This window comes from Marinomonas communis (genome assembly GCF_004363305.1).
GTDB classification, from domain to species: domain Bacteria; phylum Pseudomonadota; class Gammaproteobacteria; order Pseudomonadales; family Marinomonadaceae; genus Marinomonas; species Marinomonas communis.
In genome coordinates, this window is sequence record NZ_SNZA01000005.1 from 115,344 (window position 1) to 230,686 (window position 115,343).

Consider the following 115,343-nt stretch of genomic DNA (forward strand, 5'->3'; position numbering starts at 1 on the left):
TTGTCTGCTTCCACAAGGTGTTGCAGGATCTCAATACCCAGGATCAACTCAAGCGTCTTTTCACGGATCAACATGTCGTCAGCGGTGATATATGGCTCACATTCCGCTGCGTTGATGATGAAGTGTGTCAATGGGTGCTTATGTGCACCTTGAAGCTTAACGTGGGTTGGGAAGCCAGCGCCCCCCATACCAATGATGCCTTTTTCTGCTAAGAAGGCTAGCACATCCGTTTTGCTGACGGATTGCCAATCATTTAACGGCTCAAGCTCTGTCCACTCATCTGCGTTATCTGGCGTTAGAATGATACAGATATCACTTAAGCCCGATGGGTGTGCGACAGGACGTGACTCAATGGCTTGGATCGTTCCAGAAGTCGGCGCATGTAAAAAGCTCGACAGGAAGCCATTATTAATCGCAATTGCTTGGCCTTTTTTAACATGAGCACCTACTTCAACCAGTGGGCGAGAGGCTTGACCAATGTGTTGACCTAACGGCAGAACAAGCTCTTTGGGTAAGCTTGGCTTACCCAAAGGTAGTTGTAGTGATTGCACTTTGTTTTCAGGTGGGTGAATGCCGCCATGAAAAGAAAAGATCTGTGGAGATTGCATTAGTGCAGTACCTCCGTTTGTCGATCAGTGGCAATAATTTGTGCGGATTGAACGCCTACACCTTGAGGCTTATCCCATGACCAAGTGCGTGATGTCACTCCAACTTCTACCATATCAATACAATCTACTGGACAAGGCTCGACACAAAGGTCACAGCCGGTACATTCGTCAGAAATGACGGTATGCATTTGTTTTGCGGCCCCTAAAATCGCGTCAATAGGACAGGCCTGAATACACTTAGTACAACCGATACATTCATCTTCACGGATGACGGCCACTTTTTTAACTGGTTCTTCGGCTTCGCCGCCTTCAAGCGGGATCGCTTCAACATCTAAAAGGTCTGCAAGGGCCTGAACTGTGGCTTGGCCGCCAGGAGGGCAGCGGTTGATGGCTTCACCATTGGAAATAGCTTCCGCATATGGACGACAGCCTGGGTGGCCACATTGGCCACATTGAGTTTGTGGCAAAATCGCATCAATTTGATCAACGATAGGATCACCTTCGACGTGAAAGCGAACGTTGGCATAACCCAAAATCGCGCCAAAGACGAGGGCAAGAGCGACTAGGATTCCGATAGCAAGTAATACTGTAAACATATTAGGCTCCTAGATTTGCACCAGACCAGTGAAGCCCATGAACGCCAAGGCCATTAGACCCGCTGTGATCATACCAATGGCTGAGCCTTTAAAAACCACTGGCACATCTGCCACGTTGATGCGTTCACGCATGGCTGAGAACAGAACCAAAACGAATGAGAAGCCGACCGCTGCACCAAATCCATAGAGGATTGATTCTACGAAGTCATTTTGCTTAGACGTGTTTTGCAGTGCGACACCCAGCACGGCACAGTTTGTTGTAATCAAAGGCAAGAAAATACCTAAGACACGGTATAGAAGAGGGCTGGTTTTATGGACCACCATCTCAGTGAATTGCACCACAACCGCGATAACCAAAATGAAGGAAATCGTTTTTAAGTACTCTAAGCCAAACGGCTTCAGAATGAATTCGAACGTTAGGTAACTACATAAGCTCGAAAGTGTCAGTACGAATGTGGTTGCCATGGCCATACCAATGGATGTTTCCAGCTTGCTAGAAACGCCCATGAACGGGCAGAGGCCAAGGAATTGTACCAATACGAAATTGTTTACCAGTATGGTACTGACGAGTATTAAGAGATATTCAGTCATCTCGTGTCCAATCACTACAGTGGTGTCTAAAAGTAAAAAAGAACTGCTGACAAAACAGCATCAGCCAAGCGTAACTATACCAAGCTGCTTATAACTAACAAGACTAAAGCGCTGTGCATTTTAGTTTATTTTAGAATATGGATAGCACGTCGCAACCATAAACTTTACTAATGCTTAGTCAAAACAACGCCGCCTACATGACGTAGGCGGCGTTGCATGTACTGCGATGAGTTAGCCTTACATAACGCGTTGGCCAGGCTTCGCTCCATCATGTGGTTCAAGCAGATAAATTTCTTCACCGCCAGGGCCTGCTGCCAATACCATGCCTTCTGACAAGCCAAATTTCATTTTACGTGGCGCTAAGTTAGCAACCATGACCGTTAGTTTGCCTTCTAAATCTTCTGGCTTGTAAGCAGACTTAATGCCTGAGAAGACAGTGCGAGTTTCGCCGCCTAGATCTAGGGTTAGCTTTAATAGCTTGTTGGCTTTTTCAACGTGTTCAGCTTTGGCTATTTTCGCGATGCGTAAGTCAACTTTCGCAAATTCGTCAAAGTTGATTTCTGCTGCGATTGGCTCTTTGCTTAGCTCTGTTTCTTCAGCAGCAGTAGCTTGCTCTTTCGCTTGTGCTTCGGCTTCCGCCTCGGCTTTACCTTCTTCGATCATAGCTTCGATCTGCGGTGCTTCAATGCGAGCCATCAATGCTTTGAACTTGTTGACTGATTTACCAAACAACAATTCGCCACGGTTGTCCCAAGTCAGTTCTTTGTTTAAGAAAGCTTCGGCATCAGCCACCATATTTGGCATCACTGGCTTCAAGTACGTTGCTAAGATGGCAAATAGATTCAGTGACACAGAACAGATTTCCTGTACTTGTGGCAAAGTTTCTTCGTTTTTCGCTTTCACCCATGGCTCTTCATCCGCGATATAGGTGTTGGCAATGTCTGCAAGGCGCATGATTTCACGCATTGCTTTACCATATTCACGTGTTTCGTAAAGCTCAGCGATCAGATCACCTGCGTCAACGAACTCTTGAATCATGCTTTCTTGTGCAGGGTCTGCTTGCAGTTGGCCATCAAACTTCTTGTTGATAAAGCTTGCTGTACGGCTGGCAATGTTTACCACTTTGCCGACTACATCAGAGTTTACACGCTGTACGAAGTCACCTAGGTTCAAATCGATATCATCGACACGAGAGTTCAGCTTCGCTGCGAAGTAGTAGCGTAGATACTGAGGGTCCAGGTGGTTTAGGTAAGTACGTGCCTTGATAAAAGTGCCACGAGACTTAGACATTTTCTCACCATCTACTGTTACATAGCCGTGCGCATTGACAGCCGTTGGTGTACGGTAGCCTGCACAATCCAGCATCGCAGGCCAGAATAGGGCGTGGAAGTTGATGATGTCTTTACCGATGAAGTGATAAAGCTCTGCTTTAGAGTCTTTGTTCCAGTATTCGTCGAATTCTAGGCCTTCTGTGCGGTCACAAAGGTTTTTAAAGCTAGCCATGTAGCCGATTGGTGCATCCAACCAAACGTAGAAGTACTTACCTGGTGCATCAGGAATTTCGAAACCGAAGTAAGGTGCATCACGGCTGATGTCCCACTCTTGTAGGCCAGAGTCTAGCCACTCTGCTAATTTGTTAGCAACTTGGTCTTGTAGCGTACCACTGCGTGTCCACTCTTGTAGGAACTCTTGGAATTCTGGCAGTTTAAAGAAGTAGTGATCAGAAGACTTCTCAATCGGTGTTGCGCCAGAGTAAACCGAGCGTGGGTTGATCATCTCCATCGGTGTGTAGGTTGCAGAACACACTTCACAGTTGTCGCCGTACTGGTCTTCAGCTTTACACTTAGGGCAAGTACCCTTAATGAAGCGATCCGCTAGGAACATTTCTTTTTCTGGGTCATAAGCCTGAGTAATTGAGCGAACTGAAATTTTGCCGTTATCGCGCAATGCTTTGTAGATTGACTCAGACAGCTCACGGTTCTCTGGAGAGTGCGTTGAGTAGTAGTTATCGTAGCCAATGCCGAAGTCGTTAAAGTCAGCCATGTGTTCTTGGCGAACGCCATCGATTAGTTGTTCTGATGTGATGCCGTTTTGCTCAGCTTTAATCATGATGGCAGTACCGTGTGCATCGTCAGCACATACCGCTGTACAAAGGTTGCCACGTAGCTTTTGGAAGCGAACCCAAATATCCGTTTGAATGTGCTCCAGCATGTGACCTAAGTGAATAGAGCCGTTGGCGTAGGGAAGGGCACTGGTAACTAGAATTTTACGTTGCGGTTGAGCCATTATGATTAAGCCTGCTGGATTGTAATTTTAACGAATAAACGACGCCTCAAACTGAATGAAGATAGGTGAGGCGGATTGTCTCTTATAATCTGAACGCGACATTATAAGTGGACGCAGATAACGTGCAAGCTTAAGGCTTGCTTTTCCGCATTTTGCCCCTATAAATGGGCGCAATTACATTGAATTTTTGATCTGATGCGATGTGCATCAGGTGTGAGGAGAAGTTATGTCTACCAACTCATCTCAACCTGTCGGTCTTGAGGGCGTCAAAAATATTATCGCTGTCGCTTCTGGTAAAGGCGGTGTAGGTAAATCTACCACGACGGTTAACTTAGCATTAGCCATGGCTAAACTGGGCCACAAAGTGGGCATATTAGATGCGGATATTTATGGTCCAAGCCAAGGTTTGTTACTTGGCTTTGATGCACAAACGCGCCCGCAAGTTCGTGATGAAAAGTACTTTGTGCCGCCTGTTGCCCATGGCATAAAAGTCATGTCTATGGCGTTCCTAACGACTAGCGAAACACCTATGGCGTGGCGTGGACCGATGGCAACGGGTGCCTTGATGCAGATTCTGACGCAAACAGACTGGCAAGAATTGGATTACTTGTTCGTTGATATGCCGCCAGGCACAGGTGATATCCAGTTGACCATGTCGCAGAAAGTGCCAGTGACGGGATCCGTGATTGTGACGACACCACAGGACATTGCTCTGTTAGATGCTCGTCGTGGTATCGAGATGTTCCGCAAGGTGAATATTCCTGTGTTGGGTGTTGTGGAGAACATGTCGACGCATATTTGTTCAAATTGCGGCCATGCAGAAGCGATCTTTGGCGAAGAAGGTGGGAAACAGCTTGCAGAAGAATATGGCGTATCTGAACTGGGTAAACTGCCATTGAGCCTCTCGATTCGAAAATTGGCGGATTCTGGGGCGCCAACAGTATTAAGTGAGCCGGATTCGGACGAAGCGGCCATTTATCTGTCGATTGCTGAAAAGGTTGGTGCTACTCTTGCGTCCCGTTCTGAACATTTCACTATGCCTGAGATTGGCATGAGCGATGATTGAGGTACCCCATGCGACTGTGTGACCGTGACATTATCCAAGCTTTAGATGATGGTGTCATTTCGATTGAACCGCGCCCTGATAACGCTGTTATCAGTGGTGTTTCTTGTGATTTGCGCTTAGGCAATTCATTTCGCGTCTTTCAGGGGCATCCTGCGCCGTATTTAGACCTAAGTGGCCCGAAAGAAGACTTGAATGCCGCGATTGAATCCGTCATGAGTGAAGAGATTGTCGTTGAAGAAGACAAGCCGTTTTTCATTCATCCAGGAGAGTTGGTGCTAGGTGTCACACTTGAGTCGGTGACGTTGCCTGACAACTTGGTTGGTTGGTTAGATGGTCGCTCTTCGCTAGCGCGTCTTGGTCTGATGGTTCACGTGACAGCCCATCGTATTGATCCAGGTTGGAGTGGTGCGATTGTGTTGGAGTTTTTGAATGGCGGTAAGTTACCGATTGCATTGCGCCCAGGTATGACCATCGGCGCGATCAACTTCGAAACCATGTCTGGATCAGCGGACCGACCTTACAACAAGCGTGATAATGCTAAGTATCGTGGTCAGCATTCTGCGGTAGGCAGCCGTATTAGTGGAGACCAATAAACACAGGTTTTTCACTTTCATAACATAAAGTGCAAGAAAAGAAGAAGGTGTCGTTATCGTGCTGTTTTTAGGCGTTTATCGACATCATCTTTCGTGGTTTGAGCGCTACCTTCTCGGGTGCGATAAAAACAATAAAACCACACTTGTTACAGGAGTACTTTATGTCTCAATCCTCCAACCGCGGCGTCGTCTACAAAGGCCCAGGAAAAGTCGCAGTCGAGTCCATCCCATTCCCAGATCTTGCTCTGGGCGATCGTAAATGTAATCACGGCGTCATTCTAAAAGTTCTTACCACCAATATTTGTGGCAGTGATCAGCACATGGTGCGTGGTCGTACCACTGCGCCTGAAGGTCTGGTATTAGGCCATGAAATCACCGGGATCATCCTTGAGAAAGGCGATGATGTTGAATTCCTAGAAGTTGGTGACATCGTATCGGTGCCTTTCAACATTGCTTGTGGTCGCTGTCGTAACTGTAAGGCAGGGATGACGGGGATTTGTCTTAATGTGAACCCTGCACGTCCAGGGGCGGCTTACGGCTACGTTGATATGGGCGGTTGGGTTGGAGGTCAATCTGACTATGTGATGGTGCCATACGCAGACTTTAACTTGCTTAAATTCCCTGACAAAGACCAAGCCAAAGAGAAAATTGCCGATCTGACATTACTATCAGATATCTTTCCAACGGGTTTCCACGGCTGTGTCACAGCAGGGGTGGGTCCAGGCTCTACCGTTTACATCGCAGGTGCAGGTCCAGTTGGTCTAGCGGCAGCGGTTTCTGCTCAGCTTCTTGGGGCTGCATGTGTCATCGTTGGTGACATGATTGAAGATCGTCTGGCGCAAGCTCGTAGTTTCGGCTGTGAAACCATTGATTTGCGCCAAGAAGGTGATATGGAAGACAAGCTAGAAGTCATTCTTGGTGAGCGTGAAGTCGATTGTTTTGTTGATTGTGTCGGCTTTGAAGCGCACGGTTGTGGTTGTAACTCGCACAAAGAAGCGCCAGCTACGGTGTTAAACTCGGCGATGCAAATTACACGAGCGGGCGGCCAGATTGGTATCCCAGGTTTGTATGTGACGGATGACCCAGGTGCCGAAGATGAAGCGGCGAAAGTGGGCGCGTTAAGTATGCGCTTTGGTTTAGGCTGGGCTAAATCGCATTCCTTCCATACGGGGCAATGTCCAGTAATGAAATACCATCGCTCTCTAATGCAGGCGATTTTGTTTGATAAAGTAAAAATTGCCGACGCTGTTAACGTACAGATGATCACGTTAGATCAAGCGCCACAAGGTTACGCTGATTTTGATGGCGGTGCAGCGAAGAAATTTGTTATGGACCCTCATGGTGAGTTTGTTGTCTAGCAGATAGCGCTTGCAATGCAGTGAAATGCCACGTCAGTTCGATGAGCTGACGTGGCATTTTTGTATTAGGCGATAAAAATCTTTTGCTACTATTGAAACATCGGTCAGGCATCGCTATGTAGCCGTAATGTTGTTTTGAAAAAGGAACAGTACATGAATGTAGTGAATGGTTTTAATGCAGAATACCAAGACGAAGAGATAACTCTAGAGGATGTTGAGCGACTGGAAGGCGATGTCTTGCTTGAGTTTGGTACCCCATGGTGTGGCTATTGTAAAAAAGCTCAGCCCCTATTGTCTGAGGTAATGGATGATTTCTTGGATGTGCAGCATGTTAAGGTTGTGGATGGTAAGGGGAAGCGTCTTGGCCGACATTATCAGGTCAAGCTTTGGCCAACCCTAATCGCCTTGCAAGATGGCAAAGAGGTCGGGCGAGTTGTACGCCCCGATTCCGAAGAAGAGATTCGAAAATTATTAGACGTTTAGTGCGTCAAACATGAGTAAAACATGCGATTTCAAGGCATTAAAGTAAATGTAATAACCGGCTTTTTAGGTGCTGGTAAGACGACTGTTATAAAAAATTTGTTAGCCGGTGTGCCTCAGCATGAAAAGTGGGCGGTATTGGTAAATGAATTCGGAGAAGTGGGCATAGATGGAGACTTGCTGAAACAAGATGGGGTTGCCATTAAGCAAGTGCCAGGGGGCTGTTTATGCTGTGTGACCTCGGCCGCGTTTTCAGTCGGTTTAAACGAGTTAATCAAACAAGCCCAACCAGATCGTATAATCATTGAGCCAACAGGTATTGGGCACCCTCATCAAATTGTCGAACAGTTAAGTGCGGACCATTATCGTGATGTATTGGACATCCGTGGTACGGTCTGTTTGATGGATGCGCGTAATCTCTCCGATCCGCGTTACTTAGGCCATCCGGCATTTTTTGATCAAATAGACGATGCAGACGTTCTGATCGGCAGCAAAGCAGATTTGTACGATGATTCTCAAGAGCAGCGCTTTTTGGATTTTGCTAAGCAGTTCGCCGCGTCGAAATCCGTCATTGCATTAAGTTCAAATGGGCAATGTGATCCGGCTTGGCTTGATCTCCCGCGAGCAAGTCACAACTCTCACCACGACCACGACCACGACCACGACCACGACCACGACCACGACCACGACCACGACCACGCTAAGGTATTTCAGAGTCAGCCTGTAGCAGGAGTGACTTGTTACCTAAAACGAGAACAGGGAATGGCGAGTGTAGGTTGGATTGCAGAATCGAGCTGGTCAATCGATGATGAGCGATTTGAACAGTTTCTTGCCCTGATAAAAATGTTGCCAAATTTCTGGCGCTTCAAAGGTGTATTACGTCTAGAAAGTCAGTTTGAGTTAATTAATGTTACGCAAGGAGAGAGTCGAAGATCTCCGCAAAATGAGAGCCTAGAGTCGAGATTTGAATGCATTTTCGCAGACGATGCTAACTTTGAAGAAAATCTACTAGAGCTTCAGAAACTCTTATTTTAGTTCATTCATTGCACGCCAATTTAGCTCTTTGAGTGTTGTTGTCAGTCATCTATGGCGCGTTTTGTTATTCAACTTGCTTTGAAATGTTATTGAGGGAAAAGCGCTTTTCGACAACGCTTAATGCATGTTGTTGAACAAACTTTCCGCATAAAAATAATATCGAGGTGAGTGTCATGCCTGACTACAAAGCGCCCATACGCGACCTAAAATTTATTACTGACGAAGTGCTTGGAATCCATCAGCACTATGCCTCTCTAGCGGGAGCTGAAGAGGCCACTCCAGACATGGTGGATGCCATTGTTGAGGAAGGCGCGAAATTCGCAGAACGTGTCTTAGCGCCTTTGAATCAAATCGGTGATCAGCAGGGATGTCATTTCGACAACGGTGTTGTCACAACCCCCGAAGGCTTTAAAGAAGCTTATCAACAGTACGTCGAAAGCGGCTGGCCATCTTTATCTCATCACACAGACGTTGGCGGTCAAGGTTTGCCAGAGTCTCTAGGGATGATGGTGACAGAGTTTGTCGCAACCGCTAACTGGGCTTGGAGTATGTACCCTGGCCTAAGTCATGGGGCGATGAACACGCTTGAACTGCACGGCACTGACGAACAAAAACAATCCTACCTTACCAAACTGGTTACTGGTGAATGGACAGGCACCATGTGTCTGACTGAGCCTCATTGTGGTACTGATCTTGGGATGCTGAAGACGAAAGCGACACCTAACGATGATGGTAGCTACAGTCTGTCAGGTACCAAGATCTTCATTTCAGCTGGTGAACACGATATGGCAGAAAATATTGTCCACATCGTATTGGCCCGTCTGCCAGATGCGCCTGCTGGCACAAAAGGTATCTCCCTATTCATTGTGCCAAAATTCAATGTCACAGAGTCGGGTGAGGTGGGCGAACGCAATGCTGTGCATTGTGGTTCGATTGAACACAAGATGGGGATCCACGGTAATGCGACCTGTGTCATGAACTTTGATGGCGCAAAAGGTTTCTTAATTGGGCCGCCAAATAAAGGTCTAAACTGTATGTTTACCTTTATGAATACCGCTCGTCTAGGAACAGCGTTACAAGGTTTGGCGCATACAGAGTGGGCTTACCAAAATTCATTGGCTTATGCCAAAGATCGTCTTCAAATGCGCTCGCTGTCTGGTCCAAAAGCGCCAGATAAAGCGGCTGATCCAATTATTGTTCACCCAGATGTGCGTCGTATGCTGCTCACTCAAAAAGCCTTTGCTGAGGGCGGTCGAGCGATGATTCATTATTGTTCGATGCTAGTAGATAAGGTGAAAGCAGGTAGCGATGCTGAGAAAGAAGAAGCGGAAACGCTATTGTCTTTGCTGACACCAATTGCGAAAGCATTCTTGACGGAAACAGGCTTCGAATCCGCAAACCAAGGTCTGCAAGTTTTCGGTGGACATGGCTACATAGCTGATTGGGGGATGGAGCAAAACGTTCGTGATTGTCGAATTTCCATGCTGTATGAAGGTACGACAGGTATCCAAGCGCTTGATTTGTTAGGTCGTAAAGTGCTGATGACTCAAGGTGCAACGCTCAAGGCATTCACTAAAATCATCCACAAATTCTGTAAAGCGAATGACGACAAAGCGCTCAAACATCTCGTTAAGCCACTCGCGGCCTTGAACAAAGAGTGGGGCGATCTCACCCTTAAAGTGGGTATGAAGGCCATGAAAAACCGCGAAGAGGTGGGTGCGGCATCAGTCGATTACTGTATGTACTCAGGTTATGTCACGTTAGCTTACTTCTGGGCACGTATGGCACAAGTAGCGCAGCAGAAGCTTGCCGAAGGTACTACGGAAGAGGCTTTCTACAAAGCGAAATTACAAACAGCGAACTTCTATTTTGATCGTATTTTGCCGCGAACCAAAGCGCACGCAGAGATGATTCTAGCAGGGTCAGATAGCTTGATGTCGATGGACGAAGAGCAATTCTTTTTACGCTAATTAAGCGGAGGTAATGTTTATGAGTAATGCAAAAGATATTTTCGATACCATGCTAACGCGCTTTGATCAGAGCGCAGCTTCTGAAATGGATGCTATATTTCAATTTGAGCTAGACGATGCTGATCCTTACTTTGTCACCATTGCTGATGGTGCGGCAACGTTAGAGCAGGGTGAGCATGATGATGCGACAGTAACCTTGGGTATGGATACGGATACCTTGTCAGAGGTGATGTCCGGTGAGCTTGATGGTATGCAAGCTTTCATGCAAGGGAAAATTCGGGCGGACGGTGATATTATGTTGGCAACCAAGTTGACTGAAATATTTCCTACCCCGTGATGAACTTTGCCACCTGCATGGCATCACATTGATTAAGTGAATTTTATGTCTCCATATAACGACAATAACGGAGAAGCTTTATGCTGAACAACGATGTAGCGACACCTCAAAATTTGGAACCAGGCAGCTACATCCCTGATGAATTAAACCCTAGAGGGTTTGAATCGGTAGTGGATGTACTGGCTGATGCCAGTAAACGTTTTACCAATTTACCTGCTTTTACCAGCGTTGGTTGTACCCTAACTTATGGGGAGCTTAAGCAGAAAGCCGATGCGTTCACTGCTTACTTGCAACGGCACACAGACTTAAAACCTGGTGATCGTATTGCGGTTCAGCTACCAAATGTTGTTCAGTTTCCCGTTGTCGTTTTTGGTGCCATGCAGGCTGGCTTGATTGTTGTAAACACCAACCCACTCTATACACCGAAAGAATTAGAGCATCAGTTCAATGATGCGGGTGTGAAAGCGGTGGTAGTGTTTGCCAACATGGCGGCAAATGTTGAAAAGATCATTGCTAAAACCCAAATTTCTCATGTGTTGATTACTGAAATCGCCGATTTTCACCGACCAGTAAAACGGCTTCTCATCAACTCAATCGTCAAACACGTGAAAAAAATGGTACCGGCTTACAACTTGCCTCAATCTGTTTCCTTGAATGATGCGATTGCACTAGGAGCCAAAAGCCGCCCTGATATCATGACGCTAAATCGAACAGATTTAGCAGTGCTGCAATATACCGGGGGGACGACAGGTGTTGCCAAGGGTGCGATGCTTACCCACGCCAACTTGATTTCCAACATGCATCAGTTGAAAAACCGCTTGGATCACTTGTTGGAGGAAGGTAACGAAACCTTCATTGCACCACTGCCTCTGTACCATATTTATGCCTTCCTAATTCACGCCATGACCTTGGTGGAATATGGGGCTCATACAATCCTGATCCCAAACCCAAGAGATTTGCCAAACTTTGTCAAAGAGCTCAACAAGTGGAAGTTCACTGGCTTTATTGGTTTGAACACCCTGTTCGCGGGTCTTTGTAACCGCGAAGATTTTGCAAAAGTAGACTTTTCGTCATTAAAGCTTACTGCATCAGGTGGGATGCCTCTTACACATGCCGCTGCAGATCGTTGGAAAAGTGTTACAGGCTGTACCGTATCGGAGGGCTATGGTCTAACCGAAACCTCTCCTGTCGTGGCATTTAACCCGATTGGGAAAGAGCAAATTGGTACCATCGGGTTGGCCGTTGATTGCACCGACATTCGTATCATTGATGACAATGGAAACGACGTTGGGCCTGGCGAGCCAGGTATGCTGTGTGTAAAAGGCCCGCAGGTGATGAAAGGATACTGGCATCGTGAGCAGGCCACTCAGGATGTTATGACTCCAGATGGGTTCTTGATCACTGGAGATGTCGCCACGCAACAAGCTGATGGCTATTTAAGCATTGTTGATCGAGCCAAAGACTTGATTATCGTATCTGGATTTAATGTCTACCCAACCGAAGTTGAGGATGTCATCACGCAGCATCCTGACGTACTAGAAGCTGCTGCCATCGGTGTTGAGGATGATAAAACAGGTGAGGCGGTGAAGGCTTTCCTAGTGTTGAAAGACGGTGCGCAGATGGATGAGAAAGCTATGTATGCTTTCTGTAAGGAAAACCTTGCGGCTTATAAGGTGCCTAGACAGTACGAAGTTCGCAAAGAATTACCAAAGACCAATGTTGGTAAGATTCTGCGCCGAGCATTGAGAGAGCCGGAACACTAGAGCCGGAACACTAAGGAGTGTCCTTATGACAGAGGCTATTCAAGAATCCGTTAGCAATGGTGTTCAGGTTGTCTTGTTAAATCGCCCTGACAAGAAGAACGCCATCACTGTCGATATGTATCAGGCAATGAGCGATGTGCTTCATCAAGCCGAGCTGCGCGATGAGATTAAGGTCACGATCATCGCAGGTGCAGGTCCTGACTTCTCGGCTGGCAACGATATCAATGATTTTGTTGAAATTGCTCGCTCTCCTGAGAAAATGGCGTCTGTCATGTCCTTTTTGCAAGCGCTAACCTCTTACAAAAAGCCCCTTATTGGCTGCGTGGAAGGTTGGGCGGTTGGTGTCGGTGCGACTATGATGCTGCATTGCGATATGGTGTTTGCGGCCAAGAATACTCAATTTGTCTTTCCATTCGTGCAGCTTGGTCTTGTTCCAGAAGCAGCATCGAGCTTTCTTCTTCCAAAGATAGTAGGGCATCAAAGAGCCTTTGAGATGCTGATGTTTGGCGAGGCAATTAGCGCCGAAACGGCATACCAGTGGGGAATGGTTAACCATCTTTGTGAGCCGAAAGAGTCTCTGGATTTGGCAAACCTGTATGCTCAGAAGTTATGTCAGTTACCAACAGAGGCAGTGCTCTTGTCTAAGGATTTGCTCAAGTGCCGTGCTATGGATGATATCCAGATGGCGCTGATGCGCGAGGGAAAGATCTTTAAAGATCGGCTGGTGTCTGATGAAGCTCAGCAACAGTTTTATAAGTTTTTAAAAAAAGAAAGCTAAAAACTGGCCGTTTTACAAAACTTAACTATATTTAAATATACACCTTAGAGTGTATATGACTCTGAACTTCAACGACTGGTTTCGCCGACCTAATTTACGCCCTAGTAAGCCTGACTTATTAGGGCGTTTTTGTATCTGAAGAGGCAGAAAATGTCATAGCTTGCCATAAAATGTCATTAAACAGAGTCTTTTTTGTTATTGAGGAAAGACGCTATCACTCTAAGCTTAAAGGACATAAATTCACGATTGTTTTCGTGACTCAAAAAACGCTCTAAGGCCATAAAAATAAGAGGTGGAGGCGATTATGAAGTTCGAAGGAAACACGCTTCGAGTGCAGACCAATGAGGTTGGCATTGCGACCCTGACATTGGATTTGAAGGACAGTTCTGTCAATAAATTTGGCTCACAGGCGCTAGCAGAGCTTGCTCAAGCAGTTGAGCTGTTACAGCAAGATTCATCGGTTAAAGGCTTGCTAATTAGCAGCGCAAAAGATGCCTTTGTAGTCGGGGCCGATATTACCGAGTTTATGGGATGGTTCCAGCTTGAAGAGGACGCACTGGCACAAAAGCTACGTGATGCCCACAATATTTTTACTTCCTTATCTAACCTACCTTTTCCTACTGTTGCCGCCGTTAATGGTTTGGCGTTAGGCGGTGGTTTTGAGCTTTGTTTGGCATGTGATTACCGTGTGATGGCAGATTCTGCGAAAGTTGGTTTACCTGAAACACAGCTTGGTATTTATCCTGGTTGGGGTGGCACAGTCCGTTTACCGCGTCTCATTGGTGTGGACAACGCCTGTGAGTGGATTTGTGGTGGTCAGCAGAAACGCAGTGCTGACGCAATGAAAGACGGAGCAGTGGATGCTGTGGTCGCCGCAGCGAATGTGGTTTCATCAGCAGAACATTTATTGCAACAAGTGCTGGATGGAAAGCTGGATTACCAAGCTCGCCGTGAGCGCCTTCAAGCGGCAATGGAATTTTCCCCTATCGAAAAAATGATGATCTTTGAGTCTGTTCGTGCCGTGGTCGGTGCAAAAGCAGGCCGTCATTACCCTGCGCCGATGGAAGCTATTAAGTCGGTTGAGAAGGGGATTTTCCAAACGATTGATAAAGCCATCGAAACTGAGATCAAAGGTTTCGTGAAAATGGCGAAATCTCCTGTTGCTCGTTCCTTAGTCGGTCTATTTTTGAACGATCAGCTGGTTAAAAAGACGGCTTCTAAATACACCAAAGGGGTTGAGCCTGTTAGCCATGCTGCTGTATTGGGCGCGGGTATCATGGGGGGCGGAATCGCTTACCAGTCTGCTTCTAAAGGGACACCAATTGTCATGAAAGACATTCGCCAAGAGGCGCTTGATCTTGGTATGAATGAAGCGAGTAAACTGTTTGGTAAGCAGGTCGAGCGCGGCAAACTAAGCAGTGAAAAAGCCATGCAGGGGCTTGGTAAGATTACCCCTGTTTTAAGCTACGGAGAGGTGTCTGCTGTTGACCTAGTGGTCGAAGCGGTAGTGGAAAACCCAAAAATCAAACAGTCGGTATTGGCGGAAACGGAGGCGCAGCTCAAAGAAGGCGCTATCCTGGCTTCTAATACTTCAACTATCTCTATCACACACTTGGCTGAAGCTCTGAAGCATCCAGAAAATTTCTGTGGTATGCACTTCTTTAACCCAGTTCACCGTATGCCACTAGTAGAGGTGATTCGCGGGGAGAAAACTTCTGAAGCAACCATCGCTAAGACTGTTGCTTATGCTCAAGCGTTAGGTAAAACGCCGATCGTGGTGAATGATTGCCCTGGATTCCTAGTCAACCGAGTGCTGTTCCCATATTTCGCAGGTTTCTCTGCACTGTTGAAAGACGGAGCGGATTATCAAGCGGTTGATAAGGTGATGGAGCGCTTTGGCTGGCCGATGGGACCTGCTTACTTACTTGATGTCGTTGGCATTGATACAGCGTATCACGCGGATCAAGTGATGGCAGATGGTTTCCCAGATCGTATGGGACATGATGGTGAGAATGCGATTGACCGCTTCTATGCTTTAAAACGTTTCGGGCAGAAATCCGGCAGCGGTTTTTATCAATACGAAGCAGACCGCAAAGGTAAACCAAAGAAATTAGCCTCGGCTGAGGCACAAGAGTTGATTCAGTCGCTACATGGCGAGCATCAAACATTCGCAGATGAAGAAATCATTGCGCGTATGATGATTCCTCTCTGTATCGAAACCGCACGTTGCTTAGAAGAAAACATTGTCGCTTCAGCGGCGGAAGCGGATATGGGATTGGTGTATGGCATTGGTTTCCCTCCATACCTTGGTGGCGCTTTGCATTACATGGATCAAATGGGATTGGCAGCATTTTGTGAAATGGCTGACCGTTTTAAACACCTTGGTAAGTTGTATGAGCCAACGCAAGCAATGCGTGCTATGGCTGCAGAACAACGTACTTACCATCAATACTAATCCCAATTGGACAATAGGAGTTTCGAGATGAAATTAAATCCAAATGATGCAGTGATCGTCGATGCGGTGCGTTCTCCAATGGGGAAATCAAAAAATGGTGCCTTTCGACATGTACGATCTGAAAATTTATCCGCTGAGCTAGTCAAAGCACTACTAGCTCGACACCCTGAAGTGTCACCAGCAAGTATTGAGGATCTGATCTGGGGTTGTGTAAACCAAACCCTCGAGCAAGGTTTCAACATGGCGCGTGCAGTGGCCTTGTTATCAGGCATGCCTGTTACCACTGCGGCTCAAACCGTTAACCGTCTATGTGGTTCTTCGATGTCTGCGATTCATACGGCTGCTCAGGCCATCATGTGTGGGCAAGGTGATACCTTTGTCGTTGGTGGTGTAGAGCACATGGGGCATGTGCCGATGATGCATGGTGTTGATGTGAACCCTGAGCTGTCTAAACATATGGCCAAAGCTTCCATGATGATGGGGGTGACCGCAGAAATGTTAGGGAAAATGCACGGCGTTTCTCGTGCCGCGCAAGATGAGTTTGCAGTTCGTTCTCATCAAAGAGCTCATGATGCGACCGTCAATGGTCGATTTACAGCGGAGATTGTGCCAATTGAAGGTCATGATAGCGACGGTAACAAAACGCTTATTGAGGTAGACGAAGTTATCCGTCCAGACACTTCGCTCGAAGGTTTAGCGAATTTGCCAACGGTCTTTATGCCAAAAGGCGGTACAGTGACAGCAGGTTCATCGTCAGCCTTGTCTGATGGTGCGTCTGCCATGTTGATGATGTCGGCAGCACGTGCTCAGGAGCTAGGTTTAACACCTATTGCGCGAGTGAAAAGCATGGCGGTTGCTGGGTGCGATCCGGCGATTATGGGCTACGGACCAGTGCCAGCCACGAAAAAGGCATTTAAGCGTGCCGGTTTGTCGATCGATGATATTGGCTTAGTAGAAGTCAATGAGGCGTTTGCAGCACAATCGATTCCAGTTCTAAAAGACTTGAAACTGCTGGATAAGATGGATGATAAAGTGAACTTAAATGGTGGTGCGATTGCACTTGGCCACCCACTGGGTTGTTCTGGTGCGCGAATTTCCACCACACTATTGCATCAAATGCAGACGAAAGATGTCCAATTTGGTCTTGCAACCATGTGTATCGGCATGGGGCAGGGGATTGCGACCATATTTGAGCGCGTCTAACCCCAAAAACCAGCAGGCATCTAGCTTGCTGGTTTCTATTCCCCCGTCAGACTAGCTGATATGGTATTTGTCCTTTAATGCTTGCTGATCGGTTTTGTGTTCCTTTTTTAACTTAGCAAGAACGCACTTCGCATTAAATTTAGCTTGTTGCGAGGTCAATGAATCTGAGCTGGTATTCATCGAAACCAGTTTCAAAGAAGCCTCATAATCGTCCAAAGCCTTATCAACCTTATCTTGGTAATTTTCCTCCAAGGCATTTAACTCTTTGTAGTAACCATCGAAAGCTTGAGAAACGTTCGCCTTGTAAGAAATATAATGTACGTGAGGTGTGTGAAGCGCTGGTTTACTGGTTAAGTCTTGGGACGCTTTTAGGGTTATAACCTTATCTTGCTTTTCATCGCTTCTAGCTTGATTGGCAAATGAGAAAGATGATGTTGCGCGGCTCAATGGCTCTTCTGCGTTAGCTGGTGCCTGTGCCAATGATAAAACCAGTAAAGAAGACAGGGATCCTAAATGCTTCTTTTTAATGACGATTTTCATTGTGCTGACCTCAATTTTTAATCTCATTTGAGAGTAATTCAGACACTAAAGTCTTCGCAATAGACGGTTTAATGGTTGCACAGTGTTTTGCACTTTTAGACGAATGCCTGTTGGTTTCACACTAGCTGTTTGCATTTAATTGCACATATATTGAGCTATGATTGTGCTAGCGTCAGTCTATTCACATCTCATCTAGAGATTCATAACCGCATAGAAAATAACAAGGAATTGAGAATGGCGAATTACCCTATTTCTGGAGCCTGCCAATGTGGTGGGGTGACATATAAATTACTAGCACCACCTAAGTTGATTGCAGCTTGTCATTGTAAGGAGTGCCAGAAGTTATCAACCAGTGCATTCAGTATTACAGCCATGGTGGAGTTAAAGGATTTAGAGATCTCCGGTGAGCTTCAAGAATGGCGCAGATTGGCTGACAGTGGTAACACGTCAGTCGCAAAGTTTTGTCCAACTTGTGGCAATCGTATTTATCACTTTGATCCCAACAAGCCTAATGACATTAAGCTTAAGCCATCTACTTTAGAGGATACGTCCATTTTGCAACCATCTGTGCATATTTGGGTCAGTGAAAAGCAGGATTGGTATGAGATCCCCGAGGGTGTGAAAATTGCCCAAAAGCAGACTTGAAGCAGGCCATGAGATCAGGGCGCAATGCCCTGATTTATCATACAGTTTAAGCCACTTCGTTGGCGTCTAGGTCTTGGCGCTTTTCAACTTTATGCTGGTCCTCGTTCAGCCCCAGCTTCCAATAGCTAGAGATATAGAGGTTTTGCTTGGCAACGTCGTTGCGCTCACGGAAGTAAGCCCGTAAGGCTCTCATTGAGCTAAATTCACAGGCAGCCCATACAGCAACTGTGCCGTCTAGCCAATCCAAAGCGATAACATGGCGCAACAACGATTCACTGTCTTCCCCAGGATGGGCATTGATCACCCATTTGATGTCGATGTTTTCGGGTTTAGGCAGTGGTTGGATATCGTCTTCGCTTTGTACCTCAATAATAGCGTAGCCTTTAGCAGTATCTGGAAGCGTCGCTAGGTTGACGCTGATGGCTGGCAGTGAGGTCATATCACCAACAAACAACAGCCAATCGGCATCCTCAGAGATTAGCTTTTTAGGCCCTGGACCTCCTACCGTAATAGTGTCGCCTTGTTGCGCGTGGAGCGCCCAGTGGCAGGCAACACCGGAATCGCCGTGTACGGCAAAATCGATATCAAGTTCATCTTGGCGTTGATGGCGAATGGTATAAGTGCGCATGAGTCGGCTTCCATCAGTGGTAGGAAATACCAGTTTTACATAGCCGCTTTCTTGGTCCGCGGGGAAGTCTGTTAGAGCATCACCGCCTAGTGTTATACGGAGCATGTGCGGAGTGACGAATTGTTTACGCACGACGTGCAGGTCACGCATGGTAGGTTTCGGCATATTGCACTCCTTTTAATGGTTAGTTGCGAATGGCAATCAATCTATCTTAGAGACCTATGAAAGGCAACGAAACAGAGTGTTGCGCGTATTACCCGAAACATAGAGGGAGGCGCCATTCCTCTATTTTTCAGCAATACTTATTAGTATAGCGCTTTTGTTTTTTCGATATTCTGGCAAAATCAGCGCCACAATAATAAGTGAAAACAATCCCCCCGAAATAAGGTTCTCTATGCAAACGTTATTGCGCACCATTTACGATGATGTCAAACCGCTCGTTGGTCAGGGTAAAGTGGCAGATTATATTCCAGCGCTTGCCAGTGTTAACCCCCATCAATTTGGTATTGCTATCTACAGTAATCAAGGTGAGTTATTCCAAATTGGCGACGCCGATGTTCCTTTCTCCATCCAAAGTATCTCCAAAGTGTTTAGTTTGACCTTGGCAATCAAACACTATGGCGCGGACATGTGGCAGCGAGTAGGGCGAGAGCCTTCTGGTTTGCCATTTAACTCTTTGGTGCAGCTAGAGTATGAGAATGGTATTCCAAGAAACCCATTTATCAATGCAGGTGCGATTGTCGTCAGTGATATGAATCAATCACGTTTTGCCTCACCGCATTACGCTATGCGTGAGTTTGTTAGGCGACTTTCAGGTAATCCGGATTTAAAAACTGATCAAGTAGTAGCTGACTCTGAATACGAGTTTAGGCATCGTAATGCTGCCATGGCTTATTTAATGCAATCTTATGGGAATTTTGAGAACTCGGTTGAAGAAGTGCTTAAAAGCTATTTTTCAAATTGCGCTCTAAGAATGAGCTGCGTTGACTTGGCTAAAGCTTTTAATTTCCTTGCCAATAAGGGCTATTGCTCGATCAGCAAAGAGCAGGTAATTAGTGAACAAGAAGCGCGCCAAGTGAATGCATTGATGGCCACCAGTGGCATGTACGATGAGGCGGGCAGTTTTGCCTTTCAAGTAGGATTGCCAGGCAAGAGTGGGGTTGGCGGAGGTATTGTTGCGATTGTACCGAACCGTTTTTCAATTTGCGTTTGGTCACCAGCACTTAATAAAGTCGGGAATTCCAGCGCAGGTGTTGCTGCACTGGAATCAATGACTAAGCATATTGGTTGGTCAGTTTATTAGTTATTTAGCTTAGCTGAAGCATTGTAATGGACACGTGGCCGTTGGAGGACTTGGCCTCATACATGGCTTTATCCGCTGCCGAAACCAATTGAGCTAAGCTGGCATGTCGACCACGGAAGGTGACAATGCCTATACTGGCTTGAATATTTAATGTTTCAGCGCCAATGTAAAAAGGCTCCTTGAGTACGTCGATAATGGTTTGTGCTGTGGCGACGGCCTTCTCTTCGGTACTGAGGTGTTGTTGTAAGATCAAAAACTCGTCTCCCCCGAATCGAGCGATGTGACAATCGTCACTGACAAAGCTCTGCAGGCGATAGCCCACTTCTTTTAAGATGGCATCGCCTTTGTTATGTCCAAAATTGTCGTTAATGCTTTTGAAGTTATTTAGGTCGAGAAACATGATGGCAAACAAATGTTCTTGACTGGCGAGCTGATTTTGCTGATTAAAATGGTCGTCGAATGCAAGTCGATTATCGAGCCCTGTTAAAGAGTCCTTATAAGCTAAACTGGACAATTGGCTACGTTCGGCAATGTCTTTGCTCGCATCTTCTAGACGCCAGACACATAAGCGAACGCCATCCTGCTGTACTTGTGTTTGCTCAGCTTTAATCACAGCACGGTTGAAAGCGAGTGAGGATAATTGGTGGTAGTTTTCATAGTCTGGATGAGGTTCGATGTACTCACCGAATTTGTGCTGTTTTACGGTGTCGATATCGATCCCAAGCAGCTCCGTGAATCTCGGGTTAGCTTGCCGAATGCTGCCGTCTTCAGCAGTAAACACCATGGCTGCAGGCATATCGTTAAGCAGCGCATCGACTAAAGAGCGTTCCTTTTCGAGCGTTCTGAGTCGTAAACGGTAGAGGAAGAAAGCTGCAATAAAGTTGAGCATGCCCAAAATCAGTGCGGCAGTTTGCAGTATCCGAATCTGACCTGTTTCATATCGAGCCTGTTGCTCTATTGCCAGCGCGAGGTCGTTCATTAAGTTTAATATTTGATTGTTGTTCTGCGAGAAAGCCTGATTGAGCTCTACGAATAGGGCAGGGGTTGGGGAGTCAATATAACGCAATGTGCTTTGGCGTAGTGGTACCCAGATACTCCAGGCTTGTTCAACGATGTCGTAATAAGCGCGCTTGTGGAATGTCTCTAAAGTAACGAGTTGGTTGTTTGTATCAATGGTCGAGCCACCAATGCGAAAGGCGCTTAGTGTTCGGTCAAATAGGTTGACTGTCTGAGTGAACTGGCTGAGCTGAGCTTTATTTGCAGCGCCTGGTGGCGCGTATAGAAATTCTTTCACCATTTTTTGGGAGAGCATGCGCTGGCGACCGGCTAAATTAAGCTCAATCGTCTGTACTTGAATTCGTTGTGTCAGCCATATGTTCATGCCAAGGGCTAGGCCATCGAAAACAAAAAATAAAACCACTGCATAAGTCAGAAATGGGTTTGCCTTGTTTGTTATCCAGCTCATTCATACTTCTCCATTTGACCGGTCCATGCCTGACGTAAGGCATTTATCTATTAGGCATTAACGCGAATTCCTCTGCATCAACCCCTGTCCATTAATAATAGAATGTAAGCAATAAACTGGCCAAAAAAAAGGGGACCAAAGGTCCCCTAAATGAACAACACACTATAAGTTAGTGCGGAACTATTTCGATTAGGGTTTCGCCAGGTGTAACTCGATCCCCTTTTGTGACGTGTACCCCTGCTACTTTGCCTGCAATAGGGGCTTGGATTTCGGTTTCCATTTTCATCGCTTCCGTGATGAGTACAGCTTGGCCAGCGGTGACTTCATCGCCTACGTTTACCAGTACATCCACAATGTTGCCTGGCATCGCTGTCGTAATGTCCCCTGGGCCTGATGCTTTGCCGCGTTTGTTGCCCGTGGCAGCACCGCCGTCGTATTCATTCAATGACTCGAACAGTACTTCTTCAGGCATACCGTCTAGCGTTAGGTAAATGTGACGCTTGCCTGAGTTGTCACCACCGACACCGGTGATTTCAACTTGGTATGTTTCACCATGTACATCGATCTTGAATTCCGTTGAGACACTTGCTGATGCTTTCGCTGTTCCTGCTGCGGCGATAGGTTCCAGTACTTCTGGGACCAAGGTGCCAGCTTCGCGTTGCTCAAGGAACTGCTTACCGATGTCTTGGAACATGGCGTAGGTCAGAACGTCTTCTTCAGACTTAGCCAACTCGCCGATGTCTTTACGCAAGCGCTCCATTTCAGCACCTAGCGCATCCGCAGGACGGCCCTCAATGGGCTGTTCAGAGCCGATGGCTTTGGTTCTTACTTCTGGGTTAACGGCCGCTGGTGGGTGTCCATAGCCACCTTGTAGATAGCGTTTCACTTCATTGGTGATGGTCTTGTAGCGCTCGCCTGCCAAGATGTTCATCACAGCTTGGGTTCCAACGATCTGTGAAGTTGGGGTAACAAGGGGAGGAAACCCCAAATCTTCACGGACGCGTGGAATTTCTGCGAAAACATCGCGAATGCGATCCAGCGCTTGCTGCTCTTTAAGCTGGTTAGCAAGGTTTGACATCATGCCGCCCGGTACTTGGTTGATCTGTACTGAGACGTCTTCTTTGGTGAACTCGCTTTCAAATTGGTGGTACTTCTTACGCACCTCTTTGAAGTAATCAGCGATTTCGGTCAGCAATTCTAGGTCTAAGCCAGTGTCCCATTGCGTGCCTTTAAGGGCGGCAACTTGCGACTCAGTTGCTGGGTGGCTGGTGCCAGATGCAAACGATGAAATGGCAGTATCAATGTGTTCTGCACCCGCTTCGATGGCTTTTAGCTGACACAATGGTGCTAGGCCTGCAGTCGAGTGGCTGTGTACGAACAGTGGCAGATCAACGTTTGCTTTGATCGCTTTAACTAGGTCGTATGTCGCATAAGGTGTCAGTAGACCGGCCATATCTTTGATGGCAATCGAGTCTGCGCCCATTTCTTTTAGGGCTTGAGCTTGCTCTACAAACAGATCCAGAGTGTGCACTGGGCTGGTGGTATAACAGATCGTGCCTTGTGCGTGTTTGCCTGCTTTTTTAACCGCTTTGATAGCTGTTTCTAGGTTGCGAAGGTCATTTAAAGCGTCGAAAACACGGAATACGTCGATGCCATTTTCCGCAGCTTTAGCAACAAACGCTTCGACGACATCATCTGCGTAATGGCGGTAGCCGAGTAGATTTTGTCCGCGCAGCAGCATTTGTAAGCGAGTATTTGGTAGTGCCTGACGAAGTTGACGTAGACGCTCCCATGGGTCTTCTTTTAGAAAGCGGACGCAGGCGTCGAACGTCGCGCCACCCCAAACTTCAAGGGACCAGAACCCCACAGCGTCCAGCTTGTCACAAATAGGAAGCATATCTTCGGTACGCATACGCGTGGCAATCAAAGACTGGTGTGCATCCCTTAAGATGACGTCTGTTACCTGTACTTTGCTCATTGGTTTTTCTCCTTGTTCTCTTTCTAAACGGCTGCGTGTGCAGCGATGGCTGCTGCGATGGCGAGGGCAATCTCGCTTGGCGCGCGTTTGTCAGAGTAATTCAATAGCTCAGGGTGATTCGGTACGAAGCTGGTGTTAAAGTGGCCGCTTCTGAACTCTTCATTTTTCAAAATTTCTTGGTAGTAGTTGGCGGTGGTTTTGACACCTTGCACGCGCATATCGGCTAGTGCGCGAGCGCCACGGTCCAACGCGTCTTCCCAATTCAATGCCCAGACCACTAACTTCAGACACATGGAGTCAAAGTACGGTGGAATGGTGTAACCAGTGTAAATTGCCGTATCGGTTCGAACGCCAGGGCCGCCTGGTGCGTAGTAGCGTGTAATACGACCAAAGCTCGGTAAGAAACTGTTCTTTGGGTCTTCCGCGTTGATTCGAAACTGCAGGGCAAAACCACGGTATGAAATGTCTTCTTGGCGGTAGCTCAACGGTAAGCCCGAGGCCACACGAATTTGTTCACGTACAATGTCGACACCAGTAATTTGCTCGGTAATGGTATGCTCAACCTGTACGCGGGTATTCATCTCCATAAAGTAGATGTCATTGCCCGTGACAAGGAACTCAACTGTTCCAGCATTTTCATAGCCCACTGCTTTAGCGGCTTTCACTGCAAGTTCACCAACATAAGAACGTTGCTCAGGCGTAAGCTGAGGGCTCGGGGCGATCTCGATTAGTTTTTGGTTACGGCGCTGAATAGAGCAATCGCGTTCGTATAGGTGAATCGCTTCGCCTTGGCTGTCTGCTAAAATCTGTACCTCGATGTGTTTTGGATCGACGATACATTTTTCTAAAAATACTTCGGCGGAACCAAACGCTTTGGTTGCTTCAGAAATAACGCGTGGGTATTGGTCGCGTAATTCTTTTTCGCTGTCACAGCGACGGATACCGCGTCCACCACCACCAGATGTGGCTTTTAGCATTACTGGGTAGCCAATATCGTGAGCCAGCAGTACGGCTTCATCAATATTCGCAAGGTTGTCTTCAGAGCCTGGTGTCACAGGGACACCGGCTGCGATCATACTTTTTCGAGCTTGTGTTTTATCGCCCATTTTTGCGATGACATCGGCCTTTGGGCCAATGAATGTAATGCCACGCTCTTGGCAGATTTGAGCAAACTCAGCATTCTCAGAAAGAAAGCCGTAGCCTGGGTGAATGGCATCACAGCCTGTTTCCACTGCAAGGTTTACAATGCGTCGAGCATCAAGGTAGCCAGCCAATGGGTCTTCGCCCATGCTATAAGCCTCATCGGCACGCTTAACATGCAGTGCGTGGCGGTCTGGCTCCGTGAAAATTGCTACCGAGCGAATGCCCATTTCGGCACATGCACGAACGATACGTACGGCAATTTCTCCACGGTTAGCAATCAATATTTTCTTCAGCATTTTCCTCTCCATGTGCTCAAATCAAGCATGGCAATTACAGTATTCTAAAGTTACAAAAATAAATAATTGATATTTTTTTGGTAAACCATAAGCAATAGCTTATAGTTAATTAAAAATGATTAGATTTCATAAGGTTGGGTGATGATTTATACACTTGGACAGCTTTTAAATAGGCTCACATTTCGTCAATTACAGGTGTTTCAGGTGGTTTTTCATAAGCTAAGCTACTCGAAAGCCGCTGAAGAATTGGGATTAACCCAGCCAGCGGTCAGTGCGCAAATGAAGCAATTAGAAGCGGCGCTTGGACAGCCAATGTTTGATTATGTGGGCAAGCAGTTGTATGTGACGCCCGCTGGAGCGCAACTCGAAAAAGTGGTGCGGGAGATTTTCAGTGATTTAGAGACGCTGCAAATGAACTTGTATCAACTAGAAGGGAAGCTTCGTGGAGAGCTGCGCTTGTGTGTGATTAGCTCAGCTGAAATCATCGTGCCGTATTTGCTGAAAGGGTTTCTAGAAAAATTCCCACAAGTAGAGGTTAGGGTGACGGTGTTAAACCGAACTAATGCAACCGATCGCTTGTTGCAAAACCAAGATGATATTGTCATTACTGGCATCGTTCCTGATACGCGTTTGCTCAGTCGACAGCCTTTCTACGACAACTTACTGGTGCCTGTCGTTAGAGCGGGGCACTCACTGCTGGAGCAGAATGATGTCACGGCGCAAGCGTTTTTTGATGCTGGATTTTTGCAGCGAGAGGTGGGGTCTGGTTCTCGAGCAGCGATAGAGGGCTTTTGTAAGTCCCAACGCATTCAATTCACACCAGTGCTTGAATTTGGTTCTAACGAATCTGTGAAACATGGCGTGATTGCAGGGCTTGGCGTGGCGCTATTGCCCTTTGCCAATGTTATATCAGAGTTGAAAACTGGCGTGTTAGTGATGCCGACGATCAAAGGCTTCCCGATCAAGCGAAGCTGGTGTGCCGTGTACCCTAGTAGCAAACAACCGACTCCGGTGATGCAGGCATTTCTCGATCATCTTCGAGATGAAGGTGATAAGTGCCTTTCAGAAGAGTTTCGTTACCCGTAAGCGTTAAAACAGATCTTCGCCGAAATGGTGATCGGTTATGCTCTCATCATCGGTAAACGTCCAAAAATTGATGCTAAATGGAGCGATAACATCGAGTTTTGGTAACTTGGGAAAGTCTTTTAACCGAACTTTGCCTTTACGAAACTTGGGAATGACGCCATTGATCAAGACCTTCTTGCTAGTTAGTTTATCGGCGGTTAATTCAAAGCGCTTTTTCGGCGCACCAAAAGATTGAAACTTCAAACGATGGGGCTTATTGGTCATGTTAATGATCAGCAAAGTCATGCGATTGGATTTGTGTCCGCCGTGACAATAGACGATTAACTCTGGGTTTTGACTGCTAACGGAGTAAACCTGCTGCCCCATTAAACGTTTCCACAGCCAGCTAACCCAAAAATCTGGATTAGGTTTTAGGCTTTCCCGTTGCAATAATCCGTAATCCCCCCCGATGAGAGACTGCCTAATCATGACTTTTTGACCGAGTCTTGCGCCTCTTCCTAGTTGATCCGCCCACCAAAAACAGGAAGCAAAACGATCGGATAATTTCGGTTGTCCTCCGCATTGAGCAGAGCCAGATTCACCGGTCCAAAGTTCCGCTTGTGGCTGAAATGCGCGACGATAGTTTTCTAATTGCTTGGAATACACTTCAAAGTCTTTCAGTGATCGTGGATCAAGTAATCGTTCTATACGAGCGCTACGCGTGCGAATAGGTGATCGTTGGCTCTGAAAAGGGTAATAGTGCCAGTCGACAATATCTAACTGCCCACTCAGTTCTTCCAGAAAAGCGGGTGTAATGTTGGATAGATACTTAATGGTTTCCCCTAAAAAGGGCCAAAAGGCACTACCAGGGCCCGCGATGCGACTTTGTGGACTGAGCAAACGAACTTGATTAATGAAGCGCTGGTAATCCAGTACCAACTGCTTGGCTCGCGGTTGTGCGCTGAGTCCATGGAAAGCCCAGTAGGCGTTTAATTCATTGCCCAATTCACACACATCAATATTAACTCCCCGCTGTTGTGTGTATTGCAGCAGAGCCGCACAGTCGGCACCGTTCCAGTTTCCGTGTTGTTTACGATCAAAGGTGCCATATTTGAAGGTGAACATGAATTTCAGCTCATGCTCTTTAATGAATTGAATCAGTCGATTCCAAATCGCTTCACTGAGTTCAGGCTCTTTCTCATTGGGAAGTTCTTGGGAACAAAAGTAATGAATGGTGTCCGCTTCTGAACCGCCCACTCTTAAATAAGCAGGGGATAAATGTTTGACGTATTGACTAAGTTTGGGGTGGTCCAATGGTAATGGCGGCACGCGCACTGTACCAAGCCCACGACTGGAACGATCACTGCCTTCCCACCACTGACCCCCAATAATCAGAGAGATATCAATGGAGAAAGACAAATAGCGCTCGTCAACTTGATGCACCGGAGCCGCTTGTTCCAGCTTTATCGTATTAATGGGGCGCGCACGTGAGGTGATGGCACGTCGAAACAGATTATAAGCCATGAAAATCTCCAAACTGAGGGATCAGTTTGCCGAGAATGTATGACAGGCTTGTGACGTTTATAAAGAGGGGTGATAAGCAATATTCATAACAACATTAGAAAAACTCACCTGAACTAAGAGCATGGCGGTTGCATTGAAATGTAATTCAGCCAATGATTTAACCATCCCCCTAACCAGAATAACAAAGAGAGTTGCAGTGAACACTGTCGTCAATCCCTACGGATTAACCATGCATACCCAGCGTGATGCGCTTTATGCAGAGTTGCATTCCCGACCTTTCCAAGTCATTTCCAGTACTGCAAGAGTGAGTTATCTAGCAGTCATGATGAATGGAGAGCAAAAGAAACAAGACTTCCAGCACTTTATTGGCTTATATCAACGCTATGGTGTTGTGCCTCCTGCGCAAGATTCCGTGTGCCTTGAAGTCAGTTTTGGGGATGTTCGTATTCGTCGTGAGTCCCATTTGGAGTTTATCTCTTACACCATTATTAACGAAGGAGCGCCATTTTTAGCGGACCCGTTTGCCAACAATGGTTTGAGCTGTTTACCAAAAGATTGGGTAGGAGGTATGGTCGGAACTGTGGTGTCGGCTTTCCATGTCGCCATTGAGGACGCAAGGCAGCAACCAGAGCCAGAGTTGGCTCAAGTGAAAGCTTACTTTGAGGGAATGCGCTTAGTGGGTAGCCGACCTCAAAATGGTGATGCTCAGGTTTGGACAACTTTTCAGGTGCACAGTGATGGTTGTGGCCGCACTTTAGTCTACAACCGTAATATGAGTGACAGCCAGCTCGGTCGTATGGTGCAACGTTTAATTGAGATTGAATCATACCGTCTGTTTGCTTTGTTGGGGCTTCCGATGGCCCGTTATTACAATCAACGCTTGGCTAACATGGATCAAAAGTTGGCTGATTTAACTGCGCAGCTTGCCGATACCAAAGATGAAATCGATGAACAAGAAGTGCTAGAGCAGATTATTGATATGGCGGCTTGGGTGGAGGCGGCTCGAGCTAAGACCACCTTTCGGTTTAGCGCAACCTCTGCCTACCACGACTTAGTTTTAAAGCGACTTGCTGAATTAAAAGAAGATGAAGTTTCGGGGCACTTAACGATTACCGAGTTTATGACTCGTCGCTTAACGCCAGCGGTGCGAACCTGTAAAGCGACCAGTGAGCACTTAGAAAACCTCTCACGGCGGATTGACCGAGTTTCAGACATGATGCGAACCCGCGTTGAAATGTCTATTCAGTCACAAAATCAACATTTGCTCGCATCAATGGATCGCCGTTCAAAAATTCAACTGGCCATGCAACATACGGTTGAAGGTCTGTCTGTAGCCGCCATTTCCTATTACAGCATTGGCTTGTTGAAATATTTGATTGAAGCCGCTTATGACAATGGGGCGCCGATTAATAAGAGCTTAGCAGTTGGGATAACAGTACCACTGGTAATTGGTGGGGTGTGGTGGGCGACTCGCCGTATCCACAAACGTTTTCTTAAATTGGCAAAAGAGTAGTCGTCAGCTTATTGCCCTAATCGATCAGCAGATTCGATCAGTGCTGATCGATTTTCTCGATTTCAATTATGCATTTGCAATGGGGCTAACACGCTAGTCTCTTAAAAGTGTGTTGCCAATGTGCAGAGTTTGAGAAGAAATTAATGCGGTATTTCGAGTTTTCTAGTTCGAAATTTAGAGGTTTTGAGATATATCGTGATGAATGTTTGTTAATTCTGATGAATTAAGTATGCAAAACAGCGGTTATCCTTTTTTGATGCGTTTAGCGGGAAAAAAGATGCTTTTCTCATGTTGTTGGAAGAACTTTGAAACCGGATTTTGAGCCCTTTTTTTATCTCTGATGGTGGCTAATATTTGTTCTATTGAAGCGCGAAACATCTTCGCTGAAGAACGAAAGAACTTATTTAAAATTTTGTCAGAGACCTTTCAAGGAGGCTCAATATGAAAAAACTAATCGCACTTACTTCCGCTGTTCTTGCTACCTCTGCACTTTCTACGGCAGCATTTGCTGACAACATTACGGATGACCTTCGCATGGCAGAGTCCCGCTATGATGCATTGGCTGCTGAAGCTAAAGCAGAAGGTTACCAAGTCGGTGATCTATACGGTCAACCAATGACAACCTCTCAGAAGCTAGATGTCATTAGTGAAAAGAGTGCAGAACTAAAAGGCCTACTGAACAGTCAGTACTCAGCCAACTAATCTAGCAGGTAATGATTATTTCTGTTGATCACTTATTACGTTAGTTCCAAAAACAAGCCCTGTCATTTGTATGATGACAGGGCTGTTTTATATGAGTTATCGGCTTAAAGCAGCATAGGCCACTTGGAAGGCACCTTCTTGAAATGCACGTAAGCCAGTTTCTGAGAAAGAAATGGGGATCGGGTTTTCTTTGATGATTTCTTTCATGGTCGCATTATTAATAAGTTCGACGTTCAATCCTTCGATTAGTTGAACCGCTGCTTCAATTTTGAAGCCAACAGCACCGCCTGCAAACTTACCTTTGGTTGGGCGCTCGCGAATGATCGCTTGCTCAACTTTATAATCCTCAAACAGCTTTTTCAGTGTAAATTGAAATTTACGCACAGCCTCGGCATCGTTTGGGTGCTGCAAAGCGTGGCGCACTTGGCGGCAGTCAGGAAGCTGAAAAAAACCATCTTCTTTTGATAGAAGGCATAAGATAATTTCGCTGCCTTTGATTTCGATACCACATGTGATCATAGCTAATGTCCTAGTACTTAGTGTGTGGCCATTATGCCATATCTGCAGTTATTTATAACGAGTCCTTCATGATCGGCAGACGGGTGGTGTATTTGATTTCTTCCATGGCAAAACTCGAGGACACATCTGTTAGGCCGTCAATGTCTTTTATTAAGGTTTTGTAGAACAGGTCGAAGGCATGAATGTCCTTAGCGACGACCCTTAGCAGATAGTCCCATTCTCCAGACATGCGATAGCAGTTTACGACCTCATCAAAGGCCATGATGTGCTCAGAAAACCGAGTGAGCCATTCGTTATCATGGCGCATGGTTTTAATGTGGACGAAAACAGAGATTCCCAATTGGATCTTGCTACCATCCAATAACGCTACTCGGGACTTAATAATACCATCTTCTTCCATGCGTTTGATGCGCTTCCAGCAGGGAGTGGTCGACAGGTTAACTCGCTCAGCAATGTCTTGAATGGAAACCGTACAATCACGCTGCAACATATCGAGAATGATAAGGTCTACTTTATCCATGAAAATTATTTCTAATAAATGGTTCTATAGGGGAATATTTTTCTAAATTATGTGCTTTTTAGGAACGAAATAGCAACTCGATTTTTTCTCATCAGGATACAGTATTAGCCATTCGTTAAAACGCTTTGGAGGTTGAATGATGAGTTGGATTGGTGATGCGATCGATAAAATTAATGCTGACTATCAGCGTTCTTCAGATACCCATTTGATCAAGTTAGAAGGTTTGGGATTTGATGGGATTGATATTTATTTAAAGGATGAAAGCACCCACCCTACAGGGAGTCTGAAACATCGCTTAGCTCGTTCTTTGTTTTTATATGCACTGTGTAACGGCAAGATAAAACAAGGCACAACCATTGTTGAGGCGTCATCTGGAAGTACGGCGGTGTCAGAGGCGTATTTTGCACGAATGTTAGGGCTGCCCTTCATTGCGGTTATGCCAAGCTCCACTGCCCAAAGCAAAATTCGTCAAATAGAGCTTTACGGTGGCCAGTGCCATTTTGTTTCTTGTGCAACCTTGATGCATGAAGAAGCCATCCGAGTGGCACAACAAACGGGTGGCTATTTCATGGATCAATTTCTTTACGCCGAAAGGGCGACTGATTGGCGGGGGAGCAATAACATTGCTGAGAGTATGTTTGGGCAAATGGCGCTTGAGCCACACCCTGTTCCTCATACGGTTATCATGGGGGCTGGGACAGGTGGGACATCCGCAACCATAGGTCGCTTTATTCGCTATAAAGGGCTAAATACCCGTCTAGTGGTGGTCGACCCTGAGTATTCAGCTTTTTATGATATTTATCATTTAAAAAACAATGAGATCCAAACTGGTCGAGGGAGTCGTATTGAAGGAATAGGTAGACCTAAATTAGAGGCATCTTTCCTACCCGATGTTATTAGTGACGTATGGAGAGTGCCAGACGCTGCAAGCGTTGCAACCATTCATTGGTTGTATCAATTAACGGGCCGTAAGGCTGGCCCTTCTACGGGAACCAATTTATGGGGCGCATTGAATGTTGCGCAAAGCATGCAATCAAAGGGTGAAAAGGGGTCAATTGTGACGTTAATGTGCGATGGTGGTGAACGCTATTCACAGACATATTTTGACCTTGATTGGGTGGCAAAAGAAATCGGCCCGATAGAAGAGTACTTGAACCTGTTATACGACTTGCCGTCTCTTTAGCCTAAGTCGTTATATCTGAAAGGTATTAGACATTATAAAAACATTACAAAGGTGTGTTTTAAAGTGTTCTAAAATAAAAGTGTCGATTAGGAAATAGTGAATAAATTATGTTTCAGAGTTCGTCGATTTTGCTACGCACACTTGTTATTTCAGCAGTTGTTATTGCTGCTTTTCCAGTGGCGCTAGTAATGGCTAGTTATGTCAACTCTGGTTATGGTTTGTCGGTCAGCCAAAACGAGCCTATTAAGTTCTCTTGGCAAGATCTCCAAGGCGTAGAGCATGATTTTAGTGATATAAAAGCCGATGCAACGTATTTGATGTTCGGTTTTTTTTCTTGCTCAGATATTTGTCCGATTCGAGTTCATCAGCTGCAACAGCTTAGTCAGCAGCTGGATCAGTCAAATACAGCGCAAGATGTACGTTTCTTAATGGTTACGATTGATCCTAATAATGAGCCCAGTGAGCTACGGGCGCGTTATTTTAGTCATTTATCTGATCGCTTTATCAGTGCTGAACTGTCCCCCCAAGCTCTAAATGAAGTTCAGCGTACGCTTGGCGAACGAGTTCGCTCATTTGCTGATGGACCAACTCATGCCGGCAATCTTTATCTATTTGATCAAAATAAAGAGTTGGTCAAAATCTATTCGCAACTGTCTTACCCAAAAGGGGCGCTCTATGGCGACCTGACTTCCACTTTGTTATCTGATAAGGGTTCATTATGACGGATTCACTTTTATTAAAACGTGATGCTTTCATCTTCCGTGTGTTACTGGCACAGGTTCCTATTCTATTTATTTCAGGTTTGATCGGAGCTCAACTTACAACCTTTTCTATTATTGCTGCGGTGGTCATCGGTGCTGTTTCCTCTTTAAGCTACTTCGCATTGCGCGGTACCTCCGTATTTGGTGTGTTAGCTGCGGTTATTATGATGTCGACTTCTGGCTTGCTTATTCAGTCCCAGCTTGGCCTTATAGAGATGCACTTTCACATCTTTGCCACCATGGTGGTTTTCTTGATTTATGAGCGCTGGCAGCCGTTTGTTGCCGCTTTGTTGACTGTTGCCGCCCATCATTTGCTGCTGACGTATTGGCAGTTGAGCGGTGGTAGTGTGGCAGGTATGTCGGTGATTGCCTTCGCCGGCGACTGTTCATGGGGCATTACTTTTTTACATGCGGTGTTTGCGGCAGCTGAAACAGGGGTTCTAATTTACATGGCTACACTGATGCGTCGAGAGTCCAATGCTAATCGACGTATTGCTGAGGTGATTAATACTGTTTCCATGAATAAAGACTTCTCGGTGAGATTACCCGATGCCAAAGGTGTTTCAGAATCAGCGCTAAATGCGATGCTGGAAGAGCTAAGTTCGCAATTCAAAGAATATAAACGTATTGCTGATCGCTTATCTGAGACCTCAGCGAGTATTCAACATATCAGTGCGAGTACAATCGAGACGAGCCAAACACAAAGTCAAACAACAGCTCATCTTGAATCCGAAACCAATAAAATGATGGGGCAGGTAGAAGATACCGCCGCTCATTGTTCACATGCCGCTGAGCTGGCTTCAGAAGTTGAAGCATCGAGCGATGCAGACAAACGTGACGCTGATCAGGTCGTATCTGACATGAAACTGTTGGAGAAAGACACCACTGCTGCAGTAAATTCTCTAAGTGAGTTAACCAAAGAAGTTGCCTCTATTACCTCGGCTTTGGATGCTATTCGTGGTATCTCGGAACAAACGAATTTGCTTGCGTTGAATGCTGCTATTGAAGCAGCGCGTGCTGGTGAGTCAGGCCGAGGTTTCGCGGTGGTGGCCGATGAAGTTCGTGCTCTAGCTCAACGCAGTGGTGAATCCACTGATGAGATCGAACAGATTGTTGATCGTCTGAATGTCAGCATGCAAAAAGCAGTGGAGTCCATGGATTCTGGACGATCAAGAACGGTTGAGAATGTGTCAAAAGTAGAAGGGATCGCCACTCGAATCTCAAGTCGTGCGTCGCAAGTTAGCCAAGTATCTCGATTGAATAATGATGCTGCTGAAGAAACACGCAGCCAAGCATCGATGTTGACTGAAGTGGACCGACAGTTGGTAGCAAACAGCCGCACACTTCAGGAGTTGGCAACGGAGATAGAAAAAGTCTCTGGCTTGGCGACACAGCTGGGACAAATTGCTCAAGATTACGAACGTAAAGCTAGCTTGTTCAAGGTCTAGCAAGTCTAGTCATTTTTGTGGATGTGTTGATGGTAAGGGGCTTTGTGAAGAAGCCCCTTTCTTTTTGAGTGAATACGACACACTAATACGATATTTCTAGTCTGGCTGCTCCAAGCATTTTAATTGTTATGCTGGTATTGTGTTGATCGGAAAGCGAGAAAAATTCGCTACAAACGCAATGGGAGTATTTATGTTTATTGCAATGAATCGATTTAAGATCAAACTGGGTTGTGAGCAAGAGTTTATCGATATTTGGAAAGGTCGAGATTCCTACCTAAACGAAGTGACAGGCTTTAAATCGTTTAATCTCTTAAAGGGACCGACAACAGAGGAGTATACGCTGTTCTCATCTCATGCTACATGAGAATCAAAAGAAGCGTTTGAAGCTTGGACTAAGTCTGAGGCATTTCGCAAAGCACACGCCAATGCTGGCAGTCGTCGTGACATTTATCTTGGGCACCCACAGCTAGAATGCTTTGAAGCAGTTCTATAGGCTCTATTTAATCTGACGTCTAGCAGGCAAAATATTGTAAGTCGACTAGGGTTTGCATGGCTTTAAAGTATTGTTGGTAGTGATTCACCGCTAAATCCTGAGCAGTGCTTGATAGTGACAGCATTCCAATAAGCACTGCCGTCGCAACGATGAGAAAGCATTTCTTCGCTCCGAAGCGGCTAAAATGTTTCGTTTGCATTGAGTGCCCTCAAAATTAGGATGGTGGGTAAATGCTTAGACTAGCGAGCTTTGTCTACCAGTATAATTGAGGGGCTTACATTAGGCGAGAGCCGTTTTTCCTTTCGTGTTATCGCTTTGCAGAACATTCGTGTAACGAATGTGCCAATAATGGGGACTTCAGTGTCGTTGTAGTTTTGTGCAAGTGTTATGGAGCATTAGGCATGCATCATTGACGTTCTGCACCGTATGATTTTTATCACTGAGTTCAATCAAGATCCATTTGATATAGATTAGAGGTGTTATATGAAAACGGTCGGTTATGCAGCGCATTCAAGTGAAGCCAACATGGTACCTTACCACTTTGAGCGACGTGAACTTCGCTCAAATGATGTGGCGATAGAAATTCTATATTCTGGTGTTTGTCACTCTGACTTGCACACCGTGAATGGTGACTGGGGACCACAGCCTTATCCACTTGTACCAGGTCATGAGATTGTGGGGGTTGTGCAATCTGTTGGTGCGGATGTCACTCAATATAAGGTGGGTGATCAAGTTGCGGTGGGTTGTATGGTAGACAGCTGTCAAGAATGTGACCAATGCCATAATCATGAAGAGCAATACTGCCGTGAAGGTATGACAGGTACGTACGGTTTCCCTGATCGCATTTCGGGGGAAACCACACAAGGCGGCTATTCTAAGCATATCGTAGTACGTGAAGAGTTCGTATTACGTATCCCAGAAGGCATGGATTTATCTAAATCTGCACCGATTTTGTGTGCAGGTATCACCACTTACTCACCACTTCGTACTTGGGGTGTAAAGGAAGGTTCTCGTGTTGGTGTGATCGGTCTAGGTGGCCTTGGCCACATGGCGGTTAAGTTAGCCGTCGCGATGGGAGCGGATGTAACGGTGATCAGTCGTTCGACCAAAAAAGAAACGGAAGCAAAAGCCCTTGGCGCAAAAGGTATACTAGCATCCACTGACGAGGAAGCGATGACTGCGGCCGCGAACGCTTTTGATCTGATCATTGATACGGTTCCTACGGCGCATGACATCAATGCTTACACACCGCTGCTGGATGTGGATGGCTCGCTTGTGATTGTTGGGCAAGTCGGTCCAACTGGCGAACTGAATAGCATGCCAATGATCTTTGGTCGTCGTCGAGTGGCTGGTTCACTGATTGGCGGCATTGCGGAAACGCAGGAAGTGTTGGATTTTTGTGCAAAACATAACATCTATCCTGAATGCGAGATGATTCAAATGGATCAGATCAACGAAGCCTTCAAACGCTTGGAGCAGGGTGAAATGGCACATCGCTTTGTCATTGATATGTCATCATTAGACGTTGCATAAACTCTGTATTCTGCATAAGAAATAAGATGGGCGCGTAGGCTGACAGAGTTTTTATGTTGGTCTACGCGACGCTTTTATATAGATTGTTTTCAGTTACCCGTTAGAACAGGCCACTTTGATGGAACCACGAGATACTTCCCCCAATGAACATGTGCAATCATTAACAGCGCTACTTGGTGAAGTGGTGACCTATGATGGATTTTTTGAAATCGTAGAGGGCTTTGTTAACGTCACTCGGGCGACTCAAACAGGAAAAGAGCAGACCCATTTATTTGCGCAGCCGAGTATATGCATCGTCCCGCAAGGGGCAAAAGTCTTTTCTGTTATGCAAGATGATCTCTCCTATGTGGAAGATCACACTAATATGGTGGTCTATTCCGCCGAAGTGCCGATCAGTTTTGCAATTTCTCAGGCATCCTCTGCTGAGCCTTATTATTGCTTGATGATTCCACTTCACTCTGATCGCATTCGAGATCTCAGCGCGAGAATTTTTACGCAAGGCATGCCTCGTTCCGAGAACCTTAAAGCGGTTTATATAAACGATTTAGACGTCAATATTGTCAAAACCTCTATACGGCTATTTGAAGTGATCAAACAACAGCAAGCCATAGACCTGCTGGTACCGCATTTAATTGATGAGATTTTGATGCGCTTGTTGCTGAGTCCAATGGGAGCTTCGATTGCGCAGCTCGGTGTCGCCGATTCTCACGCCGAAAAAGTGGTGCGAGCCATTACTTGGATTAAGCAGAATTACTTTGAAACGATGACAGTGGCTGACTTGGCGCAGCGGTCCGGAATGAGCGTGTCATCCTTCCACACTCATTTTAAGTCCATTACGTCGATGAGTCCGCTGCAATACCAAAAAATGGTGCGCTTGCAACAAGCAAGAACACTGCTGAAAAGTCGCATTCGAGATGTAAGCAGTGCCGCTTATGAAGTGGGGTATACCAGCACTTCACAATTCAGTCGTGAATATTCTAGAGCGTTTGGTGTCGCGCCTAGCCGTGATATTTTGTAATCGATTCGGCTAATCTTCACTGTCTTCTTTCATGTTTTTCAAGCGCTTGCTCAACGCAGGCTGAGAAATCCCTAGCATGCGTGCCGCCAAAGACTGATTTTGATTAGCACGGTTCATGGCTTCTTCCACCAACAGTTTGCTTAATTGGGTCAGTGTCGGCAAAGGCTGATCCTCTGGGAAGCGCACGCTTCGCTCGAATACATCCACTTGATTGCCGCCTACTAAGGTTTGGAAAACACTAACATTCAGTTCATCCTGGCTACTTTGGCTAACTGCATCGTATACCAAGGCTCGCAACTCACGTACATTGCCTGGGAATGGGTAGTGTTGTAATTGCAGTGCTAGATTGGTTGGGATTGCCAAATAGTCTTTTTGCAGCTCGTCACAGGCTTGGCGCATGAAGTGATCGAGCAATAGTGGCAAGTCATTCAAGCGCTCACGTAAAGGTGGGATATTCACCATGTGCGTGCGCAGTCGATAATACAAGTCCTTGCGGAAGGTGCCTTGCTGTTGTTGCTCTGCTAAGTTTTGATGGGTAGCGACCACCACACGCGCTTGAATACGTTTCGGGCGGTCACTGCCAATGGGGTAGTATTCGCCTTCTTGCAGTAGGCGCAATAATTTGACTTGAGAAGAAGCGCTTAAATCACCAATTTCATCTAGAAATAGGGTGCCACCAGCGGCACTTTCCACCAGACCTTGGCGCGCTTTATCGGCTCCGGTAAAGGCGCCTCGGGCGTGACCAAACAAGGTATCGGAAAAAATATTATCATCAAGGCCTGCAACATTAACGGTGACCAAAGGGCCATTGCGTCCACTTAAATTATGAATAGCGCCTGCAATCAGCTCCTTGCCCACACCACTTTCCCCCGTAATCAGAACAGGCTGCGCACTGGCTGCGATGGACTCCAGATATCGAAAGGTGGAGATCATGCCAGGGTCAGCAGTGACAAAGTTCGCAAATTGAGCCGCCATATTCAGTTCGTTGGACAACAGCTGGGCTCTTAAAGCTTGGTTCTCTAGACTTAATTCTTGGGTGTGAATAGCACGTTTAATAGATTCAAGGATCTGCTCTTGGTCGGCGGTTTTGACGATGTAATCGAATGCGCCTTGCTTGACGCAATTTACCGCCGCATCGACCTGATTCAAACCGCTGAAAATAATAACGCTCACCGCCGGGTATTCTTCTTTAAACCATGCCAGTAGTTCCTGCCCAGAGATAACGGGCATAGTCAGATCCAGCAACACCAAACCGATGCTGTGTTCAGACATGATCTGTTGCACCTGATGAGGCTCCGAACAGGTGATGATGTTATTGAGCCCATAACGTTCTAATGTCAGTGACATACTGCGCAAGAACGATGGCTCATCGTCCACGAGTAGGATTTTAAACGGCGGGTAAGCAGATGGATTCAAAACGACTCCTCTCAAGTAAACGACTAAGGCAGAATTGGAAAACTAGCGATGGCGACAGTTCCTTTACCCACGCTTGACTCAAAAGATAATCGCCCTTTATGGGCTTTTACGATACCAGCTGACACAGAGAGCCCCAATCCTGTTCCGCCTGTTTCGCGTTTGGTTGTAAAGAAGGGGTCGGTCAGTCTTGGTAAAGCTTGCTGATCAATCCCGCACCCTTGGTCTTCCACGGCCAAGAGTAGTTCTGACTGGTCAGGATTTAATGATGTTGAGATGGTTAATGCTTGAGACTTATTTTCTAGAGCGTCGCAGGCATTAAGCACTAAGTTGATGATGACTTGCTCCAGTCGCTGTGGATTGCCCATAATTTTCGGGTTTCTAGGGTCCAAATGCAGCGCAAAGTGCTCCGTTGCATTGCGTAGAGACTTATCAACTAAGCGTACTGCGGTTTCAACAACTTGGTTGATATTGACCTCCTGCCAGATTTCATCAGGTTGTTCCCGAGCGAAGTCTTTTAAATCGTTGACAATGTTTCGGATGCGGTCTGTGCTATGTTGCATTTCATCCAATAAATAAGGGATCTCTGCTTTAAGGCGTTGATAAGACAGTCCACCTAAATAAAGCCCTGCATGCTCTTTTTCAACTTCATCTAAATAGGGTAGGGCATCTTCCCAAGCACTGCGTAGGATGGGGAGGTTCAGCATAAGCAGACCGGTTGGGTTGTTGATCTCGTGGGCAACCCCTGACACGAGCACGCCAAGAGAGGCCATCTTATCGGCTTGGATCAGCTGTTCCTGTTGCGCTTTAATCTGTTCGGAGCGACGCTCTACCTCTTTTCTCAGCATGCTATTCCAGATCATGATCCCACCCAAAATAAACAGCAAAGCCAAGATGGTATAAAACGCGTACTGTCCTAGCTTTTTCCACTGGGTTTTAGATTGATCCAGAGTGCCAAACCACTTGTTGTAGATTTCTTGCTGACGGCCAGTGTTTTTTAAAATGGCCAAACCTTCGCTGAACAGAGCCATCAGGTCTTCATTGACGGGCAAAGCACCATAGCTGAGCCTCTGGCCTGCTACGGGCCTAGCAATCGGTTCTAGATTACTGAGTCCCATTTCTTGGCTGAGATACAGACTTGGAGAGTTAGCCGTCAATGCAAAATCGTGTTTTCCTGAAGCCAGTAAACGTAAAGCAGCCGAATGAGTAGGGGCAGGGATAATGGTGGTTTCAGGGAAATTCTGCTTCAGATACTCGTGCATGATGCTAGCGTTCTGAACAATGACTTCGTAACCACTGACTTCTGAGATGTCATCTACATGAGGCCCATCTTTGCGAGCAAACAACGATTGGCTCACGATAGAGTGTGGGGACGAAAAGAAAATGTGCTTGGCGCGCTCTTCCGAGTAGGCAATGTTCTGTAGAACATCGTACGTTCCATCTAATAAACCAGTATAAGCACTCTGCCAATCGGTCATGGTGAGATCGATGTCCAGGCCCATGGTTTCTGCAATGGCGTATGTTAACTCAACTGTATATCCCGCAGGCTGCCCTTCTTCGTCTAAAAATTCATAAGGAGGGTAGTTGTAGTCTGCAGCAATATGCACTACACGTTTAGGTGCTGTCGTCTCAATCGTAGGTCGAGTATCAGCGTAACTGTGGGTGAGGCCAAATAAAACCGTGAATAGCCAGAGAATTAGCGTTCTCATTGTTTATTTTATCTACAAAGTGGCAGTGGAGCGGGCATCTTAACGGCTCTTTTCTAAGATGAGAAGAGCTATTGCTGTGTTAGTTATCGGCCATTTATAACAAAAGTTATAGCTATGAAAAAGGTTATAGTTGCTCTGAAGTGCACGATATATCCTTGATATTAGGGTTCCCATACATCGTGAAATACTAGATCTATAACTATAGTTATAAAAATGAAAAGCAGGATTTTTCCTAGAAAAACATCTTTTTTCTATTAAAAACATAAGGTTATGGCATTTTTTATAAGTTGGCACTGTAATTGCCATAGATGTCCTTGTTTTGACAATTTGATAACAAAAAAATGACACAACGAGGAATTTTCAATGAAGAAAGCAATCTTTAAGACAGCGATCGCGACGGCTTTTGCCGCAGCTACAACAGTATCTATGGCGGCTGACACTCAGTTCATCTCAATCGGTACTGGCGGTGTAACAGGTGTTTACTACCCAGCAGGTGGTTCTATCTGTCGTATGATCAACAAAGACCGTAAAGAGCACGGCATTCGCTGTTCTGTAGAGTCCACTGGCGGTTCTGGTTACAACGTAAACAGCATTCGCGCGGGCGAGCTTGAGTTCGGTGTAGCGCAGTCTGACGTTCAAGCGGCAGCGATTGCAGGTAAAGGCCAATTCGAAGGTAACCCATTCCCAGAATTGCGCTCTGTATTCTCTCTTCACCCAGAGCCTATTCACCTAATGGCTCGTGCAGACTCTGGCATTAAGTCTTTTGACGACCTTAAAGGTAAGCGCGTTAACATCGGTAACCCAGGTTCTGGTAACCGTTCAATGATGGAACTTCTAATGTCTGAGAAAGGTTGGACAACAGAAGATTTCGCATTTGCTGCTGAGCTTAAATCTTCAGAAATGTCTCAAGCACTATGTGACGACAAGTTTGATGTCACTATCTTCGTTGCGGGTCTACCAAACGGTTCTGCGCAAGAAGCGACGACTACTTGTGACGTGCGTATGATCCCATTAACAGACGACGCTTCACTAAGCGTTCAGAAGAAACACAGTGAATTCTCTCAGGCTGTGATTCCAGGTGGCATGTACAACGGCAACCCAAATGACGTGGTTACCTTTGGTCCAAAAGCAACCATCGTAACGTCTAGCAACGTGTCTGATGAAGTGGTTTACCAAATGACAAAAGCGGTATTTGAGAACTTCGATTCTTTCAAACGTCTACACCCTGCATTTGCACCGCTACAACCAGTTGAAATGGTTCACTCTTCTCTAGTTGCGCCACTGCACCCTGGTGCTGAGAAGTACTACCGTGAGCAAGGTCTACTTAAATAATCCCTACCATTATTAAGTAGTCCGCCATGTGAAAGCGCCAGCCAGATGGTTGGCGCTTTCTTCTTCTATCGTTCGTACCTAGGAAACTTCTATGTCGACTCAAACCTCAAGCGCTTTGGATACCGATAAGCTCAATGAAATGGTGGCCGAAGCCGATACTGGTAAACGTGCGCCGACCGGTCGTTTTGCGTTGGGCTTGTTGTTCCTCGTCCCTCTATGTTGGTCCTTATTTCAATTATGGATCGGCTCACCTCTACCTTCTCAATTTGGTTTTGGTTTTTTAAACGATACCCAATCACGAGCACTGCATTTAGCCTTCGCTGTAAGCTTGGCGTTTATGGCGTTCCCCGCTTTCAGTTCAAGCCCTACTAAACACATCCCAATCGTAGATTATGTGTTGGCGGCAGCGGGAGCATTCTGTGCTTCGTACCTATTTTTATTTAATGATGAGCTGGCAATGCGCCCAGGCTTGCCTACCACGTTGGATTTGGTGGTAGCAGGCATCGGCTTATTATTAACCCTAGAAGCAGCAAGACGTTCTTTAGGGCCACCATTAATGATGGTTGCTATTGTCTTTTTGCTTTACGTATTCTTTGGTGATTCGTCTTGGTTGCCAGAGATCTTGCGTTGGAAAGGGGCGTCGTTTGAAAAAGCCATGACGCACATGTGGCTTACCACAGAAGGTGTGTTTGGTATTGCCCTAGGCGTTTCGTCTGGCTTTGTTTTCTTGTTTGTATTATTTGGCGCACTGCTCAACCAAGCTGGTGCTGGTAACTACTTTATTCAAGTAGCTTTTGCTTTATTAGGCCACATGCGTGGTGGTCCTGCGAAAGCGGCGGTATTGTCTTCAGCAATGACAGGTCTGATCTCCGGTTCATCCATTGCTAACGTGGTGACCACGGGGACGTTTACCATTCCACTTATGAAGAAAGTGGGCTTCAGTCCTGAAAAAGCGGGTGCGGTAGAAGTATCTTCATCGGTAAACGGTGTGATCATGCCACCTGTTATGGGGGCCGTGGCTTTCTTGATGGTGGAATACGTCGGTATTCCATACATTGAAGTAGTGAAGCATGCCTTCTTACCTGCAACGATTTCCTACATTGCTTTGCTTTACATTGTGCACCTTGAAGCCTTGAAAGCGGATATGCGTGGCTTACCTCGTTCAACTCCACCTCGTCCATGGAAAATCGCATTACTTCGTTCAGGCATCATTATGTCGAGCATGATGATTTTAGCGGGCGCGCTTTACTACTTGGTGCTAGGGATCAAATGGGCGCTAGGTGATTGGTCAAACCTTGGTTTGCTGTTGCTAGTGGTATTTGGCTACTTCGCTTTGTTGTTTATTTCAGCAAAATCTAAAGACCTAGATATGGGCGATACCAACGGTGAAATCGTAAAGCTGCCAGTGTTTGCAGACATTTACCGCGCTGGTCTTTACTACTTAGTACCTCTCATCGTATTGGTTTGGTTCTTGATGGTTGAGCGTAAATCACCAGGCTTGTCAGCGTTTTGGGCAAGTATGTTGATGGCGTTTATCTTGATCACGCAAAAGCCTCTTAAAGCATATTTCCGTCAACATCAAAATGTGGGTGCTCAGTTTAAAGAAGGATTTTGGGATCTGATCGAAGGCCTAAATACTGGTGCGCGTAACATGATCGGTATCGGTGTGGCGACGGCGACCGCAGGTATCATTGTGGGTACGGTGACGCTAACAGGTGTAGGTCAGGTCATGGCAGAGTTTGTGGAACTTCTGTCTGGCGGCGTTTTGATCATTATGTTGTTGATGGTGGCGCTGATTTCCCTTGTATTGGGTATGGGGCTTCCGACAACGGCGAACTACATTGTTGTATCGTCATTGATGGCAAGTGTCGTAGTTGAGCTCGGTGCACAGTCTGGTTTGATCGTGCCTATGATCGCGATCCATATGTTCGTGTTCTACTTTGGTATCATGGCAGATGTAACACCTCCGGTTGGCCTAGCATCCTTTGCTGCGGCGGCAGTATCCGGTGGTGATCCGATCAAGACTGGTTTTACGGCATTCTTCTACTCAATGCGTACGGCGCTATTGCCATTCCTGTTTATTTTTAACACGGATTTGCTACTTATTGATGTCACTTGGTATCAAGGTGTGATGGTGTTCTTCGTCGCACTGGCTGCGATGTTGATTTTTGCTGCCGGTACACAAGGTTACTTCTTCGCACGCAGTAAGCGTTGGGAAAGTGCTATTTTGTTGCTGGTTGCATTCACTTTATTCCGTCCAGGGTTCTGGTTGGACCAAATCATTGCACCGCATGAGCATTACCAAGGTTCTGAGCTTACGCAATACATTGAGCAACACCCTGATATGCAAAGTGTGCGTTTAGCGGTAGAAGGTGAGAACCTTGATGGCCGATGGATTGAGAAAACGGTCGATCTACCACTGAGCGCTGAAGGCTCTGCAGCGGACCGTCTGCTGGACGGCTCTGGTCTTGAGGTACGTGACGAAGACGGACGTCTTTACATCGATAACATTGTTTGGGGGGGCGTTGCTGAACAAATGCAGTTGGATTTCGATTGGGAGATCACTGGCTTCGATATTGAAAATGAACGTCCTGCGAAAGAATGGTTCTTTATTCCAGCCTTTTTATTGGTGTTATGGATCATCCGCCGCCAAAAGAAACGATTATCTGAATAATCCTCGCTAGCAAGCGACAGATTGGCCGGGGCTTTGCTCCGGCTTTTTTTATTAAGAGTTAGCGTTTCAAATTTGGATGAAATATGTTCTTTTTCATCCAGTTCAGATTTTCATCTGTTTACATGTTAGCTTTAACTATCAGTTGTATTTTTTAGATAAAGACTAAGCATGATATTTCTTTTACTGGCTTGTTTTACGGCGATTCTGTTTGCTGTCACTTTTTCACCTATGATGCGCATTACTCACTGGGTGGTTCGCGCTTGTGACTTTCCACGACTGCAGTTTGCAGTCATTGCTGCTGTGCTATTGATACTGGAATTGCTTTATTTACCCTTTGGGCAGATATCGAGCTGCTTGATCCTTTTCATTACCTTGGTTTGTTTTTGTATACAGCTATGGTGGGTTATTCCTTATACACGATTGTTTTCGAAAGAGGTGAAAGCTTCAGAAAATTCAGATCATAGATCGCAAATCACTCTGCTAACGTCGAATGTCTTAACGCCTAATCGCCAAGTTCATAAGCTGATTAATCTGATAAAACATCATCAGCCTGATGTGGTGGTCACGTTAGAATCAGACCAATGGTGGGAAGAGCAACTAAGTGTTATTGAAAAAGACTTGCCTTACACGGTTAAGTGTCCGCTCGATAATTTATATGGCATGCACGTATATTCTCGTTTTCCTTTGAGTGACACGTCGTTAAGCTTTTTGGTCGAGGATGATGTGCCTTCAGTTCATACCAATTTGACGTTAGCCAATGGCCAAGTGGTTCGTATACACTTCCTTCATCCCGCGCCACCTAGCCCTACTGAAAATACGCAATCCAGTGAAAGAGATGCTGAGATTGCCATTGTCGCAAAAAGTATTGCTGAAACAGATGAACCTGTTATCGTAACAGGAGACTTAAATGATGTTGCTTGGTCCACAACGACGCGGCTATTCCGCAAAATCAGTGGCTTGCTCGACCCGAGAGTGGGGCGTGGAATGTTTTGTACCTTTCATGCTAGTTTTCCTTTTTTACGTTGGCCACTTGACCATGTTTTCCATAGCTCGCATTTTACGCTCAGTCATATCGAGAGGTTGCCTTCCATTGGCTCAGACCACTTTCCACTGCTGACTCAACTGGCCCTCACTCCCAAACAAGGTCAAGACCAAGAGCCAATCAATAGTGATGAGGAAGATGAGCAGTTGGTGAAAGACATGGCACAAGAGGAAGGCGTCACAAAAGAAGATGTTCCAGAGCCCAGAACGACGTCATAACTCCAGTATAAAGTTTGTTGTTAATTCTAAGGATTTGATATGAATATAGTTGCTGATGGACTGTCTACATCTGATATCTATAAACTTCTGGTAGGTGGTATCACGCCGCGCCCAATAGCTTGGATCAGTACCCGATCTGACCAAGGTATTGACAACATTGCACCGTACTCATTTTTCTCTGTCGCCAGTGTAAATCCTCCTATCCTTAGTTATACCCAAGTCAACCCTCAAACAGGTAGCGATAAAGATACCCTAACAAATTTGTTGGCGACCAAAGAGTGTGTGGTTCATATCGTGAACTCTGAAACAATGCATAAGATGAACCTCTCTTGTGCTGGTTTGCCGCCGGAACAAAGTGAATTTGAATTTGCAGATATTGCCTCAGTGCCAAGTCAGCGGGTTGCACCATTATCAGTATCGGACTCACCAGTAAGATATGAATGTCGCCTGCGCGAGGTGATACGTTTGGGAGATCAAGCTGGTGCGGGGAGCTTGGTTTTGTTGGATGTGGTCTCTGTTTTTGTTGCCGATCATTTATATCAAGACGGAAAAATTGATCAGCAGGCATTAGACAGTGTTGGAAAAATGGGCGGTGACTTTTACAGTTTTACCAAACACCTAGACACCTTGAGCCGACCTTAGTCAAATCAAAAAGTGAAAGGGGGCCTGATTTGACTATGAAGCGTTCTGGCAAATGTGGTGTAGAGTTAGCGCCTCTGTAGAATAGAGGCGCTAAGAGGCTTTTAGGATTGCGCAGTGTTGCCTTCGTCAATGCTGCGTTGAATGATAGGGGAAATGGTTGAGCCCTGAACAATGATCGAGAAAATGACCACGATATAGGTGACGACGACGATCACCGTATGATAGTCCGCTCCATTTACCATCAATGCTCCTTGCGGAATAGACGCTGCCATCGCTAACGCTAGCCCCCCGCGTAATCCTCCCCATGTTAAGATTTTCACCGAGTGAGGATCATATTCTCGAAAACGTCGGAAAACTTTGTACATAGCACCAACGCTAATGAAGCGCGCGATAAGAACTGCTGGGATCATCAGTAAGCCAAGGCCAACTTCTCCCCATGTGACCGGCAGTACGACTAGTAATAAACCGATCAGGATAAACAGTAGCGAGTTCAAAAAAGCATCGACGGTGTGCCAGAAGTGGCTCATGGTGGTCTGACTGCTTTCCGAGAAACCTTTCGAATGGGTCACGTTGCCAATAAATATACCGCTGACAACCATTGCCAGAGGCCCCGAAATACCTAATACATTCGCCAGTGCATAGCCTGCGGTTGGGATACACAATGTAATCAGTAGCTCTATACTGGTGTCATGGCTGGTGCGAATTAACCAGTGTGAAATCAACGCAATGACGAGACCGAATAATACGCCACCCACTGCATCAACTAGGAATAGCTCAGCCACACCGCCAAATGTTGGTGTTTCTCCAGAGAAGGCGAGAGCAAAAATCGTGGTAAACACGACTAAGCCAATACCGTCGTTAAACAGTGACTCACCTTCGACCTGAACGGAAATCTTTTCCGGAGCATTCATCTTCTTAATGATCGCCAGGACTGCAATAGGGTCGGTTGGGCTAATTAAAGCACCAAACAATAAGCAATAGATAAACGGCATTTCCCATCCAAAAACGTAGAAAATGCCGTAACACAGAGCTCCTACGATGAACGTGGACAGAATAGTAGAGAAAAAGGCCATGATGGCAATTTCCCAGCGTTGGTTCCGTAGTAGTTTCAGATCTATTTCAAGTGCGCCAGCAAACAGCAAGAATCCCAGCATGCCATTAAGTAGGAGCATATTAAAGTTCAGACTGGCTACGGATGTGGTGATGGCTTGTGTGACGCTGTTATCGTAGTACTGGGTGAAGCCCATTAACAGTAATGAAATCACAACGGAGCCCGTTGTGATAGCGATCGTTGTTTGAAGTTTGAGCACGTATTGATTGCTAAAGGCAATTAAGATAGCAATAACGGATAGAAGACAGAGGAAGTACCAAGCGTTCATAGAGTTCCTATTTGATAAGCATGTTTACAACTAAACGCCCACAGGAAGGGAGGGCAGAGGGTAGGACGCTTAGTTTTAAACACGGCAGCACTAAAAATTATACGCCTGATACAGGTCAAATTTTTAGTGTCAGGTATTGTATTCCTATAAAAACACTATTTGTAGGGAATTGTGTAAAAAAATTACGAGATAAATGATTTCTGATGGCTAGTTAATATGCCTTTATGCACGATGCGGTTTGTTTTCGTAGAGACAAATTAAGTCACACATAGATCTACAAATACTATTTAAAACAATGCCTTGTAAATCGTTTACGTTTGCTTACATAATGTTCGCTTATTATAACGGAGTGGCTTAGGGTCACCTGACGAAGCATCCATGAGTGACCACAGTAGAAGGAGTGTCTGTGAACGATTTGGTTTTTTTGGTGGTAGACGATTCTCAGGCAGTACGCAGCCTGGTAAAGACTGCCGTGTACACTCAGTTTGGTACTCAAAAAATTTATACCGCCGGTAATGGTCTGCAAGCAAAAGAGATTTTGTTGTCTAAGAAAGTGGATGTGATCATTTCTGATTGGGAAATGCCAAAAATGAATGGGCAAGAGCTGCTAGCTTTTGTGAAAGGCTCTGAAAAGTTACGTGATATCCCGTTTATTATGATGACATCTCGAGATGGGAAAGAGTCGGTTCTGCACTCTATTCAGAATGGCGTAAGTCATTATGTTGTGAAGCCTTTCACTACTGAAAAGTTGGAGGGAGCGGTTCGACGAGCTTGGGGGGCTTTCAAAAAGCAAAAAGAGTCTCGCATTGCGGGGTTGCCCAAACATCAAATGAAAATCTCGACATCGGGCAAATTGCTGGATGGAAAAATCCAAAATATCAGCCGTTCAGGAGCCTTGTTAGATGTCTCCTTTGATTCTGTTTTAACTCTATTTTCCCAGGTGAAAGTTCATATCAATATGGAGTTTCCTGGCAAAGGTCTGATTAAAGCGCACAATCTATCAGGGCGGGTTATTCGCCTACAAGCGCAAGACGGTCAAGATTTTTCGAATACAGCGTGTTCAGTCGCAGTCATATTTGAGCATGAAAAGTGTGATAAGAGTGGTTTAGAATCACTGCAAACGGTTATTAATTTTGTCACTGAGTCGTTGCCAAAGATTGTCGATAATTCAGAGAATGAAGCAACCTTTGCGATCGGCGCTTAATGTCATTGTGTTTTTTGAAAGGAGTTTTCTTGCGAACACTTAGTTTATGGTCTGCTTTTCTTGTGTTGTTTAGCATTGCGCCGTGGGCGCAGGCCGATCAAGTACATGTTGCTGTCGCCTCGAATTTCTCGGGGGCGATGAAATCTTTGGTTGAACAGTTTGAGTATCAGACGGAGCATGATGTGGTGCTGTCGTTTGGTTCCTCTGGAAAAATGCTAGCCCAGATTCAAAATGGGGCACCTTATGATGTTTTTTTGTCAGCTGACCAAGCAAAGCCAATGGCCCTAGAAGCATCTGGTGAGGCGTTGCAAGATACTCGATTTACGTACGCTATTGGCGCATTGGCGTTATGGTCGTCTGATTCAGATTTGATTGATCAGTCACCCGCAGCACTATTATCTGGCCAGTTTAATAAGTTGGCCTTGGCCAATCCAAAGCTTGCTCCATATGGCTATGCTGCATCTGAAGTGCTCAATGCCATGGGGCTTACGGAATCGACTCAAGCTCATTGGGTGATGGGGGAAAACATTTCTCAAACCTATCAGTTTGTTGCATCTGGTAATGCGGACCTAGGTTTCGTGGCTTTGTCTCAAATTATGAGCAACGGCGCTGTGACAAACGGCTCTAGCTGGTTGGTGCCCAAGTCACTTTATCATCCGATCAGGCAAGATGCAGTCTTGTTAAAGCGAGGACAAGATAACCTTGCGGCCAAAGACTTGTTGGCCTTTCTGAAAAGCCCCGCCGCCATAGAAACGATCCATCGTTTTGGTTATGAAACGGAGTAATTAAGCTCATGTTCAGTGAAGCGGACCTTATTGCGATCGGTTTAACCTTACGGTTAGCGTTTACAGTAACGGTGATTTTATTAATCATCGGTACTCCTATCGCGTGGTGGCTTGCACGAACAGATTCATGGTGGCGAGGGCCTGTGGGGGCTGTGGTGGCATTACCGCTTGTTTTGCCTCCGACGGTTTTAGGTTTCTATATGTTGGTTGCCATGGGGCCAAATGGCTATTTAGGGCAATTGACACAAGCACTGGGTATGGGGCTGCTGCCCTTCAGCTTTTGGGGGCTGGTTCTGGCGTCAGTGGTATATTCCCTGCCATTTGTTGTGCAGCCAATTCAAAACGCTTTTGAATCTCTCGGTAATCGTCCTCTAGAAGCTGCAGCAACGCTACGTTGCGGCCCATGGGAAACATTTTTCTATGTTGTATTACCGCTAACAAAGCCGGGTTTTTTGACAGCTGCGATATTGGGATTTGCTCATACGGTAGGTGAGTTCGGTGTTGTGCTGATGATTGGCGGCAATATCCCAAATGAAACCCGAGTGGTTTCTGTGCAGATTTATGATTATGTGGAGGCGCTGGAGTACGGTCAGGCCCATATTCTTTCAATTGCTATGATCGTGTTCTCGTTCCTAGTGTTACTTGGCGTTTATGGAGTGCGTCGTCATGCGAATGTGTCTAGTTTGATGAAGGCGCGTAAATAATGGCTAATACTCCATCAATGCTTCGAGCAAGAGTGAAACTTGAACGACAATCCGCACAGCACCGGTTTTGTTTAGATGTGGATTGCGAGCTACCGGATAGCGGAGTTACCGCTATTTTTGGTGCGTCGGGCTCAGGGAAAACGACGTTTTTGCGTTGTATTGCTGGCCTTGAACGGCCCGGGCAAGGTGAAGTGGTCGTTGCTGGACAAGCATGGCAACAAGGGACGTCATTCACGCCAGCCTACCAGCGTTCAATTGGCTACGTGTTTCAGGAAGCCAGTCTGTTTGAACATCTCACTGCCAAAGGGAATTTACTGTTTGCCATGAAGCGGGCAGATCAAAAGGTTTCTGACGACTATTACCAAGAGGTAATTTCGTTATTGGGGCTTGAGACCTTGTTACAGCGTTTCCCGATTGAACTGTCTGGTGGTGAGCGTCAACGAGTAGCTATCGCGCGAGCTTTGTTGATACAGCCGAAGTTATTGCTGATGGATGAGCCCTTGGCTTCGCTGGACCAGGCTCGTCGACAAGAGATTTTGCCCTATCTGGCGCGCTTACGAGAAGTGTTTGCCATCCCTATTTTATATGTCACTCACTCTATTGATGAAATCGTTCAGCTCGCGGATCACGTGTTAGTGCTTCAAGACGGTAAACAGATTGCTGAGGGGGAATTGACCGAAGTCTTGTCCCAACCAGACTTGCCGATGTTTACGGGATTTGATGCTGGAACGATTTGGCAAGGTCAAGTCATTGAACGATCAGAAACGTGGCACTTGGCCCAAGTGGAATGTGCACAAGGCGTGAGTGTATGGGGTCGTGATACGGGGATCTCGGTTGGACAAACGTTGCGTATACGAATCTTGGCCCGAGATGTAAGTATTACGCTAGAAGACGCGACCGCTTCTAGTATATTGAATAAGATATCAGCCAAGATTTTAAGAATAGATCCAGACTTAGATGAAGCCATGTTGCTCGTGCGATTACAATGCGATGTTCTGAGCCTTACGGCACGTATCACTAAGCGTTCAGCTCATGAATTAGATCTTAGCATTGGCCAACAGGTTGTTGCTCAGGTGAAATCTGTTGCACTGGTTTGTTGAAGTGTACTGCAAAGGCAAACGGCAGTGGGGGAGATAGGCTAACTGTATTCGTCAAAGTCAGCCTATCGGGATGTTCTAACCGTCTTGGTTAATGATTTTAATGATGTCCTGTAGTGCTTGATCCGCCTGATCGTTTTCAATCTGGCAAGTACCGGCATTCATATGACCACCGCCACCGTATTTCAAGCACAGCTCACCCACATTCGTGTTAGATGTTCGGTTCAGGATCGACTTACCGATTGCGAAGACCGTATTTTGCTTTTTCAAGCCCCACATTTTATGGATAGAAATGTTGCTTTCAGGGTACAGCGCGTAGATAACAAATCGGTTTGTGGTGTAGATAGTCTCTTCTTCTAATAGATCCAACACGACTAGATTACCGTGAACGGTTGCACAGCGTTTGATTTGTTCTTTGGCTTTCGCATCATGCTCTAAATAAAGGTCGACACGTTCTTTTACGTCTTCCAGAGCTAAAATATCTTCGATGGTGTGGCTTTTACAGTAATCGATCAATTGCATCATCAACTGATAATTGGATATGCGGAACTCTCGGAAACGTCCTAAGCCTGTGCGAGCATCCATAATGAAGTTCAATAATACCCAGCCTGTAGGGTTGAGTACTTCATCTTCGTTAAACTGTGCAGAGTCACCTTTATCAACCGCGTCCATCATATCTAGCGAGATGTTTGGGAAGCGCTCTTGACCACCATAGTAGTCGTATACCACTCTTGCTGCGGAAGGGGCATTTGGATCAATGATATGGTTATCAATGTTACTGTCGTTACGTACCGTTTCACTTAAATGGTGGTCGAATGCGAGGTGGCAGCCGGCAACATAAGGCAAGTTTGTCGTAATGTCATTGGCGTTGATATCGACTTTTCCATCCTGCATGTCCTTCGGGTGAACGAACAAAATATCATCAATCAAATCTAAATCTTTCAGTAACACGGCACATACTAAACCGTCAAAGTCACTGCGAGTCACCAAACGAAATTTTTCGCTGCTCATAATTTACGTCCCTACGCTGAGTTCAATAACAATGCTTTAAGTGTAACAGCGATTTTTAGCGTCTGTGTGAATTTTAATGTAACGCTTTATTAACGCCGTTAGGTATCAGTTTCAAGTTTTGAAACAGGGTGTTCTGATACTCAACATTAAAATTAGTGAATAATGAAAACCATTACCAATATTTATTAAGGAAAAGGAATGGATTTCAAAAAATTGCTGATTGTTGGCGTATTGTGTTCAGGGTCTGCTGTGGCGACTGAGCGAGTGGTAAGTTATGACTTAGGTAGCGTGGACACAATGCGTGCTCTACAGGCCAGTGATCAGGTGGTTGGTTTACCTAAACAAGCTTTGCCTACTTATTTAAAAGCATTTTCAGCCGAGCAATATGTCGACGTGGGTGGTTTAAAGACCCCAGACTCGCAAGCGGTGAAAAGTGCGTCACCTAGTTTGATTTTGATTACAGGGCGTCAGGGTGATCAAGGGAAAGCATTGTCCGAAATTGCGACAACGGAGACCGTTGGGCTTGGTAGTGGGCCGTTTTGGCCTGCTTTTGAAGAGCATGTGCAGTCTTTAGCAAAGGAAATCGATAAGCAATCGGAAGCCACTTCTGCGTTGGCGTCACTTAAGCAGCATATTGCTGATTTGCGTACAGTAGCACAGGGCCAAACTATGTTGTCTGTTACCCACAATGCTGGTGGCTTCAGTGTCAGAAAAGATCCCATTGCATTGGAATTACTTGGAATGCAGGCCGCCCAATTACCTGAATCGGTCAAGGCGGAAACTCGCGGAACGCGTACCTTTATGCCTGTAACCGCGGCGGACATAGCAGCGGCAAATCCCAAAGTAGTCTACGTTGTTGATCGTAGCCAAGCAATTGGACAAGCAGATCAAGCCCTTGATGCCGCGGCGTTTCAGAAGCAGCTCAAAGCGTTGGGTGCAAGCACACAAGTGGTCTATTTAACGCCAGACTTATGGTACTTGTCTGGTAATGGCCTAGAGAGCCTTGCCTTGCAAGCGGAAGAGTTAGTGTTGCCTTTTAAATCATAAATCCTAATAGGCGTTTTCCTCGCAAATACGATTGATGGCATAATGCTACGTTACTGATTATAAAATGATTAAGAGGCGTAGCATGGCGAGAGGGCGCCCCTCCAAAAAGGGTCTGATAGCAGACGCAGCATTAAACTTATTTCAAGTGGCAGGCTATCAAGGAACGAGCATTGACCAAGTTGTACTGGAGGCGGGGGTATCTAAGCCCACCGTCTACAGTAACTACCCATCGAAGCAATTATTATGGCAGGAAGTGCTAAAACAAATCATTGAGCGTAGTAAAGCAGAGCTAGATGGCTTAATCACTCAGCATGAGCAGTGCAGTGATGTGTTCTCGCAAGGCTGGATCGATATATGGCAGCATTGGTCGAATGCTAAAGATCGCTTGGCGGCTTATAGAATTCATTGGGGGGAACCGCATAAATTTTCTGAAGAGGACAGCGCACTCTTTGCTCAACTAGAGCTTTCCTTGATTCAGACTTTGCAACGCTGGATGGCTATTCACGCCGTGTCTGATTCGCATTTCTTTGTCTTGTTTGCTATCTCACGAGAAGCATTCTTATTGCCTAAGATCAATCCGTGTCGCAACGACTCAAGGCTGACTAGTGAATCCATTACCGCCTTAATCGATTCACTAGTGCAACAGAATAACTAGGTGTTAACGTTCGATGCGGGCAGCCATGAAAGCAAATACACTGCCCATGGCGCATATGAACCAGACCAGCCCGACTAAACCGTTTAGACCGTAAGCCGTGATCAAAGTGGCAAAGCTTGGGGGGCCGACGGTTGCACCTAAATTACCTAACTGGGCGATCAGACCGTATCCATTTGCTTGCTCGTCACTGTTTCGTGCTAAGCGTGGAATCATCGCGAGCGCAGCTCCAGGGATCAGTCCAGCAAAGAGCACCATTTGGCCAACCACTAAGCAAAATGCCATCGCAGAGGATAGATTGCTAAACAGCACAAGTGCACCACAAGCAAGCCCAGCGTAAGCGACTTGAGCAACTCGCTGTGGTCTCATCGCATACTGCGAGAGCGTGCCAGCGATAAACGTGCCTGCGGTACTTAGCAGGGGCAAGATGACTTGCATGGTGGCGCGCAACGAGTCCGATTCAATAAAGTTGGGGATATAAGTTAGCAACGAGACCAGTGTGCAGGTATAGAACACGAACACTAAACCCGGTAAGAGCGTTTGTGGGGTTCGGTAGATTTTGCCAAGCTTTTTAAAATATGGTTCGTTTGAAGCCACTGAACCTGAGTGGTAACGCTGTTCGTTTTTATCTAATAGTGCAATTAGGGCAATAGCCATACCGCCCATTAATAGCCCGTGGGTGAAATACAGGCCACTTAATTCAAAGTGGCTAATCAGAGATTTGCCAAATAAACCGGTTAGCGCAAATGCAACACCAAAAAAAGTGCCCCATAGCCCCATGGTGATAGAGCGGTGTCTTGCTGCACTGAGTTTTGCGATCATGGTTGGTGCGGCAACAACAACACCCAACTGGGAAAAGCCTTCAAGGACGCGAGTTGCCATGACAATTTCAAATGTTGGCAGCAGAGATTGTACAAATGATAGTGATGCCCCAAGTATTAAGGCACCAATGAGCACTTTGCGATAACCAATCTTGCCTGCGATCAAGCCGGCTGTTACACCGAAAATAAGCCCAATAGTGCCAACGACAGAAATGGCTGCCCCTGTGAGAGTTGGGCCAGCCTGATAATACGTCAGCAGCTCATTATAGGATACGGAAAACTTCGCAAACTGCATGGCTGCGCTGATGCCTGCAAACCAGAGTAAAAATATCTCAAGCCAAGCAGTTTGCTCTGACGCAGAGTTAGAGGAGGGCATGGAGTGTCCTTATTCGTAATGACCATTTTGGATTTTAGAGCGTGCATTCTAAACCGTATGGTCAATAATGTCCCTAAGTCATCCTGCCTTTTGTTCTGCCAGCAATTGTAGTAATTCCTCTTTATCGATTGGGTAAGATAAGTAATATCCTTGGGCCGCATCACAACCAATGTCCTTTAGCGATTGTAATTGCAAGTCTGTTTCCACACCTTCGGCAATGGCTTGTAAGTTCAGACCTTTAGCTATGGATAAGATAGATTCGATGATGACATAATCGACAGAATCATCACCTAAACCGCTAATGAAGCTTCTATCTAGTTTCAATACATCGACTGGAAGGTGTTTCAATGTGGCCAAAGACGAATAGCCAGTACCAAAATCATCTATCGCAATCTTAAACCCTAGCTGCTTGATCTGCTCGATGGATTGTTGGCACTGTTCGATATTTGTGATCATGTCACGCTCCGTAAGCTCTAGCGTGATGCGCTGAGAAATGGTCGGCGCTTGTTCGTGGCGTTCTGTAAGGTGTTGCAGCAACTGTTCTGAAAAGAGCTTCCGGCCTGAGAAGTTTACGGAAATTTTAAAGTCATCGTCGATGGCGCCTTGTTCTATCCACTCCAACAAATCTTCGAATATCAAGTTGAAGACGTAGTCATCAAGATCCACTATGATGCCGGTCTGTTCCGCGACATCCAAGAACTCTGCAGGTCTCAATATGCCTTTGCTTGGGTGATTCCAGCGTACTAAAGCTTCAGCCCCAAAAATTCTGCCGCTAAACGTATCGTATTGAGGCTGATAGACAACAAACAGTTCATTATTTATCAGTGCACGTTTCAAACCTGAACTTTTGGACATGACTTCATGGGCTTCAGAGGTCATAGAATGTTTGTAGACTCTGAAATCGTCTCGACCACCACGTTTGGCGTGATACATAGCGGTATCTGCGTTTCGCACTAAGGTTTCAGCAGTGTCGCCATGTTCTGGGTACAAACATACGCCTATACTACTGCTCACAAAAACCGTTTCGCTTTCAACATTGAAAGGCTGTCTTAACGACTCATTAATAGCCCTAGCCAGCTCTGTAACGCTGTCCATTGTTTTCGCTGAATAGCATAAAATCATGAATTCATCGCCACCTAACCTTGAGGCAATATCTTGTCCTTGGGTCAGTTGTTTCAGACGTCTTGCTACCTCAATCAATAACTCATCGCCAATGTTGTGCCCTAGCGAGTCGTTGACGGTTTTAAAGTGATCGATGTCTAAATAAAGAATAGAAAAGACTCTTGAGGCATGTCCTGCCCCTTGAGTGGCTTTGTTTAGGCGCTTGTATATCAATAGTCGATTCGCTAGACCTGTTAGCGGGTCTTGGTGAGCCAGTGCGTTCAGTTTTGAACGTTCGTCTTCTAGGTCGCTGTAGGTTCTTTTTAAGCGTGCAGACATACGGTTAAAGGCGCTTTCGATAACTTCCCATTCATCGAGGCGATCGAGTCTAACAGGGTGGTCAAAGTTGTTCTGCTCGATTTGATGGAAGCTACTTTTTAGCTCTTTTAGTGGCTTAGTAATGTGTCGCTTAACCATCATGAGGGTAACGGTAATGCCAAAAAATAACGCCACAAAGCTGGAAATAAATACCCAAGCACGCATAACGATTAGGTCACTTTTAACATCATTGGAAATACGTATTGCACTGCGTTGTACGGCTTGCTCAGTATTGGCAACGTAGCCAATAAGATTGGTCTGAGAATCTACGAGCGATCCCATAACCGACCATCTTTGATCAAGGTTTGCTGTCATTTTACGTAACGCGGCTCGGTAGCGACGAATGGTTCTTTGAATGGCGTTTTGCGCTTGACTAACGTCTTTGTTAAAGCGGCGCATGTTAGTCAAATGCATAGCGAGAATATTGAGCTCTTTCTCGACTTTAATGATGACGACTTGTTCCGTATCTGGAGTAATCCGACTGCGTACTGAGGCTGCCATTTTTCCGGCGCTTAGGTAGGTTTCTCGAATGAAGTGCATAATATCCAGCTCGTCGCTGAATGGCCGTTTTGGAGAACTGATTGCCTGCGTGACAAAATACTTAGCCAGCTCGCTGTCTAGCTGATCAATCTCTTGTCCAAGTTGTGTATCAATCACGGACAGCTCTTTTAAAATCCGGTTTAAGGTTACGGAGTTACCGATAAAGCGATGAAAGTCGACGATAAACTCATCCATTCGTAAGACGAAAGGCTCGTCATCGGATAGTGCTCTGATGTTTTGTAATTGCTCGTCAATATTAAAGCCTTCTTCCGATAGGATGGCTTCATCATAAAGAAAGGTTTGCTCTAATAACCTAACGCGAGAAGATAGCTCGAAAATCTCTCGGCTGACCATGGAATTGACAGTCAGCTCCTGAACGTGACGCGCGGATTCCTGTTCTAACAGAGACTCAATGGAAAAGAGTGAGCGAATCAAAAAGCCGATGCCAAGGCCAAAAATACAAAATAAGACAATGACGGTTAGCGCGAATCTTGCGCTTAGACTGACTCGTTTAAAGATCATTTCCAGATCCTCATGTACGCTTCCCGATAATGATTCTGTGGGTCATATACACCTATTTTTCTATCTATGGTTCTTATATTGTCGTGCACAACGAGGTGAATCGGTGTTTCGAATTGGCTGGGTGGCATGTTATGAAAGGCGCGATTAAATTCATCGACAATTTGCCACCCTTGCATAAATAAAGGCTCTGGAACAGTTGCCAATTGAAAAGACTGATTACGGATTCGTTGGTAAGCTTCAAAACTGCCATCACCTGCGGAAATGCTTTTCGGTAGCAAGTGATGATTTTGGCCCGATGCAATTAACGATGGAATAGCAAAATCTATGTATAAATCGTTGATGACTAAGAAGTGAGTAATCTGACGAGGATACTGCTGTAGTAGTCGACCAATGGTATCAGGCATTTCGTCAGCAATATTATCTAAAGGAATGTCTTCTATCGAAAGCAGTTCACACTGGGCACACTGTTCAATAGCTTCTGCCATGCTATGAGCTTTTAGCATTGCAATGCTATAGTTCGAGTCAGTGAAAATAACGACTTTCGCATGCTCTTTGGTATCCACAATGGCTAGCGATGCAGCGATCTCTCCGACCTTTTGTGCATCAGTTGTTATGTTAGTAAACAACCCAAGATCTGGCTCTACTTTCGTAGTATTCGCAGCATGCCACCCTATCACAGTGATCCCCAATTTTTGGGCTGCTTGAAGTGTTTGTTCGTGATACTTTGCATCAATACCACCTAGCACAATGCCATCAGGCTTGAGCATAATAGCGCGGCTAAGAGCTGCTGCCTGACGTACTTTTGAGCCATTCCCATCCAGTAGACGTAAATTCCAATCTAAGTTTGAGATCGCATCGGTCATGCCTTTTGCGATGCTATTGACCCCATCATTTCTGAGGTCTGATGCGACAAAGATTAACTGCTTTTTACTGCTGATTTTGGGGCCTGTTATTGGGCCAGACCATGTCGTATTTTCTTCAATAGCGGCATTGACCTGCTGTTTGATGCTCGAATAATCATAGGCCATAACATGACCAACGAGTGCGCTGCTTAATAACAGAGTCACTACACTTAGTCGCTTTAGGGCATCAGAAAAACAAATTAATCGCTTCACGGTTACAAACCATTACCTTTTAAAGTTCATGTAGTAAGGAAATTCCGTGTACCTTTTCGTTCTTATTGTATGCTTTAAAGCATGATTTGACTGTTTTTATAGGAATGATAAATGTCTATATTTGTAAAAAGTGTGCTGATCGGTGCGCTTCTGCCAAGTGTCGCCATGGCTTCAAATACAGCTCTCCCCGAACATGATTACCCGTATTGGTTGCCTGATGAAGTGAACCAAGAAGGTGTTTTAGATGCCTTTCAGACGGTAGTTAGTGCGCCTGCAAAGACATTAGACTTAGAGATGACGCAACCTATTCAAATAGCTTTGATTTACCCTAGTGCGGATCTGTCGGACTTTTGGGTTAGTAATTACAAAGCTCTAACGGCTCGCTTGAATGACTTGGGGATTCAATACCGCATCGATGAATACAGCTCACGTCAGATTGAACACTCTCTGCAAACGCGTTACACCAATGAGGTTCTAAAACGAGCAGAACAATACGATTATGTGATCTTTGGGCCATCAGAGCTGTCAGTGCAAGCGGATAACATTCAACTTTTGTCGGCGATTGATACTTTTAAAACCTATGTTTGGGCGTTCCATACACCGATCAAAAGCTGGACGCATCAGCCTGATGCGTGGTTTGATTTCTCCAGCTCTGCTGGCGCCCAAGTGTTATGTGATTTTATGCTGCAACGCCTTGGTGAAGACGTCTATTTTGCTATGAATCGAGGTATACCGGGGATTACTGACGATCAGCGCTCGGGAGAGTTTAAGTCGTGCGTTGAAACAGAGGGAAATTGGCTAAGCTTGTATGAGCACTTTGGTCAGTATCAAGCAGGAGGTGGTCGTGATGGTGCGGCGTTAATTACAGAAAGTTTTCCGGAAGTCACTATGCTTCACAACGCCAATACGGCTATGACGCTCGGAGCACTAGAGTATCTGAAAGAGCACCAATTAATGAACCAACTGTATGTGACTGGGTGGGGGGGCACCGCTGCAGAAATTGATCAAATTAAACAGGGCTATCTGAATGCGACACCTATGCGTATGGGCGATGACGTGGGAGTAGCAACCGCTGAGGCGATTAAATTGACTCTCGAAAATAAGGTTGATCAAGTCCCTAAAGTGTATCTAGGCCGTATCCAAGTTGTCGATGATCAGATGTCTAACGAAGAGATTAACGCACTGACCTCTGAGGCATTTCGCTACTCAAGTCGTCCAGCACCATAAGCTAATTTGCAAGGGCTAATGCGCTGTTTTGTTATTTGCTGAGAGGGCGGGGTTTGCAATCATGAGTAGGTGTTGAATCTACTTGGAGCTTTGCCCATGGCAAAACCTAATAACAATAATTACCCACATTTGTTTCAACCGCTAGATCTAGGATTTACGACACTTAAAAATCGTATCCTAATGGGATCAATGCATACTGGTTTGGAAGAAAAAGACCATACGGGCGAGCGTTTGGCCGCCTTTTACCGCGCTCGTGCCAAAGGGGGCGTGGGTTTGATCGTGACAGGGGGCTTTAGTCCCAATGCAGAAGGCTCGCCATATCCATTTCCTTATGAACCACTGAGCCTGTCCGTTCATCAATGTATTACTGATGCGGTGCATGAAGAGGGTGGCAAAATTTGTCTGCAAATCCTTCATACAGGGCGTTATGCCTACCACCCCAACCTTGTTGCGCCTTCACCTATCACCGCTCCGATTAACCGATTTGAACCACACGCGCTGAGCCCAGAGCAAATCGAGAAGCAAGTGCAAGATTTTGTTGATACCGCTTTGTTTGCTCGCACGGCTGGTTACGATGGCGTGGAAATCATGGCGTCTGAGGGCTATTTGCTAAATGAATTTTTAGTCAAACGCACCAACCATCGGGATGATGAATGGGGTGGTGAGTTCACTAATCGCATTCGCTTTCCCGTCGATGTGGTACGTCGCATTCGCGCTGCCGTAGGCGAGCACTTTATTATTATTTTCCGTTTATCCATGCTGGACTTGGTTGAGCAAGGCTCTTCGTTCGAGGAGATTGTTGCACTGGGGCAGGCAGTCGAGCAGGCGGGCGCAACCATCATCAATACTGGTATTGGCTGGCATGAAGCCCGCGTACCAACCATCGCAACTTGTGTTCCCAGAGCGGGATTCAGTTGGGTAACAAAAGCCTTTAAAGATCACTTTTCTATTCCAGTAATTGCCACCAATCGTATTAATACACCCGATATTGCAGAACAAGTATTGGCTCGTGGTGACTCAGATATGGTGTCTATGGCGCGGCCATTCCTCGCGGACCCTGAGTTTGTGAACAAGGCCGAGCGAGGACAAGCGGAACGTATTAACACTTGTATTGGCTGTAACCAAGCATGCTTAGATCATGTATTCGAAGGTAAAGTAGCGAGTTGCCTCGTTAATCCTTATGCCTGTCATGAAACGGAATTGGTCGTTCAGCCAGCACAAACACCTCGTAGGATCGCCGTTGTCGGTGCTGGGCCAGCCGGGCTTGCCGCAGCCGTTACTGCCGCTGAACGGGGTCATCAAGTGATCTTGATCGATGCGAACGACCGTGTTGGTGGGCAATTTAATGTTGCCAAAACCATCCCAGGAAAATCCGAGTTCTCAGAAACATTGCGCTATTTTTCAACGCGACTGAAAGAATTAGGGGTAGAGGTTCGTCTAAATACTAAAGTTGACGCCAGTACCTTAAATGCAATGTCCATCGATCATGTGCTACTGGCCACGGGTATTCGCCCTAGAGTGCCTGAGCTGGAGGGTGTTGGTCATGAGAAAGTGCTTTCGTACCTCGATGTTCTGAAAGATCGAGTCAACGTTGGTAAAACCGTAGCGATTATTGGTGCTGGAGGCATTGGCTTTGATACCGCTGAGTTCTTGCTAAATGAAGCCGACGAGACGACCACGGTTGAACAATTTGCTCAGCAATGGGGCATTGACCAAACCTTGCAAGCGCGAGGCGGATTAGCGACTGAATCCAGTCAACCAATGATGGAGTCGGCACGTAAGATTTATCTACTGCAACGCAAGCGCAGTAAGCCTGGGGCAGGGCTCGGTAAGACAACCGGTTGGATACATCGAGCGCAATTGAAACAGCATGGCGTTGAGATGTGGTCAGGCTGTCAGTATCAGCGGATTGATGACTCGGGACTATGGATTGAACGTGATGAACAGAGCCTTTGTTTAGCGGTTGATCATGTCATTTTATGTGCGGGTCAAGAGCCTGATCGTACCCTAGTCGATGGGTTGGAGTTGCCTTACACCCTGATCGGTGGTGCAGACGTTGCCAAAGAATTGGATGCAAAACGAGCCATTGCCCAGGGGACAAAAGTCGCTTTGCAAATTTAAAAGAGGACGATACCAGTCCTCTTCCTACTCAACGATACAGAGCAATGATTAAGAGGACAGGTTATGAAACAGCTTCTTTTAACCAGTGCCGTGACATTCGCGGCACTGAATATGACTACCCCAGCTATGGCGCAAGAGCACAGCTTGATTGTTGCTGGCGGCTGCTTTTGGTGTGTCGAATCCGACTTTGAAAGCATTGAAGGTGTCACCGATGTGGTGTCAGGCTACATCGGTGGGCACGTTGCCAACCCTACTTATCAGCAAGTAGCTGGCAAAAAAACAGGGCACTACGAAGCCGTCAAAATTACCTTTGACGATGACGTCGTTAGCCTACGAGAACTTACCGATTATTTTTGGTTAACCATCGACCCCACCGATTCAAAAGGGCAATTCTGCGATAAAGGAGACCCTTATCGCACCGGCTTGTTCTATCAAAATGCGCAACAGCACGACGTGTTCAAAGCCTCACTTGCAAGCACTGTTCAAAGCAAACCTTTTGACGCCGACATCGTCACCGAAATCCTCCCTGCGAGTACCTTCTACCTAGCCGAAGACTACCACCAAGACTACTACCTGAAAAACAACCTTCGGTACAAGTTCTACCGCTTCAACTGCGGGCGCGATGCACGCATCGAAGAGCTATGGGGGAGTGTGGCTAGTAAGAAATATCAGCATTAAAAAAAGTGATCTTTAAATTTTTGTGTCCGTTCATTTATAGCTACTAATAGACAGGGTCTGCTAACTATGCCAACCTAGCTCTTGCTTCAGTTAGGGCTAGGTCGGCTACAACTAATTGATTTAGTTACATAGTGTCATGGAAGATACAAAGGATTCTACTTATGGATCAGTTCTCCCCAACGGATATTAAAACGATTTTGCACTCAAAGCGTGCAAATATGTATTACCTCGAATATTGCCGGGTATTGGTCAAAGATGGCCGTGTGGAGTATGTCACGGATGAAGGCAAACAGTCTTACTATTGGAATATTCCTATTGCCAATACCACCACGCTTTTATTGGGTAATGGTACGTCGATTACACAAGCTGCTGTACGCGAGCTTGCTAAAGCTGGTGTACTGATTGGTTTTTGTGGTGGCGGTGGTGCACCATTATTTTCTACCAATGAAGTCGATTTTGATGTCTCTTTCTTTAGTCCGCAAAGTGAATACCGCCCAGTAGGTTATTTGCAAAACTGGGTTTCATTTTGGTTTGACGAAGCCAAGCGGTTAGACGCTGCCAAACTTATTCAAAAATATCGTATCGAATTTACCAAAGCGCAGTGGCTTAAGAACAAGCAGCTAAAGGAATCTGGATTAGCCATTAATGTAGCCGATCTAAATAAAGCGTTAGAACAGTTTGAACAGCAAGTAGAAGAAGCCAAAGATACGCAATCGTTAATGCTAAGCGAAGCTCGCTTAACTAAGGCGCTTTATAAAATCATTTGCACAGTGACTGGTTACAATGATTTTTCAAGGGTGAAACAAGGCGCGGGGACGGATTTTGCAAATCGTTTTTTAGATCACGGTAATTATCTTGCCTATGGTCTGGGTGCTACCGCGACTTGGGTGCTAGGACTTCCTCATGGCTTGTCGGTTCTGCATGGTAAAACACGCCGTGGCGGTTTAGTGTTTGATGCAGCGGATCTAGTGAAAGATGCGGTTGTTCTCCCTCAGGCTTTCCTGAGTGCGATGAATGGCGATACAGAACAAGAGTTTCGCCAAGCCTGCATTGGGGCGGTGCGTCAAAGTGAAGCACTCGATTTTATGATCGACAGTCTTAAAGCGATCAGTGAGGAGTGCTGCGCTTAGTATGAATATCTTGCTGGTTTCTCAATGTTCCAAAAAAGCGCTACAAGAAACGCGTCGTATCATTGATCAATTCGCCGAACGAACAGGTGATCGTATTTGGCAGACGGCAATTACTGAGCAAGGCTTAGCAACCCTGCGTAAACTGCTAAAGAAAACCGCGCGTCGCAATACCTCTGTAGCCTGTCATTGGATACGCTCTAATAATCGTACCGATTTAAAATGGATCGTGGGTAACCCACGACGTTTTAACAGTGAAGGCACAGTTCCGACTAATGTAACAGGGCGAGATATTTTACGGGCCAAAGATGAAAATGTTTGGCACACCGCAGAGGATATGCGCCTATTAGCCTGTATCGCGGCGTTGTTTCATGATGTGGGTAAAGCCAACCAAGCCTTTCAGGATAAAATTAACCCTCGTAAGAAAACAGACAGTTTTGAGCCCTATCGTCATGAGTGGGTATCCCTGCGTGTGTTTGAGGCCTTTGTTCAAACTGCTATCGCTGGCGTTGAACCATCGCAACAGGATCAGGCTTGGTTAACTGCTTTGACCTTAATCGATGCTCATTCTGATGATCTTGTTCAAAAAGTGCTTATCAAAGATGGGCTAGACAAAAGTATCCGCTCGCCATTTAGATATTTACCACCTGTAGCCCAAACCGTTGCTTGGCTCATACTCAGCCACCACAAGCTACCTGAGCCTGATCAATCGGACTCAAATTACTTGGTTCGTCCGCAGCGTATGCTTAGTTCAGTTAAAAGCCCTTGGAACTCACCGCAAAGTGCCAAAGACTGGAGTAGGAAAGAGATCGAAGCCGTTTGGACATTTCCGAAAGGAACACCATTTCGCAGTAAAGTATGGCGTGAGCGTTTAGCCCGTGTTGCATTACAAGCATTAAAGCGCCCTAGCTTTATCAAAACTGAGTGGCTGTTCGATCCCTTTACATTGCATCTTTCTCGCTTGAGTTTAATGCTGGCGGATCATTACTATTCAGGGCAAAACCGTGTTGGGAAAAAAAGTGCTTGGCACGATCCCGCATGGGGCAAAGCACAAAAAGATATCGTCTTTGCCAATACGTGGCGCGAGCGAGGCAGTGCTGATAAAGGTAAATACAATCAAACCCTAGATGATCATTTGATTGGTGTGTATCACCATAGCCATCAAATGGTGCGTAAACTGCCGTCTTTAAAAGAATCCTTACCGGTAATTACGCGGCACCCTGAGCTGAAGAAACGCACCACTAGTAGCCGCTTTGCTTGGCAAAATAAAGCCTATGAACTCGCGGTGGGGGTGCGCAATACAGCGCGTCAACATGGTTTCTTTGGGGTCAATATGGCCTCTACGGGCATGGGCAAAACCTTTGCCAATGCGCGCATTATGTACGGTCTTGCAGACGAGCGAAAAGGTTGTCGTTTCAGTGTGGCGTTGGGCCTAAGAACGTTAACCCTGCAAACGGGCGATGCCTTTAAAGAGTTATTAAAACTTGATGAAGAAGACCTTGCCGTGATGATTGGCTCCAAGGCCGTAAAAGCGCTGCATGACGATCATAATCATCAAAAAGCGCAGTTAGCCGAAAGTCCTCAAGAGCAAGTTTTGGGGTCTGAGTCTGCCAATGATTTTGCCGATCAAGACAGTTATGTCAGCTACGAAGGTGCATTGGGTGACGGCTTCTTATCAAAGTGGCTCGAAAGCTCCCCCAAGATCAATAAACTCGTCAATGCGCCAGTATTGGTGAGTACGATTGACCATTTAATGCCTGCAACCGAAAGCAGTCGTGGCGGTAAGCAAATTGCGCCGATGCTGCGCTTGTTAACGTCTGACTTAGTGCTGGATGAGCCAGATGATTTTGGTTTGGAAGATTTGCCTGCGCTGTGTCGTTTGGTGCATTGGGCGGGCTTGCTGGGAAGTCATGTTTTACTGTCCTCTGCGACTTTACCGCCGGATTTGATTGAAGCGTTATTCGATGCTTACCAATCTGGTCGAGCACAATATGAGCAAGCTGTCAGTGTCAATTCAAGCTCTACTACCAACATCGTTTGTGCTTGGTTTGATGAATTCAAAAGCTCCTCTATACAGGCAGCGCAGCTATCTGACTTCCGTGCTGAGCATAAGCGCGTGATAGCAAAACGCTGTGACAAACTTGACCAGCAAGCGGTACGCAGAAGAGTTGAACTAGCAACACTTGAACCTGTGACAAAAAACGCGATCATGGATGAAATCGCTACTAAAGTGCATCAAAGCATTTTAACGCTGCATCAACAATATCATCATGATCACCCATCGAATCATGCCAAGGCGAGCTTTGGGTTGGTGCGTATGGCGAATATTAACCAGCTGGTTGCCACCGCCAAACAGTTGATGGCAATGCCAAGCCCTGATGATATGCAGATACATTACTGTGTCTATCACAGTCAGTATTTGCTGCTGCAACGCTCAGCGATAGAACACATGCTCGATACCGTGCTAAACCGCAAAGATCCTAGTGCAATATGGCAGCAACCCAGTGTGCGCGATGCCATCGATAAAGCACCTGAGAAGCAACATATCTTTGTAGTATTAGGCAGTCCAGTTACCGAAGTAGGGCGGGATCATTCCTATGACTGGGCCGTGGTGGAACCATCATCGATTCGCTCATTGATACAGCTAGCAGGGCGAGTATTACGTCACGATCAAGTGACAATGGTAGAGAAGCCTAATATTCATCTCTTAAACCAGAATTGGTGCGCACTGCGTGGTGATGAAATCAGCTACATGCGTCCAGGATTCGAAAGTAAATCATTAACGTTGCAGTCACATTTACTGGAGCAGTGCCTTGAGCCAAGCGAATTTCAAACCATAAATGCCATACCTCGGATTCAAAAAGCGGCGGCACTTAAACCTAGAGAGCGATTTGTCGATCTCGAACATGCAGCCTTAGCCATGCAGCTATGGGGCACAGATAAACAATCAGACGAAGCTTATGCTGGCCTATGGTGGCAGCAGCCTATGCATTGGACAAGCCATCTGCAAAAGCTCCTACCATTTCGCCGCCATACCCCCAATGAAGATTATTGCTACTACATCGAAGAAGAGTTCGACGAGCCACTGATGCATCGTTGGCATGATAACGGTGAATTAAAGCTCGATGACAAGCAAAGCTTTCAGCGGGATGACGGTATCACCTTAGCCCAAGGTATAAGTGTCTGGGGTGGAGTGTTTGATTACAGTCAGGAGATCAACGAATTAGCAGAACGTTTAAACCTAACGCTTGCCGAAGCCACGATTCTATTCGGTTCAGTGAACTTGCGTCGCTCGAATGACAAAGAGGTATGGCAGCAAAGCGAAAATTTGGGTTTTTATAGGATTATCTAAAGAAGGAAAGAGGGATGGAGCAGGAAGATAATAAAACACTCTCTGACAAAATCCTCGACTATATCAATAGTCGCAAAGAGGATCGGTTAGAGAAGTTTGATAAAGAAACGGAAAAAGGCATCAAAGCCGCAAAAGCAGAAGACTTAGCAGCTTATGAGCAACAGCGTTTTGAATTGCGCGTCGCAGAGGAAGTACGCTTTAAGGCAAGCGTCTGGCTAGACGATGCTGCAGGGCGTGCTAAACAGCTTCAGCTTGTCACTCATGCACTGAAATTCACCCACTCCGATGCAAAGGGAACCAGTATTTTCGCAGACCAATATGCTGGCGAACGAGACTTTATTGGAACGCATAGTCTTGAGGCTCCAGCGATTGACATTGTGGGTAATGCGGCGGCTTTAGATGTGGGTAAGCTGCTGATGCTGGAAGATAACTCAGGCAAATTGCTTGTTCATTATATTCAGCAAGAGGATATGTCACCTTTTCAGCCATTTACGGAAACACAAGCGCAGCTTGCGCAATGGTTAGAAGGCTTTAAGCTTGCCGTTACCGCAAAAGATCCAAGTTCGAATAAACTCGCAAAGCAGCTTTACTGGCCTTTAGAAGAGGGCGGCTATCATATTCTCATGCCGCTGTTCGCTACCTCGTTAACTCATGATATCTATGATCGTATCCAAACGGCACGTTTTTCAGAAGAGCAAAAGACCGCCCGTGAGGCACGTCGCAATGACAGAGTTTCGGATATTCATACTGTTGAGTTTCCTGATATAGCAGTGCAGGCATTTGGTGGCACCAAACCTCAAAATATCAGTCAATTAAACTCTACCCGTGGTGGTCGAGCCTATTTACTAAGCAGTGCTCCGCCAACTTGGGAAAGCCAAGAACAACCGCCGCTAAAAGTAAAATCCATCTTTAAAGGCCCGTTCTCACGTAAGGTTTATCCGCAGATTTTAGGTTTGAAAAAGTTCCTAGTGGCGAAGCTACATGAGCGGAGTACTTGGGAGATTCGTAATGAGCGTGCCCAACGCCTTGACGATATTGTTGATCGTTTAATTGGTTATGCGGCAACTGTGCGCAGTTTTCCTGCTGGCTGGTCAAGCCATCATGAATGTTACTTACCTGAGCATCAAAAACTTTGGCTAGATCCTAAACGTTGTGGGATGGACACTGAATTTGCCGAGGCATTCGATCTTAAAGAATGGCAAGGCCAAGTTGCCGAAGACTTCTCACGCTTTCTAAATTCTGAGTTGGAGCGCAACAGCGAGATTGCTACTGGTGATGTAGAGTTTGTGCAATGGAAGGTACTCACCGCGCAAGAGCTGCGCCTAGTCAAAGATGACGTAGAGGGAGCGTTCCATGGATAAGTTATTAGTGATTAAACATTTGGAAGTGGAAGGTGCTAACGCTATTGCAGGGCTAACTTGGGGCTTCCCGGCAATGACCAATTTCCTAGGCTTCACCCACGCACTACAGCGAAAAGTACACGAGAAAATTTCTACATCTATCTTGTTAGATAGTTGTGCAGTGATCTGTCACGCAAGCCAACCGCAAACCTACAACAATAATATGAGTCGTGAGCACTACTTTGCTTTGACTCGTAACCCGCTTGTGCTCAAAGGCAAAGAAGCCGTTACCGCACCGTTTAATGAAGAAGGTAAGATGCGCATGGATGTATCTTTGCTGATCGACATTAACAGTGCAGAAGAAGATAGTTATTTAGAACCGGATGATTTGGAAGATTTAAAAGAATGGATTCCAAATATTATTCCGACGATGCGACTGGCCGGTGGTTCTATTTCCGGGTTTGAAACTGTCGAATTAATCTTAGATGCTGGTGCGAAAAACCGTGATGATCATGCTCGTAAGCGCTTCTTGCGTCAGTTTTTACCGGGCTTTGCTTTGGTAAGCCGACAAGATGTACTAGAAAAGCATATCGAGCAAACACAATTATCACCGCTGGATGCTTGGTTAGATTTTAGTACTCGCAAAATGCGCGCAGAAATTCCAGAAAAAGAAGACGACAAGGCGAAGTGGGTGGTTGATCGACCTGAATTTAGCGGCTGGTTAAAGCCGATTATGATCGGCTATCAAGGCATTTCTGAGTTATATGAAGCAGGGCAAGTAGGCCATGTGCGCGATCGCGACGTGCCAGTACAGTTTGTTGAATCGGTCTACTCCCTAGGGCAATGGGTCAGCCCACACCGAATTACCAATATTGAGCACCTACTTTGGACGCATAGCTATGAAGCAGAGCGTTCCCTTTACTTATGCAATAACGCATTTGAACCCGATACCTCTCATTTATTAAACGACGAATACTCGAATACTGAGGAGCAATAGCATGGCAGCCGTAAAAACAGCATCTGTATTAGCATTTGAACGTAAATTGGCCAACTCGGACGGTCTACTCCTAGCGGGTAATTGGTCTGATATCGATGCCGATAGCAAATGGGCCCCCGTCACGTTACAAGAAAAAGCGGTACGAGGAACCATTTCTAATCGCCAGAAAAATGCCGTCTTAAATGACCCAGCAAAGCTTGACCAAGAAGTGAATAAGGCCAATCTACAAAAAGTCGATACCGCTGCACTTCCTTTTGATTGCGATACCTTGAAGGTTGTATTCAGTTTGCGTGTATTGGGTGATCTAGTAACGCCTTCCGCATGTAACAGCCCTGACTATCAAGATGTATTAAGCAATACCATTAAGTCTTATATCTCTGAGCAGTCATTTGCCACACTGGCGCATCGTTATGCGTCAAATTTAGCCAATGGTCGCTTTTTATGGCGTAACCGTGTGGGCGCAGAAGATATCAAAGTACGTATTACCCAAGTCACTAAAGAGGGTGAAACCGCGTGGGTATTTAATGGTTACGATTTATCACTGCGTGATTTTGATTACCAAAGCGATGACCTTAAAGCGTTGGCATCAGCCATCGAACAAGGTTTAGCAAGTGATCAGTTTACCTACCTAAAAGTCGAAGCTTTTGTGAAGTTAGGTGAAGGCCAAGAAGTCTTCCCGTCACAGGAACTTGTGTTAGATAGTAACTCTCGCAAGAGTAAAGTCCTGTACGACGTAGACGGTACCGCCGCATTGCATTCACAAAAAATCGGTAATGCCATTCGTACTGTGGATACTTGGTATCAAGGTGCTGAGGAAGTTGGTCCTATTTCTGCCGAGCCTTTTGGCTCTGTGACCAGTCGTGGTAAAGCTTACCGTAGTAACAAAGATGACTTCTACACATTGTTCGATAAGTGGATGGAAAAAGGCCAGGTCCCAGAGCTTGATCAGCAACATTATGTGATTGCCAACCTAATTCGTGGTGGCGTTTTCGGTAGTAAATCGGAGTAATGTATGGATCATTACCTAGATATTAAAATCTTAGAAGACCCTGAATTTACGGCTCCCATTCTTATGAATGCGTTGTTCAGCAAATTGCATCGCGCCTTAGTTGAAGTGTCTAACCATGATATCGGCGTCAGTTTTCCTGATGCTGGTAAAAAATCATTAGGGAAAATCCTGAGACTTCATGGTACACAAGAGCGCTTATCGGTGTTGGAATCGTTAGCTTGGCGCAAAGGGCTAGGGGACTTTACTCTGGTATCCGACGTTACTGAGGCTCCGCAAACGAGTGAGTATTGGTTAGTGCAGCGTATTCATGTGCAAAGTAACCCAGATCGTATACGTCGCCGTGCGATGAAGCGTCATAATTTGACTTACGAACAAGCGGTTGAGCAAATACCGGACAGTGTGGGTAAAGAGCTTGACTTACCATTTGTTCGTATCAAAAGCCAATCAACAGGCGGACAGCAGTTCCCTTTATTTATAAAGCAAACCGCGATTTCGGAAGCCTCGCAACCTAACGAAATACAGTTTTCAAAATATGGACTGAGTTCAGCAACACCGGTACCTAAGTTTTAACCCTTTTTTCAGCGATGCCCGCCAAAGCCCGTAAACACGGGCTTTGGCTTCTTTGCTATGAAAAAGGGTACTTTACATGAAAATAGATAAAGCTCTTTAACAATCAACTAGATACTGATAATTTTATCTACTTCACCGCCGAGCAGGCGGCTTAGAAAACAGCCACGCCGCCAATGGTATAAACCGCTTTCTTCACCGCCGAGCAGGCGGCTTAGAAATAAGGACAACAGGCCATGCGCTTGCTGTCCTTCTTCACCGCCGAGCAGGCGGCTTAGAAATATTAGAAAAAGCCAAAGGTAAGGCACCTAATCTTCACCGCCGAGCAGGCGGCTTAGAAATGTCTGATATGTGGCCTGCTTTTTACTTATCGCTTCACCGCCGAGCAGGCGGCTTAGAAAACGATGTGATAAAGGTGACTAATCCCCTCACGCTTCACCGCCGAGCAGGCGGCTTAGAAATCTAATGCAAAACTAATATCAGACATTAGTAACTTCACCGCCGAGCAGGCGGCTTAGAAATCAGTGGGATCGTCAGTATTTTCCAGCGCCTTCTTCACCGCCGAGCAGGCGGCTTAGAAAGCCAAGGTATGCACCTAAAGTGTTGCCCTCTACTTCACCGCCGAGCAGGCGGCTTAGAAATATGTTATCCCTGAGTCTACATGTAGTATCGACTTCACCGCCGAGCAGGCGGCTTAGAAAAGAACCATTGACAGAAAGGTTGGCCTTCTCTACTTCACCGCCGAGCAGGCGGCTTAGAAAAAGAGTTACGCCGTTTTCAAGCGAGCGGATACCTTCACCGCCGAGCAGGCGGCTTAGAAAAATAGCTATGCAGGTTATGTGGCTAAAAAATTCTTCACCGCCGAGCAGGCGGCTTAGAAAATCCACAGATGATGACTTAGAGGCTTTTGCTCCTTCACCGCCGAGCAGGCGGCTTAGAAAAGCGCACCTGTTTGATCAAAGATATCGTCAAACTTCACCGCCGAGCAGGCGGCTTAGAAATGCTTGACTGAGCCGTCTGATAATTCAGAAAGCTTCACCGCCGAGCAGGCGGCTTAGAAAATGAGCGGTTCAGAGGCGGGTACAAAATACGGCTTCACCGCCGAGCAGGCGGCTTAGAAAAACGAAGCATAGTCGCCGAGATCGCCGGAGAGCTTCACCGCCGAGCAGGCGGCTTAGAAACGTAGAAGTCGATTCCATGATTTTTGCAGTAGCTTCACCGCCGAGCAGGCGGCTTAGAAATAAAGCGGTTTTGTAAGGTTCGGCCTGTTCAACTTCACCGCCGAGCAGGCGGCTTAGAAAAAATTGTCACGCTCAATTTTCAGGCGGTTAATCTTCACCGCCGAGCAGGCGGCTTAGAAATAAGAAAAAGGGCATTCAAGAAACCGTCACCGCTTCACCGCCGAGCAGGCGGCTTAGAAACTGTGAAATCATTTAGTTGTTTCATGCCATGCCTTCACCGCCGAGCAGGCGGCTTAGAAATGCTCTGCCAATTCGATATTTTCTGCTGCGATCTTCACCGCCGAGCAGGCGGCTTAGAAAGTTTGAACCTTTGGAAGCGCGGAGCCTTCCGCCTTCACCGCCGAGCAGGCAGCTTAGAAAGCTAGGGCCGCAAACCGGAGTAAAGCCGATGACTTCACCGCCGAGCAGGCGGCTTAGAAATTAGCGATAGCACGTTGCTGGTCGCCAGCGTTCTTCACCGCCGAGCAGGCGGCTTAGAAATTCTGCGTTCTTTGCGCATCGATCCAGCTCATCTTCACCGCCGAGCAGGCGGCTTAGAAAAAGACGCCGTCGACCGCAACGTAACCAAGGCACTTCACCGCCGAGCAGGCGGCTTAGAAATGGCTGCGGGATGGCGAGGTGTTTGGCGAGCACTTCACCGCCGAGCAGGCGGCTTAGAAATCATCCCCAATCACAGTGAATGGGTTGATGGTCTTCACCGCCGAGCAGGCGGCTTAGAAATAGAGGCCGCAGTCAAGATGGTAAAGCGTGACCTTCACCGCCGAGCAGGCGGCTTAGAAACAGCCTCTATTTATGGCCCAATACTAGAGGCACTTCACCGCCGAGCAGGCGGCTTAGAAATCGCGTTCTGCTTGCTCTTGATCCAGCGCTTCCTTCACCGCCGAGCAGGCGGCTTAGAAAGACAACGCTTCCCATAGAGCATGGCGTGGTACCTTCACCGCCGAGCAGGCGGCTTAGAAATTGCGTGCGGAATGTTTTGGTGACAATCAAGTCTTCACCGCCGAGCAGGCGGCTTAGAAAAGGAGATGTTTCAGGATCTGGATTGACGTACACTTCACCGCCGAGCAGGCGGCTTAGAAACACTCGTTGACGGATAACCCCGTAAAAAAGGTCTTCACCGCCGAGCAGGCGGCTTAGAAAATCAAATGACTGATCAAGCAGCACATCTAACTCTTCACCGCCGAGCAGGCGGCTTAGAAAAATGCGCAGCACGGCATCATCTGTTGTGATTACTTCACCGCCGAGCAGGCGGCTTAGAAACAAGTGCGTCAAGTTTCTATTGTTTTGAATGGTCTTCACCGCCGAGCTGGCGGCTTAGAAAACTAAAGCTGAACTCTGGCAGGCTATGCGTGGCTTCACCGCCGAGCAGGCGGCTTAGAAAGTTGGCGATTATTACGGACGTTCAAGCAACACCTTCACCGCCGAGCAGGCGGCTTAGAAACTGTACGAGTTCAGCTGACGGATTTTGTTGGTCTTCACCGCCGAGCAGGCGGCTTAGAAAACAGTTGCATATATTCGTCGATCTTACCTAGCCTTCACCGCCGAGCAGGCGGCTTAGAAAAAATCGTTTCGGGTGTTCTGGGATGGGAAACCCTTCACCGCCGAGCAGGCGGCTTAGAAATAGATCATCAGGGATAAACCAAGTCTCCTTAACTTCACCGCCGAGCAGGCGGCTTAGAAAGGTCTTCGTATTTTTCTGGGCTCAAATGTTTCCTTCACCGCCGAGTAGGCGGCTTAGAAAAGTGAGCATAATCAAAGAGTATCTTGGCTTATCTTCACCGCCGAGCAGGCGGCTTAGAAAGTAGTCGATCCCCATTTCGGCAATCTCATGGCCTTCACCGCCGAGCAGGCGGCTTAGAAAAAAGGGTGAGGAAGTAAGCCCCGAGTGGAGTACTTCACCGCCGAGCAGGCGGCTTAGAAATTGGCAGCGATGCGGACTACTTAGCAAATACGCTTCACCGCCGAGCAGGCGGCTTAGAAATTGGCAGCGATGCGGACTACTTAGCAAATACGCTTCACCGCCGAGCAGGCGGCTTAGAAATAGACCTTTATCTATGCAGGATTGAATCTGCTCTTCACCGCCGAGCAGGCGGCTTAGAAAAGAAACACCGCACCCCTGCCAATTAACCACGGCTTCACCGCCGAGCAGGCGGCTTAGAAAAGCTTTCGATTGGCAAATCCGCGCCCGTCATACTTCACCGCCGAGCAGGCGGCTTAGAAAAACTCCAAGGAATGAGCACAGCACAGCGTTTACTTCACCGCCGAGCAGGCGGCTTAGAAAGTTGCGGCGTCCAATACTACGGCAGGCGTTCCCTTCACCGCCGAACAGGCGGCTTAGAAAAATCGAAAGCTGGCAGTACGACTACGAAGAAGCTTCACCGCCGAACAGGCGGCTTAGAAATCGCCGATCTTGGCAATGATCCAGTCTATTTTCTTCACCGCCGAACAGGCGGCTTAGAAAAAAGCGGTTCTCTAATCGCGCTAGGTAACTGGCTTCACCGCCGAACAGGCGGCTTAGAAAAATGATCCATCTGGACGTAAACCCCATTGAATCTTCACCTCCTAATAGGCTGTTTGGAAGTAGTTTGCCAAGCTGTAGAAAGTCGAGTTGAAGATAAACCAGGTGAAAGTAGCATTGACTGCGATGATCTTGAACAATATGTGACTAACTTAATGTCTCTTTATTGAATGGCGATTGAGTCATGTTGTTCTCTTTAATTGATTTTTTAAGATTGCTGCAGAGCAGTTGGTGAAATCATTTGATTAGCCGAAATATTCCTTATAAGAGCATTAGCATTGTATCTCTGCAAAACAACATTATACTGTATATGTATACAGTTTAGTGTTGTTTTGGTGGTTGTATGCGTGTGACGTATTTGGGGTCGGCTGAGTCGTCTGGTTTTTTTGCGGCGAAACAGATGAAGATGCCGCTTTATGTGGAGTCGGTGTCGGCGGGTTTTCCATCGCCTGCTCAGGATTTTGTGGAATGCTCGTTGGATTTGAATGAATTGTGTATTCAGCATCCGAGTGCGACGTTTTTTGTGCGGGCGCAGGGGGATTCTATGGTGGATGCTGGGATTCATTCTGGGGATGTGTTGGTGGTGGATCGATCATTGACGGCGAAGCATGGCGATATTGTGATTGCGTCGATCCATGGCGAGTTAACCGTTAAGGAGTTGTGTTTAAAACCTGAGTCGATTTTGCGTCCTCACAATAAGGCCTATCCTGTGATTCCGATTTCGGAGCATTCTGAATTTGAGATCTTTGGTGTGGTGACTGGGGTGGTGCGGAGGCTGGATCGCTGATGGATAAAGTCTTTGCCTTGGTGGATTGCAATAACTTCTATGCCAGTTGTGAAAAACTGTTTCGCCCCGATTTAAAGCATACTCCGGTGGTGGTGCTGTCAAACAATGATGGCTGTGTGGTGGCGCGTTCGCGAGAGGTGAAAGCGCTAGGGCTGAAAATGGGCGCGCCAGTCTTTCAGGTGCGAGATCTTATTGAGCAACATAATATCGCCTGCTTTTCGTCCAACTATGCGCTCTATGCAGACATGTCGAATCGAGTGATGACGGTATTGGAGCAAGAAGCGCCACAAGTTGAGATTTATTCCATCGACGAAGCCTTTCTCGACTTAACGGGTATTGATGCCGTGTATGATATGGCCTGTCAGATCAAAGCTAAAGTCGATCAATACACGGGGATTAGGGTTGGGGTGGGGATTGCGCCTACCAAAACCCTAGCAAAGCTCGCTAATCATGCGGCGAAGGTTTACCCCGCCACAGGTGGGGTGGTAGATCTAACGGAGCGTGAGCGGCAGCGGCGATTGATGGCATTGGTGGAGATCGGAGAAGTTTGGGGCGTGGGGCGTCGCTTGAGCAAACACTTGCAGGCACGGGGATTACATACTGCATTGGACTTGGCGGATGCTGACCCTAAAATGATTCGACGAGAATTCTCTGTGGTATTAGAGCGTACTGTAAGAGAGCTCAACGGTATCTCGTGCTTGGAGTTAGAATCGATGGCACCGACGAAACAGCAAATTGTCTGTAGTCGTTCGTTTGGGGAGCGTATTACCCAAAAGAACGAGTTAAAAGAAGCGCTGGCAAAGTACGTGGCTCGGGCGGCTGAAAAACTGCGCCAAGAGGCGTGCCTCGCCCAAGTCTTACAGGTGTTTATTCGCACAGGTGTGTTCAACCCTAATGAGCGCCATTATTCCAATTCCGCGTCGGTAAAATTATCCGCTCCTTGTGATGATACACGAGCCTTTCTCGCTGCGATGGAGCCATTGTTTGAGTCGATTTACCGTCCTGGGTTTCGCTATGCAAAAGCTGGCGTGATGTTGACGGACTTTTATCAACCGAACACCTATCAAACCGATCTTTTCTATCCAGAAGAGGACAGAGAACGCTCAAAGAATTTGATGGGCGTATTGGATAAGATTAACCGCCAAGGGCGCGGACATCTCTTTTTTGCTGCTCAAGGGGTAACGCCCCAGTGGTCTATGAAACGTGAGTTTCTTTCGCCTGCGTACACCACTAATTGGAACAGTTTGCCCAAGGTCTATTAAAGACGACAATTGAGCAAAAGAGTGAGATAGGGCAAGATGCCCCTTATGTTGATAACTGGTAATCCCATGAAGCCTGTAGATGTCACACCGAGCGCTTTTGCGCAAACCTGCCCACTTTGTCAGGGCGAAAACCATTGTACTATGACGACCGGCCAAGCTCCTGAAACCTGCTGGTGTCATCAACCTACGGTCGTCATCAAAGCGGAATGGTTGGAGTCATTACCTGATGAGATTAAAGGGCAGGTGTGCCTTTGCCAACGTTGTATCTATACATTGGCAAAGCAAGCCGAGAACAATGCTTTATAAGAACGGCTAGAAAGGACAGGGCGCGACAAACTTTACCCATGCTTGAGTAAAGGGATGAAAGAACTCAACACGGTATGCGTGTAAGCGCAAACGCTCGTCGTCACTCGGTTTGATAGAGTCGTAAAAGTCATCGCCAATGATGGGGTGACCTAAGCTTTGCATATGAACACGCAGCTGATGGGAGCGCCCAGTGACAGGCGTGAGGCTGACTCGAGTATGACCATTCTCATAACCAAGAGGTCGCCAATGGGTGATGGCGTCTTTGCCCCACTCAGTGCAGATCATTTGTCTGGGGCGTCTGTCCCAGTCACAACGCAGTGGCTTACGTACTTCGCCAAACTCTCCGAGCAATCGCCCACGCACTAAGGCGCGATATTCTTTTTGCACATGACGTTCACGAAATTGCGCGTACATCCGCTTCTGACACTCAAGGTCGCGGGCGATCAGGATTAACCCCGACGTCGCGTAATCGAGGCGGTGAATGGCATGAGCTTCACCATAGCGCTGCTCCGCTCTGGTCACGATAGAGTCATACTTGTCAGCGCCACGACCGGGCACTGACAAGCTTTTCGCAGGTTTATTGACGACCACTAACCACTGGTCTTCGTACAGAATGTCTAGCACGGATTACTCTGGTTTAGTGGTCAGAATAATACGAATAGCGTCCAAACGGATTTGGTGCTCATCGATGCGTGTCAAACCTTCTTTTAGATATTGCTCGTACTCAGCAATGTGCTCATCTTTAATCGCTGAGTTCTGCTGTTGCAATTCTCGAAGACGATCAATCTCAGCTTGCCACTTACGCTGGTATGCTTCTTTCGCTGCATGGACCGTAGGGCGAGCCTGATCTTGAGCATTCAGTTGGTGAGCTTGCAGAATGTCCAATAGCTGAGAACGTAGAGCGGCAACCCATTGCTCTGCTACGCGATTTGGCACGCCTTTTAGCTTCTCTGCCCATTTGTCCGCGGTGAACTGGTTATGCAGGAATTTGCTGTTCGCATCGGACAGTTGCCAGATTGGCGTCAAAGGTAAGGATTGGGCAAGCTTCAAACGCGGGTGGCCTGTTGCTTCAATCACAAACATACTTTCTACCAAGACTGTGCCTTCTGGCAGCGCTGCAATCGGAAGAATCGCAGAGGTAAGTTTACCTGAGTCGAAACCTTGTACTTCATCCATCAACATGGTGATCAACGGGTGTTCCCACGTGGCAAAGGCAACGTCTTCACGTTGGCTGGCTTGGCGACGATCTAGCATGAGGACTTTACCTTCTTCCTCAATGCCAGGCAGCGCTTCAAGCATCATGTCAGTAGAAGGGCGGATAAACCAAGCACCTTGCTCTGGCTCGTCGTTCAGGCAATCGGCATAAATGTTGAAGGCATGAGTGACTTGCTCAATGTAATCGTGCAGGCCATGTCCCGCTTGATCATTAATTTGATCAATCAAAGACTGGGCAACGGTTGGGCGACAAGACGACATTTCTAACAGTCGATTGCGGCCTTCTTCCATCTGCTTGAGCAAAGCTTCGTGATAAATACGCGCTTCTTCGATCAGTGCTTGATCATCGTCGTTACCAAACAAGAATGACTGCAGTGGCTCTTTGAAGGCAGAATTCACTTTGTCACCAGAACCTGTCGTACGGTTAAAGGCATTAAGTGCGTTGTGATACCACTGGTAAAGGCGCTCTTGGACGCTGCCTTCTAGGTAAGGGACATGAATTTGTACCGTGTGACGTTGGCCTAAACGGTCCAAACGGCCAATGCGCTGTTCTAAGAGGTCAGGGTGCTCTGGTAGATCGTACATCACCAAGTTATGGCTGAACTGGAAGTTACGACCTTCACTGCCGATTTCAGAACATACCAGCACCTGCGCGCCTTCAGGGTCAGCAAAGTAAGCTGCCGCTCGGTCACGGTGAATCAATGGCATTTGCTCATGGAAATCGGCGCTTTGGAAACCTGCAAACGTCAGCTGGTCGTTTAGCCAGCGAGCCATGTCAGCCGTATGACAAATGACCAGCACTTTGGTTTTGGTCTTTTGATCCCCTAGGAACTCTTTTAACCACAACCAGCGTGGATCACTTTCCCATAGGCCATGATCAACACCAGATTCTGGCAGCACATGGTGTGCTGCACTAGCAAAGGTATCGTTGCTCACCAGCGGGTAGGCGTTTAGATTGCGCTCAGGGAAACCACCGATGGCCGCACGGGTGTTACGGAACATTTCACGACCTGTACCATGACGGTCGATCAGCCAGTTGATAGCATCTTGAGCCCCGGTTTGCTGTTTCGATGCGTCATTGGACGACAGCAACTCGAACCACTCTTTGTTTTGCACGTCGTGCAGGTAGTCGGAGAACACTTGTTGCCAATCTGGACATTCAAGACCGTGTTCGGCTTCCGTAAACGGTAACAAGGATTCGGCTAATTCCGCCGCTTTTTTAAAGTCGTTCTGTTGCGCCTGATACACTTCAAAGCTGTGGTAGTGCTCAGGGTCTAACAACTGTAGGCGAGAGAAATGCTCACGTTCACCGGTTTGCTCTGGTGTTGCGCTGAGTAGTAACAGAGACTCGCTTTCTGCCGCTAGACGAGCGACAAGCTGGTAACCCACGCTCGGTGCATCTGGTTCCCACGAAAGGTGGTGTGCTTCATCGACAATGACCATGTCCCATTCAGACAGCAGCATGTGTTGCGCTGCTTTGCTGTGTTGGGCAACCCAATCAATCGGTGCAATTACAAATGGCTGAGCGTCGAATGGGTTATCATCACCGTCCATGTAGTCTTCATAGACAGATTCATTAATCAACGTGAATGGTTGATGGAAACGGCGCAGCATCTCGACCAACCATTGGTGTTGCAAGTTGGTTGGCGTCAAGATTAAGGCGCGACGTGATAAACCGTTTAATACGCGATGATGAAGGATTAGACCCGCTTCAAGGGTTTTACCCATACCTACTTCGTCACATAGAAGCGCACGGGCAGCCGGACGATTGGCAATGTCATGAGCCAAGTACATTTGGTGCGGTAGCAATTCTGCTTTCAAACCCATCAAGCCGCGTACTGGGCTCGCAGAGTGGGCCGCTTGGTGCTCCAACGTTTTACGACGTAGATCAAACCACATACGGCGCGCAGGAGACAAAGCCAAAATGGAATCCAATTCGTTCTTGTCGTTACGAGGGAACTGAATCTCAGATTCATCGATCCACTCGTCACCAATGTTGTATTCCATTAACGAATCGTATTCACGTACTTCTAGTACCGCATAGGCTTCGCCATCAAAAATAAGCTGGTCGCCCGGTGTTAAGGTACGGCGCACTAGGCTAGTTTGAGAAACGGAATAATTACGTTCTGTTTCTGCATCGGAAAAGTACAAAACAAAGGATTTCGCTTGTAATTCAATAATAATGCCGATACCAAGATCTGGTTCGTTTCGGCTACTCCAACGTTGTCCTATTTGATACATAACTACTCTGTGTCGCTTTCAATAATCGTAATATTGCCCTGACATAAATCGATCAAGGCCTGTTTCTGTTCTGCCCACGTCCGTTCAATCACGGCGAGGGTAATGTCGATGCTTTCGCCAAACTGTTTGTCTTCTACATCAATATCGCTATTTTCTAGCCAATATTCCACTTTACCCATAATAGGATAGGCGATCTTGATGAAAACCGTTTGACGAGGATAAATTTCTTCCCAAACAAGTTGATCTAATGCTTCCACCACTGCTTGGCTGTATGCCCGCACTAAACCGCCTGCACCAAGCTTGATACCACCAAAATAGCGCGTCACCACCACGGTAATTTCACCAAAATTAGAATGCTGTAACACATTCAGCATCGGCTTACCGGCAGTGCCCTTTGGTTCGCCATCGTCGCTTTGATCCCAAAGGTGAACGTTATTCGGGGCACCCGCCACAAATGCCCAGCAATTATGGTTGGCATCTGGGTAGCGCAGGTTCATTTCTTCGATAAATGCCTTGGCTTCATCGCGTCCACGAGTCCGTCGAATAGTGGTAATGAACTGGCTATTTTTAATTTCCAGATCAAAGCGTTGCTCGTGTGTTGGGCTCTGGTAGTAATCCATGTAAACTTCGCTTAGCGATTGTTTTTAAACATAAAGTGGCGGGTTAAATAAATGACAGACTGGATGCAGCAATCTGTGTGGATGGCGTTAGCTTGTGTGGTCGGTGTGGCCATCACGACTACCATCGCGGGCGTTATTGTACAGAGAATCCAGCGCAAGTGGCAGGCTGAGCATGAAAATTCTGTGCAGGAATTGACGCAAATGCAGCAACGGCTAGAACGTGCACAACAAGAAATTCATCAGTTAGAAAAAGAAGCGCTGACCTTAGAGCAGCAATTTGCCGCCGCTCAAGAAATTTGGCAACAAAAAGAACACTTTTTTGAACAACAGAAGCGCCAAAATGAAGTGCAATTTAAACAGCTGGTACAAGAGATTATTCAGCAGCAAGGGGCTCGTTTGGCCACTGAAAATGAAAAACAGCTCAGTGCAATCTTGTCGCCGCTAGGTCAGAAAATTCATGAATTTCAGCAACGTGTTGAACAAAGCTACGATCAAGAGGCCCGCGAGCGCTTTTCGTTGGTCAAAGAAATCAAAAACCTTCAGTTGTTAAATCAGCGCATCAGCGATGATGCGATGAGCTTAACGGAAGCGTTAAAGGGACAAAACAAGGTTCAAGGTGGCTGGGGAGAAGTCATTCTTGAGCGAATCTTAGAGCGATCAGGCCTAGAAAAAGGGCGAGAATACGAGGTTCAAGTATCACTCAATACCGAAGATGGAAAACGCTATCAGCCAGATGTCATTGTGCACTTGCCTGAAAACAAGCAAATCATCATTGACTCTAAAATGGTCTTGGTGAGTTATCTTGCTTATGTGGAAGCTGAAGATGATATTACTCGCCAGCAAGCACTTAGACAGCACCTCGACGCCATTCGCCGTCATATGAAAGAACTGAGTGCTAAGAATTATCACGACTTAAAAGGCATTACATCGCTGGATTTCGTGATTATGTTTATACCAATCGAAGCGGCTTATGGTTTAGCTCTACAAGCAGAGAACGGTCTGTTCTCAGAGGCGTTTGAGCACAACATTATTATCACAGGCCCTTCTAACTTGCTGGCAACACTGCGCACCGTACAGAACATCTGGCGTAATGAGAAACAGAGTCAAAATGCCTTGGAGATCGCAAGGCAAGCAGGGGCGATGTACGACAAGTTCGCTGGATTTGTGCAGGATATGGACGATATCGGCGCCAAAATAGACACGCTCTCACGCAGCCATGATCAAGCGATGAAAAAACTGTCTATCGGTCGCGGTAATCTGATGAGTCGTGCAGAGCGTTTGCGCATGATGGGAGCGAAAACTAATAAACAGTTAACGCTCCCCGAAGACGATCAGGACGAGGTTTAGTCGAACTGCCAGAGCACCTTATGATCTTTACCATAAGGAACCTTCTGAAGGTCAAATAAGACGCTGTTCGTCAGTTTGGTGAGATCTTGGCTAGGCGCTTTGGTCGCGTTACCAATCAGGTAAATGTTCAGAGTCTTATCCAGGTAATGAAGCTGAGTGCGGTCTATGTCGATATACTCTCGATGACTACGTAGCATGAAACCAAGATCGGCAAGAACCTGGTCACGTGCTGGCAGTTGAAGCGCTGGCGGGCGTCCAGTGGATTCGTGATTTAGCGTATCCGATTGGATATGGTCATCAGTATCCACATGCACCATGACATCTTGTACCTGAGGGTGAGCTTTCTTAATAGTGTACACCACCAGATCACTCAAATAGTGTCCTTCACTGACAGTTGCATGAGCAGGGACATGGATATGCATGTCGAGGAAGATCTTGCCTGCCATAGAACGCGCACGAATATCGTGAGGGGCCATAACATTTTTTAGGCTGGCTGCTGTGTCACGAATTTGCTCAATGGTCTTAGGATCGGGAGCGGTATCCACCAACTCTTTTACGTTATCCCAAATCATTTCCACGGCAATTTTGCCAATTAAGATACCGACAATGACCGATGCTGCTTTATCGGCCCAGTCATAGCCGAAATACACCCCCGCTAAACCTGCTAGTACGGCAACAGAAGACAGCGCATCACTACGACTGTGCCAAGCGTTAGCGATTAATAATTTACTGCCGATCTTTTTGCCAGCGCGGTGGGTGTAGTGAAAAATCGCTTCTTTAACGACGATGGTTAACACCACGGCCGCCAAACCGTACCAAGTTACCGTTGGGGAAAGCTCGGCATTGAAAGCTTCAAAGACGATTCCCGTGGCCACGACAATAAGTACGACACCTAGGATAACCGTGGTCAAGGTTTCAAAGCGTAAGTGGCCGTATGGGTGATTTTTATCGGGGGCTTGGCGTGCGTTGTTAGCGGCGATCAAGACGAATAAGTCGGTGACCAAGTCGGATAAGGAGTGAATACCATCAGCGACAAGGGCTTGAGATTGAGATAGCCAGCCTGCAATAATTTTGGCGATACCCAGAACGGCATCCCAAAACGCTCCGACAAGGGTAACTCGTTGAGCTATTTGCTTTTCTTGTTGCATTTTTGACATGAATCAGCGACCTAAAATCCTATTTATGCAGCGATAAATACCGCTTAAAAAAAACATGGAACGGCAGGCTTCAGGTATACTCTGATATAGCCGCCGTTCTCCCCAGTGTTATCCACCCAATCTGTGGAAAACTAGTCCTCGTCTTGAATTTCAAACCATACTTTATAGGACTCGAAAAAGTCTCGTACGGTCAAAGACATCAAAGCAAAATTGGCGTCCATATCCGATAAAGCACCACCTTGAGAGTCATTAAAGGCGTTGTCTTTTAGGGTGTCATCAAATTTCACTTTCTTCAGTGTTAGGTCGTCATTGAGTACAAAGGACATTTTATCGGTCCAGCGCAGTGCTAAGTTTTTAACACTCATACCTTGTTCAAGGTGTCGCGTTACGTCCTCGGAAAGTGGTTCTAGGGATTTGAAGCGAATCTTTGCACGATCCTCGGAAGCATCTTGGATTTCAACTTCGTCACCGGTTTCAAGGCTCGCAGGAACGTCATTCTTGACTAGCCAATCTGTCATAATGGAAGAAGGCGAGACAGTGGCTTGCAAAGGCACCATTGGGAAGCTGCCAAGGGTGGTTTGTAGCAGCTTGAACAATTGCTCTGTCATGCCTGCATTGGTGCTGTTTAAAACTAATAATTTGGCTTTTAGATCAATGTACGCCCAGATATCAGAACGTTTTGCAAACGCCTTTGGACGCAGGGAAAACACCAATTCTTCTTTGAGGTCGGCTTTCTCTTTACGACCCACTTTACGGCCTTCTACGAGCTCAATCTCGGCAACTTTTGCTTCAAGTTCTTCGCGCACGACGGCAGTAGGAAGTACTTTTTCCTCCTTTCCTGCGCGAACGAGCATGCACAGATCGCTGGAGATCGACCATTGTTCGCTATTACGGATCAAGGGGAGCCAGCCGAAGGTGAATTCGTCCTGGGAGCCACACTCACGCAGAGGATGATCTGGAAGTTTGGTGACGAGGTCGGTACTGCTGAAGTTTTCCGTATCCTTGAGTTGGAAAATCTGTAAATTCTTAAACCACATAAATCAGTCCTTCATCGCTTCTTTAAAATGTTTACGGCATACGGAAATATAGCGATCGTTACCACCAATTTCGATTTGTGTACCTTCTTTAATTGCCTGACCATGTGCATCCACTCGAATGACCATGGTTGCTTTGCTACCACAATGACAGATGGTTTTTAATTCAATTAAGGCGTCCGACCAAGCCAGTAGGGCTTTACTGCCGGGAAATAGTTCGCCTTGGAAATCCGTGCGTATACCAAAGGCTAAGACGGGGATGTTGAGACGATCGACCACGTCCGATAGTTGATACACTTGTTCCTTGGTAAGGAACTGGGCTTCATCTACCAGCACACAGCCCACTTTGTCTACTTGATGATTTCGCTCGATGAGAGAAAACAGCTCGGTTTCAGCTTGAAACAGCTCAGCCTCTGCGGCAATGCCAATGCGTGAGGTGATTTGCCCTTGATCATAGCGATCATCCAGTGCTGCTGTGAGCAGAAGCGTGTTCATGCCACGTTCTTGGTAGTTGTAAGCAGACTGCAACAAGGTGGTGGATTTACCAGCATTCATTGCGGAGTAGTAATAATAAAGTTTCGCCATGCTAGGTATCTTTTGTTGTCATTTTAGATTTATTGAAGGCAAGGGCGACTTGCATAGTGAGCCAATCAGCTCGCTTAATCCCTGACATGTCACACAGCATGTCGAGCTTTTTTACGGTATCCTCATCCACGACTAATTCAACTCGTTTCATCCCTAATGATTTTTCTTTCTCGCGTTGCGCGCGTTTATTCGCTTTAAGTTGGTCTTTGCGAGGTAAAGGATGAGTACGGGGGCGGCCGCGCACCTTGCCAAATAGGTCAATGGTATTGCGGTCAGAAGAAGCTTTAGCCATAACGTAATAGAATCGATTTTATCAGTAGGTTGAAATGGAAATAGAAGAATTTGAGTCCATCATGGTGACCGTATTAATCAGCGGCTTTTGCATGTTTATGTTGTTCATCATGTGGGACCTTGCTCGTAAGTCAAACGCCGGAAAATTGGGCACATTCGTTATTATCGGCGGTTTGGGCCTTGGAATGCTAGCATTTGTCTTAAAAGGTGTTGTGATTGAGCTTATTTTAGGTGGGGCAGGCTGACCTAGCAGGCCAGCTTCCCCAGTTAAGGCTAGTGATTTTGCTGATATAAGCTGATGAAGTCTAAGATCACCTCAGCCGCTTCGTGGGCGTAGACATCCTCTTCAGGTGCTTCAATATCGTCCACATTATCAAGTGTTGGTAAGTCTAAGGCTTGGCGACGTTTATTTTCGCGCTTCAACTCACTTTGCTCACTTTCTTCACGTTGTTGCTCACGGGTCTTTTCATTGAGAGAAATAGACTTGAAGTGTTCAGACTGCTGTTTGACATAATCAATCTGTTCTTCCAAAGCAACAAAGTTAGCGTCTTGCTTGATTCGATCACTGTGAAGCTGTGTCAGATCGGCAATGTACTCATCAAAATTCCAGTACACAGGGTAGCGAGTGTCGTGAATCTTATCCCATGGCAATGGGTTGTCTAACGCGCTTTCACCAACGTCATCGGTATTGATGAGGGAAGGGAAGTTGATGTCAGGCATCACCCCTTTGTGTTGGGTACTCTCGCCAGATACGCGATAAAACTTCGCTTGGGTAATTTTCAGCTGTCCTTTGTCCAGTTCTTGGAGCACCTGAACAGTACCTTTACCAAACGTTTGATCGCCTACAATGATCGCACGGCCGTAATCTTTCAGTGCACCAGCAACGATTTCTGAAGCAGAAGCGCTCATACGGTTGACCATCACCGCCATCGGGCCGCTGTAGGCAACGTCACGATCTTGATCCCCAAGAATGCTAACACGGCCTGATGCGTCACGGATTTGAACCACAGGGCCTGCTGGAATGAACAAACCGGTTAGAGAGTTGGCTTCTTGTAATGAGCCACCGCCATTGTTGCGTAGGTCTAGAATCAAGGCTGTGATGCCTTCTTCTTGTAACTCTTCGATCAGCTTCTTGGTATCACGTGTTGAGCTTTTGTAGTCACGATCACCTCGTTGAATGGCAGCAAAGTCAGAGTAAAACGTTGGTAGTTCGATGACGCCAACTTTAAAGGTTTTACCTCCGCGCTCAACCTCGACAATTTTCTTTTGAGCGGATTGATCTTCTAACTTAACTTTTTCACGGGTAATGGTGATTTTCTTACTGTTTTGCGAATTGCTGTTCGCAGGAATGATTTCAAGGATGACATTTGTACCACGCTCGCCTCGGATCATATCCACCACGTCGTCAAGGCGCATTCCGACTACATCAATCATAGGCTTGCCTTCTTGGCCAACAGCGATGATGCGGTCGTTCGGTGCTAATTCATTTTGCGCTTCAGCTGGGCCGCCAGGAATCAGTCGAACGACTTTAGTGTAGTCGTCTTCCATTTGTAAGACAGCGCCGATCCCTTCTAGGGAGAGGCTCATGTTGATGTTAAACGCTTCTGATGCTCGCGGTGCGAAATACGTTGTATGCGGGTCCAATACAGCGGTCACTGAGTTAGCAAAACTCTGGAATACATCTGTCGCATTGGTTTGATCAATTTGCTTTAGCTGACTTTTATAGCGACGCTCAATGGCTTCGATGATTTCTTGTTGCTCTTCGCCATTTAATTTAAGGGTTAAAGCGCGGTTTTTGATTCGTTTGCGCCAGTAGTCATCCAGTTGTTCCTGGTTTGTGGCCCAGGCCAGCTTGTCTGGATCAATATTCAGGCTTTCATCGACGCTGTAATCAAAGCCTTTGACCATGTTAGGGATCTCGGCCAAGACTTTTTCAAGACGCGTTTCAGCACGTTCTAGGTAAACGTTGTAGATATCGTAAGCAACCTGAGAATTGCCATTGCGTAATGCATCATCAAAAGCATCACGGTATTTCGATAAACGATCGATGTCCTCTTGCAGCAAGAAGCTTCGTGACGGATCTAAGGCGTCTAAGTAATTGTCGAACGCTTGTTCTGAGATTTCATCGTCGATCAGAGTTTTGTTATAGTGGACGTTCTCTAGCGTTGACACGATTTCTTGGGCAACGCGATCATAGTCATGAGGTGGTTCGAGTTTTTCATACGCCGAAACGGAACCGCTGGCTAACGCGATACTAGGAAGTAAACTTAACAACAGGCGTTTGTAGATCATCCGCGATTGGTTCCCTTAAACTAATTAGTCTGTGATTACTAAAATCATATTAGACTCGTATCGACAAGACCAGTCCAGTGACGAAAAAGTCGTTTTTTATATCATTGACTTAGCAGGAAAATATGAATCAAGCCAGTTTTAATCAATCTTTGTTGTCATTTCTTGATGATTCCCCAACACCGTTTCATGCCGTAGCGACAATGAAGCGAGATCTGCTGGCCGAAGGCTATGAGCAGCTTGATGAACAGCAAGAGTGGGTGATCAGTGAAGGCGGCAAGTATTTTGTTACCCGCAATGACTCCTCAATCATTGCCTTTACTACACCTACCTTGGATTTTGCTCATCAAGGTTTCCGTATGATTGGCGCCCATACTGACAGTCCATGTTTGAAACTAAAGCCTAACGCTCACGTAGAACGTTTTGGTTACCACCAGCTAGGAGTGGAAGTGTACGGCGGTGTGCTGCTTCACACTTGGCTTGATCGTGATCTTTCTATTGCGGGACGTGTGACGTTTAAGACAGAGTCAGGAGAGCTTAAGAGCCGCTTGATTGACTTTAAAGACCCGATTGCCTTAGTGCCCAATTTAGCTATTCATTTGAGCCGTGGCGTCAATACCGAAGGCTTTAAGGTCAATCCGCAAGAAGAAATCTTGCCAGTGCTTTGTGGCGCAGAACATACCTTTGAACTGGAAGCGCTGCTGAAAGAGCAAATTATTCGTCAGAATAGTGATGTGACAGTGGAATCTGTATTGAGCTTTGAGTTGAGCCTCTATGATGTACAAAAAGCGGCGATTACCGGTTTGCATGGGGACTATATCAGCGCTGCACGCCTGGATAATTTGCTTAGCTGCTATGTTGGTATGCAGGCTCTATTGAATGCAGATGCATCTCGCCCAACGTTGCTGATTTGTACTGACCATGAGGAGGTGGGTAGTCAATCTTCTTGTGGCGCAAATGGCCCATTCTTAGAAGATGTATTGCGTCGATTAACGCCTGTACCTGAGCAATACACTCAGACGGTACAGCATTCTATGCTGATCTCAGCAGATAATGCCCACGCTTTGCACCCTAACTACGCGGCAAAACACGATCAACTGCATGCGCCTTTGATCAACCAAGGTGCGGTCATTAAGGTGAACAATAATCAACGATACGCTACCAACAGTGAAACCGCAGCAGTTTATAAGGACATTGCTAACAGTTTGGGGCTTCCGGCACAGACCTTCGTAGTGCGTAGCGATATGGCCTGTGGCAGTACCATCGGCCCGATTACGTCAGGGGAGATTGGTGTGGCTACATTGGATATTGGCTTGCCAACTTTCGGTATGCATTCGATCCGTGAATTGGCTGGCAGTGTGGATGCCTTCAATTTATACAAGATTCTAGTGGCGTTTACTGAGCGAGAGCATTTGATTACTGCTTAAATAAGTTAACTAAACTAGGCCGTTCTTAGAGCAAAAAAAACAGCGCATGATGCGCTGTTTTTTTTATCTCAAATGCTAAACAGCATTAAATCAGCCATTGGTTCAGCTCAGCAATATCTTCTTCACTAAGATCGCCAGTCAGCTGGTCTAAAGTGATTTGCTGTAAAACGAAGCTGTAACGAAGTTGTTCGTATGTATTCTTGGCATCGAAGTATGTGGACTGAGCGTCCAACAGTTCAACGATATTACGAGTTCCCACGTCATAGCCAGCTTGTGTCGCTTCTAATGCACTCTCTGAAGAGCGAATCACTTGCTGTTGTGCTTTCACTTGTGCTGCCAGGGTTTTAAGTTGCAACACGGCGCTACGGATGCTTAATTCGATGTCTTGAATCGAGCTAGCGCGGGATTCGAAAACAGACTCTGCACTGGCTACAGCCTGGCGTACGGAAGCACTGATGGCACCACCACTGTATAGTGGAATAGCAACGCCTAAGCCAATGGACGCAGTGTTTGTCACACCATCTTGTCTTGAAGACGTCTCGGTTGAATAGTTGTTATCCGTACGAGCAAGTGAGCCTGTGATGGATACAGTTGGAACACGGCCACTGGCTTTTTGGATGTCTATGTTGTTTTGCGCAGACTCAACAGAAAGATCCAGAACTTGGATACTCTTATTCGACGTCATAGCGCGTTTGATTAGAGCATCCGCATTAAGGTTTGGATCCACCTCGATCGGGAAGGAATCAGACAGACGTGGAATGTCTTCGATACTTTGACCTGTACGCTGATATAAAGACTCTAGTGCAATGGTCAGATCAGACTCCGCTTCTAGTTCTGTCACAAGAATCGAATCATAAGCAGCCTGAGCATCTTGCAGGTCTGTTACAGAGACAAGACCGACTTCGTATTGCTTCTTCACTCGGTCCAACTGGCCAGCATAGCTTTTCACCTGAGAACGGGTAGTGTCTAGTGTCGCTTGTGCTGTCAGCACAGCAAAGTAGTCATTCAGAGTATTAAAGATCAGTTGTTCTTTGGCCTGCTCTAATTCAACCCCAGCGCTGGCGAAGGTGATTTCTACCGCATCAACACCATAATCAAGTGCTGGCGAATAGATAGGGTAGTCAAGATTTAGAGCTAGTTGGTTTTGAGTATTACTGTAGGAGTCAGCATTATCAGGGTTGGTGTCAGTGTAACCTAGGTTGCCACTAAAGCTGATGTTTGGGTAAAGGTTACCGCGGGTCACTTCTACCTGCTCTTTGTCTGCTCGGTATGACGCATTCGCTGCGCGCAAACTTGGATCGTGGGCTTTGGCTAAATTGTAAACTTCACTCAGGCTCTCTGCATGCACTGTAGGTAGTGCCACCGTTGCCGCAATAAACGATGCGATAATGTGCTTTTTCATAGGTTCCTTTCTTGCCTCGATATGAAATAAATTTATATTACCTGACGGTACTGACAGTGAATACTGCGTTTTTTGTTATATCTTGTATGACTACTGACAATATCATACCCATAAGCAAAATCGTTCGAGCCTATTGTGTAAATAATGCAATATAGCCATGAGGACTCTGCAAGAAAGTCCTCATTTCATTGCTATATTGAGATTAAGAGTCAGTAGGTGCTAACTCGACAGTGTAGCGTATTTGGTAAGTGGAATTGGGGGCAATCGATCCATGCAGTGCGACACTGTTGGCGTTGATTTGCTCCAACGAGCGCAAAGATAACTCTCGAATTGGCGCCGACATGCGATGATTGATTTGATAGTCCTGAGGGCGTTTCGATAGGTTTTTCAAAGACAGCTCCCAAGTTTGCGTGATCCCTTTAGCGCCTTTGGACTCGGTAATCAGCGTTAGATCACCTGTTAAATCCAAGCTTTTGTTAAGCATGACTTCAACTTCCGCACCTTCACGCATATTTTTTAAAGCGACCGGTTGCCCACTGAGGTAGTAAGGCTTCTTGTGCCAGAGGGTTTGGTATGTGCCAGGCATTAGATCTTTTGGACTATCAAAGCGTATTTGTTGCTGGAAGTTCAAAGGAAGTTTAGACGCTGAGGAGTAGCTATAAACCGACGATACATTACTGCGCTGCGTAATTCGGCTAGAATGTTTGCCTAAATCTACTAGGGTCTGTGAGGCTGCTGGCAGGGTTAGGTCAGTCAGTTCAAGGGTAATCTCACTGTCTTGGTAATCGGTGCTCGGAGCACTGCGTTCCGCCATCATATCCCCAGCTACAGCGCTTTTCATCATCATGGGGCGTACAAGCGAATTGCGTTGGCTGTAGTGCAGCAGGGCACTATCAAGAGCGATGTCCAAAGAAGCATTGTTTTGGATACTAGCTTGCTGGATAAGCGTCACTTCTTGGTCGTCAATGATCATTGATAATTCTGGCTGCCAGCGGATGTCAGCAGTTTGATAAGTGAGAATACCTTGATAGTTAAGCGATGTACGACTATTGGATGCAGCTAACTTCGGTACCAAGTAAAAGTCATTAATCGGATAGTTAGCCGATACGCGCTTAACACTTAAAGTGAAGTATTGGTCATTCACAGCCTCAAGTGTCCCCTCGAGGGATAGCTCTCGATTTTTATGCTCAACTCTAACGGGTTGTCCAAGATGATCGCTCCAACTTTTGCGAGTGCTATTGAAAAAGTCGGGTAGTTGGAATGGCGAATAATTTTTGCCGATAGGCAAAATACTACCTTCCACTGGAGTGAAGCTCAGTGATGCGCCTTTTACCAAGTTTTCGGTTACTTGGCTGCCATGTTGATCGATGACGATGGCATCAGGGGCAGCAAACGCAGTGACAGATGTCAGCAGTAAGCCTGTAACCGTTGCATTGCTTAACATGGTTTTCGTGTCCATTGGCCTTCCTCTGTTGAAATGGGCGATAGAGAGCATGGGATTGCTCCTTTCTAAACGAGAATAACGTAGAATACGCAAAGATATATAGGACACAAAGTGGAAGGTTAGTGTGCAAAAAGGGCTTTTACTCATTGATGGCTTAAACTTGATAAGACGCTTACATGCGGCGTTAGAGAGTGAGCAGGACTCTAATCGGCGAATTGAAAGAACCCAAAGCCTTTGTATTGATGCCTTGTCAAAGCTGGTGACACAGTTTTCACCTGCTTATATGGCGGTGGTGTTTGATTCTCCCAGTAAAACTTGGCGTCATGAGGTGTTTCCAGAATATAAACTCGGCCGTCCACCCATGGAGGATACTTTACTAGAGGCGATGCCAGCATTTGCGCAGGTGTTTCGCTTTAATGGTTGGCCTTGTCTTCGATTAACGGGCTGGGAAGCAGATGATTTGGTAGCGACTCTGGCTTATAAAGCCAGTCTTAAAGAGATCCCCTCGATGATTGTGTCAACGGATAAGGGCTACACCCAGCTATTGAAATTTCCGCATATTCTGCAATATGACTATTTTGCCAAGCAAGGTTATGACCGGGAGTGGGTAGAGGAAAAATACGGTGTGAAGCCAGAATTGTTACCTGATTATTGGGCCTTGGTTGGTGACACCACCAATCATATTCCTGGTGTAAAGGGCATTGGTCCCAAATCGTCAGTGGATATTTTGTCGGATAAACAAAGTTTAGAAGATGTTTTTGCGAGTCTATCTGAGTATCCCGCCAAATTTCAGAAACTACTAGACGGGCAATTAGCACATTGCCAATTTGCCCGCTCTTTAGTGACGCTTAAGTGTGATGTTGAAATTGGCATCCGCTTGTCTCAGTTGGCGTTAAGAGACGCTAGCCATTCACTTTAGTATTGATGGTCTTAAAGCCATTTAGAATGCAGTCGTATAACTGGTCAATCACTTGTGTAGACTCTTTGAAAAGGTACTCAGGATCTTGTTCCCTTAAACTTGCATCCTCGGTACCTGAGCGCACGACAGACAAGAAATCTTGTAGTTTAGATAATCCACTAGAAGGGAAGTGTTGTTGCAATGATGACAACCTCTCTTCAATGCGTGTCAATGTGTACATAAGCTGCAATTTCTTGTCCGAGCTGATTTCATGGCGGCTCGCGACTTGAACAGACAGACCTCGGATTTGCGCGAGTGATTCCGTCAGTTCAGGTACCGTTTTGACCATCTGCGTGGCTAGAATTCTTACGTCTGGGTCAGCATTGGTTGTCAGGCCGTATTTGTCGGCGATTTCCCACAGGCCGTCCAGAGCTCTGCCTATCATACCGGAATGTGCTCGGAAGCTTTCTTCGGCGGAGTGATGCGTTTGATTTAATAGATTCTGCCAGCGCGCTTTTAGGGCTTTAATGCCCACTTCAAAAGGGTTGCTACTGTTTAGCTGGAATTGCTCAAGCGTGGTAAAGCGATGTGTCAAATCAGACTCAATCAGCTGTAACTTAGACTTAAAGTCTTGATTGCCATTTAATACCCCTGAGTGCAGTGCACGGTGTTGCTGGATTAACTTGATGATTTCCAGTAGCTGCCGCAGAGCATCAATGCCTTTTAAGGTCATTTCACGGCTATGTTTAAGGCTGTAGTAGTAACGTAAAGTTGCCAAGCCTGATAGAAAAAAACACAAAAATATCGTGCTGAAAATGATGACCATATTACACCTCCTGTGGTGCTAGTCGCGTTGCTAGCCACTCTAAATATCGAACCATATCTTTGGTGCTTTGACTGTTTTGAGTCTGTTTGTCGCTGACTTGTGCAATGTCTTGTAAGCGGCGACATAAATCATCATTGGCCGCTTGGAAGTCGTGGATCGTTGTCTGAGAAAGCTGCATGTCTGACTGCGTTTTTTCGGCGGCTAATCGAATGTCAGCCAGTAGGTCTTGAACTTGAGTTAATGAACTAGTGGCTTGTTGAGCTTGCGAGATTAGGCTACCGCTATTGCGGTTGGAAGAGTCTACCTGCTCAGTCATGGATTTAACCAGTTGAGCAATATCATTGGTGACGGTTTCAGTATTAGCGGCTAGGGTTCTGACCTCGTTCGCTACCACGGCAAAGCCTCTACCTGCCTCACCAGCTCGTGCGGATTCAATGGCTGCATTGAGCGAGAGTAGATTTATTTGTTCGGTAATGTCGCCGATTCGCGTGACAAACTCGGCAATATTTTGAGCTGCGACACTGAGGGTTTCAATTTGAGTCTGGTTTACACTGACGGTGTGATTCATCGAATCAATTTTATCGGCTAAGTCTTTCAAAGCTGTGGCGCCTTGTTGGGATCGAGATAGCGTTTGCGATGCCATGCCTGTGGTCGTGTCTAATCTCATTGATACATCGTTGATAGTCGTGCTCATTTCTTCACTGGTGCTTGCAAGTTGATCTAACGCCTGTGATTCGCGCATGGCACCCTCGGCCACTTCATTGGATGACTTCAGTAGCTCCTTTGCTGTGAATGAAGCCTCCATGGCACAGCTTTTCAACAGTTCTTCTTTGCTGGTGAGGGTGCGAGTCAGCGTATTGATATGATCTGCAATGGTATTAAATTCATTATCACTTCTGGAAAGAGTGACCCTGTTGGAAAGGTGTTGTGGATTGAGCACATCTTTCAGTCGGTTCTTGGTGAGATACGACTGAGCTAAACCTAAATACGCTAATAGTGTGATCCCAAGGCTTGCATACCAATGGGAGAAGACCAAGTTAAACACATTGTGAACCATTAAAAAGGTAAGACTACCTAGGCACAAAAATACGATGACTTTTCCATAATAGGAAAGGCTTGAGATCAAAAGTTCTCCTGGGGTGAATAGCATCCTTTGTTTCCTTCTACTCTATGGCAATGATTTTTTGTTATTAGATTTTTCTAATTAATTAGCAACTTTTAGGCCATAAATAGTGAGCAAGCACCTCATAGAAAAAGTGATTTATAACAACGAGTAATGAAGGGTGTTTAACCGAAACAGCTCAAAGTCAGCTTCGATATCATGATGAAGTGCTCTAAGTTGGAGCAAGCCACTGTGAGATAGTGGTGCAACCTTGAATATTCATATTGATTGCAAGCTAACACGGAAAAGATCTTGAATAGCCCTTACCGATCACTCGTAACAGGCATATAATACGCAGCATTATTCACCCGATTAATGAGATAGGATATGTCTGAGGTAAGAACTCGTATTGCGCCATCTCCAACTGGCGACCCTCACGTTGGTACTGCATACATCGCACTGTTTAACATGGCTTTTGCTAAGAAAATGGGCGGTGAATTTATTTTACGTATCGAAGATACTGACCAAACACGCAGTACCCCTGAATCGGAGAAAATGATCCTTGATGCGCTGCGTTGGTTAGGCTTGGATTGGGCGGAAGGTCCAGATGTCGGTGGTCCACACGGCCCTTACCGTCAAAGTGAACGCGGCCACATCTACAAAGATTATGCCCTAGAGCTTGTTGAAAAAGGTCACGCATTCTACGCGTTTGAAACGCCAGAAGAACTAGATCAAATGCGTGCTGAGCAAAAAGAACAAGGCTTACCACAGAAATACGACGGCCGTGCTCTGAACCTTACTGCGGAAGAAGTTCAAGCAAAACTTGACGCTGGCGTACCATACGTTATCCGTATGAAAGTGCCTGAAGAAGGCACTTGTGTGGTTCAAGATATGCTGCGTGGCACGATCGAAATCGATTGGGCTCAGATTGACCAGCAAGTACTTCTAAAAGCAGATGGTCTGCCAACTTATCACCTAGCAAACGTTGTTGATGATCATCTAATGAAAATCACCCACGTCATTCGTGGTGAAGAGTGGATCAACTCTGCGCCTAAGCACATTTTGTTGTACCAATACTTTGGTTGGGAAATGCCGACATTGTGCCACATGCCATTGTTGCGTAACCCAGACAAATCTAAACTGTCTAAGCGTAAGAACCCAACATCGATTCTGTACTACCAGCGTATGGGCTTTTTGCCAGAAGCGGTCATCAACTATCTAGGTCGTATGGGTTGGTCAATGCCTGATGAGCGTGAAAAGTTCGCCTTGTCTGAAATGATCGAGAACTTCGATATCCAGCGTGTTTCATTGGGTGGTCCTGTATTTGATGTTGAGAAGCTTAAATGGCTGAACGGCGTTTGGATTCGTGAAGATCTATCGGTTGCAGACTTTGCTCAGAAGTTTGCTAAGTGGGGTTTGAACAGCGAATACGTGAACGCTATTTTGCCATTGATCATTCCACGTATCGATACATTCTCTGATGTAGCAGATGTTGCTGGCTTCTTCTTCAAAGGTCAATTGGATGTAACAGCAGAGTCGTTTGCTGACATCAAGATGGAAGAAGAAACACTGCGCAAAGCATTACAGTTTGCTCTGTGGAAGCTTGAAGCGTTGCGTTCTTGGGAGAAAGACAAAATCTTCGCTGAGATGAAGTCTCTTGCGCAAGCAATGGAAGTGAAGCCAAAAGATTTCTTCGCGCCATTATTTGTTGCGGTAGCGGGCACAACAGCGTCTGTATCAGTGTTTGATTCCATGACTATTCTTGGTCCTGATATGACTCGTGCTCGTCTACGTCATGCTGTGAACGCAGTAGGTGGCCCATCTAAGAAAGAAACTAAACGTTGGGAAAAAGAGTTCGCTGAGCTTTAATTCGCTAAGCGTTTAGTTCCCAAAAAAACCGGCTAAGTATGCACTTAGCCGGTTTTTTTTATTGCGTTTGAAAATTTATTTAGTAGTGAAAACGCTGGTTTTCTTCTCAAGGGCTGATACTTGGTCATGAATATGACGCGTGTTGCCTTCGATGCTACCAATGTCAGAGCTGTCGCGTTGCAATTGTTGTGCGATACGGTCCATCTCTTCACTCATGTGTACAGCTGTTTTGGCAACTTCTTGAATAGAGTGCGCCATGTTCGCAGATGAAACCGAGCTGGTTTGAGCGTTCTGCTCAATTTCACGAATTGCCAATTCAGCCTTTTCACTAAACTCTTCAATGGAGCGAAGGTTTTCCTGACCACTGGTCATTGTGGTGATGGCGGTCTGTGTTGATGTTTGAATCGTACCAACGATATCTGTGATTTTCGCTGTCGCATCAACTGTCTTTTCTGCAAGTGAGCGAACTTCATCCGCTACAACCGAGAAACCTCGACCCGCTTCACCGGCACGCGCCGCTTCAATTGCAGCGTTCAGGGCAAGTAAGTTGGTTTGATTGGCCAGATCATTGATCATCGCGATGACGTTGTCGATGTCTTTAGACAATTGGCCAAGTTCATTGAGCTGTCGCCCAGTTTGATTTACCACTTCGATGGTTTGCCCAAGGTTTGATAATGCGCCTTTAATCGTTTCAGAGCCAAGCTTGGCTGATTCATAAGTGTTTTTAGATTGTTGGCTTAATTCATCCGTAGTATGTGAAATACTACTAATAGTGGTCGAAATCTGCTCCGTTGCAGCGGCTAAAGAATTGGTCTGTTCGCTTACGGAACGGTTACTATCAGCAATATTTCCTACCGCGCTATTAAGCTTGCTGACCATGTCGCTAACATCCCCCGTTGTATGAACAACATCACCTATGACTGAGCTTAGCCCTGTGGTCATTTCATTAACGGAGCCACAAAGGGAGTCGAATTCGTCATTACGTTTGTGGTTGATTGCGAGACGAGCCGTCAGATCACCACCTTTGACTTTACCTAGGTCGCGTATGATTTGGTTAAGGGTTTTATTAACACTTCGGCCTATACCCATCATCAATAAACCTGCGATAACAGCAACGATAATACTAACAACGATAACGCTGATGCTGGCTTGTTGTGATTGGGAGGCTGCTTGGGCTCTGGCATCCACTACCGCTTGTTTAAGAAGCTCTTGAGCCTGATTGGTAGCATTGTTGTACTGCTCTCGAAGTTGATCAAATGTGTCCTGAAGACTACTAAGATTTCCAACCACTTGACCGTAATCTTGTACTTTGGCGTAGTACGCTTTGACCACGTCACCAAATCGCTCTTCCAAACCAAAGTTAACAACACGTTGGTAAAACTTATTGTATCGGTCTTCAAAGATCTGTTTGTTTTCATCGGTAGGCTCAAACATAAAGTTCTTCTCTGCCTCACGAACGGGGAGGAACTCTTGTTTAACTAGGCTTAAGAATGAGACCTTCTCGATAACGTCTTCACCTAAAACGTTAATTTCGCCTTTCATACCAGAGTTGGCATTAAAGCCTAAAGCCTGATTTAAATTGACGAGTTCGGTCAGGGTGCTGGCGTATTGCTTTAACAACTCACCAATGGTGGTGAGTGCTGTGACAGCCTCTGCTTCTTGAACAGCTTGAGCATCTTGCTCAATGATGGCTGAGTAACGTTCTTCATTACTGTTTAATGTTTCTAGAAAAGAAGCGTAGCTTGTGTCATCTAAGCGATCAAGTTGTTGGTAAAGGGACATGTTTGCGATGACCAATGAAGATAGGTCATTTTGAACTTTTGTCATCACTTCGAAACGTTCGGACGCTTCGGTTTGCGCATTCATTCCACTTAATGCCACAAAAGTGACCACCACGAAGCCGAGCAAGCCACAGGCGAGTAAAATTGAGAGTTTGGCTCTAAAACTAAAATTTGCCAGCATTATGTCCACCTACGGTTATATTGTATTTATAGTTATTTTTAATACTTTAGTATGATTGTTGTACTTAGAGTATTTAGCCTTATGTAAGTTTTGTAAATAGCATAAAAGCGGGTTTATGCGATGTTTTTTAAAGCTTTGTATAAAAATAATACAATTCACATGGGATGAGGGTCGAAATGAATGCTGATTTGCTGCATGCCACGCATTTTAATTTCGCCTCGATAACGACCACTACCAGTTGAAGTGAAGTAAAAGCGGTAGCAGCGAACTACTTTAAATTGTCCTTTCTGAAAAGTAGGGCACCAGTAAGAGCCTTGTATGGCGCCATCAAGAAGTTGAACACCCAGCTGATCACACTGTCTCTTTACGCATCGTAAAGTATGTTCTCGAACTTTGAAGTGCTGCCAAATAACTGCGATAAAAACTATGAAAAGAAAAATTAGAAAAACATCTAGAAGGGATAGGTACATGCTATAAGATCACGTTGATTTTATAGAAAGCTTACAAAAGTTAAGAAAAAAAGAAAACACGCTTCCCCAAAAGCAGGAGAGAGAAAGGGGAAGCGCGTTTTATGCAGAAATTTAACCTTCGGTTAATCACTATTTACACTGATTTGGTCATTCGGGGCAGCGAATGAGTGGAAGCCAAACGAGTCGTGTGTAAAGTTGTGAGCCAGTCTATCTAACCTTAGGCGGCTGCCAGTGCCTGCTCTGCATAAAGTTGAATGACCCACTGTTCTACCCTTTGATCAGTTAGGTCAAATTGTTGGTCTTCATCGACAGCTAAGCCTACAAATTCAGTTTTGTCAGCGTTTGCTCCGCGAGAAGCCTCAAAATCGTAACCTTCTGTCGACCATTGTCCGATAAAGGTTGCGCCTGTATTCACCAGTTTTTCATGTAGCCATCCCATAGCGTCCACGAAATAGTCACCGTATCCGAATTGATCACCTAACCCGTAAAGCGCAATCACTTTGCCGCTAAGGTCTAATTCTGACAGGGCATCACCCACTTCTTCCCAGTCACTTTGGATGCCACCAAAGTCCCAAGTCGGAATGCCTAGAATCAAAAAATCGTATTCAAGTAGCGTACTTACATCAGAGTCTTTGATGTCGTGTAACTCAACAGCTTGATCAAGCTCAGCAAACTGTTGTTGAATCTTTTGGCCCACCATTTCGGTATTTGATGTGTCTGTACCGTAGAAAAGACCAATAGTATTTGTGTTGCTCATAGTTTCCTCAAAATTACTGCATACTGCCTAGTTGATGGCTCATGACACCAAATCTTTTAAGGCAGGCTTTTTCGATATCTTGTTTTGTCCAGCCAGTGTCAGCAGTGAGTCGATTTGCTAACGACAACCCTGAATGAGGTTGTGCCATGGCTTTACGGAAAGCGACTTCAATTTGATACTCGCCAACTGTCATTCCAGTGATCGCAGTGAAACCGATTTCTAAAGCGGTTTGAGTTAAGCCGATAGATTTGGCCATTTCTTCGCTTGATAAATAATGGTTTGCTTCAATCTGATTTTGCGCTGTAAACAGTTTCTTTTGGCAATCATCACATTGGCTAATATGGTGCTGGATCTGAATGTGCTCGACCGTTTGTAGCACAACATCATATAGCTTGCCGACTAGCACCAGTTGCTTACCTTGGCGGTGAATCAACTGATTAAAATCATTGGCCAGAGCTTGAGTCAAAGTCAGGTTGAGTGGTGCGCCTGTTTTATTACTGACGTGGCGCTGAAAAAAGTTTTGTACGTGCTCCACTTTTTCACCAGTAATGGCCGCAAGCTGATCCCAGCCGATATAGATTTGAGTCCAGCTGAAACAAGTCTTGCGGGTTACTTCCCAGTCAACCAATGCATCTTCGTAGACAGGTAACACCTGTACTGGCGATGCTTCTTGCAATTTGTGGTGTATCGTTGCTGTATCAAAAGTGATGTAAACACCAGCCTTCACTTGCTCTTGAATCACAACGGGTTGTAAAACGTGTAACTGTTGTTGGATGAAGTGCAGATCCTGCAGAGGCTTTAAAAGTTTCTGCTGGCCAGCAAGGTAAGAAGCGTAGATTGCATTTACGCAACCTGTCTCTTCAAATAAGTCTTTGGCCTGTAAGATCATGAGTAATCATCCGTTCATCGTGAGAATGATTACTATTTAAAAGCCTATTGAAATTAAATGCAAGTGCTTCTCATTTAAAAAATGAAAAAATTTACATTAAACCGACTGCACCCAGTAATGTGACACCAAGACTGGTGGTTAAGAGGGAAAAAATAGTCGTTAGTACTATGATATTTGCCGCTAATACAGCATTACCATTCATTGCTCTTGCCATGATGTATCCTGCAGAAGCCGAAGGCGAAGATGAGAGCAGAAACAAAATCCCTAACTCCATGCCTCTGAATCCCCACAAATACCCGCCAAGAGTTAATAGGAAGGGCATAAAGACCAGTTTGCCAATAGTCGAAATCATGGCTGGGCTAATGTCTTTTTTCAACGCATTAAAGCGTAATGACGCTCCAGCACATAATAATGCCAATGGCAGTGTCATACGGGCGAAGTAGTTGCCTGCTTGGGTCACGACATCAGGTAACGTCAAATTGACTTGTGAAGCGGCAAAGGCCACAACGATCGCGATGATGAGTGGATTTTTGGCGATTGCTTTCAACGAGTCTGTGACGCTCTTTTGAGCGTTCATAGAGCGGTTGATCGTAATCACAGCAAGAACGTTGTACAGCACCATGACGCCGCCAATGTAGATTGAGGCAATTGCTAGGGCATCATTACCATAGGCGTTGAGGCAGTATGCTAGACCAATAATCGCCATATTGGAGCGAAAAGCGCCTTGAACAACGATGCCTCGATCACTTTTATTGGCAACGGTTTTTCCAACGACCCATTCTAGTACTAAATAACCTAAAACGGTTGCTACAAGGGAGTAGAGCAGTAGTGGTAGGTGTGCACCAGGGTCTTTGCTATTTTGTGTGATGCTAATAAAAATTAAGGCAGGCATGGTGACGTTGAATACAAGCTTTGACGCCACTTCAACGAAGTTGTCGTTGATCATACCAATGCGTTCTAGTATGACCCCGACAATCAACACCAAAAAAATGGGGGCTGTGATGGAAATAGAGAATTCCACCACTGCTAAGAAATCGTCCATGTAACCTGCCTAATTTTTAAAGAGTGTACTGAGTTGTCGCGTTATTTAGTCGTTGTTTTCGAAACGGTAGCCAGCACCGTAAACAGAATGAATAACGTTAAGCTCAGGTGCCACAGCTGCGATTTTCTTACGTAGCTTTTTGATGTGACTATCAATCGTTCGGTCACTTACGACACGGCTATCTGTGTAAATACTTTTCATGATCAAGTCACGGCCAAATACACGACCTGGCTCCTTGATCAGAAGTTGTAGTAGCTGGAATTCTACTGTGGTTAGGTCGATTAGCTCGCCTTTGTATGTTGCACGTAGGCGGTCTGCATCTAAGTCGAAGCCGTCAGTTTTTGGTGCTTCAGTTTGGTCAAGCTCAACACGACGTAGGTTCGCTTTGACGCGAGCAACAATTTCGCGTGGACTGAATGGCTTACAAACGTAGTCGTCAGCACCCATTTCCAGACCAATTAGGCGGTCAATTTCTTCTGCTTTCGCTGTTACCATGATGATTGGCATGCCGCTAAACTGACGAACTTGTTTACATACTTCCACGCCATCTAGGCCAGGAAGCATTAGGTCAAGTAGCATCAAGTCTGCTTGGTTGTTCTTAAGGTAGTCAATGACTTGATCACCACGATCAATGTGATGATGCTCATAGCCAGCTTGCTCAAGATAAGCAGCCATCAGTTCGGCTAATTTTGGTTCGTCTTCAACAATCAGTACTTTACTCATGGTTATCGATTCCATATCAATTTAAAGGAAATTCTACTCGTATCCCAAGCCCGCCGTATGGCGAGTGGTAAGCGGTTATAGAGCCTTGATGCCCATCGACAATATTCGTACAGATGGCAAGGCCAAGGCCGCGCCCGCCTGTTGCACGATTGCGTGAGTTTTCCACGCGGAAAAATTGTTCGAAAATGTGTTTAATGTCTTCGTCAGAAACCCCCGGAGGTGTATCTTCCAGCAATACAACCGCTTTTTTACCTTCACGGGTTAATGTGACAGTAAGTTTACCTGGGGCATTTGTATACTTAAGCGTGTTATTCATTAAGTTTGCGAACAGCTGATGAAGTCTATCATCGTCACCATTGATCATAATGGGTGCTTTTTTCGCAATGACAAGCTCTAGTTCAATACCTGCTTCATCATATGGTAGTTGCATCGAGCTAACGGTCTGTTCGAGGATATCATTTAAACTTGCATCTTCCATGCAATAACTCAAACTGCCCATATCATGCATTGACAATTGGTTCAGGTCGTCGATCAATCGAGCGATATGAACGGCTTCTTGCTGCAAAGAGGCTAGGGAGTTATCGGAAACCTTTATAATGCCATCCTGCATCGCCTCGATTTCTCCACGCAAAATAGCAACAGGAGTACGCAGTTCATGAGCTGTATCGGCTACCCATTTTTTACGGGCATCACGCATGTGCTCAAGCGTTGATGCCAAATGGTTGAAGTCGCGGCCTAGGTCTGCCAGCTCATCTGAGCCTTTAATTTTAATACGTGTTTCGAACTCACCAGCAGATAATCGCTTGGTGGCTTGGCGAACAGTGCAAATAGGTCGGCTGAGCCATTGTGCTAAGGGCCAAGTCAACAGGGCTGCAATGGTCAACATGAATGCCGAAATAAGTAAGAAAGCTTCCCCTTGCTGGCGAACAAAACGCAGTGTTTGGTCTTGTACCAAAGCACGCATAGAACGTAAGCCGACATACCCGACTAATTGCTCATCTACCATGACAGCATGGGTTTCCGCATCGGCAAACTTTATGTCTCCAATAAGAGGTTGTTTGTCCTTACTGAACAGCAAAAAACGCTGTCGGTAATATTGAGATGGGTAAATTAGGTCTAAATTTGGTGTGCTTGGAGGCGGAATCAAGTCGCGAATGTTTTCGAGCTTCGCTTGCTGCCACTCTTTTTCTAAACGACTTTCTTGTACCAAGAAATACCAGTCGTCGTAGTAGATATAAAGGTTAGCGGTACGGTTTGCCATTTGTTGCAAGAAATCGCGATCTCGTTCTGTAGCATAAGTGACAAAGCCGCGGTCAAAGCTCCACTGGAATACTTGCCACATAGAAACAATTAGCAAAATGTTACTCAGTACAAAGACTAGAAATAACTTATGTCGTATCTGAAAACCTTTGATGCTTACCATAATCGCTTTTGCAACAGATTGCAGAACCTTAAAAACTGAATGAGAGTCTAGTTATACTATAGATATATTTTCTTCCTGACTATTCATCACCTCAGCAAATAATGAGGAGCAACTATTAACATTTGTATGCTAATAGCTCTAGCTTGATCTCAATAGTCTTTGACCTCGTTGTTTTCTTTCTGAGCATTCGGAGAAAATAGAATGCTCACACTGAGCACACTGAGATAAATTCATATCTCTTTCAATCTGTTTAATAGCAATACCTTTGCCGGGGTAGGTGTGGCGCGCGCCAACTTTATCTAGCACTCCAAATCGCTCTAAGCGTTCGAGCTGCCATAAATAGCGAACAACAAGGTGTACCTGAGTACCAGCCGCTTTTCTCTGATCAACCAGTTGCTTTAAAAAATGAGCTCCTTGCATATCAATGGCGGACAACCCTCGACACAAGATAATCCAATGCTCTTTGTGTGGATAGTCGCTTTCCAGCAATTGAAATTGCTTGTTCATATAGTCAACGGAGCCAAAATATAACGGCCCATCTAAGCGGATAAAATGAATTTGAGGGCAGGTATCTAGGTTGAAGTGCACGATATTATGAAAATAACGGCCTTCGTCTGTGGTCATGGGAGCAAGTAACCTGACATTAGGCTTTGCGGTTTGGTTTAAGAACAGAGCCAAACTTAACCCAACACCTACAAGAATGCCAAACTCCAAGCTGATGCCAATGGTGCTGAATAACGTAACTAGAGCAATGCTCAACTCAGCCCGACTGGTTTTGGCGTAGTGAATTAACTCTTTAAACTCGATTAGCCTCCAACCGACCAGAATAATAATGCCTGCCATGGCAGGGATAGGAAGGTGTGAGAATAAGGGAGCAATGAGGCTTAGAATCAACAGCAAAATAATGCTGGAGAAAATAATCGCTAGGGGCGTGCGAGCTCCGGCTTCGACATTAATTCCACTGCGGGTAAACGAGCCTGAACTCATGTAATTTGAAAATAAGCTACCCACCATATTGGACATCCCTTGCCCAACAAACTCTCGGTTCGTATCGATTTCTTGTTGGGTTTTTAATGCGATAGCTTTTGAGATCGATGCCGCTTCTAGCAGTCCGATAAGCGCCAATACCACAGCGCCAGGTGCTAACTCACGTAGTGTGTCGCCGGATAGCTCGATTAATGCAAACGGAGGAATGGCTTCGTGCAGCTCTCCAACCAAAGGCACGCCATTACTTCCCGCTTGCATCACGTAACCAAACACACTGCCGACGATTAGAGCTAGTAAGTAGTGTGGGAGTTTGCTGGAAATCTGACGAATGATGATGGCGGCAGCGATCGTGACCGCGCATATCGATAAAGAGTATAAATTTACGTGTGAGCCCACATGAAACAGAGCATTGATAAAACTTAGTAAGTTTTCAGGTCTGGGCAAGTTAGCTGTTAATGCATGCTGAACTTGGCTCAGCATAATTAGAAAAGCAGCACCGGTGATAAAGCCTACCATAACGGCGTGGGAGACAAAGTTGGTTAGGTTTCCAAGTTTGGCGAGCCCCAGGGCAAGCTGTATCACTCCTGCCAAAAAGGTAATTGCTAATGCCGCTTGGATGAATTCTGCAGATCCGGGTGTATATAAGCCTGATAAGGAAGAAAAGAGCAGTGCCGAAATGGCTGTAGCTGGGCCACATACCATATGCCAAGATGAGCCAAATAAAACCGCTATGATCGGTGCAACCATGGCGCTGTAAAAACCGTATTCGGCAGGTAGGCCCGCAATCGCGGCAAAGGCAATGCCTTGTGGAATAGACATCGATGCACAGGTAATTCCCGCAATAAAGTCCGCTTTTAAGGTTGAAGAATTAACCAAAGCTAACCAGGGAAACCATCGATGCAAAGATGAGGGCATAGGGACTCCGAAAGGAAGATTGTATTTAAATGACCTTTTAATAAAAGATAGCCTACCATGCTGGGCCAAGCTTTTGTTATGGGTAGGCAATTTCGACAATATTGTAAGGGGTTGACGTCGCTTTTGTCTTGGTAAAGCAGTATTTGGAAATGAAATCTTTCTAAGGGAGTTTCCTATCGCAGCGCTAAGCGTTAGAATTTCGGCTTTCTAAACGACTTAATAGAGTAGGAATATCTAATGGGCAGAGCCTTTCAGAACCGAAAAGAGTCCATGGCGAAAACCTCGGATCAAAAAGCCAAGGTTTACAGTAAATACGGACGTGAAATTTATGTATGTGCGAAATCTGGTGGTATTGACCCAGCGGGTAACCTAGCACTACGTAGCATGATCGAACGCGCTAAAAAGGACCAAGTACCAACGCACGTTATCGAAAAAGCCATCGACAAAGCCAAAGGTGGCGGCGGTGAAGACTTTGATACCGCACGTTACGAAGGTTTTGGCCCAGGCAACACCATGGTCATCGTTGACTGTCTGTCTGATAACCCAAACCGTACTTTCGGTGATGTTCGTACTTGTTTCAACAAAGTTAAGAGCAAGATCGGCACGCAAGGCAGTGTGTCTCACATGTTTGACCACTCTGCGATTTTTGTTTTCGCTTCAGAAGACGAAGATGCAGTGATGGAAGCATTGTTGGAAGCCGATGTTGATGTGTCTGATATTGAATCAGAAGACGGTAAAGTATCTGTATTCACTCCAAACACAGAATACGGCAAAGCACGTCAAGCGATTATTGATGCATTTGGCGAAGTTGACTTTGATGTGGATGAAATTCAATTTATCCCACAAATGACAACGGAAATTTCAGGTGAAGATGTTGAGCAATTCGAGCGCTTCCTTGATCTATTGAACGATCTAGACGACGTTCAACGCGTATACCACAACGCTGAATTCTAAAATTCAAAAAATAAACCTCGCTGTAAATGGCTGTCGTTTGACTCATTCTTTATAGCGAGGTTTTTTATTTTAGAAGCTTAGCGTTTACTGAGAAGAAAAATGAAAAACACCAATCGTCAGAAAGCGTCTGCTAAACAAAAGGCCGTACGCTCTCCTTGTATCAATGTCTGCAGTTTGGATGACAATGACCTTTGTATAGGTTGTTACCGTACTGGGCAAGAAATCAGTTACTGGGGGCGTATGACCTATAAAGAGCAGCTGGCAGTCATGGAAAAAGTCCGCCAGCGTGAAAGTGAAAGTGGGTTTGTGAGCTAGCCGTATTATTTTGTCTCGGTTTTTGCCTGTTGGTTTTTAAGGGTGATCCACTGAGACATATATTGAGTGCTTTTCATGGAGTGATGGCGTACCAATTTGCCTAAGAAGAAATTCTCTCTCAAACGCTCTTTCAGTTGTTGCTGAATGTTTAAGCGAGACACCAGTTTGTTCATCCAATCATCTTTATCATAACGCTGTTTAATAATAGCGTGGCCATTCTGCTGCATGAGTTCAAAGCTTTGTTGGTCTTGATAGAGACTTACTGACGCATTAACAAATTCCTCTACGTCATCTGTCACGATACCATTCCACGGCATACTGCCATGCATAGCTTCAGCGCCAACAGATGTAGTGATGCTTGGTGTGCCGACTTGCATGGCTTCTGCTAGCTTGCCTTTTATACCTGCGCCAAAGCGAATTGGGCTAAGCATGATGCGCGCATCTTCGATGACTTCAAACGCATTTTCCGCCCAGCCTTTGACTAAAAAGCCTTCTTTTTCATTATGAAGTTGGGTTGCTTTTGGTGGCGGGTATGAGCCGTAAATATTGAGTTTGGCATCGGGTAAATGTTTGCGAATTTTTGGCCAGTACACTTGTTTTAACTGAAGCACGGCATCCCAATTTGGCGCGTGTCTAAAGTTACCAATAATGACGAAGTCTTTTCGATCAGCGAAAGGTTTTGCTGTTAATGACTGTGTATCCAGCATAAATGGCAGGTGCATAATATGCGTCTCAGGCACACTAAACTCACGCTTTAAAAGCTCCGCCTCATATTCTGATATCATTAATGTAAGGTCGCTACGATAAATTGATGCAATCTCGCGAACGCCTAGATCGCTGTGCATATCCGATTGAACGAAAGGGCGACCTTGTTTAACCGCTGTGTGGCGTGCATCACGCAAGGAGTGTAAGTCTTCAGTGTTTAAAACACGTAGCGCGCTGGGGACATATTTCTCCACGCGCCAGCCGAACTGTTCTTCCATCATAAAGCGATCAAACACCACCATATCGGGATTGTAAGCCGCGATATAGTCGTTAAAGTTGTCATGGTTAAGCTCAATGTTCGCTGAGCTAACGCCAAACTGGGACAGGTCTTCCATATGTTCAGTGGTCTGTGCTGGTGACGCAAACTCTACTTTCCAATTTTGAGCGCGAAAGGTTTTGATGAGTTGCATCATACGGCTGCCCGCTGCGGAGGAATTTGGTTCAGGCCAAACATAGCCAATGATTAATGTTTTCATAGAAGACGAGTGATTGATCTATAGGGAAATAAAGAAAAGGGACAAGTATTGCTGGGTATTGTATCATGTGTGCCAACTTTGTGTTGCTGTGCGGTTAAAGGGTTCAGCAACATGCTATGGAAACATGACGTTGAGACTTAAATATGATCATTAAGCCGAAAATTCGTGGATTTATTTGTACGACAACTCACCCAACTGGTTGTGAGAAAAACGTTTTAGATCAGATTGCTAAAACGAAAGCTAACGGCGAAATTAAAAATGGCCCTAAGAAAGTATTGGTGATTGGTTCATCAAGCGGTTACGGCTTATCTTCTCGTATTGCTGCGGCATTTGGTTCTGGCGCTGCGACAATCGGTGTATTCTTCGAAAAACCTGCCACTGAGAAAAAGCCAGGTACTGCTGGTTGGTACAATGCTGCGGCATTCGACAAAGCGGCTCATGAAGCGGGTCTTTACGCGAAAAGCATTAATGGCGACGCATTCTCAAATGAAGCACGCGACAAAGTAATCGAGCTGATCAAAGAAGATCTTGGTGAGATCGATCTAGTGGTTTACTCACTAGCGTCACCTGTTCGTAAAATGCCTGAGTCTGGCGAAGTAATTCGCTCAGTACTTAAGCCAATCGGCGAACCATACCGTTCTACAGCGATTGATACCAACCGTGATGTGATCATCGACGCAGAAATCGAGCCAGCAACTGAAGAAGAAGTGGCGCAAACGGTTACTGTAATGGGTGGTGAAGACTGGGAACTTTGGATGTCTGCGCTTTCTGAAGCTGGAGTTCTAGCTGAAGGTGCACGTACGGTTGCTTACTCTTACATTGGTTCTGACATCACTTGGCCAATCTACTGGCACGGTGCCCTAGGTAAAGCAAAAGAAGATTTGGATCGCGCGTCTCAAGCAATTAATGCTGATCTTGCGAAGCAGGGCGGCGGTGCAAACGTAGCGGTACTTAAGTCTGTTGTAACACAGGCTTCTTCTGCGATCCCAGTAATGCCACTATACCTATCTATGGTATTTAAAGTGATGCGTGAGAAAGGTCTTCACGAAGGCTGTATGGATCAAATTTACCGTATGTTTGCTGAGCGCCTATACAACGACAACAACCCAGCTGAGTTGGTAGACGATAGTAATCGTCTGCGTCTAGATGACTGGGAGCTTCGCGAAGACGTGCAGCAGGCTTGCCGTGACCTTTGGCCACAAATCACAGACGAAAACCTATTTGCTGAAACAGATTACCAACTTTATAAAGATGAGTTCTTGAAGTTGTTTGGTTTCGGTGTTGAAGGTGTGGATTATGAAGCTGAGGTTGATCCTCAAGTTGAGTTTGATGTAATTACACTTTAAGACATTCGTTAACATGACGATAAAAAAAGGAGACCAATGGTCTCCTTTTTTTTGGTTTGGGTTTCTTCTATAGTGAGGGAACTGATTTTGGAGTGGTGCAATGTTCTCTGTAAGATATTCTTGGCTGGCGTTTTCATTGATTCATGTGAGTGGATCTTGGGCGCAGACAATTTATACCCAGCCTGTAGAGGTAATGTATGGGAACCAAGTGTACCGCGGTGAGCACCAAGTGGTGGTAAACTCTCCAGAAGCTGTCACCATTATCCCAGCTGAACAGCCTAAAAATATCAATTTGCCAAACATGGTTGTCTCGGCCAATCCCAACAAACTTTCTTATCTAGAAGAGTCTGCTATCGCCAAGCGTGAGCAGGAGATTTACCGTGAGGTAAATCGCCGTACAGAAGAGTCCCCTTTCACTGTATTGTTTACAGGACACATTCCTGAAGAAATTCAAAAGAAGCGTCTAAGTATGATGCCTGAGATCGGTATCTTTGGTGATCAGAAAGAAAAGCTTGAGCGGGATCAAGCTGAGCTAAATGGCGAGTCGACTGTCGCACCAGATGAAGGGGAGTTTAGTCAAGTAACGCCTGGGAATCTGGTGCAGCCACCGGTCGAGCCTGCTGAAGTGCCTGAGCAAAGGCAGGATCAAGCTGAGTTAACGAATGAGCAGAAGTTAGAGCAGCTGATTGGTGGTTAGAAGAGCCATTACCACTAATTTATAGTGATTGGCTTCCACCCACTTGTATCGTCCCATTGATTAGTGATCAGTAGGCGAGCGGCTTGGTTATTCTCAACTTTAACGCGCATGTAGGCCAAGAATTCCTCTTTTTTCATGGATTGTAAGGCATCAATCCAGTGTTGTCGGTCAGCAAAGTTTTGTTCTGGCTCGACAATGTGTGGCCATTCTTCAAGGGCTTGCTCTTTTAGATTGGTTGGTTGCTTTTGGTAGGCGGCAAGTACTGCTTGTCGAGCCTGCTCAAATGCCGTATCAGAAATGTCCTTATCACCCCATTTTCGTTCATCAATGAAGCGTTCGATTTCTTCTACTAGCACCTTGGTTGAAGTGTTGGGAGACTGGATCAGAAAACCTAAAGCAGGTGTTTTTTCAATGGTCTGATTGGTCACCGCGACGATGTAGCCGTACTGCTTCTCGGTGCGAAACTCGTTATAAAACTGTGCGCCCAGAAGTTGCGCGAGTATTCGAATGTAGCAGCGCTCTAAATAGGTGGCATTATTGTTGTCGGTGGCAATGAGGCTATATAGCACAACGCTGTCTGCGCTGCGGGTATTGAACTGGTATAAATAGTGCTGTTGCGCCTCAAAACTCTTCAGTTCAACATGGCGGTATGGGTGATCGTAGAGGCAGCTTTTGACAACCGACATTATGCGCTGTGACAAGTGTGTGGCAGCCTTTTCTTTAAAATTCCCCGTCATGTACCCAGCAAACTCAAAATGCTGCGAGTGTTGTTGGATAAACTGATTGATGTCCTCGATAGTGATTTGTGTAACCAGCTCTCGTAGTTCGCGTGTGGGAGCATTGCCTTGAATGGCGACTTGGCTAAAGTAATGTCTTGCTAGAGCGTAGGGTGGCTGACTCTCAAGGTTGTTTAGGCCTTTTAGGATGTCTTGTTTGGCGATGGCTAAGCGCTCAGATGAAGCTCTGAAATCAAGAAGCATCTCAACCAAAGAGTAAAAGAAGTCATCTTGTTTGTCGTTGTAGCCACTGGTTCGCAAGGTTAGACCGTTTCCGTGGGCATACAGTTGGTATCCCAATCCAGCCATGTAGGGTTGATAAGTGCTTTCGCTGGCTGCATCGTTAAACAGTTTTGCCCAAAGTTGTAACAATAAGCGGTCTTTGGTTGTTGGGTTTTCCAGAAAACCAAAATAACCAAAAATCATGCCGGTGGGCTTATTGTATTTGCTGTTTTGTTTGTGCCAAAAGTGGAAGCCAGGATCTGATGTAATGGGTCTAGCATCGGCCTGTTGAGACTGGCTGAGTACCTCAAGGTTTTCTGGCATAAATGGATTTGCTTCGGGTAAACCGAAAGAGCTTGATAGCTGGCTATTCTTTAATAGCGTTTTTACTTGAAAAGCGATGGTGCCGTTGGCGTAATGACCATTGTAAAGAGGTTCTATTTCCCAGCTAGGCGTCTTTGCCATCCAGTTCTCAGGGAACTGGCTAGGGTTGAGCCACTGAATGGTTAGGTTGTCTTGTGTTAGTTGCTTGAGTAAGTGCTTGATATCGCTCTCGTCAGCATGTTGAGTAATGTGGAAACTAGAGAGCAAATCATGGGCGCCAGCATCCAGGGCTCTACTGGACAGTATCTGCGATAGCTTCATTGGCTGGAGGTAGTCGTGGAAGTCGTAGTTGAGCGTACTTAGAGTTTTTGTTTCAGTTAGGTACTGTTGCGAGATGGGGGCAGATTTTAGGTTATTAATCGTTATGAATAGACGTTCTAGCACCTTCTCGCGCTGTGTAATGCCTTCATCGGTTAGTTTGATGGTGACGGTAAATAGGGCGTTTTTACCATCATCTTGATTTATACCTGCATGCAGCGCCTGAGCCCAATGATTCTGTTTGAGGTCGGCAAATAAGGAGTTTCTCGACTCATCGCCTAATACATAAGATAGATAGCGAGCTGGTTGCGAAGCGTGATTGTGGGTTTGGCTTGGTATTTGAAAAGAAAACTTAACCACGTTCTTTTCTGTGTTGGTCTTAAAGAACTGAATATTGCCTTGCTCTGTGCTTTTAAATTGCTCAGGTAGTGTTTTTTTAGGTTGGCTAGTATTTGGTTTAATGTCCCCAAAATAAGTGCGTGCGTAGGTTGCCAGTATCTCGATTGGTTGGTTGGCTGTCAGCGTCAGCATCATGTTATCTGGCGTGTAGTAGCCATGGTAAAGCTCCAATAGCTTGGCGCGAAGCTGATCTGCTTTTATGTTGGCTAACGTTTCTTTGTTCCCAACGGTAAATCGACTGCCAGGATGTTGTGGGTTTAGAAGCGTCTTGAAAGCTTGGTTGCTGCGTCTTTGCTCGTCGTCTAATTTTGCCCGGTATTCTGAATCCACAGCATTGATCTCTCTCTCAATATACTGAGGATCGAGAGTGGGGGTGATAAAAAATTGCGCGAATCGATCCAGGGCTTCAGGGTACGCGTCTGGTAAGACATCAAAGTAGTAATTGGTGACTTGGCTGCTGGTATAGGCGTTGTGGGTTCCGCCGTGCTGCCTAATAAAAGCTTGGTAAGCGTCAGCTTCAGGATATTTCTCGGTTCCAAGGAAAAGCATGTGTTCCAGTAAGTGCGCTAAGCCTAAGTGCTCGTCAGGATCCTGATAGCTGCCGACTTTGATGGCCAGTGCGGCAGCAGGCCTCTCTGCATTTGGGTCGTTAACTAAAATGGCGGTGAGTCCATTTTCTAGTGTGATGTAAGCGTAGGTGTGTTGGTCAGACTGACCTTTTCCTGGGATTGTTTGCATAGTGGAAGCGAGCGTGTTGAAGCTAAAGAAAATGGCGCTTACTAAGAGGACTGTAAGCTGTAATGATGCGCGTGTGAATAGAGTGATTTTCAGCATGAGAACAGGTTAGCGTGTTCTCATGCTGCAGTGCAAGATGGCTAGGTTATTTAGGTTGGGCATCAAGTGATTGGCCGTTAATATCTGCACTGTCGTTGCCCATTAAATAAAGATAGAGGGGCATAATGTCCAGAGGGGTTTTTAATGTGTTTGGGTCTTCCGCAGGGTAAGCGTGTGCTCGCATGTTAGTGCGGGTGCCGCCTGGGTTGATAGCGTTGACGCGGATGTTGGATATGTTTTCAAGCTCATCTGCTAGCAATTGCATCATGGCTTCCGTGGCGAATTTTGACACGGCGTATGCGCCCCAGTAAGCCTTCGCTTTTCGGCCAACACTCGAGGTTGTAAAGATAATGGAAGCCTTAGGTGCTTTCTGTAGTAAGGGTATCAAGGCTTGGTTTAATAGAAATGCTGCCGTGACGTTGACGCGCATGACCTGTTCAAAAGTGCTTGGTTCGAAATTTGCCAGCGGCGTTCGATCCCCAAGAATGCTGGCATTATGAAGGATGCCGTCTAAGCGCCCGAATTCAGTTTCAATGGTGTTGGCAAGCTCGATGTAATCATGCTCGGCTGCAGTATCCAAATTAAGTGGCACTATGGCTGCTTGCGGGTAGCCAAGACTTTCAATTTGATCGTAAACGGCTTCCAGTTTTTTAGTGGTGCGTCCAAGTAAAATCACGGTAGCACCGCAAGCAGCATAACTCAGTGCCGCCTGCTTGCCTATGCCGTCTCCGGCTCCAGTGACTAGGATAACTTTTTCTTTCAGTAAATCATTCGGCGCTTGATAGTCCAGCATCATAGGCCTCCTAGTTTTGCGTGGGCTTTTGCGTATGCATTAGGTAATTTACAGATACATCGCGTTCATTCAATTTATATACTTTCGTTAATGGATTATAGGTCATGCCAGTCATGTGAGTGACATCTAACCCAGCTTGGCGTGCAAAATTGCTCAGTTCAGCAGGTTGAATGAATTTTGCGTAATCATGAGTGCCTTTAGGTAGCATTCTTAGCACATATTCCGCACCAACAATGGCAAATAGATAGGCTTTCGGGTTGCGGTTAATGGTTGAGAAAAAGACGTGACCGCCAGGTTTGCAAAGTTTCATGCACGCGCGAATAACAGATGCAGGATCTGGGACGTGCTCTAGCATTTCAAGGCAAGTGACCACATCGTATTGCTCTGCTTCGCGCTCAGCAATTTCTTCCGCGGTAATGCGTTCATAATCAATGTTTAGGCCACTTTCTTCCTTGTGAAGGTTAGCAACAGCAAGGGGTGCTTCACCCATATCGATGCCTTTTACATCTGCGCCCATTT

Annotated in this window: 96 protein-coding genes, 1 pseudogene and 1 CRISPR repeat array (2 of these 98 cut by a window edge); of the genes and pseudogenes, 53 read left to right on the forward strand and 44 right to left on the reverse strand. The window is 46.0% G+C overall.

Annotation, left to right across the window (positions count from 1 at the left end):
* From rsxC to metG, 4 genes are all read right to left on the reverse strand, one after another.
* Window positions 1-608, reverse strand: partial view of an electron transport complex subunit RsxC gene (gene rsxC, locus C8D85_RS14240; RefSeq protein ID WP_133563900.1) — the start only. 2,422 nt of this gene lie to the left of the window's left edge; only the first 608 of its 3,030 coding nucleotides appear in the window; its start codon is at window positions 606-608; its stop codon lies off the left edge, out of view.
* Window positions 608-1,204, reverse strand: a complete 597-nt coding sequence (gene rsxB / locus C8D85_RS14245; protein WP_133563902.1) for an electron transport complex subunit RsxB — start codon at window positions 1,202-1,204, stop codon at window positions 608-610. Before rsxB ends, rsxC begins: the two co-directional genes overlap by 1 nt.
* 9 nt (window positions 1,205-1,213) lie before the next feature.
* Window positions 1,214-1,795 (reverse strand): electron transport complex subunit RsxA, encoded by a 582-nt coding sequence (gene rsxA / locus C8D85_RS14250; protein WP_133563904.1) that lies wholly within the window; start codon window positions 1,793-1,795, stop codon window positions 1,214-1,216.
* Between the two features lie 237 nt (window positions 1,796-2,032).
* On the reverse strand, window positions 2,033-4,081 hold the full coding sequence (gene metG, locus C8D85_RS14255; protein ID WP_133563906.1) for a methionine--tRNA ligase: 2,049 nt from the start codon (window positions 4,079-4,081) through the stop codon (window positions 2,033-2,035).
* A gap of 226 nt (window positions 4,082-4,307) precedes the next feature.
* On the opposite strand from metG, the gene apbC reads away from it, so the two are divergent.
* From apbC to fadA, 11 genes are all read left to right on the forward strand, one after another.
* Window positions 4,308-5,147: an iron-sulfur cluster carrier protein ApbC gene (apbC, locus tag C8D85_RS14260; RefSeq protein ID WP_211342205.1), complete on the forward strand. Its 840-nt coding sequence runs from the start codon at window positions 4,308-4,310 to the stop codon at window positions 5,145-5,147.
* An 8-nt stretch (window positions 5,148-5,155) separates the two neighbouring features.
* Window positions 5,156-5,740: a dCTP deaminase gene (dcd, locus tag C8D85_RS14265; RefSeq protein WP_133563908.1), complete on the forward strand. Its 585-nt coding sequence runs from the start codon at window positions 5,156-5,158 to the stop codon at window positions 5,738-5,740.
* A 161-nt stretch (window positions 5,741-5,901) separates the two neighbouring features.
* Window positions 5,902-7,098: a formaldehyde dehydrogenase, glutathione-independent gene (fdhA, locus tag C8D85_RS14270; RefSeq protein ID WP_133563910.1), complete on the forward strand. Its 1,197-nt coding sequence runs from the start codon at window positions 5,902-5,904 to the stop codon at window positions 7,096-7,098.
* A gap of 153 nt (window positions 7,099-7,251) precedes the next feature.
* Complete coding sequence (locus C8D85_RS14275) at window positions 7,252-7,581, forward strand: thioredoxin family protein (RefSeq protein ID WP_133563912.1); 330 nt, start codon at window positions 7,252-7,254, stop codon at window positions 7,579-7,581.
* Window positions 7,582-7,602: 21 nt separating this feature from the next.
* Window positions 7,603-8,613, forward strand: coding sequence for a CobW family GTP-binding protein (locus tag C8D85_RS14280; protein ID WP_133563914.1), 1,011 nt, complete (start codon window positions 7,603-7,605; stop codon window positions 8,611-8,613).
* 173 nt (window positions 8,614-8,786) lie between these two features.
* On the forward strand, window positions 8,787-10,583 hold the full coding sequence (locus tag C8D85_RS14285; RefSeq protein WP_133563916.1) for an acyl-CoA dehydrogenase C-terminal domain-containing protein: 1,797 nt from the start codon (window positions 8,787-8,789) through the stop codon (window positions 10,581-10,583).
* Between the two features lie 19 nt (window positions 10,584-10,602).
* The gene (locus tag C8D85_RS14290) at window positions 10,603-10,920 is read left to right on the forward strand and encodes an SCP2 sterol-binding domain-containing protein (protein ID WP_133563918.1); all 318 of its coding nucleotides are present in this window, start codon (window positions 10,603-10,605) and stop codon (window positions 10,918-10,920) included.
* An 80-nt stretch (window positions 10,921-11,000) separates the two neighbouring features.
* Window positions 11,001-12,683, forward strand: a complete 1,683-nt coding sequence (locus C8D85_RS14295) for an AMP-binding protein (protein WP_133563919.1) — start codon at window positions 11,001-11,003, stop codon at window positions 12,681-12,683.
* A 25-nt stretch (window positions 12,684-12,708) separates the two neighbouring features.
* Window positions 12,709-13,461, forward strand: coding sequence for an enoyl-CoA hydratase-related protein (locus C8D85_RS14300; protein WP_133563921.1), 753 nt, complete (start codon window positions 12,709-12,711; stop codon window positions 13,459-13,461).
* A gap of 304 nt (window positions 13,462-13,765) precedes the next feature.
* Entirely contained in the window at window positions 13,766-15,916 is a 2,151-nt protein-coding gene (fadB, locus tag C8D85_RS14305) for a fatty acid oxidation complex subunit alpha FadB (RefSeq protein ID WP_133563923.1), read from the forward strand.
* 27 nt (window positions 15,917-15,943) lie between these two features.
* Entirely contained in the window at window positions 15,944-17,119 is a 1,176-nt protein-coding gene (gene fadA, locus C8D85_RS14310) for an acetyl-CoA C-acyltransferase FadA (protein WP_133563925.1), read from the forward strand.
* 51 nt (window positions 17,120-17,170) lie between these two features.
* Here the strand turns inward: fadA and C8D85_RS14315 are convergent, their stop codons facing one another.
* Entirely contained in the window at window positions 17,171-17,659 is a 489-nt protein-coding gene (locus tag C8D85_RS14315; protein ID WP_133563927.1) for a hypothetical protein, read from the reverse strand.
* Window positions 17,660-17,893: 234 nt separating this feature from the next.
* Here C8D85_RS14315 and C8D85_RS14320 point away from each other — a divergent pair, with 234 nt between their 5' ends.
* Window positions 17,894-18,304 carry a GFA family protein gene (locus tag C8D85_RS14320; RefSeq protein WP_133563929.1) on the forward strand — a complete coding sequence of 137 codons (411 nt, stop codon included), beginning with the start codon at window positions 17,894-17,896 and terminating at the stop codon, window positions 18,302-18,304.
* 46 nt (window positions 18,305-18,350) lie between these two features.
* On the opposite strand, the gene C8D85_RS14325 is transcribed toward C8D85_RS14320, so the two are convergent.
* Window positions 18,351-19,097, reverse strand: coding sequence for a siderophore-interacting protein (locus C8D85_RS14325; protein ID WP_133563931.1), 747 nt, complete (start codon window positions 19,095-19,097; stop codon window positions 18,351-18,353).
* Window positions 19,098-19,326: 229 nt separating this feature from the next.
* On the opposite strand from C8D85_RS14325, the gene glsB reads away from it, so the two are divergent.
* A complete protein-coding gene (gene glsB, locus C8D85_RS14330) occupies window positions 19,327-20,235 on the forward strand; it encodes a glutaminase B (protein ID WP_133563933.1) in 909 nt (302 codons plus the stop codon).
* A 4-nt stretch (window positions 20,236-20,239) separates the two neighbouring features.
* On the opposite strand, the gene C8D85_RS14335 is transcribed toward glsB, so the two are convergent.
* The 3 genes from C8D85_RS14335 to C8D85_RS14345 form a co-directional block, all read right to left on the reverse strand.
* Entirely contained in the window at window positions 20,240-21,700 is a 1,461-nt protein-coding gene (locus C8D85_RS14335) for a diguanylate cyclase domain-containing protein (RefSeq protein ID WP_133563936.1), read from the reverse strand.
* A gap of 169 nt (window positions 21,701-21,869) precedes the next feature.
* The gene (gene oadA / locus C8D85_RS14340; protein WP_133563939.1) at window positions 21,870-23,678 is read right to left on the reverse strand and encodes a sodium-extruding oxaloacetate decarboxylase subunit alpha; all 1,809 of its coding nucleotides are present in this window, start codon (window positions 23,676-23,678) and stop codon (window positions 21,870-21,872) included.
* 23 nt (window positions 23,679-23,701) lie between these two features.
* Complete coding sequence (locus tag C8D85_RS14345) at window positions 23,702-25,117, reverse strand: acetyl-CoA carboxylase biotin carboxylase subunit (RefSeq protein ID WP_133563941.1); 1,416 nt, start codon at window positions 25,115-25,117, stop codon at window positions 23,702-23,704.
* Window positions 25,118-25,258: 141 nt separating this feature from the next.
* Here C8D85_RS14345 and C8D85_RS14350 point away from each other — a divergent pair, with 141 nt between their 5' ends.
* Window positions 25,259-26,203, forward strand: coding sequence for a LysR family transcriptional regulator (locus tag C8D85_RS14350; protein WP_133563943.1), 945 nt, complete (start codon window positions 25,259-25,261; stop codon window positions 26,201-26,203).
* Between the two features lie 3 nt (window positions 26,204-26,206).
* On the opposite strand, the gene C8D85_RS14355 is transcribed toward C8D85_RS14350, so the two are convergent.
* Window positions 26,207-27,706 carry a glycosyl hydrolase family 79 N-terminal domain-containing protein gene (locus tag C8D85_RS14355; RefSeq protein ID WP_133563946.1) on the reverse strand — a complete coding sequence of 500 codons (1,500 nt, stop codon included), beginning with the start codon at window positions 27,704-27,706 and terminating at the stop codon, window positions 26,207-26,209.
* A 196-nt stretch (window positions 27,707-27,902) separates the two neighbouring features.
* Here C8D85_RS14355 and C8D85_RS14360 point away from each other — a divergent pair, with 196 nt between their 5' ends.
* Together C8D85_RS14360 and C8D85_RS14365 are read left to right on the forward strand one after the other, a co-directional pair.
* Complete coding sequence (locus C8D85_RS14360; RefSeq protein ID WP_244937027.1) at window positions 27,903-29,219, forward strand: DUF3422 family protein; 1,317 nt, start codon at window positions 27,903-27,905, stop codon at window positions 29,217-29,219.
* Between the two features lie 441 nt (window positions 29,220-29,660).
* Window positions 29,661-29,921, forward strand: a complete 261-nt coding sequence (locus tag C8D85_RS14365) for a hypothetical protein (RefSeq protein ID WP_133563951.1) — start codon at window positions 29,661-29,663, stop codon at window positions 29,919-29,921.
* A 96-nt stretch (window positions 29,922-30,017) separates the two neighbouring features.
* Here C8D85_RS14365 and C8D85_RS14370 read toward each other — a convergent pair whose 3' ends face one another.
* Both C8D85_RS14370 and C8D85_RS14375 read right to left on the reverse strand, forming a co-directional pair.
* The gene (locus C8D85_RS14370; protein WP_133563953.1) at window positions 30,018-30,440 is read right to left on the reverse strand and encodes a DUF3010 family protein; all 423 of its coding nucleotides are present in this window, start codon (window positions 30,438-30,440) and stop codon (window positions 30,018-30,020) included.
* 52 nt (window positions 30,441-30,492) lie between these two features.
* Window positions 30,493-30,960 (reverse strand): Lrp/AsnC family transcriptional regulator, encoded by a 468-nt coding sequence (locus C8D85_RS14375; RefSeq protein WP_133563956.1) that lies wholly within the window; start codon window positions 30,958-30,960, stop codon window positions 30,493-30,495.
* Window positions 30,961-31,096: 136 nt separating this feature from the next.
* Between C8D85_RS14375 and C8D85_RS14380 the strand changes: the two genes are divergently transcribed.
* The 4 genes and pseudogenes from C8D85_RS14380 to hmuQ all read left to right on the forward strand — a co-directional run bounded on the left by C8D85_RS14380 (window position 31,097) and on the right by hmuQ (window position 34,845).
* Window positions 31,097-32,143 carry a PLP-dependent cysteine synthase family protein gene (locus C8D85_RS14380; protein WP_133563958.1) on the forward strand — a complete coding sequence of 349 codons (1,047 nt, stop codon included), beginning with the start codon at window positions 31,097-31,099 and terminating at the stop codon, window positions 32,141-32,143.
* Between the two features lie 107 nt (window positions 32,144-32,250).
* On the forward strand, window positions 32,251-32,865 hold the full coding sequence (locus C8D85_RS14385) for an SCO family protein (protein WP_133563960.1): 615 nt from the start codon (window positions 32,251-32,253) through the stop codon (window positions 32,863-32,865).
* The gene (locus tag C8D85_RS14390) at window positions 32,862-34,352 is read left to right on the forward strand and encodes a methyl-accepting chemotaxis protein (RefSeq protein WP_133563963.1); all 1,491 of its coding nucleotides are present in this window, start codon (window positions 32,862-32,864) and stop codon (window positions 34,350-34,352) included. The genes C8D85_RS14385 and C8D85_RS14390 overlap by 4 nt, the downstream gene beginning before the upstream one ends.
* A gap of 190 nt (window positions 34,353-34,542) precedes the next feature.
* Window positions 34,543-34,845 (forward strand): annotated as a pseudogene (gene hmuQ, locus C8D85_RS14395) (heme-degrading protein HmuQ).
* Window positions 34,846-34,864: 19 nt separating this feature from the next.
* Here hmuQ and C8D85_RS14400 read toward each other — a convergent pair.
* Window positions 34,865-35,044, reverse strand: a complete 180-nt coding sequence (locus C8D85_RS14400; RefSeq protein WP_133563965.1) for a hypothetical protein — start codon at window positions 35,042-35,044, stop codon at window positions 34,865-34,867.
* A 284-nt stretch (window positions 35,045-35,328) separates the two neighbouring features.
* On the opposite strand from C8D85_RS14400, the gene C8D85_RS14405 reads away from it, so the two are divergent.
* Both C8D85_RS14405 and C8D85_RS14410 read left to right on the forward strand, forming a co-directional pair.
* Entirely contained in the window at window positions 35,329-36,378 is a 1,050-nt protein-coding gene (locus tag C8D85_RS14405) for an NAD(P)-dependent alcohol dehydrogenase (protein ID WP_133563967.1), read from the forward strand.
* A gap of 118 nt (window positions 36,379-36,496) precedes the next feature.
* Complete coding sequence (locus C8D85_RS14410; RefSeq protein WP_133563969.1) at window positions 36,497-37,396, forward strand: AraC family transcriptional regulator; 900 nt, start codon at window positions 36,497-36,499, stop codon at window positions 37,394-37,396.
* A gap of 9 nt (window positions 37,397-37,405) precedes the next feature.
* Here C8D85_RS14410 and C8D85_RS14415 read toward each other — a convergent pair whose 3' ends face one another.
* Window positions 37,406-38,812 carry a sigma-54-dependent transcriptional regulator gene (locus tag C8D85_RS14415; protein ID WP_133563971.1) on the reverse strand — a complete coding sequence of 469 codons (1,407 nt, stop codon included), beginning with the start codon at window positions 38,810-38,812 and terminating at the stop codon, window positions 37,406-37,408.
* Window positions 38,813-38,835: 23 nt separating this feature from the next.
* Entirely contained in the window at window positions 38,836-40,518 is a 1,683-nt protein-coding gene (locus C8D85_RS14420) for a transporter substrate-binding domain-containing protein (RefSeq protein ID WP_133563973.1), read from the reverse strand.
* 363 nt (window positions 40,519-40,881) lie between these two features.
* Between C8D85_RS14420 and C8D85_RS14425 the strand changes: the two genes are divergently transcribed.
* From C8D85_RS14425 to C8D85_RS14440, 4 genes are all read left to right on the forward strand, one after another.
* Window positions 40,882-41,850, forward strand: coding sequence for a TAXI family TRAP transporter solute-binding subunit (locus C8D85_RS14425; RefSeq protein ID WP_133563975.1), 969 nt, complete (start codon window positions 40,882-40,884; stop codon window positions 41,848-41,850).
* Window positions 41,851-41,941: 91 nt separating this feature from the next.
* Window positions 41,942-44,524 (forward strand): TRAP transporter permease, encoded by a 2,583-nt coding sequence (locus C8D85_RS14430; RefSeq protein WP_133563977.1) that lies wholly within the window; start codon window positions 41,942-41,944, stop codon window positions 44,522-44,524.
* Between the two features lie 168 nt (window positions 44,525-44,692).
* Complete coding sequence (locus C8D85_RS14435) at window positions 44,693-45,784, forward strand: endonuclease/exonuclease/phosphatase family protein (RefSeq protein WP_133563979.1); 1,092 nt, start codon at window positions 44,693-44,695, stop codon at window positions 45,782-45,784.
* Window positions 45,785-45,823: 39 nt separating this feature from the next.
* The gene (locus C8D85_RS14440; RefSeq protein ID WP_133563981.1) at window positions 45,824-46,426 is read left to right on the forward strand and encodes a flavin reductase family protein; all 603 of its coding nucleotides are present in this window, start codon (window positions 45,824-45,826) and stop codon (window positions 46,424-46,426) included.
* A gap of 101 nt (window positions 46,427-46,527) precedes the next feature.
* On the opposite strand, the gene C8D85_RS14445 is transcribed toward C8D85_RS14440, so the two are convergent.
* Window positions 46,528-47,805, reverse strand: a complete 1,278-nt coding sequence (locus tag C8D85_RS14445; protein WP_133563984.1) for a cation:proton antiporter — start codon at window positions 47,803-47,805, stop codon at window positions 46,528-46,530.
* Between the two features lie 406 nt (window positions 47,806-48,211).
* On the opposite strand from C8D85_RS14445, the gene C8D85_RS14450 reads away from it, so the two are divergent.
* The 4 genes from C8D85_RS14450 to modC are packed head-to-tail and all read left to right on the forward strand — an operon-like array spanning window position 48,212 to window position 51,598.
* Window positions 48,212-49,009 (forward strand): response regulator, encoded by a 798-nt coding sequence (locus C8D85_RS14450; protein WP_162847593.1) that lies wholly within the window; start codon window positions 48,212-48,214, stop codon window positions 49,007-49,009.
* Window positions 49,010-49,038: 29 nt separating this feature from the next.
* On the forward strand, window positions 49,039-49,794 hold the full coding sequence (gene modA, locus C8D85_RS14455) for a molybdate ABC transporter substrate-binding protein (protein ID WP_244937028.1): 756 nt from the start codon (window positions 49,039-49,041) through the stop codon (window positions 49,792-49,794).
* Between the two features lie 8 nt (window positions 49,795-49,802).
* Window positions 49,803-50,498, forward strand: a complete 696-nt coding sequence (gene modB / locus C8D85_RS14460; protein ID WP_133563990.1) for a molybdate ABC transporter permease subunit — start codon at window positions 49,803-49,805, stop codon at window positions 50,496-50,498.
* Window positions 50,498-51,598, forward strand: a complete 1,101-nt coding sequence (gene modC, locus C8D85_RS14465; protein WP_133563992.1) for a molybdenum ABC transporter ATP-binding protein — start codon at window positions 50,498-50,500, stop codon at window positions 51,596-51,598. Before modB ends, modC begins: the two co-directional genes overlap by 1 nt.
* 75 nt (window positions 51,599-51,673) lie before the next feature.
* On the opposite strand, the gene C8D85_RS14470 is transcribed toward modC, so the two are convergent.
* Window positions 51,674-52,606, reverse strand: a complete 933-nt coding sequence (locus tag C8D85_RS14470) for a DHH family phosphoesterase (RefSeq protein WP_133563994.1) — start codon at window positions 52,604-52,606, stop codon at window positions 51,674-51,676.
* 198 nt (window positions 52,607-52,804) lie between these two features.
* Here C8D85_RS14470 and C8D85_RS14475 point away from each other — a divergent pair, with 198 nt between their 5' ends.
* Window positions 52,805-53,653: an ABC transporter substrate-binding protein gene (locus C8D85_RS14475; RefSeq protein WP_133563996.1), complete on the forward strand. Its 849-nt coding sequence runs from the start codon at window positions 52,805-52,807 to the stop codon at window positions 53,651-53,653.
* Between the two features lie 82 nt (window positions 53,654-53,735).
* Window positions 53,736-54,308, forward strand: coding sequence for a TetR/AcrR family transcriptional regulator (locus C8D85_RS14480; RefSeq protein WP_162847594.1), 573 nt, complete (start codon window positions 53,736-53,738; stop codon window positions 54,306-54,308).
* Window positions 54,309-54,311: 3 nt separating this feature from the next.
* Here the strand turns inward: C8D85_RS14480 and C8D85_RS14485 are convergent, their stop codons facing one another.
* The 3 genes from C8D85_RS14485 to C8D85_RS14495 all read right to left on the reverse strand — a co-directional run bounded on the left by C8D85_RS14485 (window position 54,312) and on the right by C8D85_RS14495 (window position 59,158).
* Window positions 54,312-55,502, reverse strand: coding sequence for an MFS transporter (locus C8D85_RS14485; RefSeq protein WP_133564000.1), 1,191 nt, complete (start codon window positions 55,500-55,502; stop codon window positions 54,312-54,314).
* A 78-nt stretch (window positions 55,503-55,580) separates the two neighbouring features.
* Entirely contained in the window at window positions 55,581-58,043 is a 2,463-nt protein-coding gene (locus C8D85_RS14490; RefSeq protein ID WP_133564002.1) for a putative bifunctional diguanylate cyclase/phosphodiesterase, read from the reverse strand.
* The gene (locus C8D85_RS14495; RefSeq protein ID WP_211342206.1) at window positions 58,040-59,158 is read right to left on the reverse strand and encodes a substrate-binding domain-containing protein; all 1,119 of its coding nucleotides are present in this window, start codon (window positions 59,156-59,158) and stop codon (window positions 58,040-58,042) included. The genes C8D85_RS14490 and C8D85_RS14495 overlap by 4 nt, the downstream gene beginning before the upstream one ends.
* Window positions 59,159-59,269: 111 nt before the next feature.
* Between C8D85_RS14495 and C8D85_RS14500 the strand changes: the two genes are divergently transcribed.
* The 12 genes from C8D85_RS14500 to C8D85_RS14555 all read left to right on the forward strand — a co-directional run bounded on the left by C8D85_RS14500 (window position 59,270) and on the right by C8D85_RS14555 (window position 77,690).
* The gene (locus C8D85_RS14500; protein WP_244937029.1) at window positions 59,270-60,385 is read left to right on the forward strand and encodes a substrate-binding domain-containing protein; all 1,116 of its coding nucleotides are present in this window, start codon (window positions 59,270-59,272) and stop codon (window positions 60,383-60,385) included.
* 96 nt (window positions 60,386-60,481) lie between these two features.
* The gene (locus C8D85_RS14505) at window positions 60,482-62,506 is read left to right on the forward strand and encodes an NADPH-dependent 2,4-dienoyl-CoA reductase (RefSeq protein WP_133564004.1); all 2,025 of its coding nucleotides are present in this window, start codon (window positions 60,482-60,484) and stop codon (window positions 62,504-62,506) included.
* 63 nt (window positions 62,507-62,569) lie between these two features.
* Entirely contained in the window at window positions 62,570-63,184 is a 615-nt protein-coding gene (gene msrA, locus C8D85_RS14510) for a peptide-methionine (S)-S-oxide reductase MsrA (RefSeq protein WP_133564006.1), read from the forward strand.
* 161 nt (window positions 63,185-63,345) lie between these two features.
* The gene (gene cas1f / locus C8D85_RS14515) at window positions 63,346-64,314 is read left to right on the forward strand and encodes a type I-F CRISPR-associated endonuclease Cas1f (protein WP_133564008.1); all 969 of its coding nucleotides are present in this window, start codon (window positions 63,346-63,348) and stop codon (window positions 64,312-64,314) included.
* Window position 64,315: 1 nt separating this feature from the next.
* Window positions 64,316-67,663 (forward strand): type I-F CRISPR-associated helicase Cas3f, encoded by a 3,348-nt coding sequence (gene cas3f / locus C8D85_RS14520; protein WP_133564010.1) that lies wholly within the window; start codon window positions 64,316-64,318, stop codon window positions 67,661-67,663.
* Window positions 67,664-67,677: 14 nt separating this feature from the next.
* Window positions 67,678-69,024, forward strand: coding sequence for a type I-F CRISPR-associated protein Csy1 (gene csy1, locus C8D85_RS14525; RefSeq protein WP_133564012.1), 1,347 nt, complete (start codon window positions 67,678-67,680; stop codon window positions 69,022-69,024).
* Window positions 69,017-70,000 (forward strand): type I-F CRISPR-associated protein Csy2, encoded by a 984-nt coding sequence (csy2, locus tag C8D85_RS14530; RefSeq protein WP_133564014.1) that lies wholly within the window; start codon window positions 69,017-69,019, stop codon window positions 69,998-70,000. The genes csy1 and csy2 overlap by 8 nt, the downstream gene beginning before the upstream one ends.
* Window position 70,001: 1 nt before the next feature.
* A complete protein-coding gene (gene csy3 / locus C8D85_RS14535; protein ID WP_133564016.1) occupies window positions 70,002-71,009 on the forward strand; it encodes a type I-F CRISPR-associated protein Csy3 in 1,008 nt (335 codons plus the stop codon).
* 3 nt (window positions 71,010-71,012) lie between these two features.
* Window positions 71,013-71,579 (forward strand): type I-F CRISPR-associated endoribonuclease Cas6/Csy4, encoded by a 567-nt coding sequence (cas6f, locus tag C8D85_RS14540; protein WP_133564018.1) that lies wholly within the window; start codon window positions 71,013-71,015, stop codon window positions 71,577-71,579.
* Between the two features lie 130 nt (window positions 71,580-71,709).
* Window positions 71,710-75,338: direct repeats of the CRISPR family, unit length 28 nt; unit sequence CTTCACCGCCGAGCAGGCGGCTTAGAAA.
* A 340-nt stretch (window positions 75,339-75,678) separates the two neighbouring features.
* Window positions 75,679-76,122, forward strand: coding sequence for a translesion error-prone DNA polymerase V autoproteolytic subunit (umuD, locus tag C8D85_RS14545; protein WP_133564020.1), 444 nt, complete (start codon window positions 75,679-75,681; stop codon window positions 76,120-76,122).
* On the forward strand, window positions 76,122-77,384 hold the full coding sequence (gene umuC / locus C8D85_RS14550) for a translesion error-prone DNA polymerase V subunit UmuC (RefSeq protein ID WP_133564022.1): 1,263 nt from the start codon (window positions 76,122-76,124) through the stop codon (window positions 77,382-77,384). Before umuD ends, umuC begins: the two co-directional genes overlap by 1 nt.
* Window positions 77,385-77,450: 66 nt before the next feature.
* Window positions 77,451-77,690, forward strand: a complete 240-nt coding sequence (locus C8D85_RS14555; protein ID WP_162847595.1) for a cysteine-rich CWC family protein — start codon at window positions 77,451-77,453, stop codon at window positions 77,688-77,690.
* A gap of 6 nt (window positions 77,691-77,696) precedes the next feature.
* Here the strand turns inward: C8D85_RS14555 and C8D85_RS14560 are convergent, their stop codons facing one another.
* From C8D85_RS14560 to C8D85_RS14570, 3 genes are read right to left on the reverse strand one after another with little or no spacing between them, the layout of a single operon-like run.
* Window positions 77,697-78,314, reverse strand: a complete 618-nt coding sequence (locus C8D85_RS14560; protein WP_133564025.1) for an RluA family pseudouridine synthase — start codon at window positions 78,312-78,314, stop codon at window positions 77,697-77,699.
* 3 nt (window positions 78,315-78,317) lie between these two features.
* Complete coding sequence (gene rapA / locus C8D85_RS14565; protein WP_133564027.1) at window positions 78,318-81,146, reverse strand: RNA polymerase-associated protein RapA; 2,829 nt, start codon at window positions 81,144-81,146, stop codon at window positions 78,318-78,320.
* A 2-nt stretch (window positions 81,147-81,148) separates the two neighbouring features.
* Window positions 81,149-81,766 carry a YigZ family protein gene (locus tag C8D85_RS14570; protein WP_133564030.1) on the reverse strand — a complete coding sequence of 206 codons (618 nt, stop codon included), beginning with the start codon at window positions 81,764-81,766 and terminating at the stop codon, window positions 81,149-81,151.
* 51 nt (window positions 81,767-81,817) lie between these two features.
* On the opposite strand from C8D85_RS14570, the gene C8D85_RS14575 reads away from it, so the two are divergent.
* Complete coding sequence (locus tag C8D85_RS14575) at window positions 81,818-83,113, forward strand: DNA recombination protein RmuC (protein ID WP_133564032.1); 1,296 nt, start codon at window positions 81,818-81,820, stop codon at window positions 83,111-83,113.
* On the opposite strand, the gene C8D85_RS14580 is transcribed toward C8D85_RS14575, so the two are convergent.
* The 4 genes from C8D85_RS14580 to ybfE form a co-directional block, all read right to left on the reverse strand.
* A complete protein-coding gene (locus C8D85_RS14580) occupies window positions 83,110-84,270 on the reverse strand; it encodes a cation diffusion facilitator family transporter (protein WP_133564043.1) in 1,161 nt (386 codons plus the stop codon). The two genes, C8D85_RS14575 and C8D85_RS14580, sit on opposite strands and share 4 nt — an antisense overlap.
* A gap of 131 nt (window positions 84,271-84,401) precedes the next feature.
* On the reverse strand, window positions 84,402-85,307 hold the full coding sequence (locus C8D85_RS14585; protein WP_133564046.1) for a recombination-associated protein RdgC: 906 nt from the start codon (window positions 85,305-85,307) through the stop codon (window positions 84,402-84,404).
* A 3-nt stretch (window positions 85,308-85,310) separates the two neighbouring features.
* Entirely contained in the window at window positions 85,311-85,889 is a 579-nt protein-coding gene (locus C8D85_RS14590; RefSeq protein WP_133564048.1) for a thymidine kinase, read from the reverse strand.
* Window position 85,890: 1 nt separating this feature from the next.
* Window positions 85,891-86,181, reverse strand: coding sequence for a LexA regulated protein (gene ybfE / locus C8D85_RS14595; protein ID WP_133564051.1), 291 nt, complete (start codon window positions 86,179-86,181; stop codon window positions 85,891-85,893).
* A gap of 34 nt (window positions 86,182-86,215) precedes the next feature.
* On the opposite strand from ybfE, the gene C8D85_RS14600 reads away from it, so the two are divergent.
* A complete protein-coding gene (locus tag C8D85_RS14600) occupies window positions 86,216-86,425 on the forward strand; it encodes a DUF2788 domain-containing protein (RefSeq protein ID WP_133564053.1) in 210 nt (69 codons plus the stop codon).
* Window positions 86,426-86,453: 28 nt separating this feature from the next.
* On the opposite strand, the gene C8D85_RS14605 is transcribed toward C8D85_RS14600, so the two are convergent.
* Window positions 86,454-88,472 carry a carboxy terminal-processing peptidase gene (locus tag C8D85_RS14605; RefSeq protein WP_133564056.1) on the reverse strand — a complete coding sequence of 673 codons (2,019 nt, stop codon included), beginning with the start codon at window positions 88,470-88,472 and terminating at the stop codon, window positions 86,454-86,456.
* Window positions 88,473-88,594: 122 nt separating this feature from the next.
* Here C8D85_RS14605 and C8D85_RS14610 point away from each other — a divergent pair, with 122 nt between their 5' ends.
* A complete protein-coding gene (locus C8D85_RS14610; protein ID WP_133564059.1) occupies window positions 88,595-89,896 on the forward strand; it encodes a M18 family aminopeptidase in 1,302 nt (433 codons plus the stop codon).
* Between the two features lie 85 nt (window positions 89,897-89,981).
* Here C8D85_RS14610 and C8D85_RS14615 read toward each other — a convergent pair whose 3' ends face one another.
* Together C8D85_RS14615 and C8D85_RS14620 are read right to left on the reverse strand one after the other, a co-directional pair.
* Entirely contained in the window at window positions 89,982-91,298 is a 1,317-nt protein-coding gene (locus C8D85_RS14615; RefSeq protein WP_133564061.1) for a TolC family outer membrane protein, read from the reverse strand.
* A 202-nt stretch (window positions 91,299-91,500) separates the two neighbouring features.
* Window positions 91,501-92,757 carry a hypothetical protein gene (locus C8D85_RS14620; protein ID WP_133564063.1) on the reverse strand — a complete coding sequence of 419 codons (1,257 nt, stop codon included), beginning with the start codon at window positions 92,755-92,757 and terminating at the stop codon, window positions 91,501-91,503.
* A gap of 109 nt (window positions 92,758-92,866) precedes the next feature.
* On the opposite strand from C8D85_RS14620, the gene xni reads away from it, so the two are divergent.
* Window positions 92,867-93,661: a flap endonuclease Xni gene (gene xni, locus C8D85_RS14625; protein WP_133564065.1), complete on the forward strand. Its 795-nt coding sequence runs from the start codon at window positions 92,867-92,869 to the stop codon at window positions 93,659-93,661.
* On the opposite strand, the gene C8D85_RS14630 is transcribed toward xni, so the two are convergent.
* Both C8D85_RS14630 and C8D85_RS14635 read right to left on the reverse strand, forming a co-directional pair.
* On the reverse strand, window positions 93,645-94,466 hold the full coding sequence (locus tag C8D85_RS14630; protein WP_133564067.1) for a nitrate- and nitrite sensing domain-containing protein: 822 nt from the start codon (window positions 94,464-94,466) through the stop codon (window positions 93,645-93,647). The genes xni and C8D85_RS14630 overlap by 17 nt on opposite strands.
* A 1-nt stretch (window position 94,467) precedes the next feature.
* Window positions 94,468-95,511 carry a methyl-accepting chemotaxis protein gene (locus tag C8D85_RS14635; RefSeq protein ID WP_211342207.1) on the reverse strand — a complete coding sequence of 348 codons (1,044 nt, stop codon included), beginning with the start codon at window positions 95,509-95,511 and terminating at the stop codon, window positions 94,468-94,470.
* A 444-nt stretch (window positions 95,512-95,955) separates the two neighbouring features.
* Between C8D85_RS14635 and gltX the strand changes: the two genes are divergently transcribed.
* The gene (gene gltX, locus C8D85_RS14640; RefSeq protein ID WP_133564071.1) at window positions 95,956-97,437 is read left to right on the forward strand and encodes a glutamate--tRNA ligase; all 1,482 of its coding nucleotides are present in this window, start codon (window positions 95,956-95,958) and stop codon (window positions 97,435-97,437) included.
* Window positions 97,438-97,512: 75 nt separating this feature from the next.
* On the opposite strand, the gene C8D85_RS14645 is transcribed toward gltX, so the two are convergent.
* The 8 genes from C8D85_RS14645 to C8D85_RS14680 all read right to left on the reverse strand — a co-directional run bounded on the left by C8D85_RS14645 (window position 97,513) and on the right by C8D85_RS14680 (window position 106,605).
* On the reverse strand, window positions 97,513-99,399 hold the full coding sequence (locus C8D85_RS14645; RefSeq protein ID WP_133564073.1) for a methyl-accepting chemotaxis protein: 1,887 nt from the start codon (window positions 99,397-99,399) through the stop codon (window positions 97,513-97,515).
* 155 nt (window positions 99,400-99,554) lie between these two features.
* A complete protein-coding gene (locus C8D85_RS18295; protein ID WP_133564075.1) occupies window positions 99,555-99,869 on the reverse strand; it encodes a DUF3301 domain-containing protein in 315 nt (104 codons plus the stop codon).
* 217 nt (window positions 99,870-100,086) lie between these two features.
* The gene (gene fldB, locus C8D85_RS14655) at window positions 100,087-100,626 is read right to left on the reverse strand and encodes a flavodoxin FldB (RefSeq protein WP_133564078.1); all 540 of its coding nucleotides are present in this window, start codon (window positions 100,624-100,626) and stop codon (window positions 100,087-100,089) included.
* Window positions 100,627-100,639: 13 nt separating this feature from the next.
* Window positions 100,640-101,515, reverse strand: coding sequence for a hypothetical protein (locus C8D85_RS14660; protein ID WP_133564080.1), 876 nt, complete (start codon window positions 101,513-101,515; stop codon window positions 100,640-100,642).
* Between the two features lie 91 nt (window positions 101,516-101,606).
* Window positions 101,607-102,557, reverse strand: a complete 951-nt coding sequence (locus C8D85_RS14665) for an AEC family transporter (RefSeq protein WP_133564082.1) — start codon at window positions 102,555-102,557, stop codon at window positions 101,607-101,609.
* 45 nt (window positions 102,558-102,602) lie between these two features.
* Window positions 102,603-103,280 carry a response regulator gene (locus C8D85_RS14670; protein ID WP_055461375.1) on the reverse strand — a complete coding sequence of 226 codons (678 nt, stop codon included), beginning with the start codon at window positions 103,278-103,280 and terminating at the stop codon, window positions 102,603-102,605.
* 16 nt (window positions 103,281-103,296) lie between these two features.
* Entirely contained in the window at window positions 103,297-104,703 is a 1,407-nt protein-coding gene (locus C8D85_RS14675; protein WP_133564084.1) for an ATP-binding protein, read from the reverse strand.
* A gap of 138 nt (window positions 104,704-104,841) precedes the next feature.
* Complete coding sequence (locus tag C8D85_RS14680; RefSeq protein ID WP_133564086.1) at window positions 104,842-106,605, reverse strand: SulP family inorganic anion transporter; 1,764 nt, start codon at window positions 106,603-106,605, stop codon at window positions 104,842-104,844.
* Between the two features lie 237 nt (window positions 106,606-106,842).
* Here C8D85_RS14680 and C8D85_RS14685 point away from each other — a divergent pair, with 237 nt between their 5' ends.
* Together C8D85_RS14685 and C8D85_RS14690 are read left to right on the forward strand one after the other, a co-directional pair.
* Entirely contained in the window at window positions 106,843-107,559 is a 717-nt protein-coding gene (locus C8D85_RS14685; RefSeq protein ID WP_133564088.1) for a YebC/PmpR family DNA-binding transcriptional regulator, read from the forward strand.
* 99 nt (window positions 107,560-107,658) lie between these two features.
* Window positions 107,659-107,874, forward strand: coding sequence for a DUF1289 domain-containing protein (locus C8D85_RS14690; protein WP_133564090.1), 216 nt, complete (start codon window positions 107,659-107,661; stop codon window positions 107,872-107,874).
* A gap of 5 nt (window positions 107,875-107,879) precedes the next feature.
* Here C8D85_RS14690 and C8D85_RS14695 read toward each other — a convergent pair whose 3' ends face one another.
* The gene (locus C8D85_RS14695) at window positions 107,880-109,115 is read right to left on the reverse strand and encodes a glycosyltransferase family 4 protein (protein WP_133564091.1); all 1,236 of its coding nucleotides are present in this window, start codon (window positions 109,113-109,115) and stop codon (window positions 107,880-107,882) included.
* Between the two features lie 143 nt (window positions 109,116-109,258).
* Between C8D85_RS14695 and fabV the strand changes: the two genes are divergently transcribed.
* Window positions 109,259-110,461: an enoyl-ACP reductase FabV gene (gene fabV / locus C8D85_RS14700; protein WP_133564094.1), complete on the forward strand. Its 1,203-nt coding sequence runs from the start codon at window positions 109,259-109,261 to the stop codon at window positions 110,459-110,461.
* Window positions 110,462-110,561: 100 nt separating this feature from the next.
* Complete coding sequence (locus C8D85_RS14705) at window positions 110,562-111,158, forward strand: hypothetical protein (RefSeq protein ID WP_133564095.1); 597 nt, start codon at window positions 110,562-110,564, stop codon at window positions 111,156-111,158.
* 14 nt (window positions 111,159-111,172) lie between these two features.
* Here the strand turns inward: C8D85_RS14705 and C8D85_RS14710 are convergent, their stop codons facing one another.
* From C8D85_RS14710 to ubiG, 3 genes are all read right to left on the reverse strand, one after another.
* Complete coding sequence (locus tag C8D85_RS14710; RefSeq protein WP_162847597.1) at window positions 111,173-113,935, reverse strand: insulinase family protein; 2,763 nt, start codon at window positions 113,933-113,935, stop codon at window positions 111,173-111,175.
* A gap of 142 nt (window positions 113,936-114,077) precedes the next feature.
* Window positions 114,078-114,824 carry a YciK family oxidoreductase gene (locus C8D85_RS14715; protein WP_133564314.1) on the reverse strand — a complete coding sequence of 249 codons (747 nt, stop codon included), beginning with the start codon at window positions 114,822-114,824 and terminating at the stop codon, window positions 114,078-114,080.
* A gap of 10 nt (window positions 114,825-114,834) precedes the next feature.
* Window positions 114,835-115,343, reverse strand: partial view of a bifunctional 2-polyprenyl-6-hydroxyphenol methylase/3-demethylubiquinol 3-O-methyltransferase UbiG gene (gene ubiG, locus C8D85_RS14720; protein ID WP_133564099.1) — the 3' portion only. It continues 220 nt past the right edge of the window; the window shows 509 of its 729 coding nt (coding positions 221-729); its start codon lies off the right edge, out of view — the gene reads right to left on this strand; it ends in the stop codon at window positions 114,835-114,837.

Coding starts and splice junctions, on each gene's coding strand:
- C8D85_RS14430 (WP_133563977.1), top strand. CDS start 41,942: ATGTCGACTCAAACCTCAAGCGCTTTGGATACCGATAAGCTCAATGAA.
- oadA (WP_133563939.1), bottom strand. CDS start 23,678: ATGAGCAAAGTACAGGTAACAGACGTCATCTTAAGGGATGCACACCAG.
- C8D85_RS14375 (WP_133563956.1), bottom strand. CDS start 30,960: ATGGATAAAGTAGACCTTATCATTCTCGATATGTTGCAGCGTGATTGT.
- C8D85_RS14675 (WP_133564084.1), bottom strand. CDS start 104,703: ATGGTAAGCATCAAAGGTTTTCAGATACGACATAAGTTATTTCTAGTC.
- C8D85_RS14585 (WP_133564046.1), bottom strand. CDS start 85,307: ATGTGGTTTAAGAATTTACAGATTTTCCAACTCAAGGATACGGAAAAC.
- C8D85_RS14400 (WP_133563965.1), bottom strand. CDS start 35,044: ATGCAAACGAAACATTTTAGCCGCTTCGGAGCGAAGAAATGCTTTCTC.
- C8D85_RS14295 (WP_133563919.1), top strand. CDS start 11,001: ATGCTGAACAACGATGTAGCGACACCTCAAAATTTGGAACCAGGCAGC.
- C8D85_RS14605 (WP_133564056.1), bottom strand. CDS start 88,472: ATGATCTACAAACGCCTGTTGTTAAGTTTACTTCCTAGTATCGCGTTA.
- fadB (WP_133563923.1), top strand. CDS start 13,766: ATGAAGTTCGAAGGAAACACGCTTCGAGTGCAGACCAATGAGGTTGGC.
- C8D85_RS14490 (WP_133564002.1), bottom strand. CDS start 58,043: ATGATCTTTAAACGAGTCAGTCTAAGCGCAAGATTCGCGCTAACCGTC.
- C8D85_RS14580 (WP_133564043.1), bottom strand. CDS start 84,270: ATGTCAAAAATGCAACAAGAAAAGCAAATAGCTCAACGAGTTACCCTT.
- csy3 (WP_133564016.1), top strand. CDS start 70,002: ATGGCAGCCGTAAAAACAGCATCTGTATTAGCATTTGAACGTAAATTG.
- C8D85_RS14410 (WP_133563969.1), top strand. CDS start 36,497: ATGGAACCACGAGATACTTCCCCCAATGAACATGTGCAATCATTAACA.
- C8D85_RS14470 (WP_133563994.1), bottom strand. CDS start 52,606: ATGAGCAGCGAAAAATTTCGTTTGGTGACTCGCAGTGACTTTGACGGT.
- C8D85_RS14685 (WP_133564088.1), top strand. CDS start 106,843: ATGGGCAGAGCCTTTCAGAACCGAAAAGAGTCCATGGCGAAAACCTCG.
- umuD (WP_133564020.1), top strand. CDS start 75,679: ATGCGTGTGACGTATTTGGGGTCGGCTGAGTCGTCTGGTTTTTTTGCG.
- csy1 (WP_133564012.1), top strand. CDS start 67,678: ATGGAGCAGGAAGATAATAAAACACTCTCTGACAAAATCCTCGACTAT.
- C8D85_RS14405 (WP_133563967.1), top strand. CDS start 35,329: ATGAAAACGGTCGGTTATGCAGCGCATTCAAGTGAAGCCAACATGGTA.
- C8D85_RS14615 (WP_133564061.1), bottom strand. CDS start 91,298: ATGAAAAAGCACATTATCGCATCGTTTATTGCGGCAACGGTGGCACTA.
- C8D85_RS14670 (WP_055461375.1), bottom strand. CDS start 103,280: ATGAGTAAAGTACTGATTGTTGAAGACGAACCAAAATTAGCCGAACTG.
- fldB (WP_133564078.1), bottom strand. CDS start 100,626: ATGAGCAACACAAATACTATTGGTCTTTTCTACGGTACAGACACATCA.
- C8D85_RS14695 (WP_133564091.1), bottom strand. CDS start 109,115: ATGAAAACATTAATCATTGGCTATGTTTGGCCTGAACCAAATTCCTCC.
- fadA (WP_133563925.1), top strand. CDS start 15,944: ATGAAATTAAATCCAAATGATGCAGTGATCGTCGATGCGGTGCGTTCT.
- metG (WP_133563906.1), bottom strand. CDS start 4,081: ATGGCTCAACCGCAACGTAAAATTCTAGTTACCAGTGCCCTTCCCTAC.
- modB (WP_133563990.1), top strand. CDS start 49,803: ATGTTCAGTGAAGCGGACCTTATTGCGATCGGTTTAACCTTACGGTTA.
- fabV (WP_133564094.1), top strand. CDS start 109,259: ATGATCATTAAGCCGAAAATTCGTGGATTTATTTGTACGACAACTCAC.
- glsB (WP_133563933.1), top strand. CDS start 19,327: ATGCAAACGTTATTGCGCACCATTTACGATGATGTCAAACCGCTCGTT.
- C8D85_RS14610 (WP_133564059.1), top strand. CDS start 88,595: ATGAATCAAGCCAGTTTTAATCAATCTTTGTTGTCATTTCTTGATGAT.
- cas6f (WP_133564018.1), top strand. CDS start 71,013: ATGGATCATTACCTAGATATTAAAATCTTAGAAGACCCTGAATTTACG.
- C8D85_RS14300 (WP_133563921.1), top strand. CDS start 12,709: ATGACAGAGGCTATTCAAGAATCCGTTAGCAATGGTGTTCAGGTTGTC.
- C8D85_RS14325 (WP_133563931.1), bottom strand. CDS start 19,097: ATGCCGAAACCTACCATGCGTGACCTGCACGTCGTGCGTAAACAATTC.
- C8D85_RS14505 (WP_133564004.1), top strand. CDS start 60,482: ATGGCAAAACCTAATAACAATAATTACCCACATTTGTTTCAACCGCTA.
- C8D85_RS14665 (WP_133564082.1), bottom strand. CDS start 102,557: ATGGACGATTTCTTAGCAGTGGTGGAATTCTCTATTTCCATCACAGCC.
- rsxA (WP_133563904.1), bottom strand. CDS start 1,795: ATGACTGAATATCTCTTAATACTCGTCAGTACCATACTGGTAAACAAT.
- C8D85_RS14275 (WP_133563912.1), top strand. CDS start 7,252: ATGAATGTAGTGAATGGTTTTAATGCAGAATACCAAGACGAAGAGATA.
- C8D85_RS14320 (WP_133563929.1), top strand. CDS start 17,894: ATGGCGAATTACCCTATTTCTGGAGCCTGCCAATGTGGTGGGGTGACA.
- gltX (WP_133564071.1), top strand. CDS start 95,956: ATGTCTGAGGTAAGAACTCGTATTGCGCCATCTCCAACTGGCGACCCT.
- C8D85_RS14645 (WP_133564073.1), bottom strand. CDS start 99,399: ATGCTGGCAAATTTTAGTTTTAGAGCCAAACTCTCAATTTTACTCGCC.
- C8D85_RS14290 (WP_133563918.1), top strand. CDS start 10,603: ATGAGTAATGCAAAAGATATTTTCGATACCATGCTAACGCGCTTTGAT.
- C8D85_RS14315 (WP_133563927.1), bottom strand. CDS start 17,659: ATGAAAATCGTCATTAAAAAGAAGCATTTAGGATCCCTGTCTTCTTTA.
- apbC (WP_211342205.1), top strand. CDS start 4,308: ATGTCTACCAACTCATCTCAACCTGTCGGTCTTGAGGGCGTCAAAAAT.
- C8D85_RS14570 (WP_133564030.1), bottom strand. CDS start 81,766: ATGGATTACTACCAGAGCCCAACACACGAGCAACGCTTTGATCTGGAA.
- C8D85_RS14690 (WP_133564090.1), top strand. CDS start 107,659: ATGAAAAACACCAATCGTCAGAAAGCGTCTGCTAAACAAAAGGCCGTA.
- C8D85_RS14435 (WP_133563979.1), top strand. CDS start 44,693: ATGATATTTCTTTTACTGGCTTGTTTTACGGCGATTCTGTTTGCTGTC.
- C8D85_RS14440 (WP_133563981.1), top strand. CDS start 45,824: ATGAATATAGTTGCTGATGGACTGTCTACATCTGATATCTATAAACTT.
- msrA (WP_133564006.1), top strand. CDS start 62,570: ATGAAACAGCTTCTTTTAACCAGTGCCGTGACATTCGCGGCACTGAAT.
- C8D85_RS14420 (WP_133563973.1), bottom strand. CDS start 40,518: ATGAGAACGCTAATTCTCTGGCTATTCACGGTTTTATTTGGCCTCACC.
- C8D85_RS14480 (WP_162847594.1), top strand. CDS start 53,736: ATGGCGAGAGGGCGCCCCTCCAAAAAGGGTCTGATAGCAGACGCAGCA.
- C8D85_RS14445 (WP_133563984.1), bottom strand. CDS start 47,805: ATGAACGCTTGGTACTTCCTCTGTCTTCTATCCGTTATTGCTATCTTA.
- C8D85_RS14425 (WP_133563975.1), top strand. CDS start 40,882: ATGAAGAAAGCAATCTTTAAGACAGCGATCGCGACGGCTTTTGCCGCA.
- C8D85_RS14555 (WP_162847595.1), top strand. CDS start 77,451: ATGAAGCCTGTAGATGTCACACCGAGCGCTTTTGCGCAAACCTGCCCA.
- C8D85_RS14485 (WP_133564000.1), bottom strand. CDS start 55,502: ATGCCCTCCTCTAACTCTGCGTCAGAGCAAACTGCTTGGCTTGAGATA.
- C8D85_RS18295 (WP_133564075.1), bottom strand. CDS start 99,869: ATGTACCTATCCCTTCTAGATGTTTTTCTAATTTTTCTTTTCATAGTT.
- C8D85_RS14380 (WP_133563958.1), top strand. CDS start 31,097: ATGATGAGTTGGATTGGTGATGCGATCGATAAAATTAATGCTGACTAT.
- C8D85_RS14345 (WP_133563941.1), bottom strand. CDS start 25,117: ATGCTGAAGAAAATATTGATTGCTAACCGTGGAGAAATTGCCGTACGT.
- dcd (WP_133563908.1), top strand. CDS start 5,156: ATGCGACTGTGTGACCGTGACATTATCCAAGCTTTAGATGATGGTGTC.
- modC (WP_133563992.1), top strand. CDS start 50,498: ATGGCTAATACTCCATCAATGCTTCGAGCAAGAGTGAAACTTGAACGA.
- C8D85_RS14705 (WP_133564095.1), top strand. CDS start 110,562: ATGTTCTCTGTAAGATATTCTTGGCTGGCGTTTTCATTGATTCATGTG.
- cas1f (WP_133564008.1), top strand. CDS start 63,346: ATGGATCAGTTCTCCCCAACGGATATTAAAACGATTTTGCACTCAAAG.
- C8D85_RS14660 (WP_133564080.1), bottom strand. CDS start 101,515: ATGATCTTACAGGCCAAAGACTTATTTGAAGAGACAGGTTGCGTAAAT.
- C8D85_RS14355 (WP_133563946.1), bottom strand. CDS start 27,706: ATGGCTTATAATCTGTTTCGACGTGCCATCACCTCACGTGCGCGCCCC.
- C8D85_RS14500 (WP_244937029.1), top strand. CDS start 59,270: ATGTCTATATTTGTAAAAAGTGTGCTGATCGGTGCGCTTCTGCCAAGT.
- C8D85_RS14285 (WP_133563916.1), top strand. CDS start 8,787: ATGCCTGACTACAAAGCGCCCATACGCGACCTAAAATTTATTACTGAC.
- C8D85_RS14600 (WP_133564053.1), top strand. CDS start 86,216: ATGGAAATAGAAGAATTTGAGTCCATCATGGTGACCGTATTAATCAGC.
- fdhA (WP_133563910.1), top strand. CDS start 5,902: ATGTCTCAATCCTCCAACCGCGGCGTCGTCTACAAAGGCCCAGGAAAA.
- ybfE (WP_133564051.1), bottom strand. CDS start 86,181: ATGGCTAAAGCTTCTTCTGACCGCAATACCATTGACCTATTTGGCAAG.
- rapA (WP_133564027.1), bottom strand. CDS start 81,146: ATGTATCAAATAGGACAACGTTGGAGTAGCCGAAACGAACCAGATCTT.
- C8D85_RS14280 (WP_133563914.1), top strand. CDS start 7,603: ATGCGATTTCAAGGCATTAAAGTAAATGTAATAACCGGCTTTTTAGGT.
- C8D85_RS14475 (WP_133563996.1), top strand. CDS start 52,805: ATGGATTTCAAAAAATTGCTGATTGTTGGCGTATTGTGTTCAGGGTCT.
- C8D85_RS14590 (WP_133564048.1), bottom strand. CDS start 85,889: ATGGCGAAACTTTATTATTACTACTCCGCAATGAATGCTGGTAAATCC.
- C8D85_RS14390 (WP_133563963.1), top strand. CDS start 32,862: ATGACGGATTCACTTTTATTAAAACGTGATGCTTTCATCTTCCGTGTG.
- C8D85_RS14365 (WP_133563951.1), top strand. CDS start 29,661: ATGAAAAAACTAATCGCACTTACTTCCGCTGTTCTTGCTACCTCTGCA.
- C8D85_RS14385 (WP_133563960.1), top strand. CDS start 32,251: ATGTTTCAGAGTTCGTCGATTTTGCTACGCACACTTGTTATTTCAGCA.
- C8D85_RS14620 (WP_133564063.1), bottom strand. CDS start 92,757: ATGGACACGAAAACCATGTTAAGCAATGCAACGGTTACAGGCTTACTG.
- C8D85_RS14715 (WP_133564314.1), bottom strand. CDS start 114,824: ATGCTGGACTATCAAGCGCCGAATGATTTACTGAAAGAAAAAGTTATC.
- C8D85_RS14350 (WP_133563943.1), top strand. CDS start 25,259: ATGATTTATACACTTGGACAGCTTTTAAATAGGCTCACATTTCGTCAA.
- C8D85_RS14630 (WP_133564067.1), bottom strand. CDS start 94,466: ATGGTCATCATTTTCAGCACGATATTTTTGTGTTTTTTTCTATCAGGC.
- C8D85_RS14575 (WP_133564032.1), top strand. CDS start 81,818: ATGACAGACTGGATGCAGCAATCTGTGTGGATGGCGTTAGCTTGTGTG.
- cas3f (WP_133564010.1), top strand. CDS start 64,316: ATGAATATCTTGCTGGTTTCTCAATGTTCCAAAAAAGCGCTACAAGAA.
- C8D85_RS14710 (WP_162847597.1), bottom strand. CDS start 113,935: ATGCAAACAATCCCAGGAAAAGGTCAGTCTGACCAACACACCTACGCT.
- C8D85_RS14335 (WP_133563936.1), bottom strand. CDS start 21,700: ATGAGCTGGATAACAAACAAGGCAAACCCATTTCTGACTTATGCAGTG.
- umuC (WP_133564022.1), top strand. CDS start 76,122: ATGGATAAAGTCTTTGCCTTGGTGGATTGCAATAACTTCTATGCCAGT.
- C8D85_RS14680 (WP_133564086.1), bottom strand. CDS start 106,605: ATGCCCTCATCTTTGCATCGATGGTTTCCCTGGTTAGCTTTGGTTAAT.
- rsxB (WP_133563902.1), bottom strand. CDS start 1,204: ATGTTTACAGTATTACTTGCTATCGGAATCCTAGTCGCTCTTGCCCTC.
- C8D85_RS14370 (WP_133563953.1), bottom strand. CDS start 30,440: ATGATCACATGTGGTATCGAAATCAAAGGCAGCGAAATTATCTTATGC.
- csy2 (WP_133564014.1), top strand. CDS start 69,017: ATGGATAAGTTATTAGTGATTAAACATTTGGAAGTGGAAGGTGCTAAC.